The organism is Saccharopolyspora sp. NPDC003752, assembly GCF_053605825.1.
Window position 1 is genome coordinate 224769 of record NZ_JBSGJZ010000003.1, and the last position, 115343, is coordinate 340111.

At 71.0% G+C, this 115343-nt stretch carries 105 protein-coding genes and 1 riboswitch (2 of these 106 cut by a window edge); of the genes, 40 read left to right on the forward strand and 65 right to left on the reverse strand.

Annotated elements, in window-relative coordinates; translation table 11 throughout:
* From ACWEV3_RS06240 to ACWEV3_RS06250, 3 genes are all read right to left on the reverse strand, one after another.
* Positions 1-2623 carry the 5' portion of a bifunctional acetate--CoA ligase family protein/GNAT family N-acetyltransferase gene (locus ACWEV3_RS06240; protein WP_452612846.1) on the reverse strand. 104 nt of this gene lie to the left of the window's left edge, so the window shows 2623 of its 2727 coding nt (coding positions 1-2623); its start codon is at positions 2621-2623; its stop codon lies beyond the left edge, outside the window.
* Positions 2592-3767: an acetoin utilization protein AcuC gene (locus ACWEV3_RS06245; RefSeq protein WP_452612847.1), complete on the reverse strand. Its 1176-nt coding sequence runs from the start codon at positions 3765-3767 to the stop codon at positions 2592-2594. The genes ACWEV3_RS06240 and ACWEV3_RS06245 overlap by 32 nt, the downstream gene beginning before the upstream one ends.
* Positions 3768-3842: 75 nt before the next feature.
* Complete coding sequence (locus tag ACWEV3_RS06250) at positions 3843-4694, reverse strand: sulfurtransferase (RefSeq protein ID WP_452612848.1); 852 nt, start codon at positions 4692-4694, stop codon at positions 3843-3845.
* 122 nt (positions 4695-4816) lie between these two features.
* On the opposite strand from ACWEV3_RS06250, the gene ACWEV3_RS06255 reads away from it, so the two are divergent.
* The 3 genes from ACWEV3_RS06255 to galE all read left to right on the forward strand — a co-directional run bounded on the left by ACWEV3_RS06255 (position 4817) and on the right by galE (position 7722).
* Positions 4817-5512 (forward strand): metal-dependent transcriptional regulator, encoded by a 696-nt coding sequence (locus tag ACWEV3_RS06255; protein ID WP_452612849.1) that lies wholly within the window; start codon positions 4817-4819, stop codon positions 5510-5512.
* Positions 5509-6687, forward strand: coding sequence for a galactokinase (gene galK, locus ACWEV3_RS06260; RefSeq protein WP_452612850.1), 1179 nt, complete (start codon positions 5509-5511; stop codon positions 6685-6687). Before ACWEV3_RS06255 ends, galK begins: the two co-directional genes overlap by 4 nt.
* Before the next feature lie 72 nt (positions 6688-6759).
* Positions 6760-7722: a UDP-glucose 4-epimerase GalE gene (gene galE, locus ACWEV3_RS06265; protein WP_452612851.1), complete on the forward strand. Its 963-nt coding sequence runs from the start codon at positions 6760-6762 to the stop codon at positions 7720-7722.
* Between the two features lie 44 nt (positions 7723-7766).
* Here the strand turns inward: galE and ACWEV3_RS06270 are convergent, their stop codons facing one another.
* Both ACWEV3_RS06270 and ACWEV3_RS06275 read right to left on the reverse strand, forming a co-directional pair.
* Positions 7767-8876, reverse strand: coding sequence for a DUF4192 domain-containing protein (locus ACWEV3_RS06270; protein ID WP_452612852.1), 1110 nt, complete (start codon positions 8874-8876; stop codon positions 7767-7769).
* 201 nt (positions 8877-9077) lie between these two features.
* Entirely contained in the window at positions 9078-10859 is a 1782-nt protein-coding gene (locus tag ACWEV3_RS06275; RefSeq protein WP_452612853.1) for a Xaa-Pro dipeptidyl-peptidase, read from the reverse strand.
* 157 nt (positions 10860-11016) lie between these two features.
* Between ACWEV3_RS06275 and ACWEV3_RS06280 the strand changes: the two genes are divergently transcribed.
* Positions 11017-11316, forward strand: coding sequence for a hypothetical protein (locus tag ACWEV3_RS06280; RefSeq protein WP_452612854.1), 300 nt, complete (start codon positions 11017-11019; stop codon positions 11314-11316).
* Here the strand turns inward: ACWEV3_RS06280 and ACWEV3_RS06285 are convergent.
* The 5 genes from ACWEV3_RS06285 to ACWEV3_RS06305 all read right to left on the reverse strand — a co-directional run bounded on the left by ACWEV3_RS06285 (position 11264) and on the right by ACWEV3_RS06305 (position 15885).
* Entirely contained in the window at positions 11264-11683 is a 420-nt protein-coding gene (locus ACWEV3_RS06285; RefSeq protein ID WP_452612855.1) for a hypothetical protein, read from the reverse strand. The two genes, ACWEV3_RS06280 and ACWEV3_RS06285, sit on opposite strands and share 53 nt — an antisense overlap.
* Positions 11680-12435, reverse strand: coding sequence for an SDR family oxidoreductase (locus ACWEV3_RS06290; RefSeq protein ID WP_452612856.1), 756 nt, complete (start codon positions 12433-12435; stop codon positions 11680-11682). Before ACWEV3_RS06290 ends, ACWEV3_RS06285 begins: the two co-directional genes overlap by 4 nt.
* Positions 12436-12617: 182 nt before the next feature.
* Entirely contained in the window at positions 12618-13766 is a 1149-nt protein-coding gene (locus ACWEV3_RS06295; RefSeq protein ID WP_452612857.1) for a methyltransferase, read from the reverse strand.
* A gap of 282 nt (positions 13767-14048) precedes the next feature.
* Entirely contained in the window at positions 14049-15230 is a 1182-nt protein-coding gene (locus tag ACWEV3_RS06300) for an MFS transporter (RefSeq protein WP_452612858.1), read from the reverse strand.
* 73 nt (positions 15231-15303) lie between these two features.
* Positions 15304-15885: a TetR/AcrR family transcriptional regulator gene (locus ACWEV3_RS06305; RefSeq protein ID WP_452612859.1), complete on the reverse strand. Its 582-nt coding sequence runs from the start codon at positions 15883-15885 to the stop codon at positions 15304-15306.
* A gap of 165 nt (positions 15886-16050) precedes the next feature.
* On the opposite strand from ACWEV3_RS06305, the gene ACWEV3_RS06310 reads away from it, so the two are divergent.
* Both ACWEV3_RS06310 and ACWEV3_RS06315 read left to right on the forward strand, forming a co-directional pair.
* Positions 16051-16446 carry a hypothetical protein gene (locus ACWEV3_RS06310; RefSeq protein ID WP_452612860.1) on the forward strand — a complete coding sequence of 132 codons (396 nt, stop codon included), beginning with the start codon at positions 16051-16053 and terminating at the stop codon, positions 16444-16446.
* Between the two features lies 1 nt (position 16447).
* Positions 16448-17371: an NAD-dependent epimerase/dehydratase family protein gene (locus ACWEV3_RS06315; RefSeq protein ID WP_452612861.1), complete on the forward strand. Its 924-nt coding sequence runs from the start codon at positions 16448-16450 to the stop codon at positions 17369-17371.
* Positions 17372-17487: 116 nt separating this feature from the next.
* On the opposite strand, the gene ACWEV3_RS06320 is transcribed toward ACWEV3_RS06315, so the two are convergent.
* Positions 17488-17880, reverse strand: a complete 393-nt coding sequence (locus ACWEV3_RS06320) for a cupin domain-containing protein (protein WP_452612862.1) — start codon at positions 17878-17880, stop codon at positions 17488-17490.
* Between the two features lie 51 nt (positions 17881-17931).
* On the opposite strand from ACWEV3_RS06320, the gene ACWEV3_RS06325 reads away from it, so the two are divergent.
* A complete protein-coding gene (locus ACWEV3_RS06325; protein WP_452612863.1) occupies positions 17932-18939 on the forward strand; it encodes a helix-turn-helix domain-containing protein in 1008 nt (335 codons plus the stop codon).
* Between the two features lie 59 nt (positions 18940-18998).
* A complete protein-coding gene (locus ACWEV3_RS06330; protein ID WP_452612864.1) occupies positions 18999-19427 on the forward strand; it encodes a hypothetical protein in 429 nt (142 codons plus the stop codon).
* Positions 19428-19430: 3 nt separating this feature from the next.
* Here ACWEV3_RS06330 and ACWEV3_RS06335 read toward each other — a convergent pair whose 3' ends face one another.
* Together ACWEV3_RS06335 and ACWEV3_RS06340 are read right to left on the reverse strand one after the other, a co-directional pair.
* Positions 19431-20291, reverse strand: coding sequence for a bifunctional 5,10-methylenetetrahydrofolate dehydrogenase/5,10-methenyltetrahydrofolate cyclohydrolase (locus ACWEV3_RS06335; protein WP_452612865.1), 861 nt, complete (start codon positions 20289-20291; stop codon positions 19431-19433).
* A 25-nt stretch (positions 20292-20316) separates the two neighbouring features.
* Positions 20317-20412: riboswitch (ZMP/ZTP riboswitch) on the reverse strand.
* Positions 20413-20519: 107 nt separating this feature from the next.
* Entirely contained in the window at positions 20520-21026 is a 507-nt protein-coding gene (locus tag ACWEV3_RS06340) for a hypothetical protein (protein ID WP_452612866.1), read from the reverse strand.
* Between the two features lie 83 nt (positions 21027-21109).
* On the opposite strand from ACWEV3_RS06340, the gene ACWEV3_RS06345 reads away from it, so the two are divergent.
* Entirely contained in the window at positions 21110-21700 is a 591-nt protein-coding gene (locus ACWEV3_RS06345; protein ID WP_452612867.1) for a TetR/AcrR family transcriptional regulator, read from the forward strand.
* Between the two features lie 280 nt (positions 21701-21980).
* On the opposite strand, the gene ACWEV3_RS06350 is transcribed toward ACWEV3_RS06345, so the two are convergent.
* The 4 genes from ACWEV3_RS06350 to ACWEV3_RS06365 form a co-directional block, all read right to left on the reverse strand.
* Positions 21981-22970, reverse strand: a complete 990-nt coding sequence (locus ACWEV3_RS06350; protein WP_452612868.1) for an outer membrane protein assembly factor BamB family protein — start codon at positions 22968-22970, stop codon at positions 21981-21983.
* Positions 22971-23160: 190 nt separating this feature from the next.
* On the reverse strand, positions 23161-25989 hold the full coding sequence (locus ACWEV3_RS06355) for a vitamin B12-dependent ribonucleotide reductase (RefSeq protein ID WP_452612869.1): 2829 nt from the start codon (positions 25987-25989) through the stop codon (positions 23161-23163).
* Positions 25990-26167: 178 nt separating this feature from the next.
* A complete protein-coding gene (nrdR, locus tag ACWEV3_RS06360; RefSeq protein WP_132482893.1) occupies positions 26168-26662 on the reverse strand; it encodes a transcriptional regulator NrdR in 495 nt (164 codons plus the stop codon).
* Positions 26663-27050: 388 nt separating this feature from the next.
* Positions 27051-27515, reverse strand: a complete 465-nt coding sequence (locus ACWEV3_RS06365) for a LysM peptidoglycan-binding domain-containing protein (RefSeq protein ID WP_452612870.1) — start codon at positions 27513-27515, stop codon at positions 27051-27053.
* A 229-nt stretch (positions 27516-27744) separates the two neighbouring features.
* Here ACWEV3_RS06365 and lexA point away from each other — a divergent pair, with 229 nt between their 5' ends.
* On the forward strand, positions 27745-28470 hold the full coding sequence (lexA, locus tag ACWEV3_RS06370; protein WP_452612871.1) for a transcriptional repressor LexA: 726 nt from the start codon (positions 27745-27747) through the stop codon (positions 28468-28470).
* A gap of 151 nt (positions 28471-28621) precedes the next feature.
* Here the strand turns inward: lexA and ACWEV3_RS06375 are convergent, their stop codons facing one another.
* From ACWEV3_RS06375 to ACWEV3_RS06395, 5 genes are all read right to left on the reverse strand, one after another.
* Complete coding sequence (locus ACWEV3_RS06375; RefSeq protein ID WP_452612872.1) at positions 28622-29677, reverse strand: hypothetical protein; 1056 nt, start codon at positions 29675-29677, stop codon at positions 28622-28624.
* Positions 29674-31041, reverse strand: coding sequence for a GTPase HflX (hflX, locus tag ACWEV3_RS06380; protein WP_452612979.1), 1368 nt, complete (start codon positions 31039-31041; stop codon positions 29674-29676). The genes ACWEV3_RS06375 and hflX overlap by 4 nt, the downstream gene beginning before the upstream one ends.
* 183 nt (positions 31042-31224) lie before the next feature.
* Entirely contained in the window at positions 31225-32067 is an 843-nt protein-coding gene (gene dapF, locus ACWEV3_RS06385) for a diaminopimelate epimerase (protein WP_452612873.1), read from the reverse strand.
* A gap of 9 nt (positions 32068-32076) precedes the next feature.
* Complete coding sequence (miaA, locus tag ACWEV3_RS06390) at positions 32077-33024, reverse strand: tRNA (adenosine(37)-N6)-dimethylallyltransferase MiaA (protein ID WP_452612874.1); 948 nt, start codon at positions 33022-33024, stop codon at positions 32077-32079.
* 122 nt (positions 33025-33146) lie between these two features.
* A complete protein-coding gene (locus ACWEV3_RS06395; protein ID WP_452612875.1) occupies positions 33147-33851 on the reverse strand; it encodes a hypothetical protein in 705 nt (234 codons plus the stop codon).
* 352 nt (positions 33852-34203) lie between these two features.
* Here ACWEV3_RS06395 and ACWEV3_RS06400 point away from each other — a divergent pair, with 352 nt between their 5' ends.
* Positions 34204-35529, forward strand: coding sequence for a DUF349 domain-containing protein (locus ACWEV3_RS06400; protein ID WP_452612876.1), 1326 nt, complete (start codon positions 34204-34206; stop codon positions 35527-35529).
* A gap of 17 nt (positions 35530-35546) precedes the next feature.
* Here the strand turns inward: ACWEV3_RS06400 and ACWEV3_RS06405 are convergent, their stop codons facing one another.
* The 3 genes from ACWEV3_RS06405 to miaB form a co-directional block, all read right to left on the reverse strand.
* Entirely contained in the window at positions 35547-36266 is a 720-nt protein-coding gene (locus ACWEV3_RS06405) for a tyrosine-protein phosphatase (RefSeq protein ID WP_452612877.1), read from the reverse strand.
* A 90-nt stretch (positions 36267-36356) separates the two neighbouring features.
* Complete coding sequence (locus ACWEV3_RS06410; RefSeq protein WP_452612878.1) at positions 36357-36833, reverse strand: Rv2732c family membrane protein; 477 nt, start codon at positions 36831-36833, stop codon at positions 36357-36359.
* Positions 36821-38296, reverse strand: coding sequence for a tRNA (N6-isopentenyl adenosine(37)-C2)-methylthiotransferase MiaB (gene miaB, locus ACWEV3_RS06415; RefSeq protein ID WP_452612879.1), 1476 nt, complete (start codon positions 38294-38296; stop codon positions 36821-36823). Before miaB ends, ACWEV3_RS06410 begins: the two co-directional genes overlap by 13 nt.
* 243 nt (positions 38297-38539) lie before the next feature.
* On the opposite strand from miaB, the gene ACWEV3_RS06420 reads away from it, so the two are divergent.
* The 4 genes from ACWEV3_RS06420 (at position 38540) to ACWEV3_RS06435 (ending at position 41775) form a co-directional block, all read left to right on the forward strand.
* On the forward strand, positions 38540-39268 hold the full coding sequence (locus ACWEV3_RS06420) for an amino acid ABC transporter ATP-binding protein (protein ID WP_452612980.1): 729 nt from the start codon (positions 38540-38542) through the stop codon (positions 39266-39268).
* 47 nt (positions 39269-39315) lie between these two features.
* Positions 39316-40200 carry a glutamate ABC transporter substrate-binding protein gene (locus tag ACWEV3_RS06425; protein WP_452612981.1) on the forward strand — a complete coding sequence of 295 codons (885 nt, stop codon included), beginning with the start codon at positions 39316-39318 and terminating at the stop codon, positions 40198-40200.
* A 67-nt stretch (positions 40201-40267) separates the two neighbouring features.
* The gene (locus tag ACWEV3_RS06430) at positions 40268-40915 is read left to right on the forward strand and encodes an amino acid ABC transporter permease (protein WP_452612982.1); all 648 of its coding nucleotides are present in this window, start codon (positions 40268-40270) and stop codon (positions 40913-40915) included.
* Positions 40912-41775, forward strand: a complete 864-nt coding sequence (locus tag ACWEV3_RS06435; protein ID WP_452612880.1) for an amino acid ABC transporter permease — start codon at positions 40912-40914, stop codon at positions 41773-41775. The genes ACWEV3_RS06430 and ACWEV3_RS06435 overlap by 4 nt, the downstream gene beginning before the upstream one ends.
* A gap of 59 nt (positions 41776-41834) precedes the next feature.
* On the opposite strand, the gene ACWEV3_RS06440 is transcribed toward ACWEV3_RS06435, so the two are convergent.
* Complete coding sequence (locus ACWEV3_RS06440; protein ID WP_452612881.1) at positions 41835-43301, reverse strand: FAD-dependent oxidoreductase; 1467 nt, start codon at positions 43299-43301, stop codon at positions 41835-41837.
* A 37-nt stretch (positions 43302-43338) separates the two neighbouring features.
* On the opposite strand from ACWEV3_RS06440, the gene ACWEV3_RS06445 reads away from it, so the two are divergent.
* Entirely contained in the window at positions 43339-44070 is a 732-nt protein-coding gene (locus ACWEV3_RS06445; RefSeq protein ID WP_452612882.1) for a TetR/AcrR family transcriptional regulator, read from the forward strand.
* Positions 44071-44082: 12 nt separating this feature from the next.
* On the opposite strand, the gene ACWEV3_RS06450 is transcribed toward ACWEV3_RS06445, so the two are convergent.
* A complete protein-coding gene (locus ACWEV3_RS06450; RefSeq protein ID WP_452612883.1) occupies positions 44083-44775 on the reverse strand; it encodes a nitroreductase in 693 nt (230 codons plus the stop codon).
* A gap of 102 nt (positions 44776-44877) precedes the next feature.
* On the opposite strand from ACWEV3_RS06450, the gene ACWEV3_RS06455 reads away from it, so the two are divergent.
* Entirely contained in the window at positions 44878-45474 is a 597-nt protein-coding gene (locus ACWEV3_RS06455) for a TetR/AcrR family transcriptional regulator (protein ID WP_452612884.1), read from the forward strand.
* A gap of 47 nt (positions 45475-45521) precedes the next feature.
* Here the strand turns inward: ACWEV3_RS06455 and ACWEV3_RS06460 are convergent, their stop codons facing one another.
* The 4 genes from ACWEV3_RS06460 to ACWEV3_RS06475 form a co-directional block, all read right to left on the reverse strand.
* Entirely contained in the window at positions 45522-47003 is a 1482-nt protein-coding gene (locus ACWEV3_RS06460; protein WP_452612885.1) for a DHA2 family efflux MFS transporter permease subunit, read from the reverse strand.
* A 209-nt stretch (positions 47004-47212) separates the two neighbouring features.
* Positions 47213-47827 (reverse strand): substrate-binding periplasmic protein, encoded by a 615-nt coding sequence (locus ACWEV3_RS06465; protein ID WP_452612886.1) that lies wholly within the window; start codon positions 47825-47827, stop codon positions 47213-47215.
* Positions 47828-47965: 138 nt separating this feature from the next.
* On the reverse strand, positions 47966-50632 hold the full coding sequence (locus ACWEV3_RS06470; protein WP_452612887.1) for an AAA family ATPase: 2667 nt from the start codon (positions 50630-50632) through the stop codon (positions 47966-47968).
* Between the two features lie 22 nt (positions 50633-50654).
* Positions 50655-51779, reverse strand: coding sequence for a questin oxidase family protein (locus ACWEV3_RS06475; protein ID WP_452612888.1), 1125 nt, complete (start codon positions 51777-51779; stop codon positions 50655-50657).
* 172 nt (positions 51780-51951) lie between these two features.
* Between ACWEV3_RS06475 and ACWEV3_RS06480 the strand changes: the two genes are divergently transcribed.
* The 5 genes from ACWEV3_RS06480 (at position 51952) to ACWEV3_RS06500 (ending at position 58533) form a co-directional block, all read left to right on the forward strand.
* Positions 51952-53463 carry an MFS transporter gene (locus tag ACWEV3_RS06480; RefSeq protein ID WP_452612889.1) on the forward strand — a complete coding sequence of 504 codons (1512 nt, stop codon included), beginning with the start codon at positions 51952-51954 and terminating at the stop codon, positions 53461-53463.
* Between the two features lie 135 nt (positions 53464-53598).
* Entirely contained in the window at positions 53599-55434 is a 1836-nt protein-coding gene (edd, locus tag ACWEV3_RS06485) for a phosphogluconate dehydratase (RefSeq protein ID WP_452612890.1), read from the forward strand.
* Between the two features lie 105 nt (positions 55435-55539).
* Positions 55540-56166, forward strand: a complete 627-nt coding sequence (gene eda, locus ACWEV3_RS06490; protein WP_132482845.1) for a bifunctional 4-hydroxy-2-oxoglutarate aldolase/2-dehydro-3-deoxy-phosphogluconate aldolase — start codon at positions 55540-55542, stop codon at positions 56164-56166.
* A gap of 304 nt (positions 56167-56470) precedes the next feature.
* Positions 56471-57805: a polysaccharide deacetylase family protein gene (locus ACWEV3_RS06495; RefSeq protein ID WP_452612891.1), complete on the forward strand. Its 1335-nt coding sequence runs from the start codon at positions 56471-56473 to the stop codon at positions 57803-57805.
* Positions 57793-58533, forward strand: coding sequence for a hypothetical protein (locus ACWEV3_RS06500; protein ID WP_452612892.1), 741 nt, complete (start codon positions 57793-57795; stop codon positions 58531-58533). Before ACWEV3_RS06495 ends, ACWEV3_RS06500 begins: the two co-directional genes overlap by 13 nt.
* A 3-nt stretch (positions 58534-58536) precedes the next feature.
* Here the strand turns inward: ACWEV3_RS06500 and ACWEV3_RS06505 are convergent, their stop codons facing one another.
* From ACWEV3_RS06505 to recA, 4 genes are all read right to left on the reverse strand, one after another.
* The gene (locus ACWEV3_RS06505) at positions 58537-59196 is read right to left on the reverse strand and encodes an HAD family hydrolase (RefSeq protein ID WP_452612893.1); all 660 of its coding nucleotides are present in this window, start codon (positions 59194-59196) and stop codon (positions 58537-58539) included.
* Positions 59197-59282: 86 nt separating this feature from the next.
* The gene (locus tag ACWEV3_RS06510) at positions 59283-59417 is read right to left on the reverse strand and encodes a hypothetical protein (RefSeq protein WP_452612894.1); all 135 of its coding nucleotides are present in this window, start codon (positions 59415-59417) and stop codon (positions 59283-59285) included.
* A 103-nt stretch (positions 59418-59520) separates the two neighbouring features.
* Positions 59521-60129 carry a regulatory protein RecX gene (locus ACWEV3_RS06515; protein ID WP_452612895.1) on the reverse strand — a complete coding sequence of 203 codons (609 nt, stop codon included), beginning with the start codon at positions 60127-60129 and terminating at the stop codon, positions 59521-59523.
* A 38-nt stretch (positions 60130-60167) separates the two neighbouring features.
* A complete protein-coding gene (gene recA, locus ACWEV3_RS06520) occupies positions 60168-61208 on the reverse strand; it encodes a recombinase RecA (RefSeq protein WP_358570265.1) in 1041 nt (346 codons plus the stop codon).
* A 261-nt stretch (positions 61209-61469) separates the two neighbouring features.
* Here recA and ACWEV3_RS06525 point away from each other — a divergent pair, with 261 nt between their 5' ends.
* The gene (locus tag ACWEV3_RS06525; RefSeq protein WP_452612896.1) at positions 61470-62240 is read left to right on the forward strand and encodes a DUF4383 domain-containing protein; all 771 of its coding nucleotides are present in this window, start codon (positions 61470-61472) and stop codon (positions 62238-62240) included.
* A gap of 186 nt (positions 62241-62426) precedes the next feature.
* Here ACWEV3_RS06525 and ACWEV3_RS06530 read toward each other — a convergent pair whose 3' ends face one another.
* Positions 62427-62621 (reverse strand): DUF3046 domain-containing protein, encoded by a 195-nt coding sequence (locus ACWEV3_RS06530; RefSeq protein ID WP_358570271.1) that lies wholly within the window; start codon positions 62619-62621, stop codon positions 62427-62429.
* A 37-nt stretch (positions 62622-62658) separates the two neighbouring features.
* On the opposite strand from ACWEV3_RS06530, the gene ACWEV3_RS06535 reads away from it, so the two are divergent.
* Positions 62659-62790, forward strand: coding sequence for a hypothetical protein (locus ACWEV3_RS06535; RefSeq protein ID WP_281247390.1), 132 nt, complete (start codon positions 62659-62661; stop codon positions 62788-62790).
* A 1-nt stretch (position 62791) separates the two neighbouring features.
* On the opposite strand, the gene ACWEV3_RS06540 is transcribed toward ACWEV3_RS06535, so the two are convergent.
* Positions 62792-64615 carry an Hsp70 family protein gene (locus ACWEV3_RS06540; RefSeq protein ID WP_452612897.1) on the reverse strand — a complete coding sequence of 608 codons (1824 nt, stop codon included), beginning with the start codon at positions 64613-64615 and terminating at the stop codon, positions 62792-62794.
* A 172-nt stretch (positions 64616-64787) separates the two neighbouring features.
* Here ACWEV3_RS06540 and ACWEV3_RS06545 point away from each other — a divergent pair, with 172 nt between their 5' ends.
* Positions 64788-69356, forward strand: a complete 4569-nt coding sequence (locus tag ACWEV3_RS06545) for an ATP-dependent helicase (RefSeq protein WP_452612898.1) — start codon at positions 64788-64790, stop codon at positions 69354-69356.
* Between the two features lie 148 nt (positions 69357-69504).
* Here the strand turns inward: ACWEV3_RS06545 and ACWEV3_RS06550 are convergent, their stop codons facing one another.
* Complete coding sequence (locus tag ACWEV3_RS06550; RefSeq protein WP_452612899.1) at positions 69505-70275, reverse strand: maleylpyruvate isomerase N-terminal domain-containing protein; 771 nt, start codon at positions 70273-70275, stop codon at positions 69505-69507.
* Entirely contained in the window at positions 70272-70718 is a 447-nt protein-coding gene (locus tag ACWEV3_RS06555) for an SAV_6107 family HEPN domain-containing protein (protein WP_452612900.1), read from the reverse strand. Before ACWEV3_RS06555 ends, ACWEV3_RS06550 begins: the two co-directional genes overlap by 4 nt.
* A gap of 316 nt (positions 70719-71034) precedes the next feature.
* On the opposite strand from ACWEV3_RS06555, the gene ACWEV3_RS06560 reads away from it, so the two are divergent.
* Positions 71035-71604, forward strand: coding sequence for a GNAT family N-acetyltransferase (locus ACWEV3_RS06560; protein ID WP_132482821.1), 570 nt, complete (start codon positions 71035-71037; stop codon positions 71602-71604).
* Positions 71605-71707: 103 nt separating this feature from the next.
* On the opposite strand, the gene ACWEV3_RS06565 is transcribed toward ACWEV3_RS06560, so the two are convergent.
* On the reverse strand, positions 71708-73390 hold the full coding sequence (locus ACWEV3_RS06565; RefSeq protein WP_452612901.1) for a DUF885 domain-containing protein: 1683 nt from the start codon (positions 73388-73390) through the stop codon (positions 71708-71710).
* Between the two features lie 299 nt (positions 73391-73689).
* Here ACWEV3_RS06565 and ACWEV3_RS06570 point away from each other — a divergent pair, with 299 nt between their 5' ends.
* The gene (locus tag ACWEV3_RS06570; RefSeq protein WP_452612902.1) at positions 73690-74355 is read left to right on the forward strand and encodes a DUF3153 domain-containing protein; all 666 of its coding nucleotides are present in this window, start codon (positions 73690-73692) and stop codon (positions 74353-74355) included.
* On the opposite strand, the gene ACWEV3_RS06575 is transcribed toward ACWEV3_RS06570, so the two are convergent.
* Complete coding sequence (locus ACWEV3_RS06575) at positions 74352-75230, reverse strand: methylenetetrahydrofolate reductase (RefSeq protein WP_452612903.1); 879 nt, start codon at positions 75228-75230, stop codon at positions 74352-74354. The two genes, ACWEV3_RS06570 and ACWEV3_RS06575, sit on opposite strands and share 4 nt — an antisense overlap.
* Before the next feature lie 103 nt (positions 75231-75333).
* On the opposite strand from ACWEV3_RS06575, the gene ACWEV3_RS06580 reads away from it, so the two are divergent.
* Both ACWEV3_RS06580 and crtI read left to right on the forward strand, forming a co-directional pair.
* Complete coding sequence (locus ACWEV3_RS06580; protein WP_452612904.1) at positions 75334-76464, forward strand: polyprenyl synthetase family protein; 1131 nt, start codon at positions 75334-75336, stop codon at positions 76462-76464.
* Positions 76464-77927: a phytoene desaturase family protein gene (crtI, locus tag ACWEV3_RS06585; RefSeq protein WP_452612905.1), complete on the forward strand. Its 1464-nt coding sequence runs from the start codon at positions 76464-76466 to the stop codon at positions 77925-77927. Before ACWEV3_RS06580 ends, crtI begins: the two co-directional genes overlap by 1 nt.
* Positions 77928-78045: 118 nt before the next feature.
* On the opposite strand, the gene ACWEV3_RS06590 is transcribed toward crtI, so the two are convergent.
* Entirely contained in the window at positions 78046-78411 is a 366-nt protein-coding gene (locus ACWEV3_RS06590) for an Rv2175c family DNA-binding protein (RefSeq protein WP_207954243.1), read from the reverse strand.
* 171 nt (positions 78412-78582) lie between these two features.
* On the opposite strand from ACWEV3_RS06590, the gene pknB reads away from it, so the two are divergent.
* The 3 genes from pknB to ACWEV3_RS06605 all read left to right on the forward strand — a co-directional run bounded on the left by pknB (position 78583) and on the right by ACWEV3_RS06605 (position 83183).
* Positions 78583-80565 carry a Stk1 family PASTA domain-containing Ser/Thr kinase gene (pknB, locus tag ACWEV3_RS06595; protein WP_452612906.1) on the forward strand — a complete coding sequence of 661 codons (1983 nt, stop codon included), beginning with the start codon at positions 78583-78585 and terminating at the stop codon, positions 80563-80565.
* Positions 80566-80787: 222 nt separating this feature from the next.
* Positions 80788-82377: a polyprenol phosphomannose-dependent alpha 1,6 mannosyltransferase MptB gene (gene mptB / locus ACWEV3_RS06600; protein ID WP_452612907.1), complete on the forward strand. Its 1590-nt coding sequence runs from the start codon at positions 80788-80790 to the stop codon at positions 82375-82377.
* Positions 82378-82487: 110 nt separating this feature from the next.
* Complete coding sequence (locus ACWEV3_RS06605; RefSeq protein ID WP_452612908.1) at positions 82488-83183, forward strand: aspartate/glutamate racemase family protein; 696 nt, start codon at positions 82488-82490, stop codon at positions 83181-83183.
* Between the two features lie 58 nt (positions 83184-83241).
* Here the strand turns inward: ACWEV3_RS06605 and ACWEV3_RS06610 are convergent, their stop codons facing one another.
* The 6 genes from ACWEV3_RS06610 to ACWEV3_RS06635 form a co-directional block, all read right to left on the reverse strand.
* Entirely contained in the window at positions 83242-84630 is a 1389-nt protein-coding gene (locus ACWEV3_RS06610; protein WP_452612909.1) for a class II 3-deoxy-7-phosphoheptulonate synthase, read from the reverse strand.
* Positions 84631-84711: 81 nt separating this feature from the next.
* Entirely contained in the window at positions 84712-85188 is a 477-nt protein-coding gene (locus ACWEV3_RS06615) for a PPOX class F420-dependent oxidoreductase (RefSeq protein ID WP_358570327.1), read from the reverse strand.
* Between the two features lie 240 nt (positions 85189-85428).
* The gene (locus ACWEV3_RS06620; protein ID WP_452612910.1) at positions 85429-86889 is read right to left on the reverse strand and encodes an MFS transporter; all 1461 of its coding nucleotides are present in this window, start codon (positions 86887-86889) and stop codon (positions 85429-85431) included.
* A 283-nt stretch (positions 86890-87172) separates the two neighbouring features.
* Positions 87173-88198, reverse strand: coding sequence for a 6-phosphofructokinase (locus tag ACWEV3_RS06625; RefSeq protein WP_452612911.1), 1026 nt, complete (start codon positions 88196-88198; stop codon positions 87173-87175).
* A gap of 246 nt (positions 88199-88444) precedes the next feature.
* Positions 88445-88942, reverse strand: a complete 498-nt coding sequence (locus tag ACWEV3_RS06630; RefSeq protein WP_452612912.1) for a polyadenylate-specific 3'-exoribonuclease AS — start codon at positions 88940-88942, stop codon at positions 88445-88447.
* A gap of 45 nt (positions 88943-88987) precedes the next feature.
* Positions 88988-89737 carry a lysophospholipid acyltransferase family protein gene (locus ACWEV3_RS06635; protein WP_452612913.1) on the reverse strand — a complete coding sequence of 250 codons (750 nt, stop codon included), beginning with the start codon at positions 89735-89737 and terminating at the stop codon, positions 88988-88990.
* Positions 89738-89935: 198 nt separating this feature from the next.
* On the opposite strand from ACWEV3_RS06635, the gene ACWEV3_RS06640 reads away from it, so the two are divergent.
* Together ACWEV3_RS06640 and ACWEV3_RS06645 are read left to right on the forward strand one after the other, a co-directional pair.
* Entirely contained in the window at positions 89936-90703 is a 768-nt protein-coding gene (locus ACWEV3_RS06640; protein WP_452612914.1) for an alpha/beta hydrolase, read from the forward strand.
* The gene (locus ACWEV3_RS06645; RefSeq protein WP_452612915.1) at positions 90700-91179 is read left to right on the forward strand and encodes a DUF308 domain-containing protein; all 480 of its coding nucleotides are present in this window, start codon (positions 90700-90702) and stop codon (positions 91177-91179) included. The genes ACWEV3_RS06640 and ACWEV3_RS06645 overlap by 4 nt, the downstream gene beginning before the upstream one ends.
* Before the next feature lie 124 nt (positions 91180-91303).
* Here the strand turns inward: ACWEV3_RS06645 and ACWEV3_RS06650 are convergent, their stop codons facing one another.
* The 5 genes from ACWEV3_RS06650 to ACWEV3_RS06670 form a co-directional block, all read right to left on the reverse strand.
* On the reverse strand, positions 91304-92239 hold the full coding sequence (locus ACWEV3_RS06650; protein ID WP_452612916.1) for an ROK family protein: 936 nt from the start codon (positions 92237-92239) through the stop codon (positions 91304-91306).
* Positions 92233-92610: a hypothetical protein gene (locus ACWEV3_RS06655; protein WP_452612917.1), complete on the reverse strand. Its 378-nt coding sequence runs from the start codon at positions 92608-92610 to the stop codon at positions 92233-92235. The genes ACWEV3_RS06650 and ACWEV3_RS06655 overlap by 7 nt, the downstream gene beginning before the upstream one ends.
* 5 nt (positions 92611-92615) lie before the next feature.
* The gene (locus ACWEV3_RS06660; RefSeq protein WP_452612918.1) at positions 92616-93833 is read right to left on the reverse strand and encodes an ArsA family ATPase; all 1218 of its coding nucleotides are present in this window, start codon (positions 93831-93833) and stop codon (positions 92616-92618) included.
* Positions 93834-93844: 11 nt separating this feature from the next.
* The gene (locus ACWEV3_RS06665; RefSeq protein WP_358570351.1) at positions 93845-94288 is read right to left on the reverse strand and encodes an SRPBCC family protein; all 444 of its coding nucleotides are present in this window, start codon (positions 94286-94288) and stop codon (positions 93845-93847) included.
* A gap of 64 nt (positions 94289-94352) precedes the next feature.
* On the reverse strand, positions 94353-95141 hold the full coding sequence (locus tag ACWEV3_RS06670) for a metallophosphoesterase family protein (RefSeq protein ID WP_452612983.1): 789 nt from the start codon (positions 95139-95141) through the stop codon (positions 94353-94355).
* Positions 95142-95385: 244 nt separating this feature from the next.
* Here ACWEV3_RS06670 and ACWEV3_RS06675 point away from each other — a divergent pair, with 244 nt between their 5' ends.
* Positions 95386-97194 (forward strand): AMP-dependent synthetase/ligase, encoded by a 1809-nt coding sequence (locus ACWEV3_RS06675; RefSeq protein WP_452612919.1) that lies wholly within the window; start codon positions 95386-95388, stop codon positions 97192-97194.
* Positions 97195-97324: 130 nt separating this feature from the next.
* On the opposite strand, the gene ACWEV3_RS06680 is transcribed toward ACWEV3_RS06675, so the two are convergent.
* The 3 genes from ACWEV3_RS06680 to ACWEV3_RS06690 all read right to left on the reverse strand — a co-directional run bounded on the left by ACWEV3_RS06680 (position 97325) and on the right by ACWEV3_RS06690 (position 101434).
* A complete protein-coding gene (locus ACWEV3_RS06680; RefSeq protein WP_452612920.1) occupies positions 97325-98590 on the reverse strand; it encodes a basic secretory protein-like protein in 1266 nt (421 codons plus the stop codon).
* A 104-nt stretch (positions 98591-98694) separates the two neighbouring features.
* Positions 98695-99666 carry an NlpC/P60 family protein gene (locus ACWEV3_RS06685; protein WP_452612921.1) on the reverse strand — a complete coding sequence of 324 codons (972 nt, stop codon included), beginning with the start codon at positions 99664-99666 and terminating at the stop codon, positions 98695-98697.
* A gap of 451 nt (positions 99667-100117) precedes the next feature.
* Positions 100118-101434: an NYN domain-containing protein gene (locus tag ACWEV3_RS06690; protein WP_452612922.1), complete on the reverse strand. Its 1317-nt coding sequence runs from the start codon at positions 101432-101434 to the stop codon at positions 100118-100120.
* 132 nt (positions 101435-101566) lie between these two features.
* Here ACWEV3_RS06690 and ACWEV3_RS06695 point away from each other — a divergent pair, with 132 nt between their 5' ends.
* Complete coding sequence (locus tag ACWEV3_RS06695) at positions 101567-103285, forward strand: DEDD exonuclease domain-containing protein (protein WP_452612923.1); 1719 nt, start codon at positions 101567-101569, stop codon at positions 103283-103285.
* Between the two features lie 9 nt (positions 103286-103294).
* Here the strand turns inward: ACWEV3_RS06695 and ACWEV3_RS06700 are convergent, their stop codons facing one another.
* From ACWEV3_RS06700 to ctaE, 5 genes are all read right to left on the reverse strand, one after another.
* Complete coding sequence (locus tag ACWEV3_RS06700; protein WP_452612924.1) at positions 103295-103720, reverse strand: PPOX class F420-dependent oxidoreductase; 426 nt, start codon at positions 103718-103720, stop codon at positions 103295-103297.
* A gap of 97 nt (positions 103721-103817) precedes the next feature.
* Complete coding sequence (qcrB, locus tag ACWEV3_RS06705; protein WP_452612925.1) at positions 103818-105470, reverse strand: cytochrome bc1 complex cytochrome b subunit; 1653 nt, start codon at positions 105468-105470, stop codon at positions 103818-103820.
* Positions 105467-106591, reverse strand: a complete 1125-nt coding sequence (gene qcrA / locus ACWEV3_RS06710; protein ID WP_452612926.1) for a cytochrome bc1 complex Rieske iron-sulfur subunit — start codon at positions 106589-106591, stop codon at positions 105467-105469. Before qcrA ends, qcrB begins: the two co-directional genes overlap by 4 nt.
* A complete protein-coding gene (qcrC, locus tag ACWEV3_RS06715) occupies positions 106588-107394 on the reverse strand; it encodes a cytochrome bc1 complex diheme cytochrome c subunit (RefSeq protein WP_452612927.1) in 807 nt (268 codons plus the stop codon). Before qcrC ends, qcrA begins: the two co-directional genes overlap by 4 nt.
* A 107-nt stretch (positions 107395-107501) precedes the next feature.
* Positions 107502-108113 (reverse strand): aa3-type cytochrome oxidase subunit III, encoded by a 612-nt coding sequence (gene ctaE / locus ACWEV3_RS06720; protein WP_452612928.1) that lies wholly within the window; start codon positions 108111-108113, stop codon positions 107502-107504.
* A gap of 148 nt (positions 108114-108261) precedes the next feature.
* On the opposite strand from ctaE, the gene ACWEV3_RS06725 reads away from it, so the two are divergent.
* The 3 genes from ACWEV3_RS06725 to trpD all read left to right on the forward strand — a co-directional run bounded on the left by ACWEV3_RS06725 (position 108262) and on the right by trpD (position 110341).
* Entirely contained in the window at positions 108262-108645 is a 384-nt protein-coding gene (locus ACWEV3_RS06725; RefSeq protein WP_452612929.1) for a hypothetical protein, read from the forward strand.
* 103 nt (positions 108646-108748) lie between these two features.
* Positions 108749-109156, forward strand: a complete 408-nt coding sequence (locus tag ACWEV3_RS06730) for a response regulator (RefSeq protein WP_132482761.1) — start codon at positions 108749-108751, stop codon at positions 109154-109156.
* A gap of 126 nt (positions 109157-109282) precedes the next feature.
* The gene (gene trpD / locus ACWEV3_RS06735; RefSeq protein WP_452612930.1) at positions 109283-110341 is read left to right on the forward strand and encodes an anthranilate phosphoribosyltransferase; all 1059 of its coding nucleotides are present in this window, start codon (positions 109283-109285) and stop codon (positions 110339-110341) included.
* A 57-nt stretch (positions 110342-110398) separates the two neighbouring features.
* Here the strand turns inward: trpD and ACWEV3_RS06740 are convergent, their stop codons facing one another.
* From ACWEV3_RS06740 to ctaC, 3 genes are all read right to left on the reverse strand, one after another.
* Positions 110399-110683, reverse strand: coding sequence for an Lrp/AsnC family transcriptional regulator (locus ACWEV3_RS06740; protein ID WP_132482756.1), 285 nt, complete (start codon positions 110681-110683; stop codon positions 110399-110401).
* Between the two features lie 201 nt (positions 110684-110884).
* Positions 110885-111283: a cytochrome c oxidase subunit 4 gene (locus ACWEV3_RS06745; RefSeq protein WP_132482754.1), complete on the reverse strand. Its 399-nt coding sequence runs from the start codon at positions 111281-111283 to the stop codon at positions 110885-110887.
* A 42-nt stretch (positions 111284-111325) separates the two neighbouring features.
* Positions 111326-112264 (reverse strand): aa3-type cytochrome oxidase subunit II, encoded by a 939-nt coding sequence (ctaC, locus tag ACWEV3_RS06750; protein WP_452612931.1) that lies wholly within the window; start codon positions 112262-112264, stop codon positions 111326-111328.
* A 276-nt stretch (positions 112265-112540) separates the two neighbouring features.
* On the opposite strand from ctaC, the gene asnB reads away from it, so the two are divergent.
* Entirely contained in the window at positions 112541-114469 is a 1929-nt protein-coding gene (asnB, locus tag ACWEV3_RS06755; protein ID WP_358570397.1) for an asparagine synthase (glutamine-hydrolyzing), read from the forward strand.
* A 149-nt stretch (positions 114470-114618) separates the two neighbouring features.
* Here the strand turns inward: asnB and ACWEV3_RS06760 are convergent, their stop codons facing one another.
* Positions 114619-115343 carry the 3' portion of a M23 family metallopeptidase gene (locus ACWEV3_RS06760; protein ID WP_452612932.1) on the reverse strand. Its footprint extends 121 nt past the window's final position, so 725 of the gene's 846 nt are visible here — the last part of the coding sequence; its start codon lies beyond the right edge, outside the window — the gene reads right to left on this strand; its stop codon occupies positions 114619-114621.

The window sequence follows — 115343 nt, forward strand, 5'->3', positions numbered from 1 at the left end:
GCAGCGCCAGATCGCGAACCTCCGGCAAATCCTCGGCCAGCGTCGCCACCCGAAGCACGAGGTCCTCCAGCGCCGCGAGATCGGCCGGTTCGGTGCCCCGATACCCGGCCAGCAGCGGCGCCGCCCGCGGCGCGCGCACCAGCGCGGAGACGTCCACATCGGACAGCGGCAGCGCGCGATATGCCTTGTCCCCGAGCAATTCGCTGGCCACCCCGGAAAGGCCGAACGACACCAGGGTGCCGAACGACGGGTCCTCGGTCAGGTCGATGACGCACGAAGTGCCCCGGGCCGCCATGCGTTGCACGTAGACCTCGTCGATCCCCGAAACCTGCCGGATGTCGGCGTACGCCGACCGCACCGCATGGGCGCTGCCGAGATCGAGTCGGACGCCGACCAGGTCGTTGCGGTGCCGCAGTTGATCGCTCGCCGACTTCAGCGCCACCGGGTAGCCCAGTTCCTCCGCCACCGCGACTGCTTCTTCGACGCCGGTGACCAGGCGGAACGGCACCAGGTCGATGCCGTAGCAGCCGAGCAGCCGCACCGCCTGGTCGTCGTCGAGATCGGTGATGCCCTCCGCGAGCCAGCCGTCGACCAGCGCCCGCGCCCGGTCCTCGTCGATCTCCGGCGGCCGCACGAAATGCCCCTTCGGCGCGGCGCGCCACTGCGCGTACCTGGTGACCCTCGCGAGCGCCAGCACCGACCGCTCCGGGCTCGGGTAGGACGGCACCGAGCCCTTGCCGGTCAATCCGTCCGGGCCGGGAACCACGAGCTCGTCGGGCACGCCTTCGGCGGCCAGGAACGTGGTCACCACCGGCTTCGAACGCGCGACACCGGCTTCCTGCAACGCCTCCCGCAAGGCGCGGGCGTACGCGGTGCCGGGAACCGCCACCGGAGGGGCGAACACCGTCACCAACGCGTCGACGTCCGGGCGCAAGGCGGCGTCGCGGACCGCCGCCGCGAACTCCTCCGGCCCCGCCGACGCCCCCACGTCGACCGGGTCGCAGGCCAGTTCCAGCTGCTGGGCCTGCGCCACGTCGGCGGCGATCATGCCCAGCGCCGAGGAGTTGCCCACGATCGCGACCCGGTCGCCCTGCGGCAACGGCTGGTGCGCCAGCAGCAGTGCCGTGTCGAACATCTGCGCAACCGACTCGACCCGGATGACGCCGGACTGCTCGAACAACGCCTGCACGCTGGTCTCGTCGATCTGCACCGACGTGGCCGCCAAGCCGGGACGCACCGCGTTGCGACCCGACTTCACCACCACGACCGGCTTGCTGCGGGCCAGCCGCCGCGCCAACCGGCCGAACTTGCGCGGGTTGCCGAATGACTCCAGGTACAGCAGCACGACATCGGTGGCCGGGTCGGTCTGCCAGTACTGCAGCAGGTCGTTGCCGGACACGTCGGCGCGGTTGCCCGCCGAGACGAACGTCGACAGCCCGAGGCCGCGTTCGGTCGCGGTGGCCAGGATCGCCACCCCGAGCGCACCGGATTGGCAGAAGAAGCCGGTGCGGCCGCGGCCGGGCAGCTGCGGCGCCAGGCTCGCGTTCAGCCGGAACTCCGGGTCGGTGTTGACCACGCCCAGCGCGTTGGGGCCGACCACGCGCATGCCGTGCACGCGCGCAGCCCGCACCATCTCGCGTTCCACCTCGCGGCCGTCCGGGCCGGCCTCGCTGAACCCGGCGCTGACGATGACCAGGGCCTTCACACCCTTGGCCAGGCAGTCGTCGAGCACCCCGGTCACGCCGGCGGCCGGAATCGCCACCACCGCCAGGTCGACCTCGTCGGGGATGTCGAGCACCGAGGCGTAGGCGCGCACGCCGCGCACCGAGCGGTGCTCCGGGTTGACCGGGTAGACCGGGCCGGTGAAGTCCGCCGTGAGCAGGTTGGTCAGCACCGCGTGACCGATCTTGGCGTGATCGGTGGACGCCCCGATCACCGCCACCGAACGCGGCCGCAGCAGGTTGTGCACGCTGCGCGCCTCGGCCGCCTGCTCTCGGGCGCGGGCCACGGCCACCGACTCCTCGGTCGGGTCGATGTCGAACTCCAGGTGCACCACGCCCTCTTCCATGGCCCGGCTCACCTGGTAACCGGCGTCGCGGAAGACCCGGACCATGGTCGAGTTCTCCGCGAGCACCTCGGCCACGAAGCGCCGCAGCCCGCGTTCCCGCGCCGCGGCGGCCAGGTGCTCCAGCAGGATCGATCCCAGGCCGCGCCCCTGGTGCTGGTCCTGCACCACGAACGCGACCTCGGCCGACTGCTGCTCGCCGAGCCTGTCGTAGCGGCCCACCGCCACGATGTCGTCGCCGAGCAGCGCCACCAGCGCGACGCGGTCGACGTAATCGACGCGGGTGAACCGCTCCACGTCGCGCTGGGGCATCCGCGGGTACGGGCCGAAGTAGCGGTAGTACCTGGTCCGGTCGCTGAGCCGCCCGTGGAAGGCCACCAGCTTCTCGGCATCGGCTTCGGTTATCGGCCGCAGGTGCACGGTGCCGCCGTCGGACAGCACCACGTCCGCCTCCCACCGACGGGGGTAGTCCGCCCGCGGGGTGGCTGCTTCCTGCTGCTCCACTACTCCGTCCACTTCGGACTCCTCAGTCGCGGCTGTCGACCGGGTCGAGACCATGCAACGGAAACACCGCGTGCCGGGTGTCGCGAATCGAGGTGTCCACCGCGGACGCGGTGACCCCCGACCACCGCTGGAAGGCCGGGTCGGCCCCGTCGGTCATCGAAGTCGGCAGCGGAACGTTGTCCGCGACGCGCACGGTGTGCGCGATCCAGTCCTCCGGGATGGTCGTCTCCGGCTCGAGGTCGCGGTCCAGCAGCGTCGCCAGCAGGTGCGTCCAGGCGCGCGGCACCACCCGGAACAGCGAGTAGCCACCGCCGCCCAGCGCCAGCCACTTGCCACCCGCGTAGCTGTCGGCGAGTTCCCGCAGGTCATGGTAGGTCGCGCGCTGCCCGTCGACGCTCATCGACAGGTCCGCCAGCGGGTCTTCCCGGTGCGCGTCCGCACCGCACTGCGTCACCAGCACCTGCGGCCGGAACGCGTCGAGCACCGACGGCACCACCGCGTGGAAGGCCCGTCGCCAGTCGGCGTCACCCGTGCCCGGCGGCAGCGGGATGTTGACGGCGGTGCCGTCGGCCCGGCCGGAGCCGATCTCCGTGGAGAACCCGGTGCCCGGCCAGAGCGTCAGCGGGTGCTGGTGCAACGAGATGGTCATGACCCGCGGGTCGTCGTAGAACGACGCCTGCACGCCGTCCCCGTGGTGCACGTCGACGTCGAGGTAGGCGATGCGCTCCACGCCCTGCTCCAGCATCCACGCGATGGCCACCGAGCAGTCGTTGTAGACGCAGAAGCCAGCCGCGCGGTCTGCCATCGCGTGGTGCAGTCCGCCGGCGATGTTGACCGCCCGGTCGGCCTTGCCCGACACGATCTGCTCGGCCGCCCGGATCGAGGCGCCCGCGATCAGCGCCGATGCCTCGTGCATCCGGTCGAAGACCGGGTTGTCGTCGGTGCCCAGCCCGTGGCCGACCTCCCAGCCCGCCATCGGCGCCGAGCGCACGGCCGCCATGTATTCGGCGGTGTGCACACGCTCCAGGTCCGCGTCGGTGGCAGGTTCGGGCTTGATCGTCTCGACGCCGTCGAACACCCCGAGCGCACGGGCCAGCCGCATCGTCAGCTCCAGCCTGATCGGATGCAGCGGATGTTGCCCACCCAGGTCGTAGCCGAGCACCGACTCGTCCCACACGACCGCGCACTGAGAACCCATGCCCCGGACGCTACCTGCCCTGTGTCGACCAACACAGTGTTCCGAGTCACCCGCGCGCACCGGCGGAACGATCTGTCATCCGGCCTCCGATCCGGTCGCGGCCGGCCTCGCCGGGTCCGCCGACCAGTTCGACCACGAGCCCGCGTACAGCACCGCCGGACGCTGCCGGTCGGACAGGCCCGCGTGTTCCAACGCGAGCAGGACCGAACAGGCGGTCACGCCCGACCCGCAGTACGCCCCGACCGGGCCCGCCGCATCGACGCCCAGGTCGGCGAAGTGCTTCGCCAGCTCCGCAGGGGACCGCCACCGGCCGGACTCCGCCACGTGCGCCGCGAACGGCGCGTTCAGCGCGCCCGGAATGTGCCCGGCCCGCGGATCCACCGGCTCGACGTCGCCGCGGTAGCGCTCCGGCGCACGGGCGTCCAGCAGCGTGCCTTCCCTGGCGAGCCGGGCGGCGGCGTCCGCGTCCACCACCGGCATCGAGCCCGGCCGGACCCGGAAGTCGCCCTCCGCGGGCTGCGGCAGGTCCGTCGTCGTGAGTTGCCCCGCCGCCACCCAGGCCGCATAGCCGCCGTCGAGCACCGCCACCGACTCGTGCCCCGCCCAGCGCAGCAGCCACCAAGCGCGGGCCGCCACCGAACCGTTGTCCGCGTCGTAGACGACCACCGGGCGCTCGGCGTCGACGCCCGCCCTACGGAACACCGCCTCCAAATCGGTCGGGGCGGGCAGCGGATGACGTCCCTCTGGGCCCGGTTCGGCCGCAAGCTCGGTGTCCAGATCGACGAACACCGCACCGGGAAGATGCCCCTTTTCGTAGTCCTCCCGACCCGGCGGCCCGAGCAGCGACCACCGGACGTCGAGGAGCGTCGGGGGCGGCTGCCGCCGCAACGCGGCCATGAGATCATCAGTACTGATCAAAGGATGCATGACGGCCCTTTCGTAGCCCGGCGACGAGGTCTGTCGGAAATCCTGGAAGTCAACTCCCGGACCACTGACCGCTGTCGCCCGGGGCGACTAGCATCGTGGTTGGGACTGAATGGGGAGCCGACGTGAACGATCTCATCGATACCACTGAGATGTACCTCCGCACCATCTACGACCTCGAAGAAGAGGGCGTGGTTCCGCTCCGGGCCCGCATCGCCGAACGGTTGGAGCAGAGCGGCCCCACGGTGAGCCAGACGGTCGCCCGCATGGAACGCGACGGGCTGCTGACCGTCGCCGAGGACCGCCACCTCGAACTCACCAAGGCCGGCCGCGCCCGCGCGATCAGCGTGATGCGCAAGCACCGCCTCGCCGAACGGCTTCTCGTCGACGTGATCGGCCTCGAGTGGGAGCACGTCCACAATGAAGCGTGCCGCTGGGAGCACGTGATGAGCGAAGCCGTCGAGCGCAAGCTCGTCAAGCTGCTCGGCGGTCCCACGACCTCGCCCTACGGCAACCCGATCCCGGGGCTCGACGAGCTTGGCGTTGACCACGTCGAGGCGCCGGCCGACGGCGACCTGCAGCGGGTCGACGAGATCGCCCGCAACGGCGGGGGCCGCGCCGTCATCCGCCGCATCGCCGAGCACGTCCAGCTCGACCCCGACCTGATGACCGAACTGAAGGACGCCGGCATCGTGCCGGGCAACGAGGTGGAGATCATGTCGGTGGTCGGGCCGAACAAGCCGATCGAGGTCCGCGGCCAGAACGGCAGCACCGAGCTGTCGGTCAGCATCGCGCACGCGGTCATGGTGCGCACCAAGTGAATACGGCGGACCGCGCGGCGGCGTTGTTCATCGACGAGCACGGCGGCGCGGCGAGCGCGGTCTGGTCTGCCCCTGGTCGGGTGAACCTGATCGGGGAGCACACCGACTACAACGACGGGTTCGTGCTCCCCTTCGCCCTGCCGCACCGCACCGCCGTCGCGATCCGTCCCCGTCCCGACCGGCTCCTCTCCGTCGCCACTCTCGGCAGCGACGGACGAGTGCACCGCGCCCCCGTCATGTCGATCGACGAACTGAACCCCGGCACCACCACCGGCTGGGTCGCCTACCCGGCCGGCGTCGCATGGGCCCTGCGCGAGGCCGGGTTCCCGCTCGGCGGCGCCGACCTGGTGATCGTCGGCGAGGTGCCGACCGGTGCCGGCCTGTCGTCCTCCCACGCCCTGGAATGCGCGGTGGCGCTGGCGCTGCTCGACACCGCGCGGCTGGCGCCTGGCGAGCCGAACGCCCCGAGCCTGGGCGAGATCGCGCGCCTGGTGCAGCGTGCGGAGAACGACTTCGCCGGAGCGCCGACCGGCCTGCTCGACCAGACCGCGTCGCTGGCCTGCACCGCGGAACACGCGCTGTTCTACGACGTCCGCTCCGGCGACTCCGAGCAGATCCCGTTCGATCCCCGCAGCGCCGGCCTGGAGTTGCTGGTGATCGACACCCGCGTGAAGCACTCGCACAGCGAGTCCGGTTACGGACAGCGGCGGCAGGGCTGCGAACGCGCGGCGGAACTGCTGGGGATCAAAGCACTTCGCGACGTGCCCGGCGATGACCTCGCGACGACCCTGCCGAAGCTTCCGGAAGAACTCCGACCGCTTGTCCGGCACATCGTCACCGAGAACGGCCGGGTGCTGGCCACTGTGGACGAACTCCGCGCCGGGCGGTACGCCGAGATCGGCCCGCTGCTGATCGCCTCCCACACCAGCCTCCGCGACGACTACCGGGTCTCCAGCCCCGAGCTGGACCTCGTGGTGGACAGCGCGTTGGCCGCCGGTGCACTGGGCTCCCGGATGATCGGCGGCGGCTTCGGCGGCTCGGCGATCGCGCTGGTGCGGGTCGACGACAGGAACCGCATCGAGCGCGCCGTCCGGGACGCTTTCGAGGGGCAGCACCTCGCGGCGCCCCGCTTGTTCACAGCGGTACCCTCCGCCGGTGCGGGGCGGGACCGGTGACCACCGGGCGACCGCTTCCGCTTGCCGGTTGACGGCGCCCTCAGAAGATCTCCCACGGAAGGCAGTACGCAGGTGAAGCTCCTCGTCACAGGCGGCGCAGGCTACGTCGGAAGCGTGTGCGCGGCGCGCTTGGTGGAAGCCGGCCACGAGGTCGTCGTGGTCGACGACCTGTCCACCGGGCACGCCGACGCGATCCCGGACGGCTGCAAGTTCGTCGAGGCCGACATCTCGACGGCGGCGAGCGAGCTGCTCTCGGAGCCGTTCGACGGCGTGCTGCACTTCGCGGCGAAGTCGCTGGTCGGCGAATCCATGCAGGATCCGCAGAAGTACTGGCAGGGCAACGTGGTCACCTCGCTGCGGCTGCTGGACGCGATGCGCGAGCACGGCACGCCGCGGTTGGTGTTCTCCTCCACCGCCGCGACCTACGGCGAGCCGGAGGTCACGCCGATCACCGAGGACACCGCGACGCGCCCGACGAACACCTACGGCGCGACGAAGCTGGCGATCGACCACGCGATCACGTCCTACGCCGCCGCCCACGGCATCGGCGCGGTCAGCCTGCGGTACTTCAACGTCGCCGGCGCGCACGGGGCGTTCGGCGAGCGGCACACGGTCGAGACGCACCTGATCCCGATCGTGCTGCAGGTCGCGCTCGGCCAGCGGGAGCAGGTGCAGATCTTCGGCGAGGACTGGCCCACCGCCGACGGCACCTGCGTCCGCGACTACATCCACGTCACCGACCTCGCCGACGCCCACCTGCTGGCGCTGGAGAGCGCAGCCCCGGGCCAGCACCGGATCTACAACCTCGGCAACGGCACCGGCTTCTCCGTCAAGCAGGTGATCGACACCTGCCGCGAGGTGACCGGCCACCCGATCCCGGCGAAGGTCGCGCCGCGCCGGGCCGGTGACCCGGCGACGCTGGTGGCGTCGAGCCAGCGCGCGCGGGAGGAACTGGGCTGGACGCCGCAACGCGCCGACCTCGAGGTGATCGTGCGGGACGCTTGGGAGTTCACCCGGCAGCGCCAGGGATCCTGAACGCCGCCAAGGCATTTCGCTTCGGATCGTCTCGTCGTGATTCATCACCAGGCTCCGTCCTCTTCGAGCATGATCTGGGCGTCTTCGGCGGCGTCGCGGGCGATGACCGCCAGGTCGGCCGGTGAGATGCCGGCTTCGATTGCCTGCCGCAGCAGGATCCCGAGCCGGTGGTCGGGTTGGGCCCGCTCGATCCGCTCCAATGCGGCGTCGGCCAGCACCCCTTCGCCCCGCAGGTAGGCGGAGAACGCCAGCAGCGCGGCGACCTCGGGCAGTTCCGGGTCGGGGGCCTTGCGGACCAGGGTCAGCCACAGCTCTTCGGCTGCCCTGGCCGCATCGCCCAGCGCTGTGCCCAGGGCGATGTCGCGGACCCTGGTGTCGGACACCGCGACCAGCACTCGCAGCAGGTCGTCCTCGGTGAGCGCGGCACCGGAGCCGACGCGCTCGATGGCCGCGAAGACGATCCGGACGTCGTGGGCGACCTTTCCCGGGTCGTAGCCCTCGGCGCGTTCCTCGGCCAGCAGGTCGAGCTTCGCCGACCAGCGCGCCAAGACCTCGTCGGACTCCGGCGCGACGAGCGTCCGCAGCTCATCGCGGCTGCCGAAGGTCACCGCTCCCTCCGCGGCCAGCGCCGCGCCGACCGCGGAACCCCGCGGATCGGCGATCACACCGGAGCAACCCGGATCGGCGTAGCACTCCCACTCGGCACCGGCTCGGATCTCCGGCACCCACAACGCGTGGGCCGTCACGACCCCGGCGCGGTGGAACGCGCCGCGGATCACTTCGATCAGGTCGGCGTGCGGCGGACCGGTATCGCGATCATCCACTGTGGATCGTTCGAGGCTTTCGCACCGACCGGCGCAGGCGTCGCCGCAGGCCGCGGTGCTGGTTTTCTCCCCGACGACGACCAGGATCACGGCTTCTATCCGCCGCTGGCCCAATGGTCCGTCGAGCAGGTGCTCACCGAAGCCGCAGACACCCATCGGGCATGGCAGGTCGGTGCGCAGCGTCACGCCGAACGTCGGCGTTTCCGCCACGTCGTGCAGGGTCAGCACGACCAGCGAATGCGTCGGGTGGAACCCGAGCATGTGCGGCACGGCGGCGATCAGGTCGGCGGGCTCGGTCAGCGAGAGGGTGGCGTTGAGTCGTGTTGTCATGCCGCAACGATCGACCCGAACCCGCTTCGACGAAAGGGTATTTTCGGAATTTGTGGACAGGTCCGTCCGCTGTGGACAACTCGGCCGGCATAGGCCGATATATCCACTATGGAGTGACGATCGGACGGGCCAATCGCATCACTACTTCGACGCTAACTCTCCGTTTCCACGCCTCAATCGCGAATCTTCGTCGCGGTCGGCCTACTCGACCGATCCGACGACCGGCAGCTGGAACCGGGTGCGGGACAGGTCGAGCTCCAGCCCGGCACCCGGCTTCGGGCGCAACGTGAAGTCGTGGTCGCTGGACAGCACGACGATCCCGAGCCGGTGCCCCGGCGCGAACACGTAGTCGTCGGGCTGCATGACCACGTTGATCGAGTAGTTCTTCCCCGGCTCGATCGGAGACGTCCGGTCGATCGCATGCCGGTTCTGCGGATCCGCCCAGCCCCGCGTGACCACCGTGACCGCGCCGTCCGGCCCCTGGTCCACCAGCAGCGCCGTCACGTTGGCGGCCGGCCGGTCGAAGGTCAGCGCCAGTTCGGCCCGGACCGTGCCGCTGACCCGGGCCGGAACCGCCAACGGGGCGCTGAAGTAGGCGAGCCGGTTCGGCGAACTCGGCGCCGCCGCCAGGTCTTCCGCCAACTGGCCCGCGTCGTCGCGCAGGCCCTCCGAAACCCGGCCCGGAACCCGCGCGGCCGTGAGCCCGCCTCGCTCGGGGCCACCCGGGGTGGGCCGCAAGGTCACCTCGCGGGCGTCCGGCGCAGGCCACTCGGCCTCGTCCGCCCAGCTGCCGTCCTCCCGCTGCACGGTGGCCCTCGGCTCGCCTTCGACGCCGTTGGGCACGTCGTACAGGTACCGGGTGAACCACCGGTTCAACGTGCGAAGCCACTCCTGCTCCCGCAGCCGGAGCGGGTCGGTGTGCCCCGACTGGTGCCACCAGATCTTGTGCGGCACGTCGTGTTCCCGCAGCTCCGCGTACCACTGCGCGGCCTGCCGGGTCTTGACGTTCCAGTCGTTGAGCCCGTGCACGGACAGCACCGCGGCGTGGACCTTGTCGACGTCGTCGAGGTAGTTCCGCTCGTCCCAGAACGGGCTGTAGTCGCCGGTGATCCGGTCCTGGTCCGCCGTGAGCTGGTCGAGCACCGTCCGGCACGGCTCCCGGTCCGCCCGGGTGTGCACGTACTTGGCCAGCACGTCGGCGTCCTCGCCCTGGTAGCCGCCGGGCGCCACCACCGCTCCGTCCGAGCGGTAGTAGTCGTACCAGTTCGAGATCGCGCCGATCGGCACGATCGCCTCCAGCCCTTCGACGCCTGTGCTGGCCACCGCGTTCGGCAGGGTTCCGTTGTAGGAGACGCCCATCATGCCGACCTTGCCGGTCGCCCAGGCCGCCTCGACCGGCGCGCCGGAGGCGTCGTGCCCGGGTGCGCGGGAGTTCAGCCAGTCGACCACCGACTTGGCGCCGATCGTCTCGTTCTCGGCACCGGTGGTCGGGCAACCGCTGGACAGCCCGGTGCCCAGCGATTCGCCGTACACCACCGCATATCCCCTGGCCAGCAGGTATTCCTCGTAGGCCCAGCTGATGTCGGCTGCCGCCGCGATGCGTTCGTCGCCACCGGCGGTGCGGATGGTCCGGTTGCCCGGCTTCTCGGGCACGTGCAGCTCGGTGTCGACGTTGTGGTTCGGCACGTCGTTCCCGCCCGAGAAGTACGGACTGGCCTGGTAGACGACCGGCACCCGCAGGCCCTGCGTCGTTTCCGCCGGCCGCACCACCTGGACGTGCACGACGTCGTCCTGCCCGTCGCGATCGCTGTCCACCGGCGCGGTGACGAACAGGTCCTCGCGCACCGCCCGCGCCGGGTCGAACACCGGTTGTGCCTCGCCGTCCTGGAACACCGGGCCCTGCGGTGGTTCCGCGAGAGCTGGCATCCCGGTGAGCGGCAGGACGCAAACCGCCGCCAGCAGACCCATCCGAACGCGTCGCATGCAGGCTCCCGGGGACCGAAGGGGAATCGACACCAGCACTTTTCTTACAGCGGAACGCGAAGTCAAACACTCTCCCGGCGGGTTTACGCCAGAGCCCACCGCGTGCCGCCCAGTAGAGTCGTATCGGGGGGCCGCAACCGAACCGCGAGGAGCGAGCATGTCCATTCCGTCCAGCCTGTTGACCTCGGCCGGATTGATCGGCGGCTTCGCGGTCGCCCGCGCGACCAAGCACCGGCACTGGGGCGGCGTGGTGGCCGCGGGCGCCGGCCTGGGCGCGATGGAGCTGTGCCGCCGACGGACCGGAGTGGCACCGGCCCTCGCGCTGGGCGCCACCTACACGGCGGCATTGGCCGGCTCGCACCCGCTGGCCAAGAAGGTCGGTGCCTGGCCGTCGGTGTTCGCGGTCACCGGCGCGACAGCCGTCGCCGCTCACCTGCTGGCAAAGCGCCGCGGGTGAGCACCAGCAGCACCACCGGGATCGTCACGTTCACGCCGAGCGCCACCACCAGCAACATCCCCGCGGTGTGCGGCGGATGCGCGGCGTGGAACGCCAGGTGCGGAACGGCCCAGACGAGGTTCGACGTCAGAGCGACGTAGACCAGTGTCCGTTCCAGGAGCACCGCACTCGTGCCGAGCACCACGGCCATGGCGAGGTTCATCGCGCCGTAATCGCGGAAGAGGTGCTCGTTGAACGGTGGGTAGTCGCCCACCGTCGGTACCCGGCCGTAGAACGAGTGCGGGAAGAGCAGCGTCCAGGAACCCACTGCGACGTGCACGAACGTCAGGAAGATCAAGCCTGCCCGCAGCCAGGCGCGCACCGTCACCGCCCGGCCAGGAAGTCGTCGAAGGTGATGCGGCCGACGGCGTTGTCCGCAGCGAGGTGACCGCCTCGGCGGTAGGCGCCGAACGCCGCGCCCGGCAACCTCACCGGCAGCAGGATTCGGCGGCGCCCGGTCGAATCCAGGTAGGCCCGGGTCAGGTCGCGATGACTGCGGACCTCCGGCCCGCCCATGTCCGCTACCCGGCCGGCCGGTGCCCCGGCCGCGAGCTCGGCCAGGTGCTCCGCGACGTCGCGGACGTCGATGGGTTGGAAGTTCACCCCGGCGAGCGCCGCGACCACCGGGGACCGGCGCTGCGCCGAGGTGATGCGGGCGATCAGGTCGTGGAACTGGGTGGTCCGCAGGATCGTCCACGGCAGCCCCGAGTTCGTCACCCGCTCTTCCGCTTCGAGCTTGGCGCGGTAGTACGGGATCGGCACCTGGTCCACGCCGACGATCGAGATGTAGACCAGGTGCGGGACGTCGTTGCGGCGCGCGGCATCGATCAGGCATTGGGTGGCTGCCACGTCCTTGCGCCCCAACGTGGTGGCGCAGTGCACGATCGCGTCCACATCGGAGGTCGCCGCGTCGATGCCCGCTCCCGTGCGCAGATCCCCGGTCGCCCACCCGTGCTGGACGTTCGCGGGGCGCGGGCCGCGGCTGAGCACCCGCACTTCGTGCCCGGCGTCGAGCAGCTGCCGCACCACTGCCCTGCCCAACGTGCCCGTCCCACCTGTCACCAGGATCGGCTTCTGCATCTACCCGTCCTTCCTGAGCTGGTCACCGGTAGGACGAGGCGGCCCTGCCGGATGTGACAGGTCATCCGCCCAGCGAGGGTGCCACGGCTGCAGCACCCTCGCCGGAACCGACGCGGTCCACCTCGAATCGCCGCTCCCGCCAGCGCACGAACACCGCGTGCAGCAAGACGACTGGCCCGAGGCTACGTCCGGATGGTGTCGTCCCCAACCGGCGCGAGCCGCCACAACGTCGTGACTTCGGCGGCTCGGGCGGCGTGCAGCGGATCGGTGGGGTCCCCGGCCTTCGGATGGCTCGGCCGGGCGTCCGATCTCCCGGCGATGCGGAGCCCGGCCCCGCTGATGGCCGTGAGCAGTTCGTCTCGGGTGCGCAATCCGAGGCGTTCGGCGAGATCCGAGAGGATCAGCCAAGCCTCGCCGCCAGGTTTCAGGTGTCCCGGCACCCCGGCGAGGAATTCCAGGAGCATCCGGCCTCCCGGGTCGTAAACGGCGTGGTCGAGCAGCGAATGGGGTTTCGCAGGCAGCCACGGCGGGTTGCACACGACCAGTTCCGCGCGCCCGGGCGGGAACAGGTCGGCCTGCACCGGCTCGATCCGCCCGGCGAGACCCAGCCGCCCGACGTTGTCCTCGGCGCACCGGACCGCTCGCTCCGAGGTGTCCGTGGCCACGACGCGTTCGACGCCACGGCGGGCGAGCACCGCCGCCAGCACACCCGTCCCGGTGCCGATGTCGAAGGCGAGTTCCGCCGACGGCATCGGGCTTCCGGCGACCAGGTCCACGTACTCGCTTCTGGTGGGGGCGAAAACGCCGTAGTGCGGGTGGATTCGCGCGCCGAGCGCCGGGACCGGAACGCCCTTCCGGCGCCATTCGCTAGCCCCGATCACGCCGAGCAGCTCCCGCAGCGGGACCACGTACGGGGTGTCCGCCGGGCCGTACGCCTCCTGGCACGCCGTCCGGACATCCGGCGCGCGCCGCAGGTTCAACGCATGACCGGGATCGAGCCGCACCAGAACCAGCGCCAGCGCGCGTGCTCGGCGCGCCTGCTGCTGTCGATGCAGCCGGAACGACTCGGCAGCGGACGAGCCGCCTCGCAGATTCCGCTGGAGGCGGCGAGACACGGCGCTGAGCAGTTGGCGCGCGTTGTGGAAGTCGCCGCGCCACAGCAAGCCCGTTCCTCGCGAGACCAACCGGTGCGCCTCGTTCGCGGACATCCGGTCATCCGCGTCGACGATCCGCGCCGGTGGGCGCGAACCGTTCGCCGAAAGCCAGCGGAGGACACCGCTTTCGGAAACGACGTGCTGCGGGCGCGCAGCACTGCCAGGGGAAAGATTCATGAACCGCTCCTGCTGATGCGGCCGAGCGCAGGTCAGCGACCTGCGAAAGGTGAGAAGTGGACGGCTTGCGCCCCGGCACCCGGCGAGCAACAGCGGAGTCGCTGGATCAGCACGAACTTCCCGGCCAAGGGGCACGGGCACGTCGATCGGCCGGTCGGGGCAGCAGCCCGGAACTAACCGACCACAGCAGCATGAACGGGTGTCATCACGCCACGGAGTCTAGCCGGACGGCATGAGCGGCAGTGGCTCGCCAGGGCGGCCACCGCCACTCACGACCGCGGGCTACTGGCTCGCGAGGCTCGGCTCCGCGGCAGGTTGCGCCGCGGGCCGCCGCCGGCGGGCGAGGTCGGGCAGGAGCGTGACGATGCCGAGCCCGGCCAGGCCCGCGCCCAGCCAGAGCGGCGCTCGCAGGCCGAATCCGTCGATGACCAGCCCGCCGATCCAGGACCCGATGATCACGCCGAACGTGATGAAGGACGAGTGCACCGTGTTGACCAGCGGCCGGGCGTTGCCGGTGCGCTGCACTCGGGTGATCATCGCCGGGTTCATGGTGACCCCGACCAGGCCGATGCCGAGCATGAAGACGACCGCGGGCACGCTGAGGTGCGCCAGCAGCGCGAAGCCGATGAGGAAGCCCGCGTTCAGGACCAGCCCGCCGAGCAGGACCGGGATCGTGTACCGGTCGGCGAGGCGTCCGACGATCGTGTTGCCGACCACCGTGGCGGCGCCGTAGGCGACGAGCAGCAACGGGACGGCGCCGGTGCTGAACCCGGTGACCTGGGTGAGGATCGGGTTGAAGTAGCTGAAGGCGGCGAAGGTGGCGCCGATGATGAGCGTGCTGGTGGTCAGCACCAGCCACAGCTTCGGCTTGCGGAACGCGACGATCTCCTGCCGGAAGTTCCCCTCATCGCCGGCTAGCCCCAGCTTCGGCACGCCGAGCGCGGTGCACAGCGCGGCGATGACGGCGAGCGCGGCGATGGCCCAGAACGCCGCCCGCCAGCCGAACCGCTCACCGACCAATGTGGACAACGGCATGCCCAGCAAGGTGCCGAGCATCAGGCCGTTCATCACGACCGCGATGGCCCGACCGCGCACCTCCGGGCGGGTCAGCTGCGCGCTGAGCGAGATGGCGATCCCGAAGAACGCCTGGGAAGCCACACCGGTCACGATGCGGGCCACCAACATGAGGCTGTAGCCGGTGGCGGTGGCCGCGAGCAGGTTGCCTGCGAGGAAGATCGCGAACAGGGCCAGCAGCGCGAGTTTCGGGCTCATCCTCAGCAGCGCGACGGTCAGGAACGGTCCGCCGAAGGCCATCGCCGCCGCGAAGGCAGTGATGAGGTAGCCGATCTGCGGGATGGTGGCCGAAAGTCCCTCGGCCATCTGCGGCATCAGCCCGGCGACCACGAATTCGCTGGTCACCATGGCGAAGATGCCGAGGGCGAGTATGTACACAGCGCGTGGCATGACGCTCTCCAGATTTTAGATTGATCAGTTCAAAACTTGGGCGCAAAAGGACACCCGGCAGATGAACGCGATTTCAGCGGACCAACGCGTCCATAGCGGTTTCGGCGATGGACTCGAGTACGGCCCGATCGGCACCCGCCTGCCCGGCGATCCGCATGCCGCCGATCACCGCGTTGACGAAGCGGGCCAGCGAATCGGCATCACGCGCGGACGCGATCCCACCATCCCGCTGCCCCGCCTCGATCACGGCCCGCAGGGCGGCCAGCCGCGCCTCGTTGTCGCGATCGAGCAGCTTCGCGGCCTCCGGATCGCGTCCGGCGAGCTCAACGGTGGAGTTGACCGTCAGGCAGCCGAAGCTGCGCCCGTCGCGACGGTTCTCCAGCTCGGTATCGACGATCACGGCGAGCAGCGCGCGGATGCGATCCACCTCGGATCGCCCGGAGTCCTCCAGGATCGCGAGCTGAACGGTCGAGGTCGTGTTGATGTAGCGGGTCAGCGCGCGCATGAACAGGTCGTGCTTGCTGCTGAAGGTGTTGTAGATGCTGCTGCGCCCGAGACCAGTCGCCTCGCACAGGTCCTGCGTGGAGGTGGCCTCGTAGCCATTCGCCCAGAAGGTGCGCATCGCCGCTTCCAGTGCCCGCTCCTCGTCGAACAACCTCGGTCGTGCCATGCGGCGACCCTACCAATTTTTGGAACGCGCTGTCCAATACCGGTCGGGCGGGACACCCGTTCCGCTCGACGAGAGGCCCTGTCACATCCGCCCGGCCGGTCTCGTCTGTTGCACGAACGCCGGACTTCACCCGACCCGGGAGGGCAGCAGATGAGAACCCGCAGACACGCCTTCATCACGACGATCACCGTCCTGGGGGCGGCCATGATGGTGATCCTCGGCGCCTGGTGCCGCTTCGCGCCCGCGAGCTTCGCGCAGTGGGCCAACTGGCCGAACCACGAGCACTTCCTCCACGACGCCGGGGTTTTCCAGATCGGCATCGGCCTGATGATGCTCGCCGCGCTGTGGTGGCGCGACGTCCTCGCCGTCGTGCTGGCGGGTTTCGCGCTCACCAACATCCTGCATGCGATCAACCACATGCTCGACACGGGCGGCGGCCACCCGTCCGACGGGTGGTCCCTGCTGGCCGTTTCGGCCATCGCCGCGGTCGCTCTCGCGGCCCGGGTGCGCAGCCTGCGCCGCTCGACGACCAGAACGGAGATCTGACATGAGAATCGTGCTCGCCGGTGCAACGGCGACGATCAGCTCCGAGCTGCTCCCCCTACTTCTCTCCGCGGGCCATACCGTGCTCGGACTCACCCGCACGACCAGCGGAGCCGAACGCCTGCGCGCCGCCGGGGTCCAACCCGTGGTCGCCGACGTGATGGATGCGGACGCGCTGCTCACCGCCCTCGACGGGCGAACCGCCGACGCGGTGATCCACCAGGCCACGGCGATCACCCGCACGCCGACGTTCCACCGCGACCTCTACGCCACCGATGCACTGCGCGAGGAAGGCACACGCAACCTGCTGCGCGCGGCGAAGAACCTGGGCGCAACCCGTTTCATCACGCAGTCGTTCTTCCTCGGCTACGGCTGGCGCGACCACGGCCCGGCCCGCCTCACCGAAGAACACCCGTACGGGCAGCCCGGTCGCGGCGCATTCGACCGCCACCTGCGCTCGCTCCGGTCCAATGAGGACCAGGTGCTCGGCGCGGCGGGCATCGACGGCATCGCGCTGCGCTACGGCTTGTTCTACGGGCCCGAGCGGTCCACCCTCTCGATGATGGACATGGCCCGGCGGCGCCGGCTTCCGGTGCCCCGCCCGGCGGGGACCATGCACCTCATCCACATCGCCGACGCGGCCTCCGCGACGGTCGCCGCGCTCGAACGCGGCCGCGCCGGCCAGGCGTACAACATCGTCGACGACGAGCCCGTCGGCATGGATGACTACCTCGACGCCGTGGCGGCCGCCGTCGGCGCACCCGCTCCGCGGCGGATTCCCGGCTGGCTGCTGCGCGTCACCCCTTACCTGCATTCCCTGCTGGTCCGCACGCACATCCGGCTGGACAACGGCAAGGCCAAGCGCGAGCTGGGCTGGGCGCCGCAGTTCCCGACGTACCGGGAAGGCCTGCGGTCGGTAACCGCCTGACCCGAGCCGCCCTCCGCTTGACGGGGGTTCGCGTGAGCCGGAACCAACCGGCGCGGGCCTCGGCTGCGGGATCACCAGTGGGAGCGGGGAACCGAACGGCTCTCCGCTCCCACTGGTCAGGCGAGCGCGTGTCCGGTGGTCGCCGTGATGTGGCCGGGGATCCGGTCGTGCCGGTCGCCGACGTTCGACGTCCCGGTCGGCTCGAACATCAGGATGGACGCACCGCCGGTCGAGAACGGGCGGTGCTCGACGCCGCGGGGGACGACGAAGACCGATCCTCGGGGCAGGGTGACGACGCGCTCGCCGTCGGCGTCACGCAGTCCGATGCCCAGTTCTCCTTCTAGGACGAGGAAGAACTCGTCGGTGTTGTCATGGCTGTGCCAAACGAACTCGCCGGCCACCTTGGCGATCCGGACGTCGTAGTCGTTGACCTGCGTGACGATCCTGGGGCTCCACAGGGCATCGAAGGCCCCCAGCGCGGCTTGCAGGTCGATCGGTTCATCACTCACGACGCGATCCTGTCCGGCGACGAGTCGTCGCGGGAGTGCTAGGAATTGCACATGCCGCAAGAATCCTCGCACCGGGTTGCCGTGATCGTCGACGAGGGCTCGAACCCGTTCGAGCTGGGTGTGGCCACGGAACTGTTCGGATTGCGCCGACCCGAGCTGGACCGGCCGTGGTACGAGTGCACGCTTTGCGCGGCCGAACCGGCGGTGCGCATGCACCGCGGGCTGTTCACGATGTCCGGGGTGGCCACCCTGGAAGCGGTCGAGGAGGCCGACACCGTGATCGTCCCGAACAGGCCCGACCCCGAGGTGACGCCGGCACCTGCGGTGCTGCAGGCCATCCGGCGGGCCGCCGAGCGGGGCGCCCGGTTGGTGAGTTTCTGCACCGGGACCTTCGCACTGGCCGCAGCAGGCGTTCTCGACGGTCGCCGGGCGACGACGCACTGGCGGTGGGCCGAGTTGTTCGCCGCCCGCTACCCGGCGGTTCGGCTGGAGCCGGATGTTCTGTACGTGGACGACGGCGATGTCCTGACCGCCGCGGGCAGCGCTGCCGCGCTGGACCTCGGCCTGCACCTCATCCGCCGCGACCACGGCGCCGAGATCGCGAATGCGGTGAGCCGCCGACTGGTGTTCGCCGCGCACCGCGATGGCGGGCAGCAGCAGTTCATCGAACGCCCGGTCGCGGCCGTGCCGGACGCATCCCTGGGCCCGGTGCTGGCCTGGGCGCAGCGACGGCTCGACCAGCCGATGGCGGTGGCCGACCTGGCCGAGCGAGCCGCGGTGAGCCCGGCGACGCTGCACCGCAGGTTCCAGGTCGAGTTGGGAACCACGCCGCTGGAGTGGGTCACCTCCGAGCGCGTGGCGCTGGCCTGCCGGTTGATCGAGCGCGGCGAGCTCCGGATCGACCGCGTGGCCGCAGCGAGCGGGTTGGGGACGGCAGCCAACCTGCGCGCCCAGATGCGTCGCCGGACCGGCCTCACGCCCACTGCGTACCGCCGGAAGTTCGGCCTCACCGCGCCAACCGGCGGAGAACCCCGGCGACGAACAAATGGCGAGCGGTAGCCCCGTGCCCCGCGCTACCGTCGAGTGCACCGCCAACCGCTGCCCGTCCTGGAGAACCCGTGCCGCCTGAACGCCTCTTCGAGATCCAAATCGGCTTCTACGCGACCGAAGAAGACACAGCGCGGCTCACCGAAGGATGGACCCGGCTGCTGGACGGCCGCGCAGTGCCGTACCAGCTCTCCGTTGCGCGACAGGAGAACTCGGCGTCCATGCCGCTCACCGAGTTCTACGAGGACCTCCCCCGGCAATGGGGGTTCGGGCACCCTGAAGCCGACACCGGATCCCGGCGCATCCACCAGATCCGGGTCGGCCTGCTCACCTCCCGTCCCCAGATGGACGTCCTCCGGGACGAGCTCACCCGCGTCATCTGCCCGGACCCGGAGCACAACTCGCCCTGCGCGGTGCCGTGGGAGTCCGGATACACCGACAGCGAGGAGAGCCCGGACACGGCCGAAGACCTGAACGAGCGGTACGGGCACCTTCGCTGAACGTCAGAGAAGCCCCGCCTGCCGGAAGGCTGCCTCGACGGTCTGCTCCATCAGGAGCGCGATCGTCATCGGCCCCACTCCGCCAGGGACTGGGGTGAGCAGTCCCGCCCGGGTACCGGCCTCGTCGAACGCCACGTCCCCGACGTTGCCTTCGTTGTAGCCCGCATCGACCACGACCGCGCCGGGCTTGAGCCATTCGCCCCGCACGAACTCCGGCTTTCCCACCGCGGCGACGACGATGTCCGCGGTCCGCACGATGGACGGCAGATCGCCGGTCTTCGAATGGCAGACCGTGACGGTGGCATCGCGCGCCAGCAACAACATGGCCATCGGCTTCCCCAGGATGGGACTGCGCCCGATCACGACGGCATGCTTGCCACTCGGATCCACGCCGTGGGCATCGAGGAGGCGCATGATCCCCGCCGGCGTGCACGAAGCGAAGCCGTGGCGGCCGAACGCCATCGCGGCGAACGACGACGAGCCGACGCCGTCGACGTCCTTGCCGACCGGGATGGCGTCGAACGCCGCGCGCTCGTCGATGTGCCCGGGAACCGGGTGCTGGAGCAGAATCCCGTGCACAGCAGGATCATCGGCCAACTCGGTGATCACGGCGACCAACGCTTCCGTCGTGGTGGAAGCCGGCAGGGGAACGTGCCGCGACTCGATGCCGAGCTTCGCACACCGGTTCCGCTTCATCCGCACGTAAGTCGCCGATGCCGGATCATCGCCGACCAGAACGGTCGCCAGGCAAGGCTTTTCGCCCGTCTGCTGCTCGAATCGCGCTGCGCGCTCGGCGGCGCGAACCATGATCTCGCGTGCCGGTTCGGTACCGGACATCAGGGGGACATCGAGGGTTTCGGCCACGTTCGCTCCTCGGGCGTCGGTCTTCCGATGGCACCCAGGCGCGCGGCTGCGAGCCGGCGATCAGCCGACCCGGGCCGTTCCCCGGTGGTGCTCCACCCGAACGCCAGTCACGACCCGCCCCCAGCATAGGGGTGGTGGGAGAACGGGTTCGCGGGCCGTGACCGCCTGCCGACTTCGCGCGCGATTTCGCTTCGGATGACCATCCCCGGAGCTCTCTGAAACGACTCCTCAGCCCCTGGTCTTGTCGATGACGGTGGGCCGCGCGGCGCGGGAGAGCAGATAGCGAAGGGTCCAGCGGTGGACGAGAATCAGCGTCGGCCAGAGGATTCGAGCGGCCCTGCGCTGGTGCTCGACGAAGGTCGCCAGAACGATCGAGGAGGATTGCGCGCGCAACACCAGGTTCGCCCGCAATCCGAGCTTCCAGAAGACCTCCAGGCGAATCCAGTCCGGGTGGTTCTCGCCGATCTGCCAACCCAGGACGTGCGCTGGGGATCCCGACGGGCCGAGTTGCGCTCCGAACAGCGACCAGCCGATCCGGAGGAAGGCGCGGACGGGCACCGGGGCCGATTCGAAAACCTCCCGGATCCAGCGTTCGGCGTTCCGAGGAACTTCTTCGCCGGTCTCGACGACGAACGCGTCCTGGTAGTCGGGGTTCAGCAGTGAGGCGCGCGATCTGACGTCGCCGGGGACGACGATCGCCTTCGCCCTGCCGCTCGCTGTTTCGATACCGGTCACCGCACCCGCCTTACTAGACACATGTCTCGTAACGAGATGAGCGTACGACCCGTACGAGACACGCGTCAATTAGTGTTTCCGGCATGGGAGCACGACGACGACTGCCACCGGACCAGCGCCGCGGCGAGCTGCTCGAAATCGGCGCGCGACTGTTCGCGACGCGGCCCTACGACGACGTGCTGATGGAGGAGGTAGCGGAGCTGGCCGGGATTTCCCGGGCCAACCTGTACCGCTACTTCGCGAGCAAACGAGACCTGTTCGCCGCGATCTACCAGCGCGCAGCCGACGAACTGCTGGACGCGGCGAAGGTCGACCCTGCCCGCCCGATGACCGAACAGGTGTCGGCCGGCCTGGACGCGCACATCGACTACTTCGTCGCGAACCGGCAGACCGTGCTGGCGGCGAACCGGACGTTGTCGGGCGATCCGGTGATCCAGGCGATCATCGCCGACGAGATGGGGCAGCTCCGGCAACGCATCCTCAAATCGGCCGAACTGGGCGGCCTGAGCCGCGAGGTCGCATCGGCCGCGCTGCACGCGTGGCTGGTGTTCGTCCGCGCGATCTGCGTGGAATGGCTGGCGAATGAGGCGTTCTCCCGCGCAGAACTGCGGGAGACGTGCCTCGGCGCGCTGCAGGGCGCGTTGAGTTCGGCCGCTGCAGCACGTCGAGGCTGATCAAGAGAAGGCGGAACGGTCACCGCGGCCAGCGGTATCCGCGCGACCTCGGTGGTCGTGCACGGGGCGATGGCACCGGAATCGCCTGGCCCGCAACGCCCGTCCAGCGTGAGAGCCAGGTTCGCGGTCATCTTGCGGCCGGTCGAGCCCAGGCCCCACGCACGCGAAAGGGGAGCCGGCCGAATCGGCCGACTCCCCTTCCAACAGCACCTTCACGCCTTGGCTTCAGGTGCCCGATGTTGTGCTATGCGCGATGAATCCCGGTACTGGCGCAGAGCACCTATTGCGGACGTGCGCTATTCCCCAGTCCGACCACAAGCAGCGATCCCTTCGTCAGCACGAGCAGCCCGGACGGAGCACTGCTCCGCAGAGCCCTGATCCGCCGACCGACCACGACGCGGTCATCGATCTGCCCCTGGGGACTCACTCGGAGCAGGGCACCACTGGTGTCGGCGACCACGAACCCGCCACGGGTGGGGACGACCGAACGAACAAGTTGCTGGCCAGGACCGACTCTCCCCAGCAGCCGTCCATCCGCCGCGTTCGCCAATGTGTACCCACCACGGCGTTCCCAAAGCCACAGTCGTCCGTCGAGCCAATTCACGGCGACCGGCGCGAGATCATGCTCCGCCTCGACCAACAGATCTGTCGTCCCGGTCGACGGCACGAGCCGGGCAATGGCACGACTGCCACAGCGCACGAGCAAGCCGCCGGACCCGTCAGCGACGAACGCGGGCCGGTGGTCGACGAGTGGCTGGGGCAGAGTCCAGGTGGTCAACGGCCGGGCGTCGCGCTGGTCTATCAGCCGTACGATGTTGTCACCGGGTCGACCGACCAGCAGGCCCTCCCCTACTGGCAGGGGCAGGACGGTGTGCTCGCGATGATCGGTTTTCCACCGGAGTCGACCGGTTTCAAGATCCAATGCGCGTAGCGGCGTGTAGCCACGCCAGCCGCCCGCGAACACCACATCGCCGGCAACCACGAGATGTCCGACAAACCCGTACGGCCCGGCGGCCCAAACACGTTCGCCGGAGTCGAGGTCCAAGCACAGCAACTGGTCGGTGTTCTGCGGGATCACCAGACACCGTGATCCAGCAATCGCAACGGCGCGCGGCCAGGTGCCGACGGGAACGTCCCATCGCACCGACCCATCCACCGGGTCGAGACTGACCAGCCGGGTGTTCCGCTCGTGGACAACGAGGTGACCTGGCGCCAAGGCAAGCACCGAGCCAGCCTGATGCAGTCGCCGCTCCCACCTGATGTCAATCACGGACAGAGTCCAGCAGCGGCCGAGGCACCAGACAACCGATTTCGTCGTAGCGCCGTCACATCAGGATCGATAGCCGGACTTGCCAGCAATGCGAGCGCAGTTGCATCGAACGCAAGCAGATGGGATGTCAGCCGAAATCGGCTGACATCCCATCTTTGAACAGCTATTTCACCTGCTCAGGCACCTGCGGTCAGCTGCAGCCGGAGGTCGAACCGCAGCCCTCGCAGAGGTAGCAGGAGCCCGACGGACGCATCTTGGTGCCGCAGGTCATGCACAGCGGCGCGTCCGCGGCCTTGCCCAGGCGCAGCTCCAGCAGCTCGGTCGAGCTGCCCGCCCGCTGCTCCTCGGACTTCGACTCCGCGGTCTTCTTCGAGTAGTCCACGGTGGAACGCATCGTGTCCAGCTCGACGGCCGCGTCCTGCCCGGCCGGCGCCACATCGGTGCCGTTGACCTGCGCCTCCCGCTCGTCGACGGTGAAGACGCCCAGCTGGGCCCGCTTCTCGTAGGGCAGGTAGTCCAGCGCGAGCCGGCGGAACAGGTAGTCCAGCACGCTGCTGGCCATCCGGATGTCCGGGTCGTCGGTCATCCCGGCCGGCTCGAAGCGCAGGTTCTGGAACTTCGAGACGTAGAACTCCAGCGGGATGCCGTACTGCAGACCCACCGAGATCGACATCGAGAAGGCGTCCATGACACCGGCCAGCGTCGAACCCTGCTTGCCCAGCTTGACGAAGATCTCGCCCAGCCCGTCGTCCGGGTACGAACCGGCGTGCAGGTAGCCCTCGGCGCCGCCGACGGTGAACGACACCGTCTGGCTCGGGCGCTTCTTCGGCAGGCGCTTGCGGACCGGGCGGTACTCGATCTGCTTCTCGACCGCCTTCTCCGACTCGCCCTTGTCGCCCTTGCCCGCCGACAGCGGCTGGCCGACCTTGCAGTTGTCGCGGTAGATCGCCAGCGCCTTCAGGCCCAGCTTCCAACCCTCGAAGTACAGCTGCTCGACCTCTTCGACGGTCGCCGACTCCGGCATGTTCACCGTCTTGGAGATCGCGCCGGAGATGAACGGCTGCACCGCGGCCATCATCCGCACGTGGCCCATCGGCGCGATCGAGCGCTCGCCCATCGCGCAGTCGAAGACCTCGTAGTGCTCCTGCCGCAGGCCCGGCGCGTCGACCACGTGGCCGTGCTCGGCGATGTACTCGACGATGGCCTCGATCTGCTCGTCCTGGTAGCTCAGCGCCTGCAGCGCGCGCGGCACCGTCTGGTTGACGATCTGCATGGAGCCGCCGCCGACCAGCTTCTTGAACTTGACCAGCGCCAGGTCCGGCTCGATGCCGGTGGTGTCGCAGTCCATCATCAGGCCGATGGTCCCGGTCGGGGCCAGCACGGAGGCCTGCGCGTTGCGCCAGCCGTTGCGGGCACCGACCTCCAGGCCCTCCTGCCACACCTTCGTCGCCAGCTTGTGCACGGCGGCGTCGTTGCGGTGGTAGGTGCGGACCAGGTCGTTGGCCGCCGCGTGCTTGCGCATCACGCGCTGGTGGGCCTCGGCGTTGCGGGCGTAACCGTCGTACGGGCCGACCACGCCGGCCAACTCCGCCGACCGCTTGTACGCGGTGCCGGTCATCAGCGAGGTGATCGCCGCCGCCAGCGCGCGGCCGCCGTCGGAGTCGTAGGCGTGGCCGGTCGCCATCAGCAGCGCGCCCAGGTTGGCGTAGCCGATGCCCAGCTGCCGGAACTTGCGGGTGGTGTCGCCGATCGCCTCGGTCGGGAAGTCCGCGAAGCAGATCGAGATGTCCATCGCGGTGATGACGAACTCGACGGCCTTCTCGAACAGCTCGGCGTCGAAGGTCAGGTCATCGCGCAGGAACTTCAGCAGGTTCAGCGAGGCCAGGTTGCAGCTGGAGTTGTCCAGGTGCATGTACTCCGAGCACGGGTTGGACGCGGTGATCCGGCCCGTCTCCGGCGAGGTGTGCCAGTCGTTGATCGTGTCGTCGTACTGGATGCCCGGGTCCGCGCAGTCCCAGGCGGCCTTCGCCATCTTGTGGAACAGGTCGCGGGCCTGCACCGTGTCCAGCACCTCGCCGGTCATCCGGGCCCGCAGGCCGAACCGGCCGTCGCTCTCCACCGCGCGCATGAACTCGTCGGAGACGCGCACCGAGTTGTTGGCGTTCTGGTACTGCACCGAGTTGGAGTCCGCGCCGCCGAGGTCCATGTCGAAACCGGCGTCGCGCAGCGCGCGGATCTTGTGCTCCTCGCGCGACTTGGTCTCGATGAACTCCTCGATGTCCGGGTGGTCGACGTCCAGGACCACCATCTTCGCCGCGCGGCGGGTCGCACCGCCGGACTTGATGGTGCCCGCGGACGCGTCCGCGCCGCGCATGAACGACACCGGGCCGGACGCGGTGCCGCCGGAGGACAGCAGCTCACGCGAGGAGCGGATGCGGGACAGGTTCAGGCCCGCGCCCGAACCGCCCTTGAAGATCAGGCCCTCTTCCTTGTACCAGTCGAGGATCGACTCCATCGTGTCATCGACGGACAGGATGAAGCAGGCCGACACCTGCTGCCGGGAGTTGGTGCCGACGTTGAACCACACCGGCGAGTTGAAGCTGAACACCTGGTGCATGAGCATCCAGGTCAGCTCGTGCTCGAAGATCTCGGCGTCGGCGTCGGTCGCGAAGTAACCGTGCTCGACGCCCGCCGCGACGTAGGTCAGCACGACGCGGTCGATGAGCTGCCGGAGGCTGCTCTCCCGCTCGTCGCTGCCCACCGCGCCGCGGAAGTACTTGCTGGTGACGATGTTGACGGCGTTCAGCGACCAGAAGTCGGGGAACTCGACCCCGCGCTGTTCGAAGTTGACCGACCCGTCCCGCCAGTTGGTCATCACCACATCGCGGCGCTCCCACTTGACCTCGTCGTAGGGGTGCACCCCCTCCGTGGTGTAGACGCGCTGCACCCGGATGCCCTCGCGGGCACCTGTTGCCGACTCCCCCGATGCGCCGGCCGGGCTACCGACGGTCTCTGTCATGACCTGACCCTCTTCCTTCTTGATCGCGCGCGTGTCGCTCGCTCGTCGTGCTTCGTCGGCCCCGTCCGGGCTCCCCGTCCGGTTCGGTCGTGCCTCAATCCTCAGCGGCGCCCCACCCTGGGCCGCCGGCTGACGCTTTGCGTTTCCGCCCCCTCGGCGGGGCGTCCGCCGACGCGGCTTACTCACGGCCGGTCTCCGCGTTCTGCTCCGCACCGGCCTGCGCGGCGCGGCGCGCCGCGCGCAGGTCGGCGATCTCCTTCTCGAAGTCCTCCACCGAGGAGTACGCCCGGTACACGCTCGCGAACCGCAGGTAGGCGACCTCGTCCAGCTCCCGCAGCGGCCCCAGGATCGCCAGCCCCACCTCGTGGCTGGGCAGCTCGGAGACCCCGAGGGACCGGACCGTGTCCTCCACCTGGTGCGCGAGCTGCTGCAGCGCGTCCTCTTCGACGGGGCGCCCCTGGCAGGCGCGCCGCACGCCGCGGACCACTTTCTCGCGGCTGAAGGGCTCGGTGACGCCGGAACGCTTGACCACCGAAAGCACCAGCTCCTCGATGGTCGTGAACCGCCGACCACACGTCGAGCACGATCGCCTGCGCCGGATCGCCTGGCCTTCCTCGACCTCGCGCGAATCGACGACCCGGGAGTCCTCGCCGCGACAGAACGGGCACCGCACCGGCCCTCACCCCCTTCCCCGGCTTGGCCGCGATCACACCTCGGCGACCGTCGACCAACTCACCGTCCGTGGGCGCTCGAACACCCTACAAGCCCAACCCATGGACTAAATACACGGACGTAACTACTAGATGTTGTGGTCGACTCTAATCCGCGGCGTACCGCGGCGCAAACTCGACACGCCCTCTCGGCGCGCCCGGCCGACGCCGATCGACACCGACCGCGAGAACCCGCTGGTCGCCGCCGAAGCCGCGGCCCCGGACCCCCGGACACCGAGCCGCAACCAGCCGCCATCACACCGACGCCCACCCGACGACGACCGCCCGACGGTGCCCGGCAGTCGATCGATCACCGGCCGACGCCACCCCCGGCACCGACCCGGACACCGATCAATCGCCGACCGGGACCACCAGCAGGCGGCCTGCCTCCAGGGCGGCCTCGTCCAGCCCGTTGAGCTCGACGATCTTCGCGACCATGGCGCGCGGGTCGCTGCCCGGCGCCACCCGGCCCGCGATCCCCCACAACGTGTCCCCGGCGTGCACTTCGACGACCGCGTCGCCGCCCGCCACCGGCGCGTCGCCGAGCCCGAACAACCCCACCAGCATGACAATGAGGAAAGTGAAGATCGCCACCGAGGTCAGCCACAGCCACTCGCCGCTCCGGCGAGCCCGGCCGCACGCCGCGACGGACTCCTCGGCCGGCGCATCCGGCGCGCGGAAGACGACGCGACCGGGTGCCCGCCGGACACCGTGGCGCAGTCGCGGCGCCGCGACCGACTCGCCCACCTGCCGCCCGTCGGCGACCTCCCGCTCGACAGGACGCGCCCGCCTCGCCGCATCGATGAACGTGGTCATGACGCCTCCCGAACCCGAATTCATGATCGAATGAATGTTCGATCGAACCTGCGTGCGATTGTGTACCACGAGCACACCGCAAGGCGAGACTTAAGGCCCAAAATTAACTCGAACAGGTGTTTGATCTCTGGGTTTCTCGCGTCTACTGTGGAAATCGGGCGGACCGACACTCCCCCCGCGATCAGCACCGCAGTTCACACGGAGCAGTTCACACAGACAGGAGGCAGCGGTGGCGAGGAATGCGACCGGCTCGATCAAGGGCCGCGTACAGGACGTCAAGGACGACGACTCCCGGGCCGACGTGCACACCCTGCCCGAGCAGCCCAGCGGGACCGACGAGCTCAGCGACCGCCAGCTGAAGGTGCTGGAGGCCATCAGGAAGTGGATGCGCGAGCACGGGTATCCGCCAAGCGTCCGCGAGATCGGCGACGCCGTCGGGCTCACCTCGACGTCCTCGGTGGCGTACCAGCTCCGCGTGCTGGAGCGAAAGGGCTACCTGCGCCGAGATCCGCACCGACCACGCACCGTCGGCGTGCTCGTCGGTGGCGAGCCCGACTCCCCCGAGATGGCCGGGCAGGCCAAGCCCGCGTACGTGCCGGTGGTGGGCCGGATCGCGGCCGGCGGCCCGATCCTGGCGGAGGAGTCCATCGAGGACGTCTTCCCGCTGCCGAAGGAGATCGTCGGAGACGGCACGCTCTTCCTGCTCAAGGTCGTCGGTGACTCGATGGTGGACCTCGCCATCACCGACGGCGACTGGGTCGCCGTGCGCCAGCAGCCCGACGCGGACAACGGTGACGTCGTGGCCGCGATGATCGAAGGCGAAGCGACCGTGAAGACGTTCAAGCGAACCGACGACCACGTGTGGCTGATGCCGCACAACCCGGCTTACGAGCCGATCCTCGGCGATGACGCGGCGATCCTGGGCAAGGTCGTCGCGGTGCTGCGACGCCTCTGAGCTCCAGGCAACCGGCGCCCCCACCGGACGCTCGCTGCGGGATTCCCGGGCTCGACATGAGCCGGGAATCCCGCAGCGGCGACGGCGAGTGCACTGCGGTGACCACCCCGCAATTGATGGAAACCCGTGAAGGCCGCTCGGGTCGGCGGTTCTAGCGGGCGCGGCGGCGCAGCCGACGGGTCACGAAGATGAGCAGTCCGGACAGCGCGGCCGCGAGGAACAGGGCCTGCCCCGTCGACATCCCGGTACCACCCGGGGCGGCCGGCGGCTGGGCCTGGTCCGCGTCGCCGCCCGGCGGCGGAGCCGCAGTGTCTTCGCCCTGCGCGCCGGACGTTCGCGCGGCCGCCGCGACTCCGGGGATGTGGCGGACCGGCTGGTTTCCTTCGGACCCGGACAGCAACGCACCGTCCGGTTCCCAAGCGATCGCCTCGCCTTGCTGCTCGTTCGGCAACGGGATGCGCAGCGGTTCGCGCTGGAACGCCGCGACCAGGTCGCCGTCCGGCGCGTTGTACACGTACGCCTCGGTGTAGGTGCGGATGGCGACCAGCGTGCCGTCGTGGCTCACGGACCCGCCCGTCACCAGCACCGAACCGAACGCGCCGCGCACCGGACCGCCCGGGGTTTGGGTGGAGCGCAGCGAGATCGAACCCACCCGTTCCAACGGCACGGTGCGGTCCGCCGCCAAGGGAGCGCTCGGGCGGTAGACCCCGGCAGTACCGAGCGGTTCCTTCGTGACGATGTGCGGCACGCCGGCCCGGTCGAGCAGCAGCGCTTCCGCGTCGTGCGGCCCGTCCGGGTAGGTGAGGTGGTAAAGCGTCGCGCCGCCGCCCGGCGGCATCACGTGCAATCCGATGTTGTCCCGGCGGCGGCGGTTGTCCCCGGTGTCGGCCAGCCAGAGCGATCCGTCGGGCCCCAGCGCGAGGTCTTCGACGTCGTACGGATCGTTGGAGGCCGTCCGGACTCCACGGACCGAGCAATCGGTCGGGTCGAGCACGAACACCCGCAGCGAGCTGCCGCCATCGCTGATGGCGTACCAGGCGGAACCGTCCGACGCGAGACCGGACAGCTCGGCTAGGCGCTTGTCCCCGACACGGCACTTCTCGACCGGTGCGAGCGGTTGCTCCGCGGCGGCGGCCGGAACCACGCCCGACGCCACCGACAGCAGCAGCACGGCAACAGCCGCACCACTCGCACCGGCAGTGCTCACCCGATTCCCACGAACGGCTGGAGCGCGCTGGCCAGGTCCGGCCGGACCTTCGCGCGGATCCTGGTGCCCTCCGGGGTGTGCTCCTCGTCGACCACTTCGCCGTCCGCGTGCACCCGCGCCACGAGTTCGCCGCGGGTGTACGGCACCAGCGCGTCGACGAAGACGTCGGGTCGCGGCAGCCGGTCGGCGATGGCATCGCGCAGCTGCTCGATGCCCTTGCCGCTTCGCGCGGAGACGAACACCGCGTTCGGCAACAGCCTCCGGAGCTCGGCGATCCGGGTGGCGTCGACCGAGTCGATCTTGTTGACGACCAGCAGTTCCGGCGGCATCGCCGTCTCGTGGTCCTCGGAGATCTCGTTCAGCACCTCGCGCACCGCGGCGACCTGCTCGTGCGGCGAGGCCTCGGAGCCGTCCACGACGTGCACCAGCAGGTCCGCACCGCCGACCTCTTCGAGGGTCGAGCGGAACGCCTCGACCAGCTGGTGAGGCAGGTGCCGGACGAAACCGACCGTGTCGGTCAGCGTGTATTCGCGGCCGTCCGGCGTGCCCGCCCGGCGGGTCGTCGGGTCCAGGGTGGCGAACAGCGCGTCCTCCACCAGCACCCCGGCGCCCGTCAACGCGTTGAGCAGGCTGGACTTCCCGGCGTTGGTGTAGCCGGCGATGGCCACGCTGGAGACCTCGTTGGATTCGCGGCGACCGCGCTTGGTGCCGCGCACCGTGCGCATGGCGGCGAGTTCCTTGCGGAGCTTGGCGATGCGCTTGTGGATGCGCCGCCGGTCGGTCTCCAGCTTGGTCTCACCGGGACCACGGGTGCCGACGCCGCCGTTCGCCCCCGCCCGGCCACCGGCCTGCCGGGACATCGCCTCACCCCAACCGCGCAGGCGCGGCAGGAAGTACTGGAGCTGGGCGAGCTCGACCTGCGCCTTGCCCTCCTTGGACCGGGCGTGCTGGGCGAAGATGTCCAGGATCAAGGCGGTCCGGTCGACCACCTTGACCTTGAGCTTCTCCTCCAGCTGCCGCAGCTGGCCGGGCGAGAGCTCGCCGTCGCAGATGACGGTGTCCGCCCCGGTCGCGACGACGATGTCACGCAACTCGCGGACCTTGCCGGAGCCGACATAGGTGCCGGGGTCCGGGCGGTCGCGACGCTGGATGATGCCTTCCAGCACCTGCGAGCCCGCGGTCTCGGCGAGCCGCGCAAGCTCGTCCAGCGACGCGTCGGCGTGCGCCGCGTCGCCGTCGGTCCAGACTCCGACCAGCACCACGCGTTCCAGGCGGAGCTGGCGGTATTCGACCTCGGTGATGTCCGCGAGCTCGGTGGACAGCCCGGCGATCCGCCGCAGCGACGCACGGTCTGCGCGCTCCATCTCGCCCGTGGACGGTTCCGCAGTGAGGATGGGGTCGTATTCGTCGGGTTCGACCGCATCGCGGTCGGGCTCGGCGGACCAGGTCAGGGAATTTTTCATATCAAAACCATTGTCCCACGGTCCGCGACCGATTTTCACGTGTCGCGCCCGCCATTACCCGTTTGCACTGTTGCGACGCCCACCTTACGGCCGCTGCCACCAGGTGGGATCGAGGTTCCCGCGCGCCACCAGCACGGCGGGGCCGGTGAGCGTGGAGGTCGTCGCGGTGACCTCCACCTCGACGGTACCGCCCGGGACGTGGACCACCCGGCACCCGGTTTCCGCGCCGGCCGCGCGCAGGGCCGCGACCGTGGCGGCGACCGTGCCGGTGCCGCAGGAGCGGGTTTCGCCGACCCCGCGCTCGTGCACGCGCATCTGGATGTGGTCGCCCTCGAGCGGCCGGACGAACTCGACGTTCACGCCGTGCGGGAAGAGGTGGCGGTCGTGCGGCGGCGCCGTCTTCAGGTCGAGCTCGGCGAGGTCCACGTCGCCCACACAGGCCAGGTGCGGGTTGCCGACGTCCACCGCGACTCCCGCGAAGGAGTGGCCGGAGGCGCTGGTGGTGGACTCGCCGAAGACCTTGGCCGGGCCCATGTCGACCGCGACCCGGCCGTCGTCGTGGATCCGGACCGGTCGAACGCCCGCGCGCGTGCCCACCGGCAGCTCACCGGGGGCGGCCAGCCCGGCGTCGACGAGGTAGCGGGCGAACACCCGCACGCCGTTGCCGCACATCTCGGCGATCGAGCCGTCGGCGTTGCGGTAATCCATGAACCACACGTCGGCCGGCACGTCGGCTGGGGCATCCTCCAGCGCACCTGCGCGGATCACCCGCAGGACGCCGTCCGCACCCAGTCCTCGGTGCGGGTCGCACAACGCCTGGACCCGCTCGTCGGTGAGGGCGAGCTCGCCGTCCGGGTCGGGAAGGATGACGAAGTCGTTCTGGGTGCCGTGGCCCTTGATGAACTCGGGGCCCTGGGAGGAATGCACGGGGCCAGTCTACTTTCGCCCGGATGGCTCTTGACGCTCAGCCGTGCCCGAGGTCAGCAGCGTTCGGACGTCGGTGGCCAGGGTCGGGACGGCGGCGTCGAACCAGTGGATCCGCCCGTCCCGGCGGAACCAGGAGCGCTGCCGCCGGACGAAGCGGCGGGTGAGCTTCGCGGTCTCGGCCGCGGCGGCGGTCATGTCGCCCTCCCCGTCGAGCTCGGCGAGCACCTGCTGGTAGCCGAGCGCGCGGCTGGCGGTGCGGCCTCGCCGGAGTCCGAGCGCTTCCAGCTGCCGGACCTCGTCGACCAGCCCGGCGTCGAACATGCTGGTGACGCGCCGGTCGACGCGGTCGTCCAGGTCCTCGACCGGGCGGTCCAGGCCGATCAGCACCGCGCCGTAGCGGGGCGGTCCGGGCTTGGGCAGGTTCGCCGAGAACGGCCGGCCGGTGATCTCGATGACCTCCAGCGCCCGGACGATGCGGCGGCCGTTGCTGGTCAGGATGGCTTCCGCGGCCACCGGGTCGAGCTCCCGCAGCCGCCGGTGCAGCTCGTCCGGGCCGACCCGCGCCAGCTCCTGCTCGTACTTGTCCCGCACCTCGGCGTCCGTGCCGGGGAACGACAGGTCGTCGACGACAGCCTGCACGTAGAGGCCGGAGCCGCCCACCAGCACCGGCGTCCGGCCGCGGGCGAGGACGTCTTCGACGGCGCTGCGCGCCTGCTCCTGGTAGGCCGCCACGGAGGCGGTCTCGGTGACGTCGAGGACGTCCAGCAGGTGGTGCGGGATGCCGCGGCGCTCCGCCTGCGGCAGCTTGGCCGTGCCGATGTCCATCCCGCGGTAGAGCTGCATGGCGTCGGCGTTGATCACCTCGCCGTCGAACGCCGCGGCGAGCGCGATGCCGAGGTCCGACTTGCCGGTGGCGGTGGGACCGACGATCGCCACCAGATGCGAAAGGGACTGCACCCCTCGACCTTAGAAGCGCCTGCCGGGTCTTCCGCACAGCGGTCCGCCCGGCCCCGGACCGGTCGGCCAAGGCCCGTGACTTTTTGGGCTCACGGGGGGGGGTGACCAGCGGCAACACCCGTTCAGGCCGTGCGGGTCCAAGTCGCCACGTGGTAGGTGACGCCGAACGGGGTGGCCGAGTACAGCAGTTCGCCGCGCCAGGTTCCGCCGGTCGCCGCGACGACGCCGGGCAGGACCTGGAGCGCGGCACGACCCGCGACGCCCAGCTCTGCGCACAGCTCCGGCTCCAGCGCGAGCAGCGCGTTCGTGTCCACATCGGCCAGCGCGGCGCGGATCTGCTCGTCGACCGGCTTGGCGCGCTCGTCCGGCGGGTACGGCGAACGCTCGTCGGAGCGGTTGGTGCCGTCGGCGACCACTAGGAGGCCGACGTCCTCCGCCGCCAGCTCGGTGCCGAGCCGCAGGCATTCGTCGGCCGGTGTGTCCGGCGCCAGCAGGTGCGTCGTCACCGAGCGCGCTCCCGCTTGCTCGCGCAACAGACCGGCGATCAGCGCAGGCAGCGGCAGCCGCGGATCCGGCGTACCGGCGCCGCCGAGCGTCACCTGGACGTCGACGCCGAAGCCCGCGAAGGTGCCCGCCGCGTCCGGCCCGAGCACCACCGGTCCCGACTGATCTACGCCAAGGGCCACCCATTCGGCGGCAGATTCAGTCAGACTGGACACGGCGCGCAGACAGGCGCCCCGCAGGCGAGCGGTTTCCGGGTCGGCCCGCACGGTCAGTTCGGGAACCAGCAACGGCGGGTAGGGCACCACAGCGACACGGGTGATCACACCTGTGCACGGTAGAGGTCACGGGCGAGTTGACTGGAGCAGGGAGTCGCAACCGGCGGCAGGACACGGCGCGGGTTTCCCGCCCCCTGCCCGCTGCGACCGAACAGGTGCCTGATGACAATGAACCCGTGCAGGTCACGCGCCCGGCCCGGTCACCGCGTCGCGCGGCGCGCCGATCCATCGGCGAACCGATTCCGCGACGGAGTACCGATTCGCGCCCTGACCTGTTTGAATGCGCCAGCGGCGGCCGGACCACCGAACGGTTCGGGTCGACGCTTGCTGGGCCCCGCCGATGCGGGGCGCCCGTGCCGGACACGGGCATCGGAGCGGGCACGCAAGGAGGAAGCCGGCCATGACGCACCAGGACACGACCCCCGAGGCAGTCGCCAACAAGGCGGCCGCGGACTCGACCACCAGCACCACCGGGTCACCCACGGCTGCGCCGGCGGTACCGACCGCTTCCGCAGATCCCACCAAGTGGGGGCGGGTGGACGCCGATGGCACGGTGTACGTCCGCACCCCCGAAGGTGAGCGCGCGATCGGTTCCTGGCAAGCCGGTGACGCGGCCGAGGGCCTGGCCCTCTACGCGCGCAAGTTCGACGACCTGCTCACCGAGGTCGAACTGCTGGAAACCCGGCTGGGCACCCACGCCGGCGAGCCGAAGCACACCCTGACCAGTGCGAAGCACCTGCACGAGTCGCTGGCCGAAGCCGCGGTGATCGGCGACCTGGCGGCGTTGACCGCCCGGATCGAGTACCTGCTGGCGCGTGCCGAGCAGGCCGTCGAGGGCGCGAAGCACGAGAAGGAACGCGCCCGGGCCGACGCGATCGCGCGCAAGGAGGCGCTGGTCGTCGAGGCCGAGGAGATCGCCACCGAATCCACGCACTGGAAGAGCGCCGGTGACCGGCTGCGCCAGATCCTCGACGAGTGGAAGAAGATCCGCGGCGTCGACCGCAAGACCGACGAGCAGCTGTGGCGCCGGTTCTCGAAGGCGCGCGACGCCTTCAGCCGCCGCCGGGGCTCGCACTTCGCCGAGCTCGACCGGCAGCGCGCGGCGTCCAAGGCGCACAAGCAGGAGCTGGTCGAGGAAGCCGAATCGCTGACCGAGTCCACCGACTGGGGCGAGACCGCCAATCGCTACAAGCAGCTGATGGCCGACTGGAAGGCCGCCGGCCGCGCCCCGAAGGACAGCGACGAGGCGCTGTGGCAGCGCTTCCGCGCCGCGCAGGACCGGTTCTTCAGCCGCCGCTCGGAGGCGTTCTCCGAACGCGACGCCGAATTCGCCGCGAACGCCAAGCTGAAGGAAGAGCTGCTCGTCGAGGCCGACCAGATCGACCCGTCCGCCGACCTCAAGGCCGCGCAGGCCCACCTGCAGCGCGTCCAGGAGCGTTGGGACGAGATCGGCAAGGTGCCGCGGGAGCGGATGCGGGAGCTGGAAGGCAAGCTGCGCACGGTCGCCGACCGGGTGCGGTCGGCAGCCGACGCGCAGTGGCGGCGCACCGACCCGGAGGCGCAGGCCCGCGTCGACCAGTTCCGCGACCGGGTGGAGCAGTTCGAGGCGCAGGCCGAGAAGGCCCGCACAGCGGGCGACGAACGCCGTGCGAAGCAGGCGGAGGCGCAGGCCGCGCAGTGGCGCGAGTGGCTGGAGGCTGCGGAGCAGGCGATCGCCAGCCGGTAGGCGTTTCGCTCGCGCCGTCAGGCGGGCGGCGCGAGCAGCCTCGCCCGGAGGGCGTCGAGGTCGGCGTCGGCGCAGCCGCCGGCGCGCAGGTGCCGCTCGGCGTCGAAGGCGTCGAGCGCCGAGTGCAGGACCTCCTGCTTGGTGGTGCCGTGTTCGGCGAGCGCTTCGTCGATGAACGGTTCCTGGTCGGGCTTGCCGAGCCGGTGGAACATCGGTCGCAGCCGGTCGTGGCTGAGCTGGTGGTCGGCGACGATGTCGTCGGCCGCCACCCCCGCGAACGCGAGCAGCACCAGCGCGATGATCCCGGTGCGGTCGCGGCCCGCAGTGCAGTGCACGAGCACCCCGCCGGGTTCGGCGTGCGCGATCGCGCTGACGACCTTGGCCGTGCGGTCCGGGAAGCGGTCGAGGAACGGCCGGTAGTACAGCGGCGTGCCGTGCAGCCGGTTGCCCCAGTTCCCCCAGAACTCGGTGTCGTGCACCGGGTTCAGCGGCATCTTCAGGCTGTTCAGCCCCGGTGGCCTCGCCGCGATCTCGGGCAACGACTCGCCGTCGTCGGTCAGGTCTACGACGGTGCGGACGCCGTGCTCCCACAACTGCGCCCAGCCCGCTTCGGTCAGGAACGCCGGGCTGGCGGAGCGCACGACCGCGCCCCGACGGATCTTGCTGCCCGCCGCGGCGGGCAGCCCGCCGAGGTCGCGGATGTTGTAGCCGCCGTCCCAGGCGAGGTCTCGTGACATGCCGCCGAGGCTACGAGCCGGATCAGACGATCACCGCGGTCCCCGGACTGGAAGCTCGGCGGAATCCCGATCCCGCCTCTAACCGGGAGGTCAGTCGCGGGACCAGACGATCCGCATCCACTGGACCGCCAGGATCGCCATGCAGGCCACCGCGAGCAGCAGACCGATCGACGGGCTCTCCACGCCGCTGGTCTGGCGCGACCAGATCGCGATCACGCCTTCGAAGGTCACCACCACGCCGGCGAGCCCGGCCAGGAACGCGACGATCCACCGCCGGGTGATCAGCGCCAGGGCGCCCAGGCCGATCCCGACGATCGTCGAGTTGATCGCGAACAGCCGCGGCAGCAGGCCGACCTTGAGCGCCGGGTCGGCCTGCCCCATCAGCACCTGCCATCCCGCGGCACCGCCGGCCCACGGCAGCAGCGAGCACAGGATGAGTACGAGCATCACCGACGCGATCACCAGCGCGCGCGAGCCGGGGTCGATGCGGCGCAGGACCTCGCGCTCCGACTTGGTCAGCTCGCGGCGCGACTCGTCCGCGCCTTCCGGCTTGCTCAACACGCACATCCCTGCTGCTCGGCGGGCTGCGGCGGCGGGGTTCCGAACGACGGCAGCCCGAGGCTGACTCCGGAGGTCTTGGGCCGCACGCCCGCCTCCCAGTGGTCACCGGCGGTGGTTCGCCGGTGTCCGGTGATGTCCGCGTCCGCGACCAGGTGGTGCGGCGCGGCACGGGTGATCGTGGTGTGCACGACGTCGCCGGGCCGGACCTCTCCGTCGATGGCACCGGTCGGCGTGAAATGCACCAAGCGCCCGTCGCGGGCCCGGCCGGAGAGCCGGTGGGTCTCCGAGTCCTTGCGGCCCTCGCCCTCGGCGACCAGCAGTTCCACCGGGCGGCCGACGAGCTTCTTGTTCTCGTCCCAGGAGATCTCGTTCTGCAGCTCGATCAGCCGGTCGTAGCGCTGCTGCACGACCTCCTTCGGGAGCTGGTCGGGCATGTCCGCGGCGGGCGTGCCGGGCCGCTTGGAGTACTGGAAGGTGAACGCGCTGGAGAACCGCGCCTGCCGCACGACCTCCAGCGTCTGCTCGAAGTCCTGCTCGGTCTCGCCGGGGAAGCCCACGATGATGTCGGTGGTGATCGCCGCGTCCGGCATCGCCTCGCGCACGTTCCGCACGATGTTCAGGTACCGCTCGGAGCGGTAGGAGCGGCGCATCGCCTTGAGGATCCGGTCCGAACCGGACTGCAACGGCATGTGCAGCTGCGGGCACACGTTCGGCGTCTCGGCCATCGCCTCGATCACGTCGTCGGTGAAGTCGCGCGGGTGCGGCGAGGTGAAGCGGACCCGCTCCAGCCCCTCGATCTCACCGCAGGAGCGCAGCAGCTTGCTGAACGCGAAGCGGTCTCCGAACTCGACGCCGTAGGCGTTGACGTTCTGGCCCAGCAGCGTCACTTCGAGCACGCCTTCGGACACCAGCGCCTGCACTTCGGCCAGGATCTCGCCGGGGCGGCGGTCCTTCTCCTTGCCGCGCAGCGCGGGCACGATGCAGAACGTGCAGGTGTTGTTGCAGCCGACCGAGACCGACACCCAGCCCGAGTAGGCCGACTCGCGGCGCGCGGGCAGCGTGGACGGGAAGACGTCCAGCGATTCGAGGATCTCGACCTCGGCCTCGTGGTTGTGCCGGGCGCGTTCCAGCAGGGTCGGCAGCGAGCCGAGGTTGTGCGTGCCGAACACGACGTCCACCCACGGGGCCCGCTTGACGATCGTGTCGCGGTCCTTCTGCGCCAGGCAGCCGCCGACGGCGATCTGCATGTCCGGGTTGCGGTCCTTGGCCGGCCGCATGTGACCGAGAGTGCCGTAGAGGCGGTTGTCGGCGTTCTCGCGGACCGCGCAGGTGTTGAACACGACCACGTCAGCCGCATCTGAATCCGCGCGCACGTACCCGGCGTCCTCCAGCATGCCGGCGAGCCGCTCGGAGTCGTGCACGTTCATCTGGCAGCCGAAGGTTCGGATCTCGTAGGTCCTCGTGCTCACCGTTCCACGGTAGCGCCTGGTCAGATCGCAGATTCACCCGCCCGGCGGCCTCGACGCACGCGACGCGATTACTACAAGTGAGGTACCAGGCACGACTGGCGACTTCGGAGCGTAACCGAGTTGCAATCTCACCTGGCCCGTTCTGTCTGGACTATCCCCCAGCAGAGGCTTAAGTTTCGGCCAACGAATCCAATTCCGATGCGTTCAGGAGAACGAATGGCCGCAGCTTCCACGGACTCCCCGATGATCCGGATGTCCGCGGTCGACAAGTACTTCGGTTCCTTGCACGTACTGCGGGCGATCGATCTCGAGGTGCCTCGAGGGCAGGTCGTCGTCGTGCTCGGGCCGTCGGGCTCGGGCAAGTCGACGCTGTGCCGCGCGATCAACCGACTGGAACCGATCGATTCCGGCCGCATCGAGATCGACGGGGTTTCGCTGCCCGCCGAGGGCCGCGCCCTGGCCGAACTGCGCGCCGACGTCGGCATGGTGTTCCAGCAGTTCAACCTCTTCGCCCACAAGACGATCCTGGAGAACGTCACGCTGGGTCCGATCAAGGTGCGCAAGCAGGCCAAGGACGCCGCCCGGGAAACCGCCATGGAGCTGCTGGAGCGCGTCGGCATCGCCAACCAGGCCGACAAGTACCCGGCGCAGCTCTCCGGTGGGCAGCAGCAGCGCGCGGCGATCGCTCGCGCGCTGGCGATGAAGCCGAAGGTGATGCTGTTCGACGAGCCGACCTCGGCGCTGGACCCGGAGATGGTCAACGAGGTCCTGGAGGTCATGACCGGCCTCGCCGCCGAGGGCATGACGATGGTGGTCGTCACCCACGAGATGGGTTTCGCGCGCCGCGCCGCGCACCGCGTGCTCTTCATGTCCGACGGCGAGGTCGTCGAGGACGCCGAGCCGGAGTCGTTCTTCGGCGCACCGAAGAGCGACCGCGCCAAGGACTTCCTCGGCAAGATCCTCACCCACTGACCGACCACTGCACAGAGAGGCAGCGAGACGAAATGCGAGCCAAGAAAATGCGTCTGGTGACGGTGCTGGCGGCGTCGCTGGCGCTGGCGCTGACCGGTTGCGGGCGCGAAGGCGGTCCCGGCGGGGGCGAACCGCAGGTCCAGCAGAACGTCGCCCAGAACGTGCAGGTCCAGGGCTCTCCGACGTTCGACCGGATGAAGCAGAAGGGCCGCGTCACGATCGGCGTCAAGGAGGACCAGCCGGGCCTGGGCTTCCGCGACCCGGTCACCAACCAGTACTCCGGTTTCGACATCGAGGTCGCCCGGCTGATCGCCGCGCAGCTCGGGTTCGACCCGAACACGCAGATCGACTACAAGCCGATCCCGTCCACCGCGCGCGAGCAGGCGATCTCCACCGGTGAGGTCGACTACTACGTCGGCACCTACACGATCAACGACAAGCGCAAGGAGCAGATCAGCTTCGCCGGGCCGTACTTCATGGCCGGGCAGGACCTGCTGGTCCGCGCGGACAACACCGACATCACCGGCAAGGAGTCGATCAAGGGCAAGAAGGTCTGCTCCGCGACCGGCTCGACGCCGATCCAGCGGGTCAAGCAGGACCAGCTCACCGAGCCGCAGAACATCGTCGAGTTCCAGCGCTACTCGGAGTGCGTGCAGCAGCTGCTCGACCGCCAGGTCGAGGCGGTCACCACGGACGACGCCATCCTCAAGGGCTACGCCGCGCAGGACCCGGACAAGCTGAAGGTCGTCGGCAAGCCGTTCTCCGAGGAGCCCTACGGCGTCGGCCTCGCGCACGACGACAGCGCCCTGCGCAACAAGATCAACGACATCCTGGAGCAGGCCGCGACCAACGGCGAGTGGAAGCGCGTCTACGACGCCACCCTCGGCAAGTCCGGCTCGCCCGCCGAGCCGCCCAAGGTGGACCGCTACTGATCCCGTCATCGGATGCCCAGGGCCGGATCGCGCCCTGGGCATCCGATTACTTCAGGAGTACTCATTGATCGACATCTTGGTGGAGTACGGCGACGTCCTCGCCAGGGGTTTCCTGCGGACGATCGAGCTCTTCCTGCTGGCGGCCGCCGGTTCGCTGGTGCTGGGCACGATCCTGGCGACACTGCGGGTGAGCCCCGTCCCCGCGCTGCGGGCGGTCGGCGCCGGCTACGTGACCCTGCTCCGCAACACGCCGCTGACGCTGATCTTCTTCTTCTTCGTCTTCGCCTACCCCAAGCTGGAGCTGATCCAGTTCCCGTTCTTCACCGCCGCGGTGATCGCGTTGACCATCTACACCTCCGCGTTCGTCTGCGAGGTGTTGCGGTCGGGGATCAACACGGTGCCGGTCGGGCAGGCCGAGGCGGCGCGCTCCATCGGGCTCGGGTTCGCCCAGTCGCTGACCAACGTGATCCTTCCCCAAGCCTTCCGCGCCGTGGTCCCGCCGCTGGTCAGCGTGCTGATCGCGCTGCTGAAGAACACGACCGTCGCAGCCGGGTTCAGCGTGGCCGAGGTCGGGTCGGTCATCCCCTACCTCAACGAGCAGGGTGAGCCGACGCTGAACGCCTTCATCTGGATCGCCGTCGGCTTCATGATCCTGGTCATCCCGCTGACCCTGGTCCAGCGGAGCTTCGAGAAGCGGTGGAGCGTGGCCCGATGAGCACCGTCCTGTTCGACACCCCCGGACCGCGCGCCCGCATGCGCAACCGGCTCATCAGCGTCGTCAGCACCGTCGTGGTGCTGGCCCTGCTCGGCTACGTGGTGTTCCGCTTCTACCAGACGGGGCAGTTCGACGCGAGCAAGTGGGAATGGCTGCTCTACGAGCAGATCCAGCTGGAACTGCTCGGGGCGCTGTCGAACACCGTCCGCGCGTTCCTCATGGGCGCCGTGCTCGCGCTGGCGTTCGGCGCGGTGTTCGCGCTCGGCCGGCTCTCCGACCACGCCTGGATCCGGGTGCCGTGCACGGCGATCGTGGAGGTCTTCCGCGCGATCCCACTGGTCATCCTGATCTTCTTCCTGTACTACGCGGCGCCGGGGCTGGGCGTGAACTTCGGCCAGTACTGGTCGGTCGTGCTCGGTCTGACGCTCTACAACGGCTCGGTGCTGGCCGAGGTGTTCCGGGCCGGCGTCGCCGCGCTGCCCAAGGGGCAGAGCGAGGCCGCGTACTCGATCGGGATGCGCAAGAACCAGGTCATGCGGACCGTGGTGCTGCCGCAGGCGATCCGGATGATGCTGCCCGCGATCATCAGCCAGCTCGTGGTGCTGCTCAAGGACAGCGCGCTCGGCTTCCTGATCACCTACCAGGAGCTGCTCTACTACGCCCGCTACCTCGGCGGCATCCCCACGCTGGACCGGCCGATCATCCCGGTCAGCCTGGTGGTGGCGGCGATCTACATCACGATGTGCCTGCTGCTCACGTGGTTCGCCACGTACCTGGACCGGCGCAACCGCCGGACCAAGAAGACCAGGCAGCTCGCTCCTGCCGCCAAGCCGCTGGCGGAGGCCACGGCAGGCGACTGAGCACCGCGCCGAGTGGAGGGCGCCTTCGACCGGGCCGGTCGGAGGCGCCCTTCGCTTCGTCACGCGCGGAGCAGCTTCTCCAGGACGTTCGCGGGTGCGGCGGGATCGGTGCCGCGCCAGGCGACCACGTCGTCGGGGCGGATCAGGATGCCCTCGCCCGCTCGCAGGAAGTCGACGTCGAGGCGGTGGACCGGGACCCCGGCGGACTGCCAGCGCTGCGGATCGTCGGCCACGGCCAGCGCCCACCCGGGACCGGCGAGGTCCACTGTGGACTTGGTGCGGGCGGCGTCCAGCCAGCGGTGCGGGATCCGGGTGCCGACCCGTCCGGCCGGCGCGAACTCGGTGACCGGTTCCGCCTCGCCGCCCTCCGCCGGACCACCGGAGATCGCCCCGGCCGAGTACTGGAACCCGCCCGCTGCCAGCACGAACGGATGCGCCAGCGTCGGATCGGGGGCGGCCGTCAGGTCCGTCGAGCGCCTGCTCGACTGGTCCGCGGCGAACCAGCCCGCCGGACGGCGCTCCGCGTCGTAGCTGTCCAGCAGCGACGGCGCCGCAGCGCCGGAGAGCACCGCTGCGAGCTTCCAGCCGAGGTTGTGCGCGTCGGCGATGCCGGTGTTGGCACCGACCGCGGCGTACGGGGGCATGACGTGCGCAGCGTCGCCGGCCAGGTGCACCCGCCCCGACGAGTAGCGGTCGGCGACGAGCATTTCGGGCCGCCAGGGCAGCACGCTCATGACTTCGAGGTCCGGCGCGGGCACGCCGAGCGCGGTGCGCAGCAGCGCCGGCCAGTCGCGGTCGACCTCGCCGCCCGGGGTCATGAACACCCAGTCCAGCCGGCCGTCCACCGAGACCAGCCCGCCGGGCGCGTCGGGGTGCTGGATCTGGCAGATGTTGAACTCCCGGCCGCGCACGACATCCGCGAGATCGGCGCGGAAGTAGACGTTCACGTTGTCCTCGCCGATGGCACCGCGCCCGGAGCGGCCGATGCCGAGCGCCGAGCGCACCGGGCTGCGCGCCCCGTCGGCGGCAACCAAGTACGCCGAGTGCAGCCGGGAGCCCGCGAGCTCGGCGACGACTCCATCGGCGTCCTGCTCGAATGACGCGAGAGCGGTCGAGAACCGGATGTCCGCGCCCGCATCCTCGGCCGCCCGGCGCAGCACCGGCTCAAGCACGTTCTGCGCCACCAGGCAGGGCGGCTCCGGGCTGACGTCCATCGACTCGCCCGCCCCGGACGGCCGCCACGGCGGCAACTGCTCGGCCTCAGCCAAGGTCCGCCCGATGGCCATGCAGTCGTGGTCGGCGAGCCCTCGTGCGGCCTCGTGGACGATCTCGGCCAACCCCAGTTCCCGGAAGATCTCCAGGCTGCGCACGTGGAAACGGCGCGCCTTGGGCTGCGGCGAGGTCGTCGCGCGCTTCTCGACGAGCGTCACGTCCACGCCGTGGTGACGCAGCACCAACGCCGTCGTCAGCCCGACGAGTCCACCGCCGACGATCAACACCTGAGTCTGTGTACGTTGTACATTCACGATGTACGTTGTACACGCGGGTTAGTATCCGAGGCAAATGACTTCTGCGAAACCTCCGGGCGGCCTGGTCTGGTTCGACGAGCCGCCGCCCCCGCCGGCCACCACGCAGCTCAGCCGCGAGCGGATCGTCGCCGCGGCGATCGCACTAGCCGACGAAAGCCCGACCGGCGAGATCACGATGCGTGCGATCGCGAGCCGCCTCGGCACGCGCAGCCCGATGGCGCTGTACCGCTACGTCGGCAGCAAGGACGGCCTGACGGACCTGATGGTCGACGAGGTCTACGGCGAGATCACCGTCCCGCCGCCCGGCGACTGGCGGGCCTGCCTGCGCGAAATGGGCCGCTCCGCATGGGCGGCGGTGCAGCGACATCCCTGGTTCGCGCGGATGTCGTTCAGCCGGCCGCCGCTGGGACCGAACGCGCTGCGCCTCTACGACGCGGCCCTCGCCGCCGTCGACGAGCTGGACCTGGACGCCGCGACCCGCATCGGCTTCGTCAACACGGTGCTCGGACAAGCCCTGAAGTCCGGGCTCGCGCTGCTGGAAGAACGCGCGATGCGGGAACGGACCGGGTTGGAGTCCGATGCCCAGCTCGCCGAGGCGGCGCACCCCTACCTGGAGCGGATCAGGGCGGAAGGCAAGTACCCGCACTACATCCGGTGGCTCGGCGAACCGGACTGCCTGGCCGACGTGGTGTCCCCCGAGCAGCACCTGGAGTGGCAGCTGGACGGCCTGCAGCGCCTCGCCGAAACCCGGCGCACCGCCACCTGATCCGGCCGGCGGCTACGCGCGGAACCTCGTCGTCTCGCCGAGTTCCGCGCGGCCGACCGCGAAGTGGTTCACCGGAGCGGATTCGCGGGCGTATCCGAAGGAGACGCCGAAAAGCACCTTGCCGCCCCGGATCTCCAGCGACTCGCGAATCGCGTCCCCGTAGAAGCCCAGCAAACCCTGCGGGCAGCTGGCGATCCCGTACGCCGTCATCGCCAGGAGCAGCGTCTGCCCGTACATGCCGACGTCCGCGGCCATCCGAGCGTCCGCATTGGACGGTGCGAACACCAACGCGACGTGCGGCGCGCCGTAGAACCGCAAACTCTCCGCGTTGTAGGCGTCGCGGGCTTCCCGGTCTTCGCGACCGATGCCGAGCGCTCCGTACATCGCTTCGCCGAAGTCCTTGCGCCGCCGCTGGTGCACCTCGTCGTAGAGATCCTCCCGGAACGGGAAGTCCACGGAGAGGCGTTGCTGCGCGTGCGCCGCCAGCAGCGCTTCGCTCAACCGGTCGCGCGCCGCGCCGCTGACGACTTCGACGCTCCAGGGCTGGGTGTTGGAGTTCGACGGAGCCGCGCTCGCCAGCGAGAAGACGGCGCGCATCGTCGCGTCCGGGACCGGATCCGGCCGGAAGGAGCGGACGGCTCGCCGGCCGCGGATCAGCTCCTCGGCGTGATCGGGCGAGTAGTTCCGCATCGTGGTGCCCGCCAAGGCTCTCCCCTTCAATCGTGATAAACGGAAGCGTTTACATAATGCGCCGCGAGGCTACCACGCAGAATCCGCTTTAAGTAAACGGACGTGTACACTTTGCGGGTGGGTGAGCAACAGACGGTCCAGCGCCGACGAGGCCGGGGCGGGCGCGAGCGCATCATCGCCGCGGCCACCGCGCTCTTCGAGAGCCAGGGGATCATCGCGACGGGCATGGAACAGGTGGCGGCCGCCGCCCCGGTCTCCAAGCGCACCTTGTACGCGCACTTCCCCACCAAGGACGAGCTGGTCGTGGGCTACCTCCGGCACCTCGTCGAGTCCGGGCGCACGATGGAATCCGTGCTGGACCGCGAAGATCTCGCACCGCGTGAACGGCTCCTCGCGCTGTTCGCGGCGCCGGACGAGGGCGGTGATCCGATCCGGGGCTGCCCCTTCATCGACGCGGCGGCCGAGTTCCCGGACCCGCAGAGCCCGGTGCACCGGTACGCGGCCGAGCAGAAGCGGCGGCTCGCCGACCGGCTGGCCGAGCTGGTGGGCGCGCTCGGGGTCGCCGAACCCGCGGTCCTGGTCGAACAGCTCGCGATCCTCGCCGACGGCGCCGCCAGCCGTTCGATGGTGCTCAACGATGCCGGCTGCGGTCGATACGCGAGGGCCGCCGCGGAATCCCTGCTCGACGCAGCCATCCCGACGGCGGCCCAGTAGCGGTGAGCCGTGTCCGGCCGGCAGTCACCGGCCGGGCACGGCGAGCGTCACGACTTGGACACCGCCCGGCTTTCTTCCTGCGACTCCTCGCGGTCCGCCGCCGGAGCAGGCTTGCGGTGGAGGAACAGCGACGCGACGAACGCGAGCACGCCGACGCAGGCGGCGACGATGAACGCCGTGCGCAGACCGACCGCGTCGGGCGCGCCGGAGGGGTCGGTGGTCGCCACGGAGGCGATGGTGATGAACACCGCGATGCCGAACGCGCCCGCGACCTGCTGGAGGGTGGCCAGGATCGCGCTGCCGTGCGAGTAGAGGTGATCGGGCAGCACGCTGAGGGACTCGGTCATCAGCGGAGTCATCATCAGCCCGAGCCCGGCCATGAGCACGATGTGGATGCCGACGACCGCGATCACCGGCGAACCCGGTCCGAGGGCGGCGAACAGGCACAGCGACAACGCCATGGCCAGCGCGCCGGGGATCACCAGCGGCCGGGCGCCCACGCGGTCGAACAACCGGCCCACCGGACGACCGAGCAGGCCGAGGACCAGCCCGCCGGGGAGCACGGCCAGCCCGCTGACGAAGGTGCTGGCGTGCAGGACGGCCTGCAGGTACATCGGCAGCAGGATCGCCCCGGCGCCCAGCAGGCAGATGAACAGCAGGAGGCTCAGGATCAGGGCCACCAAGAACGCGCGGTTGGTGAACGGGCGCAGGTCGAGCAAGGCCCGGTCGTCGCGCTGCAGGCGGATCTGGCGCGCCACGAACACCGCGAGCGAGACGGCGCCGACCGCGATCGGGATCCACGGCGCCACCAGGTGCGGCTCACCGCTGGACTCCCCGATGGAGGACAGCCCGTACAGGACGCCGCCGAAGCCGATGGCCGACAGCACGACCGAGAACGCGTCCAGCGGCACCGACCGCGTTTCGGTGTCCAGCCGCATCCAGACCGCGCCCATGACCAGCGCGAGCACCGCCAGCGGCAGCACGATCCAGAACATCCAGCGCCATCCCAGCGAGACCAGCACCGCGCCGCCGATCGTCGGCCCCACCGCGGGCGCGACGGCGATGACGATGCTGATCGTGCCCATCGTCGCGCCGCGCTTCTCCTGCGGCACGAGGCGCATCACCGAGGTCATCAGCAGCGGAATCATCACCGCTGTGCCGCACGCCTGCACGACGCGCCCGACCAGCAGGACCGCGAAGCCCGGGGCGAGCGCGCTGAGCAGCGTGCCCACGCTGAACAGCGTCAGCGCGGCCAGGAACACCTGGCGCGGCGTGAAGCGTTCGAGCAGGAAGCCCGTGGTCGGGATGACCACGGCCATCGTCAGCAGGAAGCCGCTGGTCAGCCACTGCACCGTCGTGGTGGTGACATCGAGATCGACGGTGAGCTCGCGCAGCGCGACGCTCAGGATCGTCTCGTTGAGGATCATCACGAACGCCGAGGCCACCAGCACTGCTATCAGCACTGGGGCGCGCGGTGGCGTCGTTTCGCGGCCGGCATCCGCGGTCGTAGCGCTCGCGGAGTCGATCATGGTTGGGGGCACCTCACTGGAGTCGGGTCGCGCTCGACCGCGGGCACGGCCGCCTTCGGCCCCGCCCGGCAACGAGCACGAGGTGTGGACTACGAGTCTGCTCATCCGCCGACGAATCGGCACGTCCTTTTCCGGAGAGCAGGCGGCTCCGGGGCCTCGTCCCCGAACCCGGTCGCGTCGTGGTGGTCAGCGCACTTCGGGAATCCCTGTCACGAGCCCGGCCGGGCCTGGATCCCGGCCGCGCCGAGGGTCGCGTCGTAGGCGCGTTGCCAACTGCCGTCCGCGACCGCCTCGTCGAGCATCCGCTGCAGCTCCTCGACCAGCTTACGGTCGTCGGACTTGACCACGAGGTAGCGTTCGCTGCCGGTGATCACGTACGGCCCGACCTGGGCCAGCTGCGGGTTGTCGGCGGTCCCGCCGAACAGGACGTCCACGTTGCCCGCGGCCACGCCGTCGAGCAGCAGGGTCGGCGGCAGCCGCCGGAATTGCACCTGCGTCGGGTCCAGGCCGATTCGTTTCGCCAGGTCGCGGGCCATTTCGACGTCGAATCCCCGGTATTCGCCCGCCCCGTCCCGGGTGACGAACTGGGGCGCGTCCTCCCGCACTCCGACCAGGAGCAAGCGCCGCTGCTTGATCCGCGCGAGGGTCGGGGAGGTGTCGAGTTCGACCGAGTTGCCGGCCGACGGGGCCTGGCTCGCCGGCGCCGCGGTCGGCGCAGGCGGCTTCGGTCCGGGCAGCGCGTTCGGCTCGACCGGCGCGTCCTGCCCGCAGCCCGACAGCACCGCGGCCGCGGCGACCACCGCGGCGAGCACGCGAATCCGCATGGCCCGCTCCTCACTCCTCGACTCCCCACCCATGATCCCGCACGCGGTGGGGTGCTCGTGGCCGGATTTCCGGGAAGCTGCATCGATCGTGAAACGCACACCACATCCGCAGCGTGATCGTCATCACGGCCGCCGCGGTCATTCGGGAAGGCCCGGGAGGCGGGCGAGTTCGAGGCGGGAGGCGACGCCCAGCTTCGGGTAGGCGTTGGACAGGTGGTAACCGACCGTTCGCGGGCTGAGGAACAGGCGGGCCGCGATGTCCCGGTTGGTCAGGCCCGTCGCGGCCAGGCGGGCGACCTGGCGTTCCTGCGGGGTGAGGCGTACCGCGGGATCGGCCGACGCGCCGCGGCCCTCGCCGGAGGCGCGCAGTTCGTCGCGGGCGCGCTCCGCCCACGGCAGGGTGCCGAGGCGGTCGAAGGTGTCCAGGGCCGAGCGGAGGTGCGGCCGGGCGTCGGTGCGGCGGTGCCGGCGGCGCAGCCACTCGCCGTAGAGCAGTTCGGTGCGGGCTCGCTCGAACGGCAACTCGTCGCCCTCCCGATGCAGGTGCACGGCTGCGGCGTACTGCCGTTCGGCGACGTCGCCCTCGCTGAGCAGGGCCCGGCAGCGCAGGGCTACCGCTTCGGCCCAGGGACGCCCGAGGTTGGCCGCCCAGTCCGAATACCAGTCGCAGGGGCCCTGCGCGCGTTCCGGTTGCCCTGCCCGCGCTGCCGCTTCGATCAGTTCGGGCAGGCCGTTGCGGGCATCCATCCTGGTCAAGCCGGCGGCGATGTCGTCGGCTCGGTCCACGATGGACTCCGGTCGGCCGGCCGCGAGGTCGGCGAGGGCCAACGCGCGGGTCGCCCGGATCGCGGCCGCCGGCGCGCCGGCGCGCAACGCGGCGTCGAGCAGTTCCCGGCACCGGATGTCGTCCCCTTCCAGCGCCGCCAGGTGCGCGAGGACGACCGCCAGCGTGCTCGCGACCTCGGTCTGCCCCATCTCCTCGGCCAGCCGAAGCCCCTCGCCACTGCTTTTCCGCACCTCCTGGAAATCCCCGAGCTGCAGGTTTGCCATCGCCGAGAGCGCCAGCACGTTGGGCAGCAGCCCGATCGCGCCGTCCGTCCGGCAGCCGGCCTCCAACGCGGCGGCGAGCTCGCGCGCGGTGCGGAAGTCGCCGAGCAGCACGTGCGACCACACGATGACCGCACGCTTGCGCAGGGAACCGGACATCACCCCGAGCTCGGTGCGCATCTCCCGCAGCGCGGCCATCCCGTCCACGGCTCCGCCGGCGGTGAGCCTGCCGAACCCGGTCGCCGTCCGGGCCAACGCGCCGACCAGCGCGGAGTTGCTCCGGCCGAGCGCGTCCGCGCTGCCCGCGGCGTCGACGACGGCGGCCAGATCACCGGATTCCCAGGCGTTCTTGGCGGCGCGGAACAGCAGGCGCCCGGCCAGCTCCGGAGCCCGTGCCGCGATGTCGGCCGCCGCGTCGACCAGCTCGCGGTACGGGCGGCGGCCCTGTTCGTGGGCGAGCACCGCGGCCACATCGACCGCCTCGGCCAGATCGACGGGGTCGGTGAGGAACCTGCCGGTCTCCTCGACCAGGCCGGAAGCCAGCTGGAGCCGGCCCGCGTTGGCCGCTGCCCGCGCCGCCGCGAGCAGCCGGCGGCCCCGCCGACGCGGATCGGGCGTCAACGCGGCGGACCGCCGGTGGAGCTCGGCAGCCACCGCGTAGCCCCCGCATCCGCGCACGTCGGCCGCGATCCGTTGGAGCTCCGCCGCGACGTCCTCGTCCGGTTCGAGGGTGGCGGCGGCCAGGTGCCAGGCCCGGCGGGCCGGATCCCCCCGATCGGCGAAGGCGGCGGCGAGGGCGCGGTGCGCCGCGAGCCGCTGGACGAGCTCGGCGCTCTGGTAGGCGGTGGCCTGGAGCAATGGGTGGCCGAAGACGAACACCCCGCCGGAAAGCCTGATCAGCCCGGCGTTCTCGGCGGGCGCGAGATCCACTATGGACGATTCGAGGCGGCTCGCCGCGTCGAGCACCGCTTCGGCCTCACCGGCGTCGGCGGCGGCCGCGACCAGCAGCAGGGTCCGCGTGCGGGGCGGCAGCTCGGCGAGCCGGGCGGCGAAGCCGCGCTGGACCGGGTGGCGCGGCGGCGGCGCACCCGGGTCGTAGCCGAGGCCCGTGCGCCGGATTTCCAGCAGCGCCAACGGATTTCCCCGGGCTTCGCGCAGGATCGCGGCGCGGGCGAGGTCGGGCAGGTCGGCGGCGAGCAGACCGGCTGCCGCCGTCTCGTCCAGCCCGCCGAGCCGCAGCTCGGGCACGCCCGGACCCGGGAAGTCCGGGGCGTACGAGTCGCGGGCCGCGAACAGCACGGCGACGCGTTCACCGTCCAATCGGCGGGCGGCGAACAGCAGCGCCTCCGCTGAAGCGGCATCGAGCCAGTGGGCGTCGTCGATCACGCACAACAGCGGGCGATGCGCCGCCAACTGCTCCAGCAGGGTCAGCACCGCCATTCCCACCAGGAAGCGATCCGCATCGCGCGCTGGTTCCAGCCCGAAGGCGCTGCGCAGCGCGCCGGCTTGCTCGGCAGGAAGCTCATCCGTGCGCTGGCCCCGCAACAGCAGGTGCAGCCCGGCGTGCGGCAGCTCGGCTTCGCCTTCCACGCAAGCGATGCGCAACACCTGCATGCCGCCGGTATCGGCATGGGCGAGCAGCGCGGTCTTGCCGATGCCCGCCTCTCCCTTGATCACCACGGCGCCGCCGCAGCCGGCCCGGGCGGCGACCAGCAGCTCGTCGATGCGAGCCAGCTCGTCCGCTCGTCCCACGATCATGTTCGCAGGCTAGCCCGGGCCATCAGCTGCCCGTGACGATTCGACGGGCGGCGACTCCGGCTCCGCGCGGCGTGCGCTGCAGCGCAGAAGCGGCGGCCGCGGCGTAGCGGTCATCGGGCCGCAACGCGTTCTCTCGCATGCATGCCTCGGTGAACTTGATGACGTGCTCGTCGCCGTGCTCGACCGCCCTGGCCGCGAGTTCGCCGAAACCGGGCGTCTCGACCTCGGCGGCCAGCGTCCTCGAAGCCTCCCTCTCGTTGCGCCCGACGGAGAACGTGGTCAGCAGCGCCGCCTGCATCTTCCACAGCTCGCCCACCGACGGCAGGTGCTGCTCCGCCGGGAGGTGCGGCAGGACGAGCCGGACCGCGGCCGGTGCGGTGACGGCGTGGACCAGCGCGGGCGCCGGGACGAAGTCGGGATGGGCGAGGAAGACCCCCGCGAACTCGGCGGTCATCTCGCTCAGCAGCTGCTGCGGATCTGCCGACGCCGGGGCGCGCAACGCCGCGTCGTACCCGGGGATCTGGTCCATCCGGGCCCAGGCGCGTTGGAACTCCTCGACGTTGCGCGCCTCCGGCAGGCCCCGCCGCGGAAGGGTCGCGACCGCGTCGGACAACGCCGCCGTGCCGTCGAAGCCGACGCGTCCCGGCAGGTGCACGAAGCGGGCCGCCCAGTAGGCCATGCCCCGCGCGAGCTCGTCCAGCTGCAGGCTGCTCGGCTCGTCCACGGACGCCAGCCCGCGCACGGCGTGCGCGGTGCGGATCACGCCGTGGGTCATCCCGGCGAAGATCCCCGGCGTCAGCCTCGGCCACCACCGGGCGAGCACCGCGCGCCACGGTTCGCCCGCCAGCTCCCGCCGGAACAGCTGCTCCCAGTCCCCCACCTGCCCGAACGAGCCCAGCGCCGATCGCCACGACGACTCGTCCGCCGCGTCGATCAGGTTCGAGCCCTCCGGTGGGTCGTAGTGCTCCTGCCCGGTGCGGTACCGCTCGATCCACGGGGCGACCTCGTCGAAGTAGCCGAGCACGGCGATCGCCTCGGCGCCCATCGGCGCATGGTTCGCCAGCTCACCGCCGGTGCGCTCGAAACCGAGGTCGGCCACGCGCTCCAGCGCGCTGTTGAGGATGTCCGCGTATCGATCCACGTCCACGAGCCTTCCGCTGTGCCGTCCCGTCGCGGTCCGGCATTCGATCCGACGACGCCAACGCTATGGGCGCACGCCGCACGACCGCCTCTGTCAACCGACCTGGTTTCGCCGGCCCGCGCATCCCGGTCGGCCGGCAGAGGCGCTCGGCCGGCCGCGCTTCCTAGCGTGCGGGCCCATGGATCAGCCGAAACGGGCAGCCGGGCGGCGGGAGTGGGCGGGGCTGGCCGTGCTCGCCCTGCCGACCGCCCTGCTGGCCATCAACAACTCCGCGCTGCACCTGGCGTTGCCGACGCTGAGCGCTGACCTCGCCGCCACCGGGCCGCAATTGCTGTGGATCGTCGACGTCTACGGGTTCGTCATGGCCGCGCTGCTGATCCCGTTGGGAGCGCTCGGCGATCGGATCGGGCACCGCCGCCTGCTGCTCGCGGGCGCCGCGGCCTTCGGCACGGCCTCGCTGCTCGCCGCGTTCGCCCCCAGCGCCGAGGTGCTGGTCCTGGCGCGGGCGCTGCTCGGCGCGGCCGGCGCGACCTTGATGCCTGCGACCCTCGCGCTGCTGCGCGCCATGTTCCCGCTGCCCGAGCAGCGCACGGTCGCGATCGGCTGGTGGGTCACCAGCTTCACCGCGGGCAACGTGCTCGGTCCGGTCGCCGGCGGGCTGGTGCTGGAATTCGCCGACTGGGGCTCGGTTTTCCTGCTCGGCATCCCGGTGATGGCGCTGCTGCTGATCACCGGCCCGTTCCTGCTCCCCGCCCACCGCGACCGCGCCGGCGGCCGCCCGGACTTCGCCAGCGCACTGCTGTCGGCAGGTGCCGTGCTGGTCCTCGTCCACGGGCTCAAGGAGCTGTCGGCCGGAAGCCAGCAGCTGGTGCCTGGAACCGCGATCGCCGGCGGGCTCGTGCTCGGTTACGCCTTCATCCGCCGCCAACGCCGGTTGGCGCATCCGATGCTCGACCTGGGATTGCTGGCCGACCGCGCGTTCGCCGCTCCGCTGGTCGCGGTGACGCTCACCGTTTTCACCAACGCCGGCACCACTTTCGTCCTCGCCCAGCACCTGCAGGGTGTGCTCGCGCTGCCACCGCTGGAGGCCGCGCTCTGGCTGCTTCCGTCCACAGTGGCCGGAATCGCGCTGTCCGCCTGCTCCGCCACCTTCGCCCGCCGGTTCCGGCCATCGGTCCTGCTGATCACCGGCCTGGTCATCGCCGCCACCGGAACCGGCGTGCTCACCCAGGCCGACGGCCCGGCCGCGCTCGCGGTCCTGGTCACCGGCACGATCGTGCTCCGCGTCGGAGTGGTGCCGGTGATGATCTCGAGCACGGACGCGATCGTCGGCGCGGCGCCTCCGGAGCGCGCCGGTTCGGCCACCGCGCTCCAGGAAACCTGCGGCGAGCTCGGGCTGGCGCTCGGGGTCACCGTTCTCGGCAGCATCTGCACCGCCGTTTACCGCGTCGGGTTGGGCGGGGCGATCCCCGGCTCGGTGGCACCGGAAGCCGCCGAAGCCGCCCGCGGTGGCATCGGCGCCGCGGTCGGGCTGGCCACCCGGTTACCCGAGGAGCAGGGCGCCGAGCTGCTCGGCCAAGCCCGCCAGGCGTGGACCGATGCATTGCACGTCAGCACCGCTATCGGAGCCGTGATCCTCGCCGCGGCCGCGGTGGGGGTGTGGAGCGTCCAACGGCGCCGAGTCGGCTAGGAGTCGCCGAGGTCGCCGCAGGTGAACAAGCTGTATCGATTGTGAAATGCAGGCCACACACGTTAGTGTGATGGCCGTCATGAGGCGCCACCGTCGTCGCCGCCCCGCATTTCGCAATTCTTCCGGAGGCGATCAATGGCGCCGCCAATGCAGCACGTCGTCGACCAGGTCACCCAGCGGATCGCGGACCGCAGCTCCGCGTCCCGCGCCGCGTACCTGGAGCGCATCCGCGCGGCCGGGGCCATCGGTCCGGCGCGCACCGAGCTGCCCTGCAGCAACCTCGCGCACGGCTTCGCCGCGTGCAGCGGCCCGGACCGGCTCGCGGTGCGCGGAGCGGTCAAGCCCGGCATCGCGATCGTTTCCGCCTACAACGACATGCTCTCCGCGCACCAGCCGTACGCCGAGTACCCGGCGTGGCTGAAGGACGCGGTCCGCGAGGCCGGCGGCGTCGCGCAGTTCGCGGGCGGTGTGCCCGCCATGTGCGACGGGATCACCCAGGGCCGCACCGGCATGGAGCTGTCGCTGTTCTCCCGGGACGTCATCGCGATGGCCACCGGCGTCGCGCTCTCCCACGAGATGTTCGACGGCGCCCTGCTGCTCGGGGTGTGCGACAAGATCGTGCCGGGCTTGCTCATCGGCGCGCTGTCGTTCGGCCACCTGCCGACCGTGCTGGTGCCCGCCGGGCCGATGCCCTCCGGGCTGCCCAACCGGGAGAAGAGCCGCATCCGGCAGCTGTTCGCCGAGGGCAAAGCCAGCCGCGAGGACCTGCTGGAAGCGGAGTCGGCGTCGTACCACTCGCCCGGCACCTGCACGTTCTACGGCACCGCCAACTCCAACCAGCTCGTCGTCGAGGTCATGGGCCTGCACCTGCCGGGGTCGAGCTTCGTGCCGCCGGGCACCCCGCTGCGCAAGGCGCTCACCGAGGAGGCCGCCCGCCGCGTCGTGCAGCCCGACCGCACGCCGATCGGCGAGATCATCGACGAGCGGGCCATCGTCAACGGCGTCGTCGCGCTGCTGGCCACCGGCGGGTCGACCAACCACACGCTGCACCTGGTGGCCATCGCCGCCGCGGCCGGCATCGAGCTGACCTGGGACGACTTCTCCGACCTGTCCGCCGTCGTGCCGTCGCTGGCGAAGGTCTACCCCAACGGCTCGGCCGACATCAACCACTTCGCCGCCGCCGGAGGCGTGCAGACGCTCGTCGGCGAGCTCCTCGACGCGGGCCTGCTGCACGCGGACGTCAACACGGTCGCCGGCCCCGGGCTGGACCGCTACCGGCAGCAGCCGTTCCTGGAGGACGGCGAGCTCGTCTGGCGGGACGCGCCGGCGAAGAGCCTGGACCCGGACGTGCTGCGCGGCGTCGACGAGCCGTTCGCCCCCGACGGCGGACTGCGGGTGCTCGACGGCAACCTCGGGCGGTCGGTGATCAAGGTTTCCGCGGTCAGCGCGGAACACCGCGCCGTCACCGCCCCGGCCCGGGTCTTCGACGACCAGCACGGCTTCACGGCCGCGTTCCAGGCCGGGGAGCTGGACCACGACGTCGTGGTGGTGATCCGCAACCAGGGTCCGCAGGCCAACGGGATGCCGGAGCTGCACGGGCTGACGCCCGCGCTGGGCGTGCTGATGGACCGCGGCCACCAGGTCGCGCTGGTCACCGACGGCCGGATGTCCGGCGCCTCCGGCAAGATCCCGGCGGCGATCCAGCTGACCCCGGAGGCCAGCGCGGGTGGGCCGCTGGCCCGCGTCCGCGACGGCGACGTGGTCCGGCTCGACGCCGACCGCGGCACCCTGGAGGTGCTGGTGCCCGACGACGAACTCGCCGCGCGCGACAACGCACCGGCCGCGCCCGGGACGCAGTACGGCACCGGCCGGGAGCTGTTCGCGGCGTTCCGGCAAGCCGTGGGGCGGGCCGATCGCGGTGCCAGCGTGTTCGCGCCGCCGACGGCGCAGCCCGCCGACGTGACAGCATGACAGCGCTGGTCAGGACCCGTGAGCACTTCGAGCTGCTATGGCGACACGAAGTACGCACGGGTCCCCGGCGGAACGTCACACGCACTAGGAACGGATGAACCACCCATGAACACTGCAGCCGACGTGCTGGAACTCGCGCCCGTGGTGCCGGTCGTGGCGTTGGACGACGTCGCGCACGCGGTGCCGCTGGCCGAGGCGCTGCTGCGCGGCGGGATCCGCACCATCGAGGTCACCTTGCGCACCCCTGCCGGGCTGCCCGCGATCGAGCGCATCGCCGCCGAGGTGCCCGAGATGGTCGCCGGGGCCGGCACGATCACCGAACCCGGGCAGGCCAAGCGGGCCGCCGACGCCGGCGCCCGCTACCTCGTCACGCCGGGCACCACGGACCGGCTGCTCGACGACGTCGAGGCATCCGGGGTGCCGTTCCTGGCCGGCGCGAGCACCGTGTCGGAGGCGATGCGGCTGGCCGAGCGCGGGGCGACGGCGATGAAGTTCTTCCCCGCCGAGCCCAGCGGCGGCGTGCCGTTCCTCAAGGCGATCGCCGGGCCGTTGCCGGACCTGCGGTTCTGCCCGACCGGCGGGATCAGCCCGCAGACCGCGCCGAACTACCTCGCGCTGCCCAACGTGGGCTGCGTGGGCGGCTCGTGGCTGGCGCCGAAGGACGTGCTGGCCGCCGGCGACTGGGCGCAGATCGAGCAGCTCGCCCGCGACGCGGCCGCGCTGCGCCCCTAGCCGGGTCCAGGCCGCTGCGGGCGGATGGCGCGAACGGCCTGTTCACCTCGTCCATCGAGGTGAACAGGCCGTTCACTTCAAGCCGCGCGGCGAGGCGCACAGCCTCCGCAGGCACGAGGCGAGTTGTGAACAGCCGCTGCAGCAGTCCGAAAAATCTCACGGCCTCCGTCAAACGCGGTAACCGGCGCCCCGCAGCGACTGGTTCCGCCTCCGCCTGTGCCGTCCGTAGCGTGATGCCGGTCAATATCCGTCGACCAGTTGGCGGTCAGGTGCGATGGACGGAACACGCCCGGCTCGCAGAGGCTTGAGCAGAATCCTCGCCTGCGCCAGCGCCACCCTGCTGGCCGTTTTCCTCGGCATGCCAGGCGATGCCGACGCCCAGACACCGCACACCGTGGTCACCTTCACCGTGGACGACGGGAGCGTCTCGCAGACCTCCGGTGCCCGGATCCTCAGCAAGCACGGGATGCGCGGCACCTTCTACGTCGTGTCCGGATCGATCGGCACTCGCGGCTACCTGAGCCTCGACGACCTGCGCGCGCTCGCCGCGGCCGGGCACGAGATCGGCGGGCACACCGTCAACCACCCCGACCTCGCCGAGGACGCACCGGACGAAGCCCGCCGGGAGATCTGCCAGGACCGGGCCAACCTCGTCGGCTGGGGCTTCCGGCCCACCTCGTTCGCCTACCCGTACGGCAGCTTCAGCCGCGAGGCCGAGCAGGCGGCCGCGGACTGCGGTTACAACAGCGCGCGGGTCACCGGCAGCCTCCGGACCAAGAACAGCTGCTCGGACTGCGCCCCGGCCGAGTCGATACCGCCGGTGAACCCGCTGGTGGTGCGCGGCACCGACACCGTCACCCCCGACTGGACGCTGGCGGACCTGCAGCAGGTGGTGCTGCGGGCCGAAGCCTCCGGCGGCGGCTGGGTTCCGCTGGTGCTGCACCAGACCTGCGACTTCTGCGGGTCGCTGTCGATCAGCCCGGCCGTGCTGGACCAGTTCGCGTCCTGGCTGGCGCAGCGGCAGGCGAACGGCACGGTGGTGCGCACGGTCGACCAGGTGATCGGCGGCGGGTTCCGCCCGCTGGTCCACCCGCCGACGCCCGCGCCGCGCGACGGGCTGGTCAACGCGTCGCTGGAAGAGCCGGGACCGCGCGGCTGGGTGCAGAGCAGCTGGGGCCAGAACAATCCACAATGGACTCGCATCGCCGACGCGCACGACGGGCACTGGGCGCAGCGGCTGGACATCACCGAATACGCCAGCGGCGAGGCGAAACTCCTGCAGCAGCTCGACATGGGCGAGGCCGCGCCGGCCGCGCACCCGAACAACACCTACGAGCTCAGCACCTGGTACAAGTCGACCGCGCCCACCCAGCTCGCCGTCTACCGCCGCGATCAGGACGGCATCTGGCGCTACTGGACGACCAGCCCGTGGTTCGCCGCCTCGGCGAACTGGGCGTCCGCGGCGTGGACGACACCGGCGGCCCCGGACGGCACGACCGGGCTGAGCTTCGGGCTCACCCTGACCCGCGCCGGTTCGCTGACCACGGACGACTACCGGCTGCAGGAGAACGTCAGGCCGAAGGCCGAGGCCGTCTGCGCCCGCCTGCCGTGGACCTACCTGTTGAGATGGCTCTGCTGACGGGGAGCGCGATCGTGGTCGTCGTCCTGATCGCGGCGGCCTGCGGCGGAGACGCGGCAGAACCGGGCGGCCGGGCGTATCCGCCGCACACCGGCATCGTGGCCACCACGTTCTGGGTCGGTGAGGTGCTCGACCCTGGCTCGCCGGACGGCAGCCAGCGGTTGTCGGCCTACGACGCCGACTGGCTGGCGAGTTACGGCGGTTGCGACGGCGTGGAGCGGGACGGCCGGTGCGACACCGAACGGCGCACCGCCGCCAACGACTTCTTCCCCACCAGGATGACGCCGCGGCAGAACCCGTTCTACCTGGATCTTCCCTTCGACGACCGCAACGATCCGGCCGCGTTCGAGCGGCGCGGCCGAGTGGTGCCCTGGGCCGGCGATCCGGGCTACGCGGGCCGCGCCGCGGACCGCTCCAGCAGCTTCATGAAGAACCGCTGGGTTCGGATCCAGCACGGCGCCGCGGTCTGCTTCGGGCAGATCGAGGACGCCGGGCCGGGCGAGTACGACGATGCGGCCTACGTGTTCGGCACCGACGACCGCCGACCCGCCAACACCCGGTTCAACGGCGCGGGCATGGACGTCTCGCCCGCGCTGAACGGCTGCCTCGGCCTGCGCGAGCTCGATGGGCAGCACGACGTCGTCGACTGGCGGTTCGTCGACGACGTCGACGTGCCGCCGGGGCCGTGGACCCGGATCGTCACGACGAGCCCGCCGTCGGCCTGGTGAGGATCAGGCGGCGATGGTGGTCAGCGCCTCGGGAATCGAGTCCACCACGGGGAATCCGGACGTCTCCAGCGCCGCCCGGCTCATCACACCGGTGGTCACCAGGACGCAATTGGTGCCGGCCTGCTCCGCCGCGTGCGCGTCGTCCAGCACGTCGCCGATGAGCACCACGTCGCGCGCGTCGATCTCCTGCGCCGCGAGGTGGCGGCGCAGGTGCTCGGCCTTGGACCCGCCGCCGATGTCGTCGCGGAGCCCGTCGACGCGCTCGAAGAGCGGGTGCAGGCCCATATCGGTCACCAGCGGGACCAGTTCGTCGTGGAACCACATCGAAAGCAGCGACTGGGTGCGTCCGGCGGACGCCCAGTCCTCCAGGGCGTGCGGAACGCCCTGAGCGAGTCCGCAGGTGTGCAGCAGTTCCCGGTATGCCTCGTGGTAGAGCACGTCGATGCGCGCCCAGTCCTGTTCGCCGAGCGATCGCCGCAGCAGCCGCTCGTAGCACTGCAGCAGCGGGCGGCTGAACACCGACCGCCACTCGTCGATGTCGATGTGCTCGCGGTCGTAGGCAGTGCAGACCGCGTTCACCGCCGCCACCACTGCGTCGTTGTCCGCGAGGAGCGTGCCGTTCCAGTCCCACACGATGTGCCGCACGTCGGCGAAGGTCGTCATGGCTGGCGACTCTACGAGCCGGCGGCGACATTCCGGTACCGTCGTCCCATTCTGAGAGGCGGCCCACACGCGACCCGCCGGCTGGATCACACCCCGCCCGTACCGACCTCGGCCATGACCTCCAGCAGCAGGTCGGCATCGGCCCGGACGCCGGGATCGGGGTCCCGCTCGCGCAGCGAGCCCAGCATCGGCTTGTACCGGACGGACGGCGTGCGGCTCATCGCGCAGACCGCCGCTTTCCTGATATCGGCGGCGCGCCATCGCGCACCGGCCGCTCGGCAGGTCTGCTCGCTCAGCGGGCGGACGACGCCGCGACGCTGTCGGTCAGGGAGATTCGAGGTCCGGGTCCGGAGCGTCGTCGCCGGAGCGCTCGATCTCCTCCCGCACCACGCGGAAGGCGAGACCTTCGGAATAACCCTTGCGGGCCAGCATCCCGACGAGGCGGCGCATCTTGGTCGCGTGGTCCAGGTTCGCCATCGCCCGGAGCTTGCGCTGGACCAGCTCTCGCGCCCGCTTCGCCTCCGCGTCGACATCCACAGTGGACAACGCCGCGTCGACCAGGTGCTCGTCGACGCCCTTGCGGCGCAGCTCGAAGCCCAGCGCCTTGCGCCCCAGCCCCTGGTACCGCTGCCGCGAATGCACCCACTCCTCGGCGAACGAGGCGTCGTCGACCAGGCCCGCGTCGACGAACTTCTGCAGCACGGCGTCGGCGACTTCCTCGTCGATCTCCTTGCTCAGCAAGGCCTTTCGCAGCTCCGAGCGACTGCGCGCGCGGGCCGCGAGCAGCCGGTACACCGTGTCCCGGGCCAGCTGCTCCGGATCGTCCGGCTTGCGCCGCGACTTCTCGTCGGCCGCGGCTTCCGGCGGGGCGTCGCCGGAAGAGCGGCGCCGCGCACCGCTCCCCCGACGCGTACCGTCACCGTTCATCTGCACCCAATGTCCAAGAGGCGATCAGCAGGTGGTCGGCCGGATCAGAAGTCCACCGGCGCCGGCTCGGCGTTCTCCGCGTCCAGCGTCGCGCCGATGCCGAGCTTCTCCTTGATCCGCTTCTCGATCTCGTTGGCGATGTCCGGGTTCTCCCGCATGAACTTGCGGGCGTTCTCCTTGCCCTGGCCGAGCTGATCGCCCTCGTAGGTGTACCAGGCACCGGACTTGCGGATGATGCCCTGCTCGACGCCCATGTCGATCAGCGAGCCCTCGCGGCTGATGCCGATGCCGTAGATGATGTCGAACTCGGCCTGCTTGAACGGCGGGGCGACCTTGTTCTTCACCACCTTGACCCGGGTCCGGTTGCCGACCGCGTCCGAGCCGTCCTTCAGCGTCTCGATCCGCCGCACGTCCAGGCGCACCGACGAGTAGAACTTCAGCGCCTTACCACCGGTGGTGGTCTCCGGCGAGCCGAACATCACGCCGACCTTCTCGCGGAGCTGGTTGATGAAGATCGCGGTGGTCTTGGCGTTGTAGAGCGCGGAGGTCAGCTTGCGCAGCGCCTGGCTCATCAGCCGGGCCTGCAGACCCACGTGGCTGTCGCCCATCTCGCCCTCGATCTCGGCGCGCGGCACCAGCGCGGCCACCGAGTCGATGACGATGATGTCCAGCGCGCCGGAGCGGATCAGCATGTCCGCGATCTCCAGCGCCTGCTCACCGGTGTCCGGCTGGGACACCAGCAGCGCGTCGGTGTCCACCCCGATCGCCTTGGCGTACTCCGGGTCCAGCGCGTGCTCGGCGTCGATGAACGCCGCGGTGCCGCCCAGCTTCTGCGCGTTGGCCACGGCGTGCAGCGCGACGGAGGTCTTACCGCTGCTCTCCGGGCCGTAGATCTCCACGATGCGGCCTCGCGGCAGACCGCCGATCCCCAGCGCGACGTCCAGCGAGATGGAACCGGTCGGGATGACCTCGATCGGTGCGCGCGACTCGTCGCCGAGCCGCATGACCGACCCTTTGCCGTACTGCTTGTCGATCTGGGCGAGCGCGAGCTCCAGCGCCTTGCCCTTGTCCGGTGTCGCTGCCATCGGGGGTCCACCTCGGTCGAGTCGAACTTCGTCGTCGTGTGTCAGATCAGACGCTACGGGCAGGGACCGACAATTCCGTCGCGGGGTGCGTCGGCGGTCCGATCCCACGCGCCCCATCTTAGACGAACGGATGTTCGATCAACTTCCCGACACGCCAGCGATGTCACCCGACCGTGTGACAGTGCGATCACCGTGTTCGAGGCGGACACTCGGAAGACCAACTGGCGAACCGGCCGCCCGGGCTCCGAGGAGGTGCCGACCATGCGAATGGACCGCTACCTGCCACCAGACCACCCACTGAGCCGGTTCTACCGGGTCGCGGCGGCCATCTTCGGCGCGTTCCTGCTGGCCTTCGGCGTGCTCGGACTGGCCAACCAGGTGCCGCTGTTCACCACCAGCGGCACCGACATCATCGGCCTGTCCAGCAACGGCCTGCTGGCCGTGGTCTCGGTGGTGGTCGGCGCGCTCCTGGTCGGCGCCGCCGCCTGGGGCGGACCGGTCGCCTCCACCACCACCGCCGCGGTCGGCGTGCTGTTCTTCCTGTCCGGGCTGATCAACCTGGGCCTGCTGAACACGCCCTGGAACGTGTTCGCCTTCAAGCTGCAGAACGTGGTGTTCAGCCTGATCGCGGGCATGCTGCTGATGTTCTTCGGGTTCTACGGCCGGGTCAGCGGCGGACTGCCGCAGGACAACCCCTACGTCCGCTACCGGCACCACGAACCGCCCGCCGAGGAGGTCCCCGAGCAGCGGCTCGCCGACGAGCGGCGGATCGCCGAGATCGAACCGCTCTGCAAGGCCGAGAAGGCCGTGGCCGACGGCCACCCCACGCCGGAGCAGAACCGGCTGGTGCAGGCCGAGACGTGGCGGCACATGCAGGAGGAGCGGCGCCGCGCCTACCAGCACTACCTGGAAGCCGGGCGCAGCGCCGAGCAGCAGATCAGCGCGCAGAACCTGTGGGCCGACTTCGAAGTCCCGGAACGCCGGCCCGCGGAGCCCCGCACCGCGGAGCGCACGGAGGAAGCGGGGTCCTAGGTCGTGGTTCATAAGCGTCGGTAGCCGCTTGCTGTGTGGGACTCAACTCGCACCGCCGCGGGTTCACGGTGCCCACTCCTCTGGAGTTCTCCCAGCGAGGACAGCCACGACGAGCGAGGGGGCAGCGGTGATTCCAGCAGGGGGCCGCCACCCGCACTGCTACGCAAACCAGTTTCGAAACACTCCCTAGCGCCGTTCGGCGGGCACCTCGAAGGACTCGCAGACCGCCTGCCAGACCTCCTTGGTCGACAGCCCGGCCTCGAGCGCCTGGTCGACGGTCCGCCCGCCGAGGGACGAGAACACGTGGTCCTGGGCCAGCATCTCGGCGCGGACCCGGCCGAATTCGTCGGCCATGCGTTGGCGGAAAGCAGTGTGGCGCATCGCCCGCCAGCCTACGCGGCGCCCGTACCCTGGTGGTGTGCTGCTCTTGCTGCAGGCCGATCCGACCGGCTTGTCGACGCCGCTGGGCCAGGTGGTGATCGGCGCCGGATTGCTGGCGGTCGTCGTGCTCGCGGTGCGCTTCCTGTGGGAGCACCGCAACCGGCGCTGAATCAGGCCGTGCCCGGCTGGACCGACTTCTCGAACTCGTCGGCCAGCTTGTTCGGGTCGAGCTGCTTGTCGCCGTTGGGCTTGAGCACCATGCCGACCAGCGGGCGGTCGTCGACCGTGAACACCAGGGTGCCGAAGGTGTCGCTGGTGACCGCGCGGTAGGTGCCGGACAGGCCGTTGCCGCTCCACTCCGCCTCGACCTGGTCGCTGGTCACGCCGTTGAACTCCAGCAGCAGGTCGGCGCGCCGCTGCGCGGCCTCCATCGTGTCCAGCTGGGTGTAGACGATCTGGGTGCCCTCGTTGGGGTTGCCGATCGAGCAGGACACCACGGTGCCGTCGAGCTCCCGCAGGCCGGGCATGATCCGCTGCCAGCCCGGCGCGCAGTTGGCGTGCTCCGGAACGGTGCCGGCGAGGTTGCCCAGGCAGGCGGTGAAGCCCTCGGCGTTGACGGTGCCGGGCTGGAAGCAATCCGCCGCGCTGGGCGCGCTGGAGCCGTTGGTGGCGCGGAACACGATCGCCACGATCGCGACGATCACCGCGACGGTCGCGACCGCGCCGAGGCCGATCAGCATGTTGCGGTTGCGCCGGGACACGTCCGCGGACGGCTGCGGGTGGGGCTGCTGCTGGGGCGGCGCGACGGGGTACGTGCGGACCGTGTCGGGCTCCCGGTACGGCGCCTGCTGCTGGCCGGTCTGCGGGATGGCGAACGGGCCCGACTGCGGGCTGGACCGGATGTCCTGGGTCCACATCGCGGCACCGTCGCGGGACACGTGGTGCGCCCCGAGCGCGACGGCGGTCTCCGGCTGGTCGAGCGTCGTCGGCACGATCCGCAGCTGTTCGCCGATCAGGCTGGCGACCAGCGGCAACCGGCTGGAACCGCCCACCAGGTACACGCCGGCGAGGCGCTCCGGGTTCATCGCGTTGGAGCGCAGCACGGCGGCCAGCAGCTCGACGCTGCGCAGCATGCTCGGCCGCACCAGCGCTTCCAGCTCCGCGCGGGTGACCAGCACGTCCTCGAAGGGCTCCGGCATCGGCACCTCGGTCTGCGGGTGCCGGGAGAGCGCTTCCTTCGCGGCGCGGACGTCTTCGCGCAGGGCGCGCTGGGCCCGCCGGTCGCCGGTGCTCTCCGGGCGCAGCAGCCGCTGCCAGCGCTGCGGGTCCTTGTTGGAGACCTGCCGCCCGACGTGCTCCAGCAGCGCTTGATCGACGTCCAACCCGCCGAGATCGGCCAGGCCGTCCTCGGCCAGCACCGCGAAGCCGTTCTGCGTGGCGCCGACGATCGCGCAGTCGAAGGTACCCGCGCCCAGGTCGTAGACGGCGAGCGCCTGGCCGGCGCCGAGGGTCCGGTCCGGGAAGGACGCGAAGTGCGCGGCCGCGGCCACCGGTTCCGGGATCAGCACCAGGTTGCAGGTGAAACCGGCCAACCGGGCGGCGGACAGCAGCACGTTGCGGCGGACCGTGCCCCACTGCGCGGGGTGGGTCAGCCGGACCTCGTCGGGCTGGGCGCCGCCGAGCTGCCGGGTGGTCTCCTCGGCGACCCGGTGCAGCACCGCGGCCAGCGCGTCGGTGACGGTGATGACGTTGTCGCCCAGCAGCAGGGTGCTCTCGTCGACCCGGCGCTTCGGGTTCGGCTCGAACCGGGACGGGTCGAGCCGGGCGCGGCGTTCGGCGTCCCGGCCGACGATGATCCCGCCGTCCTCGGTGGCGAACACCGCGGACGGCATGGTCGCAGAGCCGTCGACCTCGACCACCCGCGGCGGCCTGCCGTGCGCCGACAGGACCGCGACGGTGTTCGAGGTGCCGAGATCCACTGACAGGACGCGCACCCGTCCCCCTCCCACGCTGAAGCTTCCGGGCTCGAATGCTGCCACGCGAGCGGCGGCGGGAAGCACCGATCCCCCGCATTCGTGCCGAATCACATCCCGGCAGGCCCTTGTGGACGGTCGGCCGGTGCCGGTCGCGGGTGTCGGTGTCGGGGCGTTGGTCCAGCATGTAGTGGTGAGCGATGTGCTGGACGGCTTCTCCGCGGCGACCCGCGACTGGTTCCGCGGGGCCTTCGCCGCGCCCACCGAGGCGCAGCGCGGGGCGTGGGAGGCGATCGCCGGGGGCGAGCACGCGCTGGTCGTCGCGCCGACCGGCTCCGGCAAGACGCTCGCGGCGTTCCTCTCCGCCCTGGACAAGCTGGCCGCGGAAGGCACGCCCGCCGACGCGAAGCAGCGCTGCCGGGTGCTCTACGTGTCGCCGATGAAGGCGCTGGTCGTCGACGTGGAGCGGAACCTGCGCGCGCCGCTGGCCGGGATCCGGCAGGCCGCACAACGCCTCGGCAGCGCCCCGCCGGACATCCGGGTCGGCATCCGCACCGGGGACACCCCGGCCGACGAGCGCCGTTCGTTCGCCCGCACGCCGCCGGACGTGCTGGTCACCACGCCCGAGTCGCTGTTCCTGCTGCTGACCTCGGCGGCCCGGGAGTCGCTGCGCGGCGTCGAGACGGTGATCGTCGACGAGGTGCACGCGGTGGCCGCCACCAAGCGCGGAGCGCACCTGGCGCTTTCGCTGGAACGGCTGGACGAGCTGCTGCCGAAGCCGGCGCAGCGCATCGGGCTGTCCGCGACGGTCCGCCCGGTGGAAGAGGTGCGGACCTTCCTGGCCGGTGGCCGACCGGTGCGCACCATCCAGCCCGCGAACGCCAAGGAGGTCGAGGTCCGGGTCGAGGTGCCGGTGCCGGACATGGCCGAGCTGGGCGCGCCGACCGGCGAGGTCGAGGGCCCGGCGGCGGGCACGGAGCAGCGCACGTCGATCTGGCCGTCGGTGCAGGAGCGGATCCTGGAGCTGATCCGCGAGCACCGGTCGACCATCGTGTTCACCAATTCCCGGCGGCTGGCCGAGCGGCTCACCGCCGGGATCAACGAACTCGCGGCCGAGGAGCCGGTGCCCCTGGAGCGGTTCCCGGCCGAGGCGGTGGGCGGATCCGGGATCGGCGGCGGCGCCCCGCCGATCGTCGCGAAGGCGCACCACGGCTCGATGTCGAAGGAACAGCGGGCGGTGGTGGAGGAAGAGCTGAAGTCCGGGCGGCTGGCCTGCGTGGTGGCCACCTCGTCGCTGGAGCTGGGCATCGACATGGGCGCGGTGGACCTGGTGATCCAGGTGGAGACGCCGCCGAGCGTGGCATCCGGGCTGCAGCGCATCGGGCGCGGCGGGCACCAGGTCGGCGCGGTGTCGCGGGGCGTGGTGTTCCCGAAGTTCCGGGGCGATCTCGTCGGCTGCGCCGTGGTGTCCGAGCGGATGGCGGACGGGCTGATCGAGTCGCTGTCGTTCCCGCGCAATCCGCTGGACGTGCTGGCCCAGCACGTCGTGGCGATGGTCGCGATGGATACCTGGCCGGTGCCGCAGCTGGCGGCGCTGCTGCGGCGCGCCGCGCCCTACGCGGGGCTGCCGGACTCTGCGCTGCACGCGGTGCTGGACATGCTGGCGGGCCGCTATCCCAGCGAGGAGTTCGGCGAGCTGCGGGCTCGCATCGTCTGGGACCGGGTGAACGACGAGCTGCGCGCGCGGCCGGGCGCGCAGCGGCTCGCGGTGACCTCCGGCGGCACGATCCCGGACCGGGGCCTGTTCGTGGTGACCACGCCCGCCGACGAGGCGGGCAAGGGCGGGGTGCGGGTCGGCGAGCTCGACGAGGAGATGGTCTACGAGTCGCGGGTGGGCGACACCTTCCTGCTGGGCACCTCGGCGTGGCGGGTGGAGGACATCACCCACGACCGGGTCGTGGTGGTTCCCGCGCCGGACGTGCCGGGCCGGATGCCGTTCTGGAAGGGCGATTCGCCGGGGCGGCCGCTGGAGCTCGGGCGCGCGCTGGGCGCCTTCGTGCGGGAGTTGACCAGCGCGGACACCCAGGCAGCGCGGTCCCGCGTGGCGGCCGCCGGGCTGGACGAGTGGGCCCGCGACAACCTGCTGTCCTATTTGGACGAACAGCGCCAGGCGACCCGGCACGTCCCGGACGACCGCACGATCGTGGTGGAGCGGTTCCGCGACGAGCTCGGCGACTGGCGGATGGTGGTGCACTCGCCGTTCGGCGCCAAGGTCAACGGCCCGTGGGCGCTGGCCATCGGCGCCCGGATCCGCGAGCGGCGCGGGATCGAGCCGCAGGTGGCCTCCTCCGACGACGGGATCGTGCTGCGGCTGGCCGACGCGCTGGACGACTCCGGCGCCGAGGTGCTGCCGACCGCCGAAGACGTCCTGTTGCCGCCGGATGAGGTGCAGCAGGTGGTGACCGACGAGGTCGGCGGTTCGGCCCTGTTCGCGGCCCGGTTCCGGGAGTGCGCGGCGCGGGCGCTGCTGCTGCCTCGCCGGGATCCCCGTCGCCGCACACCGTTGTGGCAGCAGCGGCAGCGGGCCGCGCAGCTGCTGACCGTGGCTGCGCGGTACGAGCAGTTCCCGATCGTGCTCGAAGCGATGCGGGAATGCCTTCAGGACGTCTACGACCTGCCCGGGCTGACCGAGCTGATGTCGCAGGTCGCGGCGCGCAAGGTGCGGGTGGTCGAGGTCGAGACGCCGACGCCGTCGCCGTTCGCGCGCAGTCTGCTGTTCGGCTACATCGGCATGTTCCTGTACGAGACCGATGCGCCGCTGGCGGAACGTCGATCGGCGGCGTTGAGCCTGGATTCGACGCTGCTGGCGGAGCTGCTCGGCTCGGAGGCGATGCGGGAGCTGCTCGATCCCGAGGCGCTCGACGAGATCGAGCAGCAGCTGCAGCGGCTCGCCCCTGATCGGCAAGCCCGCGACGCCGAGTCCGCGGTGGACCTCCTGCGGTTCCTGGGAGATCTGTCCACGGCCGAAGCCGAGGCGCGAGGCGTGCGGCCGGAGTGGCTGGCGGACCTGGCGGAACAGCGCCGGGTGCTGCGGGTGCGCATCGCGGGCGACGAGCGCTGGATCGCCATCGAGGATGCGGGCAAGGTCCGCGATGCGTTGGGCGTCGCGCTGCCGGTCGGCGTGCCGGAGGCGTTCACCGAGCCGGTCGCCGACCCGCTGGGCGACCTGCTGATCCGCTACGCGCGCTGCCGCGGGCCGTTCACCGCCGACGCCGCGGCGCAGCGATTCGGGTTGGGCGTGGCCGTTGTGCACGGCGTGCTGGACCGGCTGACCGGCACCGGGCGGCTGGTCCGCGGCGAGCTGCGGCCGCTGGAGGCCGGTGGCGGCGGCGTGCTGGAGTACTGCGACGCCGACGTGCTGCGGCGGCTTCGCCGGGCGTCGCTGGCCCGGCTGCGCGCCGAGGTCGAGCCGGTGGAACCGGCCGCGCTGGGCCGTTTCCTGCCCGCGTGGCACGGCATCGGGGCGCGGCTGCGCAGCGCGCCGACGGTCGACGACGTGTACGCCGTGGTCGAACAGCTCGCGGGCGCGCCGGTTCCGGCGAGCGGCCTGGAGTCGCTGATCCTGCCCGCCCGGCTGCCCGGCTACTCCCCCGCGCTGCTCGACGAGCTGACCGCGACCGGCGAGGTCAGCTGGGTCGGCGCGGGCTCGCTGGCCGGCGGCGACGGCTGGATCGCGCTGGCGCCCACCGATGTCGCCGACCTGCTGTTGCCGGACCTGCCGGAGGAAACAACCGCCGATTCCCCGTTGCACCGCGCTGTTGTGTCCGCATTGGACGGTGGCGCGCTGTTCTTCCGCCAGCTGGCGGATCGGTCGGCTGCGCTGCTGCTGGAGCAGGGCGAGACCGCGCCCGCCGACGATGCGGTCACTTCGGCGTTGTGGGATCTGGTCTGGTCCGGCGCGGTCACGAACGACACCTTGGCGCCGTTGCGAGCGTTGGTGTCCGGACGCGGCGCAGCGCACAAACCGCGCCGCAGCGCGCCTCGTGGCCGCTACGCGAGGTTGCGCGCGGGTCGGCCTTCGATGCCCAGCCGCAGCGGGCCTCCGACGGTGTCGGGGCGTTGGTCGCTGGCGCCGCAGCCGTCCAGCGAACCGACGCGACGGGCGCATGCGCGGGCCGAGGCGTTCTTGGAACGGCACGGGGTGCTGACGCGCGGAGCGCTGGACATCGAGCGCGTCACGGGCGGTTTTTCCGCCGTGTACAAGGTGCTTCGGGCAATGGAGGAATCCGGGCGCTGCCGGCGCGGGTACGTCGTCGAGGGACTCGGGGCCGCGCAGTTCGCGGTGCCCGGCGCGATCGATCGCCTGCGCGCGCTGTCCCGCGAGGATGGCGACGGCGAGGCTGTGGTGCTGGCGGCCGCCGACCCGGCGCAGCCCTACGGGGGCGCGCTGGAATGGCCTGCGGTGATGGGCGAAACCCGGCATCGGCCCGGGCGCAAGGCCGGAGCGCTCGTGGTCCTCGTGTCCGGCGAAGCGGTGTTCTACGTCGAGCGCGGCGGAAAGTCGTTGTTGTCTTTCACCGACGACGAATCCGCGTTGCGCAGCGCTGCGGCGGGGTTGGCCCGCGTTGTCCGGGACGGCTGGTTGGAGCAGCTCGCGGTGCAGCGCGCCGACGGCGAGGGCGCTTGGGGATCCCGCTTGGCCGACGTGCTCACCGAAGCAGGATTCCGTGCCACGCCGAAGGGTTTGCGGCTGCGCGCCTGACTCCGTTCGCCAACGCCGGAGCGGGCGCGCTCCGGGCAGGATGGAGCGGTGATCTGGATCCAGCTCGCCGGCTGAGCCGTCGCGCTCACCGGCGAGATCTCCCTCCGCGACGAGGTCCGCGCCGCCGCGCAGAACGAGCTTCGACGGCTCAGCGAGTCGCCAGTTGCAGCAGGCCCCAGAGCTGCGCGATCGCATCGAGATCGCCGCTGGTCTCCACCGCTCGATCGGGCAGCCGGCCCCACATCCACAGATAGACGGCGGGCGCATCGCCGCCGACGACCGCGTCGGGCGTCGTGGTCGACACGTCCTCCGAACTCACCACCGCGGTCCCGTTCTGGTCCGCGGTGACCAGCCAGTTGCGGTCGGCCACGTACACCCCGACCGAACAGGGCCGCGTCGCGGTGATGCCGAGCGCGTGCAGCCGGTAGCCGAACCAAAGCCGCAGCACCTCGTCGACGCCGTCGGTGGCCACATCCGGCTCGATCGGCGTCGGCAGCACTCCCGCCGCGGCCTGCACATCCACCCGGTGCACCGTCGTGGCGTGCAGCATTCGACGCAGCCAGAACCGCACGGTGTGCTGCTCGGGCCACCACGTCGGACACCGGTCGTGCGGTGGCCGGGAGCCGAACTCGGCGAGCAGGTCGGCCAGACGAACGGCGAACCGGCTGGTCACCTCTCGCAGCGCGGGCCGATCCGGCAGGTCCCAGCGCTGTTCGGCCGCCGTCGCGCCCAGCCAGGACAGCGTGTCCTCGCACAGGTCGCCCAGGTGCCGGATCGTCTGCCCCAAGGTCCGCCCGGACGCGCCCCACACCGGCGCGTCGACGTGCGCGTCGTGCGTCGCCGCCGTGAGCAGCTGCGCCTCGATGCCGAGCAGGTCGAGCATCCGCCCGTAGTCGAGCCCCACTTCAGTTCCGTTCATCGAGCCACCCCCAGCAGGCTCCGGCCCACGATCTCGAGGAATTCGCGGCTGCGCGCCAGCAGCCCGTCGGCATCCAGCCGGGTGATGGTCGGCACCCCCGCCTCCGCCGCGGCCCGCCGGTCCGAGCGCGCCGCGAAGTAGGCCGCCCACTCCCGGAATTCGGGGGCGGCGGCGGTCAGCATCGTCCACACGCTGGCCGGGCGACCGTTCTCGCGCCGCCAGGAACGCGCCACCACCACCGCCGTCGCGGCGCGTAACGCCGCCACGTGCGCGGCCACGTACCGCTCGCTCGGCCGGTCCGCCTCCGCCGCTTCGTGCAGGCGGCTGCGGGCGTCGAGCAGCAACGACAGGGAACCGGCCGGCGTGTCCGCCTCGGGCGTCGGTTCGTGGTTCTCCACGGAGTGCCGCGGAGCCGGAATCGAGAAGTCAGTGGAAAAAGACATCGGCGTATCTCCTCTGCACGACGAAGCCGTCCACGCCTGCCGTGGGGAGCCGGCAGGTCCGGCGGCGGGGTGCTTCCCCCACCCCACCGCCGGACTCGATGTTCGAACAAACGTTCATCGAACTTCCGTTCGAACATCTTCAGATTAGCGTGCACCACCGACGGACTCAAGCAATGAGCCCTAGCTCACCTGTTCGAGTCATGACCAGCCAAGATGATCACCCGAGTGGCCGAATCAGGCACCCGGCCGGGACGCCGCGGCGGCACGATCGGCCGCGGAAAGGACCGCACGCCGCGGAGGGTCTAATGTTCGCCCCGTGACCGCCGCGCCATCCCCCCGTTGTGACCGGATCACCGAGCTGACCACGGAACAGCTCCGGGCCCGGCTGCCCGAGGCCCTGCAGATCTACGTGACCGCGATGAACTACCCGCCCACGACCGCCCAGCAGCGCGCCCCGATGTGGTCGGCGCACATGCTGCGCGCGGGCTGGCGCTGCATCGGCGCGTTCAGCGACCACGACGAGCTCATCGGCATCGGCTACGGCTATCTGGGCGCCCCCGGGCAGTGGTGGCACGAGCAGGTCCGCCGCGGGCTGCTGAGCAGCGGCGGCGACGCGGACAGCTGGCTGGACGACTACTTCGAGCTCACCGAGCTGCACGTGCACCCGGGAAGCCAGGGCGGCGGCCTCGGCGAGGAGATCCTGCGCCGCCTGCTCTCCGGCGCGCAGGGCGGCAAGGTCCTGCTCTCCACGCCGGAAGGCCCGACCCGCGCCTGGAAGCTGTACCGCCGGGTGGGCTTCGCGGACGTCCTGCGCAACTACCGCTTCACGGGCGACCCGCGCCCCTTCGCGGTCCTGGGGCGCTCCCTCCCCCTGGAACCCAGCTGATCGCGCTGGCGGGCGACGTGGCCCGCGGCTGAGGTTCGACTTCCGACCGCGGGGCCGTGGGTCTCCCGGTACCCCGGAAGGCCCACGGCCCGGGTCGATGGCGTTACAGCAGGGCCAGCTGCTCGCGGAGGGTGTCGAGGCCCATGCCGCCCATCCGCAGGGCCTGCGTGTGGAACTCCTTCACGTCGAAGGTCGCGCCGTGGCGCTGCTTGGCCTCGTCGCGGGCCGCCCGCCACAGCCGCTCGCCGAGCTTGTACGACGGCGCCTGGCCCGGCCAGCCCAGGTAGCGGTCGATCTCGTCGCGGACCTGCGCCGGGTCGGTGATGGTCCGGCTCAGCATGAACTCCAGGCCCAGCTCCGGCGTCCAGCGCTCGCCTTCGTGGAAGCCGGTACCCGCCGGGATCTCCAGCTCCAGGTGCATGCCGATGTCGACCACCACGCGCGCCGCGCGGAAGAGCTGGTCGTTGAGCATGCCGAGCAGGTCGCCGTCGTCCTCGAGGTAGCCGAGCTCGCGCATCAGGCGCTCGGCGTACAGGGCCCAGCCCTCGCCGTGCCCGGAGACGAAGCAGGCCAGCCGCTGGAACTTGTTGAGCCGCTGCGCCTCGTGCACCGCGGTCGCGACCTGCAGGTGGTGCCCCGGCACGCCCTCGTGGTACACGGTGGAAACTTCGCGCCAGGTCGGGAAGTCCTGCCGGTCGGCGGGCACCGACCACCACATCCGGCCGGGCCGCGAGAAGTCGTCGGTCGGACCGGTGTAGTAGGCGCCGACGCCGCCGCCCGGCGGGGCGATCCGGCATTCCAGCCGCATCAGCGGGTCCGGGATCTCGAAGTGCGTGCCGCGCAGGTCCTGCAGCGCCTGGTCGGACAGCTGCTGCATCCACTCCTCGAACCGGTCCTGCCCGTGCACCTGGTAGCGCGGATCGGCGTCCAGCACGGCCGCGGCCTCGGCCAGCGTCGCCCCCGGCTTGATCCGGTTCGCGATCTGCTTCATCTCCGCCTCGATGCCGGAGAACTCCTGCCAGCCCCACTCGTATGCTTCCCGCAGGTCGAGGCGGGCTCCGGTGAAGTAGCGCGACCACAACCGGTACCGCTGCTCGCCCACGGCGTCCTTCTCCGAGGCCTTCGGCAGCAGCTCGCCGCGGAGGAAGTCGGCGAGTCCGGCGTACGCCTCGGCGGCCGACTCCGCCGCGGTGTCCAGGTCGCGGCGCAGCGACTCGTCCACGCCCTCGGCGCGCCCGACCATCGCCGCGAAGAACGACGACTGCCCGCCGCGCCCGGACCAGGTGTCGCACTGCTCCGCGACCTTGCGGACCTGCCGGGCCGCCGACACGTTGCCGTCCGCGGCCGCCGCCAGCAGCCCGGCGCGCAGGCCCAGCACCGCTTCGGGCATCACCGACAGGCGGCGGGCGATGGTGCGCCACTGCTCCGGGGTGTCGGTCGGCATCAGGTCGAAGACCTGCCGGAGTTCCTGCACCGGGCTGGCGATCACGTTCAGCGCGGCCATGTCCGCGCCGACCTCGTGCAGCTCCAGGTCCAGACCGACGCGCTCGGCGAACACCGCCTGCGCGACGCGCTCGGAATCGTCGGCGGGATCGGCCGCCTGCACCGCCGCGAGGCTGCGGCGGGCGAGTTCCGCGCGGGCACGGTGCCCGTCCGGCGAGTAGTCGGTCAGCTCCTCGTCCCGGCCTGGCACGCCCAGATAAGTTCCGGCGACCGGGTCGAGCGCGACCAGCTCGGATACGAACTGGTCGCTGATTTCGTGCACACCGCTGTGGTCAACTCCCATGCCGCCACGCTATCGAACCTGTTGGAGAACTCATCTCGATTAACGGCGCGGGTAGCGGAACCCCGGACGCCTTCCCGCCGCGGGATCCCCGGCCGATTCACCACGTCGGGGCTGTCCTCGCCGGGAGAACCCCGGACGGGTGCGCACCGTGGTGAACCTGCGGCGGCGCAAGCTGGGCCAAGCGGCTTCGCTGCTTCAAGAGCAACAACCCACTATCGCGGCGACGACGGTCACGCGCCTCGACGAAAGCGGGCGTTCGCGGGCGGCGAAAAGGCTCGCCGGATGGAAAGATCGCCCGGGTGGAGGACAAGACCCCGCGCGGCCGCACCGCGCTCCTGCTGGTCCTGATCACCGTGCTCGGCGCGCTGCTCAGCGGGTGCCTGCACGCCAACGCCTCGCTGAACATCTCCGGCGAGGACCAGGTGTCCGGCGAGGTCGTGCTCGCCACCCAGGTCGCCGACGGGCAGGCCCCGCTCCGCCTGCAGCCGCCCGAGAACGTCGCCGACCGGGTGCAGATCACGCCGTTCCGCGACGGCCCCCGCGTCGGCTCGCACCTGTCGTTCCGCGACCTGACCTTCCCGGAGGTCGAGCAGCTCGCCGAGGCGATGAGCCCCGATGCCCGCTACCGGCTGCACCTGTCCAGGTCCGGCTCGCTGGTGATCTTCGAGGGCTCGGCGGACCTGACGCCGCTGGCCGACACCGACTCCGGCGTCGACCTGAAGATCAGCGCGCCCGGCGAGATCACCAACACCAACGGCGAAGAGAGCGCCGGCACGGTCTCCTGGTCGCTGCAGCCCGGCGCGGTCAGCGAGATGTCGGCCACCTACCAGTTCTCCAGCGCCACCGGGATGGACTGGATCGGCTGGGCGCTGCTGGTCGGCGGGCTCACGTTCTGCGCCGCGGCCGTCGTGGCGGCGCTCGCGCTGCGCGCCCACGTGCGCAGCCGGGCGGACCAGAACGCCTAGCCGGCTCCCAGGCCGAGGTTCGCGACCACCTGGCGCGTCGCCTTCGAGCGGTTGAGGGTGTAGAAGTGCAGCGCCGGGACGCCCTCGGCGATCAGCCGCTCGCACAGCAGCGTCGCCAGGTCCACGCCTGCGGCGCGGAACCCCGCCGGATCCTCCGCCAGCGGCAGCAGCTGCTCCGACACCTCGGCGGGCACCGGCACCCCGGCGAGCTCGCCGAACTTGCCCAGCACCCGCGGCGTGGTGATCGGCATGATGCCCGGCAGCAGCGGCACGTCGCAGCCGCGGGCAGCCATCCGGTCGCGCAGCCGCAGGAAGTACTCCGGCTCCAGGAACAGCTGGGCGATGGCGAAGCCCGCGCCCGCGCGGATCTTGCGCACCAGGTGGTCGGCGTCGGTTTCCAGGTCCGCGGAGCGCGGGTGGCCGTGCGGGAAGGCCGCGACGCCGACGCAGAACTCGCCGAGCTCCCGCACCAGCCGGACGAGTTCCTCCGCGTAGGTCAGGCCCTCGGGGTGCCGGCGCCATTCGCCGTTCGGGTCCCCCGGCGGATCACCGCGCACGGCCAGCACGTTCTGCACCCCGGACGCGGCGTACCAGCCGATGACGTTTCGCAGTTCGGCGACGGAGTGGTCCACCGCGGTCAGGTGCGCCATCGGCGTCAGGGTGGTCTCCTGAGCGATGCGGCCGGTGGTCCGGATGGTGCGGTCCCGGTTGGAGCCGCCCGCGCCGTAGGTCACCGAGACGAAGGCGGGGTCCAGCGGCTCCAGCTCGCGGATGGCCCGCCAGAGGATGCGCTCCTCGTCGTCGCCTCGCGGCGGGAAGAACTCCACCGAGAAAGTCGTCTTCTCGGTCCGCAACCGATCCACCACCGCCGTCATGCCGAACAGGATAAGGACGGTTCCCGGACTCCTCCGGCGTCGTCCCAGCGGCTGGGAGCGGCCCCGGCGGCCGTCACCCGATGGCGTCGCGGAGGATGGAGGTGTGCCCCCATCGAATTCGACCACCCTGCAAGCGACCGGCAAGGACACCGTCGTCGTGGAAACCGACCTCCCCGGTCAGGTCCAGCGGACGCTGACCGACTACCTGCAGACCCGCAGCGCCGAGGCAGCCGACCTCGACCCGGCGTTCGCGACCGCGGTGGCCGAGCTGGCCGGGTTCGTCCTCGGCGGTGGGAAGCGGATCCGCCCCACCTTCGCGTGGTGGGGCTGGCGCGCGGCAGGCGGGCCCGCCGAGGGCCCCGCGGCGCAGGCGATGCTGCGGGCCGCGAGCGCCTTGGAGCTGCTGCAGGCCTGCGCGCTGGTGCACGACGACCTGATCGACGAATCGGACACCCGCCGCGGCAACCCGACCGTGCACCGCAAGTTCGAGCAGATCCACCGCGAGTCCGGGTTCTCCGGCAGCGGGATCCAGTTCGGGCGCGCCGCCGCGGTGCTGCTCGGCGACCTGGCGCTGTCCTGGGCCGACGACCTGCTGCACAGCGCCGGCATCCCGCCGGAGGCGCTGGCCCGGGCGCTGCGCCCGTGGCGCGCGATGCGCACCGAGGTGCTCGCCGGCCAGTACCTCGACGTGCTCGGCCAGTTCCGCGGCGACGAGACGACGCAGGCCGCGCTGCAGATCTGCCAGCTCAAGGCCGCGTCCTACACCGTCCAGCGGCCGCTGGAGCTCGGCGCGGAGGCCGCCGGGGCCGGCCCGGGCGCGCTGGAGGCGCTGCGCCGGTTCGGCTCCGACATCGGCGTCGCCTTCCAGCTCCGCGACGACCTGCTCGGCGTCTTCGGCGACCCCGGGGTGACCGGCAAGCCCGCCGGTGACGACCTGCGCGAAGGCAAGCGGACGGTGCTGATCGCCGAGGCCGTGGCGACGGCCCGCGAGCAGGCCGATCAGCCCGCGCTGGACCTGCTGCGCGACGTGCTCGGCGATCCCGAACTGGACGCGGACCGCGTCGAGCAGGCCCGGCAGGTGCTGACGAGGCTCGGCGCGGTCGCGGCCGTCGAGAAGCGGATCACCGACCTGACCGGCTCGGCGATGCTCGCGCTGCACACCGCGGGGCTGGCCGAACCGGCCGCGTCGCGGCTGGCGGAGCTCGCGATCGCCGTCACCGACCGCAGCCACTGATGCGCACCGTCTCCGGCCGCACCGATCACGTCGTGGTCGTCGGTGCGGGACTGGCCGGGCTGACCGCGGCCCTGCACCTCGCGGGCGCCGGGCGACGGGTGACGGTCGTCGAACGGGCCGGCCTGCCGGGCGGGCGGGCCGGGTTGCACGAGGTCGCCGGGTACCGGATGGACACCGGCCCGACCGTGCTGACCATGCCCGAGCTCGTCGACGAGGCACTGCACGCGGTGGGCGAATCGGTGGCCGGCCGCCTCGACCTGATCCCGCTGCACCCGGCCTACCGGGCGCGGTTCGCGGACGGCTCGGCGCTCGACGTGCACACCGACGCCGACGCGATGGAAGAGGAGGTGCGGCGGTTCGCCGGGCCTGCGGAAGCGGCCGGGTACCGGCGGCTGCGGCGCTGGCTGACCGAGGTCTACCGGGCGGAGATGCACCGCTTCATCGACGCGAACTTCGACTCACCGCTGGACCTGCTCTCTCCCGAGCTGGCGCGCCTCGCGGCGCTCGGCGGCTTCGGCCGGCTCGGCCCGGCGATCGGCCGGTTCCTGGCCGACGAGCGGCTGCGCCGGGTCTTCTCCTTCCAGGCTCTCTACGCGGGCCTGGACCCGCGTAGAGCGCTCGCCCTGTACGCCGTCATCTCGTACATGGACACCGTCAACGGGGTGTGGTTCCCGCGCGGCGGCATGCACGCGGTCCCGACCGCGCTCGCCGACGCGGCAGCGGGCGCGGGCGTCTCGTTCCGCTACAACACCGAAGTGGCGGAGCTGGAGCGGCGCGGCGACCGGATCACCGCGGTCCGGACGTCCGACGGCACCCGCATCGCGGCCGACGCGTTCGTGCTCACGCCCGACCTGCCGGTCGTGCACGAGCTCCTCGGCCACCGCCCGCGGCGGCGGTTGCGCTGGTCGCCGTCGGCGGTGGTGCTGCACGCCGGGACCACCCGCGGCTGGTCCGACGCGCACCACACGATCTCCTTCGGCGCGGCCTGGCACAGCACGTTCACCGAGATCATCCGCGACGGCAGGCTGATGACCGATCCGTCACTGCTGATCACCCGGCCGACCGCGACCGATCCGTCGCTGGCGCCCGACGGCCGCGAGCTGCACTACGTGCTCGCGCCCTGCCCGAACCTGAGCACCGGGCCGATCGACTGGGACCGGATCGGCCCCGCCTACCGCGACGAGTTGCTGGGCGAGCTGGAGCGGCGCGGGTTCACCGGCTTCGGCGCGGCGATCGAGGAGCAGCAGCTGATCACGCCGGCGGACTGGGCGGCGCAGGGCCACGCCGCCGGAACCCCGTTCTCGGCCGCGCACACGTTCGCGCAGACAGGACCGTTCCGGCCGCGCAACCTGGTGCGCGGCCTGGCCAACGCGGTGCTGGCCGGCTCGGGCACGACGCCGGGCGTGGGCGTTCCGCCGGTCTTGCTGTCCGGCAAGCTCGCCGCCCGGCGCATCACCGGCTGACCGGCGCCGACTGCCGCGTTCGCGCAGCTCAACGGCCTCGTGAGTACTTTGGACGGACCAAAGTGCTCACGAGCCCTGAGCAGGCTGAGCAGCGTTTCGTCGTCCGGTCGGCCGGACCTCAGAAGCCCATCGCCTGGGCCCTCCGCTTCACCTCTCGACCGCGGTCGCCGCGCAACGCGTCGATCGGCGTGCCGGGCAACGAGTCGTCCGGGGTGAACAGCCACCGGAGGATCTCGTCCTCCTGGTAGCCGTTGTCCCGGAGCAGGGTGATCGTGCCCGCCAGGCCCTTCACCACTTCGGTGTCGACGAGGAACGCGGTGGGCACGCCCAGCACTCCGTTCCTGCGCAGGGCGAGCAGATGTCCATCACGGATCAGTTGGTGCACCCGGGTCACTGGCTGACCGAGTCGCTCGGCGACGTCGGGCAGCGGGACGACCTCCACATCGGGAGCGAGCACATCCGGGGCAGCAGGGATCGCACTCACGCTGCACACCTTGCCACATGACCGACCGCTATGCCGCACACCGCACGGGTCGCGCCCGGCATACCATCATGATCGTGATCGATCCCGAGCCCGACTGCGGAGCCATCCCCGGTGCTGCCCGCGCGGCCTGCCACAATCGGGGGCGGAAAGGTACCCGGCGGTGGGCGGAAGATGACTCCTGAGACACGTTCCGGCGGTGGCGCGAGCCTCGTCGGAGCCATGCTCGAACGCCGCTACCGGGTCGATTCGCTGATCGCTCGCGGCGGCATGTCCACGGTCTACCGCGGCCTGGACACCCGGCTGGACCGGCCGGTGGCGCTCAAGGTGATGGACGCGCAGTACTCCGGCGACCGGTCGTTCGTCGACCGCTTCGAGCGCGAGGCGCGCGCCGCCGCCCGGCTGCACCACCCCGACGTCGTCGCCGTCTACGACCAGGGCGTGGACCACCGCACCGACGGCGACCACGTGTTCCTGGTGATGCAGCTCGTCGAGGGCTGCACGCTGCGGGACCTGATCATGGACCGCGGCGGCCGCCTGCCGCTGGCGATGGCGCTGAGCGTCATGGCGCCGGTGCTCTCGGCGCTGGGCGCCGCGCACCAGGCGGGCATGGTGCACCGGGACGTCAAGCCGGAGAACGTGCTGATCGGCCGGGACGGCTCGGTCATGGTCGCCGACTTCGGGCTGGTCAGGGCCGCGGCGGAAGCCGGCACGACCAGCGGCAGCATCATCCTGGGCACCGTCGCGTACCTGTCGCCGGAGCAGGTGACCACCGGGGCCGCCGACGCGCGTTCCGACGTGTACGCCGCCGGGATCGTGCTCTTCGAAATGCTGACCGGCCGCCCGCCCTACGTGGGCGACACCGCGCTGTCGGTGGCGTACCGGCACGTCAACGACGACGTCCCGCCGCCGAGCGAGCTGGTGCCGGAGATCCCGCAGGCCATCGACGACCTCGTGTTCCGCGCGACGCGCCGCGACCCCGCGCAGCGCCCGGAGAACGCCGAGGTGTTCCTCGCCGAGCTGCAGCAGGTCCGCACCGACCTCGGCATCGCCCCGGTCGCCGTGCCGGTCCCGGCGTCCGAGGAGCGCACCACGCAGATGGCGCCCGCGGCCGGGGACCCGCCGACGGAGCAGATCCCGGCCGTCCGCGAGACGCACCCCGTCGGGCCGCAGCGCACCCGCGCGATGGCCCGCCCCGCCACCGGCGACCACACCCAGGAGTTCTCCGCCGTCGCCGCCCCGGCCACCGGCCCGCAGCGGGACCGGCGTCGCGGCAGGCGGACGGTGCTGGTGTGGACCGTCGTGGTCCTGGCGCTGGCCGCGCTGGTGGGTGGCGCCGCGTTCTGGCTGGGCCTGGGCAGTTCGGTCCAGGTGCCGCGCCTCGTCGGCGAGCAGGAGGCCGTCGCGCAGCAGGCGCTGGAAGGCGCCGGGCTGACCGGCAACGTCACCAAGACCTACGACAACACCGTCGCGGAAGGCGTGGTGATCAGCTCCAACCCGAACGAGGGCAGCAAGGCGCGCAGCGGCAGCACCGTGGACCTCGTCGTCTCGCTGGGCAAGCCGAAGGTCCCGGAGATCGCCGAGGGCACCACGCTCGCCGAGGCGGAGAGCGCGATCCGCAACGTCAAGCTGCAACCCAAGCACGACGAGTCCGCCGACCAGTTCCACACGACGGTGCCCGAAGGCCGGGTCATCAGCGTGAACCCCGGCCCCGGTACGCCGCTGAACATCAGCGCCGAGGTCACCGTGATCGTCAGCAAGGGCCCGCCGCCGGTGAAGGTGCCCGACGTGCGCGGGATGAGCAAGGACGACGCGTTCACCACGCTGCGCAACTCCGGGTTCGATCCCTACGAGGCGGGCCGCCAGTTCGACTCCGACATCGCCGGCGACCACGTCATCAGCACCGACCCGGCCATCGGCAGCGAGATCCGGCTGGTCGGCAAGCCGCGGATCGGCGTGGTGCTGTCCAACGCGGTGGAGGTGCCCAGCCTCAACGGCGTCCGGGTCGACGAGGCGAAGCAGCAGGTCGCCGCGCTGGGCCTGCAGCTGGACGTGCAGGCGTTCTTCGAGCGCGACGGCATGATGATCCTGGGGCAGCTGCCGCTCCCCGGCAGCAAGGTCGAGCCCGGATCGACGATCCACGTGACCGCGTTCTGAGCCACCGGGTCGTGGGCCCGCCCACGACCCGGCAGAACCGCGCGATCCGCAATGTGATCCTGATCTCTTCTCGGCGGTGTAACGTTTTCCCGCCGCCGGTGTCTACCAGCGCGTACTCGGCGCCCGGCGATCACCGAAAAGCGGGAGCGTAGCCCACGACACGACGGATCTCGCCTGGTCACAGCGGCTCGCGCGGCCGGTTGTGGAACTATTGGGAGCACAATGCCCCCGAGTGTTTCGATCGAGTCGGCTCCCGACTGGTCCGAACGGACCACCAACACCACAGCCGGCCAGCCCAGTCTCGGCGGACGCCGGCCTCGGCGCCCGCTGCCCCTGCGCACCATCGCACTGGGCGCGATCGGGTCCGTGCTGCTGCTGATCGGATCCTTCGGCGCCGCAGGCACGCTCGTCCACGATCCCGTCCTCGGCTCCGGGCCGCTTTCGGCGCTGCGCTACGGGCACGGGCGCGACGTCGCGGTCACGGTCGTCTACGTCGGTTTCGCGCTGCTGGTGTGGGCGTGGGTGCGGCTCGGCCGCGGGGTGATCGCGAACCTGGTGGCCTCCCGCGGCGTGCTGTGGGCGACCGCCGCCTGGCTCGGCCCGATGCTCATCGCGCCGCCGCTGTTCACCCGCGACGTCTACAGCTACCTGGGCCAGGGCCTGCTCGCGCTCAACGGCCTCGACCCCTACGGCGTCGGCCCGTCCGCGCTGACCGGGCCGATCCCGGAGAACGTGCACCCCACCTGGCAGACCACGCCCGCGCCGTACGGCCCGCTGTTCATGGGCGTGGCCAAGGGCGTGATCCTGCTGGCCGGCCACGACGTCATCGCCAGCGTCATCGTGATGCGGCTGGTGCTGCTGGGCGGCCTGGCGCTGCTGATCTGCGCCCTCCCCGGCCTGGTCCGGCACCTCGGCGGTCGGCTGCCGGTCGCGCTCTGGCTGGTCGCCGCCAGCCCGATGACCGTGGTGCACCTCGTCGGCGGCCCGCACAACGACATGCTCATGATCGGGCTGCTGGCGGTCGGCACCCTGCTGATGCTCGAAGGCAAGAACGTGGCCGGGATCGCGCTGGTGTCGGCGGCGATGGCGATCAAGGCGACCGCCGGGCTCGCGCTGCCGTTCCTGGTGTGGATCTGGGCGTCCCGCCTGGAAGGGCCGCTGTGGCGGCGGTTCGTCCGCGCCGTCTTCCCGGCTGTGGGCGTGTTCGTGGTGGTCTTCGGGGCCTGCACGGCGCTCGCCAAGGTCGGGTTCGGGTGGCTTTCCGCGCTCTCGGCGCCCGGCATGATCGTCAACTACCTCTCCGCGCCGACCGCCGTCGGCCAAGCGGTGCACAGCCTGGTGCAGGTGTTCGGCGAGACCAACATCTGGCCGTTCGTGGGCACCACGCGCACGCTCGGCTCGGTGCTGCTGGTGGTGATCCTGGCCTGGAACTGGTGGCAGGCGCGGGACGGCGGGCCCGAGGCGGTGCGCCGCGCGGCGATCGTGCTGTGCTTCGGCGCGTTCCTGTCGCCGGTCCTGCTGCCGTGGTACACGACGTGGGGCTTGGCGCTGGGTGCGGCCTTCGCCTGGACGCCGCGCGCGCTGTCCTACGTGGTCGGCGCCTCGATCGCGCTGGTCCTGGCCTACTACCCCGACGGCGAGCAGGCGATGTACAACTGGCCGTTCGTCGCGGTCGGCATCGGCGCCGCGGTGCTCGGCGCGCTGTCCCTGGTCCGCTTCGACCCACTGGGCCTGAGCAGCACCTTCGGCAAGTTCTCGCGCACGGTCACGACCGCCCAGCTGCCGCGCGAAGTGCACGAATCACGGCCCTGATCGTTCGTCCCGCGGCAGTGCACGACCTCCTGGGCAACACCCCGGCTCACCGGCACCGGCTGCCACAGGCGAGGCTGTCTGGCACGACGCCGTTTCGACGAGGAGGACGCATGCGCACGATCGGGATGCTCGGCGGGATGAGCTGGGAATCCTCCGCCGAGTACTACAGGCTGCTGAACGAGGAGAGCCGCGCTCGACTCGGCGGCTACAACACCGTGCCCAGCGTGCTGTACAGCGTGGACTTCGCCGAGATCGTGGCCATGCAGGAGGCCGGGGACTGGGCAGCGGCGGGCCGGCGTCTGGCAGACGCCGCGCGCCAGGTGCGCCGCGCCGGGGCGGATCTGGTCCTGCTCTGCACCAACACGATGCACCAGGTCGCCGACGAGATCGAGGCGGCGATCGACGTGCCGTTCGTGCACATCGTCGCCGCCACCGGCGCGCGGATCGCGGCCGCCGGCCTCACCCGGGTCGGCCTGCTGGGCACCCGCTACACGATGGAACTCGACTTCTACCGGGCGCGGATGCGCGACCGGCACGGCATCGACGTGATCGTCCCGGAGGAACCCGACCGCACCGTGGTGCACGACGTGATCTACCGGGAGCTGACCCGCAACCGCGTCGAGGACGCCTCCCGCGAGCAGTACGTGCGGATCGTGCGGGGCTTGGCGGGACGTGGTGCCGAGGCCGTGATCCTCGGCTGCACCGAGATCACGCTGCTGCTCGGCCCGGACGACAGCCCGCTGCCGCTGTTCGACTCCACCCGCCTGCACGTCGGGCACGCCCTGGACATCGCGCTCGCCGAGTGACAGAGGGAGGGCCCGGAACCGCTTGGGTTCCGGGCCCTCCCGAATGCTTCCCGCTGGTTCAGCCGCGCAGCATCTCCGCGACCAGGAACGCCAGCTCCAGCGACTGCTGGGTGTTCAGGCGCGGGTCGCAGGCCGTCTCGTAGCGGCCCGCCAGGTCCGCGTCGGAGATCTCCTGGGCGCCGCCGACGCACTCCGTGACGTCCTCACCGGTCAGCTCGATGTGGATGCCACCCGGGTGGGTGCCGAGCCGGTGGTGCACCTCGAAGAAGCCCTGCACCTCGTCCACGATCCGGTCGAAGTGCCGGGTCTTGTAGCCGGTGCTCGCCTCGTGGGTGTTGCCGTGCATGGGGTCGCACTGCCAGATCACCTGGTGCCCGGAGGCGGTGACCTTCTCCACGATGGGCGGCAGCACGTCGCGCACCTTGCCGTTGCCCATCCGGCTGATCAGGGTGAGCCGGCCGGGCTCGTTGTTCGGGTCCAGCCGCTCGACGTACTCCACGGCCTGCTCAGGCGTGGTGCCCGGGCCGATCTTGAGGCCGATCGGGTTGGAGATCAGCTCGGCGAACGCGATGTGCGCGCCGTCCAGCTGGCGGGTCCGCTCCCCCACCCACAGGAAGTGCCCGGACAGGTCGAACAGCCGCGGCCGGTCGCCGGTGGTGTCCAGCCGGAGCATGGCGCGCTCGTAGTCCAGCACCAGCGCCTCGTGGCTGGCGAAGAACTGCACCGAGTGCAGGCTGGAGTCGTCCACGCCGCAGGCCGCCATGAAGCGCAGGCCGCGGTCGATCTCGGCGGCGACGGACTCGTAGCGCTCGCCGGCCGGCGAGTTGAGCACGAAGTCCTTGTTCCAGTCGTGCACCTTGGTCAGCGCGGCCATCCCGGCGCTGGTCAGCGCGCGGGACAGGTTCATCGCGGCGCTGGCGTTGGCGTAGGCGCGGATCAGCCGCGACGGGTCGTGGCGGCGCGCGTCCTCGGTGGCGACCAGCGAGTTGATCATGTCGCCGCGGTAGGACGGCAGGCCCAGCGCGTCGGTGTTGCTGGAACGCGGCTTGGCGTACTGCCCGGCGATCCGGCCGACCTTGACCACCGGCATGCTCGCGCCGTAGGTCAGCACCACCGCCATCTGCAGCAGCGTGCGGATGTTGCCGCGGATGTGCGGCTCGGTGTTGTCCGCAAAGGTCTCCGCGCAGTCGCCGCCCTGCAGCAGGAACGCCTCGCCGCGGGCGACCGCCGCGAGGTGCCGGCGCAGCTCGTCCACCTCGGAGGGCACGGTCACCGGCGGGACGCTCTCCAGCACCTTCCGGACGCTGCCGGCCTGGTCCGGGTTCGGCCACTGCGGCTGCTGCGCGGCAGGGCGGGCCAGCGCGTCGTCCAGGCGGGCGCGCATCTCCGGCGGCAACGGCGGCAGCTCGGGCAGGTCATCTACGGGGACGTCGACGGTCCAGTTCACGTTCCCAGAATAGGGGCTGCGCGCTACACCTTTAACGCCGGGAGAGCCGTCCCACATCGCGGAAGCCCTGCGGGCTTCGATTCAGTAGCCGCCGCCGAGCTTGCGGTGGTCCCAGGTGATCGTCCGGGTGGGGGTGAAACGCAGCCCGACCCGCTTCGCGGCCTTGGCGCGCAGGACGGCCCGGGCTTCCTCGCTCGCCGCCAGCTCGCCCGGAGCCGCCGTGCCGTAGCGTTCCGCCAGGCCCAGTCCGATGCGCTCGACGTCCTCCGGCGCGTCCAGGAGCTGCACATCGCACTCCAGCGAGACGCCGCGCAGCTCGCCGTACTCCGTGCCGGTCTCCAGCAACAGCGTGGCCCGCGGATCGCGACGCAGGTTCAGCGTCTTCTGCGACCGGCCGTAGGACCACACCTCGATCACCGGGCCGTCGTGCACGAACCACATCGGCACCAGGTGCGGTCGCCCGTCGGCCTTCAGCGTCGCCAGCACGACGACCCGGCGCTGGGCGATGAAGTCGACGATCTCGTCCTCGGACATGGTGATCTGACCGCGACGCGACATTGCAGCGCTCCGTTTCCCGCTGGGCCGGTGGTGTGCCGATCTTGTTCCGGAACACCCCACCGAGTCAACGAAGGCCGGTCAGCCGAGCGGCCAGGCGACCGAGCTGCCGCCCCAGACCAGCCCGGTCACCGGCGCCGCGTTCTGCGTCAAGACGACCAGTAGCACCTACGCGCGGATCGTCGTCCGCGACGCCAAGGACTCAGAGCTGACGCTGGACGTCGTCGTCTGGAAGAAGCCGAGCTAGCTCACCGCGGCCTTCTCCGTCTGCCACTCGGCCTCGACCGCGTCGGCGTCGTAGCCCACCGGCTCCCAGCGCTTGGCCAGCAGCGCCACCAGGCCCATCAGCGGGGCGAGCGCGATCACCCAGAACACGCCGCTGCCCAGCGACGCGCTGAGCACCGGGAAGAAGAACAGCGCCAGCGTCGAGCCGACCCGCAGGGTGCCCTGGTTGAAGCCGATCCCGGTGCCGCGCATCGTCGTCGGGTAGCTCAGGGACGCGAAGCTCATGAAGTGCGCGCCCGGCCCGGAGGCCTGCGCGAACATGAACGCGCCCAGCGCGAAGATCGCGAACAGCACGTACGCGGTCGCCGACGGCTTGCCGATCAGCGCCAGCACCACCATCGACGCCAGCTGCACGCCGAACCCGATGAACGTCATCTTCCAGGCACCCGCCGTGTTGGCCAGCCGGATGCCGAGCAGGCCACCGGTGACCGCGAAGACCAGGTTGAGCACCAGCGAGGCGGTGATCGTGTTCAGCGCGCCCTGGGCGAGGATGCTCGCGATGATGATCGGCAGCCCGTAGGCGACCGCGTTGTAGCCGAAGGTCTGGGCGAGGCCGATGGCCAGCGCCTGGAACGTCCGGGCGCGGTAGCGGCGCTGGAACAGCTGCGCGAAGTCCCGCAGCCCGCGGCGCTCGGCCCGGGGCTTCACCACTTCCGCGTCCGGCGCCACCACGGCGTTGACGCCGTAGGACTTGCGCAGGATCTTCGCGGCCCGCTCCAGGTCGCCCTGGTCGGCCGCCCAGGACGGCGACTCGTTCATGTACTTGTTGCGCACCAGCAGGATCACCAGCGCGGGCACCGCGCCGAAGCCGACGGTGAACCGCCACAGCAGGCCGTGGTGCTCGTCGGGCAGCACGAAGTACAGCGCCATGATCACCAGGTAGCAACCGCTGGTGGCCACGTACCAGGCGGGCGACCACGCCGCGGTGCGGGAACCCTTGCTCCCCTTGCCCTTCAGCCGGGAGAACTCGGCCAGGAAGGCCATCGCGACCGGGATGTCCATGCCGACGCCGAAGCCCATCAGGAACCGGAAGAAGATCAGGACCTCCATGTTCGGCGCGAGCGCGCAGCCGAGCGCGGAGACCACGAAGAACAGCATGTCGGCCATGAACACGCGGTAGCGGCCGAGCCGGTCCACCAGCAGGCCGCCGAGCCACGCGCCGAAGATCGCGCCGACGCTGATGGAGGCGGTGACGGCGCCGGCGCCGGCCGGGGAGAGCCCGAACTGCTGCTTGATGTCGGTGATGCCGTAGGCCAGCGAAGTGAGGTCGTAGGCGTCCAGGAAGATCCCGCCGAGGGCCAGCAGCACGATCATCTTCGCGTGGCTGCCCCGCGCCGCACCCGAGTTGACCAGTTCGGTGACGTCCCGAGCCGAGCGGATGAGCACGGGCTCCCGCTCGGCGACCGGCTGCGTGGACACGGCTGCACCCCTCCGAAGTTCTTGGATCGTGCCCGCAGGCGCGAGCGAGGGGTTAGCCTAACCGGTGGAACGAATACGTCCACATGCTGGAACGCCGCCGGCGATCGACCGGCCGATGCGCACGCCTTCGCGCCAGATGTCGGCGAGATCCCGGCACGCCGGAACCAGGGTGTCCACAGTGGATCAGACGGTCGGCTTCCGGCGACGCGCAGCCGGGGAAGAACTCGGCCACCTCATGAACGAAGGGGCGTCGCCACCGTGGACGACACCCCTTCTCCGGGCTTCAGCCGAAGAGGACTTCGGCTTCTGCGTAGCGCTCCAGGGGCACCGTCTTCAGCGATGCCGTCGCTTCGCTCAGGGGCACCCGGACGATGTCCGTGCCGCGCAGCGCCACCATCTTGCCGTAGTCGCCTTCCGTGATCGCGTCGATCGCGTGCAGGCCGAAGCGGGTTGCCAGCACCCGGTCGTAGGCCGTCGGCGTGCCTCCGCGCTGCACGTGGCCGAGGACGACCGCGCGCGACTCCTTGCCCGTCCGCGCCGCGATCTCCTCCGCCAGCCAGGTGCCGACACCGCCCAGCCGGACGTGGCCGAAGGCGTCCTTCTCACCGGTCAGCAGCAGTTCCTTGCCGCCCTCCGGGACCGCTCCCTCGGCTACCACGATGATCGGCGCGTACTGGCGCTCGAAGCGCTGCTCCACCCAGGCGCAGACCTTCTCGACGCTGAACGGCTGCTCCGGCACGAGGATGACGTTCGCGCCGCCCGCCAGCCCGGAGTGCAGCGCGATCCACCCCGCGTGCCGGCCCATCACCTCGACCACCAGCGCCCGGTGGTGCGACTCCGCCGTGGTGCGCAGCCGGTCGATGGCCTCCGTGGCGATGTGCACCGCCGTGTCGAAGCCGAACGTGTAATCGGTGGCGTCGAGGTCGTTGTCGATCGTCTTGGGCACGCCGACCACCGGCACGCCGTCGTGGGTGAGCTGCTCGGCGACGCCGAGGGTGTCCTCGCCGCCGATCGCGATCAGCGCGTCCACCTGGTTCTCCGCCAGGGTCGCCTTGAGCCGGGCGATCCCGTCGTCGACCTTGTACGGGTTGGTGCGCGACGAGCCCAGGATGGTGCCGCCCCGGTTGAGGATCTCCTCCACCTTGTCGAGGGTCAACGGCATGGTCAGGCCCTCCACCGGGCCCAGCCACCCGCTGCGGAATCCCAGGATCTCGTGCTGGTGCACCGAAATCCCCTTGCGGGTCACCGCGCGGAGCACCGCGTTGAGCCCGGGGCAGTCGCCGCCACCGGTGAGCACTCCGACACGCATTCCAGCCGGCATCGCTTTTCGCCGCCTCCTCGAATTCAGCCCAGAAAGGACGTGATCTGCATCTCCCCCTGACCACAGCGTGTCACGAACTGGATCGTTGCAGCAAGTATCCGGGAAGTTACCGGTCGCGACGGCGGAGCTGGGAACGCGCGAGGTCCGGAGCGGGTCACCCGGCGATTTCGCGCGAAATCGTCGCCCGCCACGCGTGGGCAACGGCGATTTCGCGCGAAATCGCCACGCGAGTGATCAGGCGAAGCCGCGCTTGCGGCGGACCTCCTCCATCACCTTCCAGCGTTCGAGGTTGTGCTTGGCGTCGGCCAGGGCGTCGTGCGCGTTGTCCGGCGCGGCGGGCAGCTTCGGCTTGCCGAGGTCTTCCCAACGCTGCCGCAGGTCGCGGGTGAACTTCGGGATCCGCGACGGCAGCATCGGCATCGCGCCCCACAGCTGCGCCAGCGCCACGTGGTCGTAGGCGGCGTACCAGGCCCACAGCTCGACGTTCCCGTTGCGGGCGGTCAGGAAGGAGTACAGGTCCTCGCGGATCCGGGCGCGGGAGCGCCAGCACGGATCGGCGGGCGGCGGCAATTGCGGCAGCACGTGCTGCCGCACCCAGGCACCGGCCCGAGACGCGTCGAACTCGGTGGACACCGCGTAGAACTCGCGGCCGGACTCGTCGACCATCCCGATCGACACCAGCTCGATGGTGTGTCCGTCCTCAATGAACTCGCAGTCGTAGAAGTACCGCACCGGGCAAGGGTAGGTGCCCGCCGTTCCAGCAGCGTATGCGGGCCGTCAGCCGGCCTTGGACTCCGGGAGCCGCTCGGCGGGCTTCGGCTCCTTCCAGCCCGCGACGTGCTTGCCCTGCGCGGCGAGATCGTCCTTCACCTTCGCCGCGTAGACGTCGACGTACTCCTGGCCGGAGAGCTCCATCAGCGCGTACATGATCTCGTCGGTGATGGACCGCTCCACGAACCGGTCGCCCGCCATGCCCTCGTAGCGGGAGAAGTCCAGCGGCGGCCCGACCTTCACCACGACCTTGTGCGGGTACCACATCTTCGACCCGAGGGGGTTGACCCGGTCGGTGCCGAACATCGCGATCGGGATCACCGGCGCCTTCGACTCCAGCGCCATCCGAGCGACCCCGGTCTTGCCCTTGTACAGCCGGCCGTCCGGCGACCGGGTGCCCTCCGGGTAGACGCCCAGCAGCTTGCCCTCGCGCAGCAGGCGGACGCCGGTGTCCAGCGCGGCCTGCGCGGCGGCGCCGCTGGAGCGGTCGATCGGCACCTGCCCGACGCCGGAGAAGAAGTACTTCTTGAACTTGCCCTTGACGCCCTTGCCCGTGAAGTACTCGCGCTTGGCCAGGAACGTCACCCGGCGCGGCATCATCAGCGGCATGAAGAACGAGTCGGCGACCGCCAGGTGGTTGCTGACCAGGATCGCGCCGCCGGTGGTCGGCACGTGCTCGACGCCTTCGACCTTCGGACGGCAGAACAGCTTCATCAAGGGCCCGAGCAGGAAGTGCTTCATCACCCAGTACAACACCGCGCTGCCGCCTCCTTGCCCCGCCGACTTCCCTGCTCAGCCTACGGAGCCGCGACATCGGGCACAATGCGGCCTCGAAGTGGCGATCTCGCGCTCTCCCTGGAGCGATCACGACGGCACCGCCAATCCGCCCCACATGTCGGCCGCGCATGCGACGATGAAGAGGTACTGGCTCGCCGATGCTGTTGGGAGGCCGCGGTGCCCGTGCTCCCCGGTGCCGAACCGTTCACGCACAACGGATCGGAGGACATCGGCGTGCTGCTCTGCCACGGGTTCACCAGCACCCCGCAGAGCATGCGCGCCTGGGGCGAGCACCTGGCGGCGGAGGGGTTCACGGTGCGCTGCCCGCTGCTTCCCGGCCACGGCACCCGGTGGCCGGACCTGAACCGGACGAGCTGGCGGGACTGGTTCGCCGCGGCGGAGGCCGAGCTCGCCGAACTGCGCGGGCGCTGCCGGTCCGTGTTCGTGTTCGGCCAGTCCATGGGCGGCACGCTCACCTTGCGGCTGGCCGAGCAGCATCCCGACATCGCCGGGATCGTGCTGGTCAACCCGTCGGTGACGACGCTGCGCAGGGGCGCCCGGCTGCTGCCGCTGCTGAGCCGGGTGTGGCCCGCGATCGGCGGGATCCCCGGCGACATCGCCAAACCCGGCGGGTTCGAGCTCGCCTACCAGCGGTTGCCGCTGCGCGCGATGGCCAGCCTGCAGGAGCTCTGGGACGTCGTGCGCGCCGACCTCGACCGGGTGCGCCAGCCACTGCTGCTGTTCCGGTCGGCCGTCGACCACATCGTCGAGCCGGTGAACTCCGCGCTCGTGCTGGACGGGGTGGCCAGCGGCGATCTCGCGGAGGTCGTGCTGGCCGACAGCTTCCACGTGGCGACGCTGGACCACGACGCGCCCGCGATCTTCAGCGGCAGCGTCGAATTCCTGCAACGCATCCACAGCGAACGGGCCGAGGAAGTCGTATGAACACGCGCCGCGACAACCCCGACGGGCCGGAGGACATCGACGCCGCATTCGCCGAGATCGTCGCCGATCTGGAGCGGGACTCGACGTTCGCGCGGTGGCCCGAGGACGCCCCCGGGGACACCACCGACGCCGCGGGCGCCGCGAGCGCGGTCGCCGACGTCGCCGAGGTCGAGCCGAAGGCCGCGCGCGACGCGGGGCCGCGGGACTGGGCGCCGGGGCCAGAGGAAGAGGAAGAGCACTTCGTCCCGCCGGAGCCGCCGCCGCTGCCCACTCCGCGACCGACGACGCTGCTCGGGATCGCGGTGATCGCGGTCGGGGTGCTGGTCCTGCTGGTGCCCGGCCTCGCCGGGATGTCGAGTTCGCTCTCGATGCCGCTGGGCCTGGTGCTGATCAGCGCGGGCATCGGCTGGCTCCTGCTGAGGCTGCGGCAGGGCCCGCCGCCGAACACCGGCAACGACGACGGCGCCCAGGTCTGAGGCGTCCCGCAGTTTCAATGGAAACTGCGGACCTCCGGCGTGTCGGGGCCCGACACACCGGAGCCTGTGGACAACTTCCGCAATTTCAATGGAAATCGGACCTTCGATTTCCATTGAAATTGCGTCAGGTCAGGTGCGGGGCTTCGGTCAGGACGTGTTCCCGGGCGAGGGCCGCCGAGCCGATCAGGGCCGCCGAATCCCCGTAGTGAGCCACCGCGATCCGCGCTAGCGGGCGGTGGCCGGCTCCCGTGACCGCCTGGGCGTAGTGCTCTCGGGCGGCGTCGAGGAACAGGTGCGCCGAGTCGGAGACCCCGCCCGCGATCACCACGACCTCCGGGTCGTAGACGTCCGCGACGAGCGCCAGGCCTTCGCCGAGCCAGCGGGCCAGGTCCGCGACCGCGCGGAGGGCCAGCGGGTCGCCCGCTTCCGCCGCGTGCGCGACGTCGACGCCGGTCGGCTCGACCAGCACCGGCTCCCCTGCCTCCCGGCGGAGCTCCAGCGCCGTGGCCGCCAGTGCGGTGCCGCTGCAGTACCGCTCCCAGCAGCCTCGTTTGCCGCAGGAGCACGGCCTGCCGTCCGGGACGACCCGCAGGTGCCCCAGTTCCGGGGCGACGCCGTAGGCCCCGCGGAACACCTCGCCGCCGATCACCAGCGCGCCGCCGATGCCGGTGCCGATGGCCACCAGCGCGGCCACCCGCGCGCCGACGGCCGCGCCGAAGCGCTGTTCCGCGACGGCCGCGGCGTTCGCGTCGTGCTCCAGGACGACCGGCAGCCCGAGTCGTTCGGCGAGCTCGTCGGCGACCGCGACGTGCCGCCAGGCCAGGTGCGGCGCGAAGCGCACCACCCTGCGGTCCTCGCTGACGAAGCCGGCGACGGCCAGGCCGACCCCGGCGACCGGGTACCGGTCCGCGAGCGCGCGAACCGTGTCCGCGATCGCCGCGTTCAGCTCGGGTCCGGTGGCCGGCGTCGGCACGCGGTGGGTTTCCAGGATCTCGCCGTGCTGGTCCACCACGCCGGCCCGCACGCTGGTCCCGCCGACGTCCACTCCGATGGTCAGCACCTCGACGCGGCCTCGCCGTCCGCCAGCACCGGGCCGGCGACCCGCCGCACCGCGATCCGCTGCACCTTCGACGGCGCCGGAACGTCCTCTTCGGACTCCTCGGGCGCTTCGGCCGGGCGCTGATCGGCCAGCATCTGCCGCAGCGACTGGATGATCCCGAGGATCTGGTCGTTGAGCTCCGGGCGGCGACCGCGCAGCAGCGCCACCGCCGCGCACAACGGGCACCAGCCGCAGCTCGTTCCGCTGCCGGGCTCGGCGCCCTGGTCGCAGCTGCTCAGGTAGTCCTCCGCCTTGCCCGCGATCACGTCGAGCAGCTGCCGGAGCTCGTCGAGGAGCTGGTCGTGCCGGGATTCGTCGCGCATCTCGTCCACCGGTCTCACCGCATCCACAACTCTGGGTCGGGCCGGAACCGCACCGTCAGCCCGTCGTCGCCGGCGACCGCCGAGGTCACGGCGCACCGCTGGAGCACCGCGGGCAGGGCGATCAGCCTCCGGCGGCCGTCGACGGTGATCGCCAGCTCGTCACCGATCCGCGCCAGGTCCAGCTCCGCCGCCGGGTGCAGCGGCAGCGCGATCCGCAGCGAGTACTCCGCGTCCAGCGCGCGTCCACCGCCGGTGACCTGCATGGACGGCTGGTTCGGCGGGTTCTCCAGCGGATCGGCGTCGGCGTAGAGCTCGTCGCCGAGCGCCAGCAGTTCCTCCCCGCCGACCGGTTCGGCGGCGCGGTGCTCGACCACGCGCAGCGGCAGATCCGTCGCCGCCCGCAACGTGTCGAGCACCTTCTCCTGCTCGTGGCGGCGGGTGCGCAACCAGCCCGCCGCGGCGCCGCGCGCCGATCCGGGGTGCGGCACCACTCGGTTGGCCACCAGGCCGTCCACCCGGATCTGCTGGAGCGCCAGGGCGGTCAGCGTCCGGCGGGTTTCGGCGGCCACCACCGTCTCCGGAGTGAGCACCAGCCGGACGCTGGTCCCGGCGTCGCCGAGCATGTCCTTGAGGGCCGCGAGCCGCTCCGCGAGCCGCCCGAGCCCATCGGCGACGGAGTCCCAGCGCTCCACCTGCTCGCTACCGGCGATGCCGGCGAGCAGGCCGCGCACGGCTCGGCGGTGCGCCGGGAACAGCCGCTCCAGGTAGCCGGCGAGCGATTCGGGCAGCGCGAGCAGGCGCAGCGTTTCGGCGGTCGGCCCGCAGTCGACGATCACGGTGTCCCACGGCCCGCTCACCGCCAGCCGGTGCACCTCGGACAGCGCGAGCAGGTCCTCCACACCGGGCAGCACCGTGAGCTCTTCCGCGTCGACCTCGTCGACACCGGCTCCCTGCAGCATCGTCCGCAGGTGTTCGCGCAGCTCGCGCCAGGCGCCGTCGACCAGCCCGCGGGTCTGCACCTCGGCGGCGTGCAGCACCGCTCGCGAACCGTCCAACCGCACCTCGCGCGGCAACGCGGCGAGTTCGACGTCGAGCGCATCGCCCAGCGAGTGCGCCGGGTCGGTGGAGACGACGAGCACCTTGCCGCCGTGCCCGGCGACGCGGGCCGCGGTGGCGGCGGCGAGGGTGGTCTTTCCCACCCCGCCTTTTCCGGTGAACAGCAGGATTCGCAACGGATGCTTGCTTACTTCGTGCCTTCGACGCGGCGCTTGAGCTCCTTCAGCGCCGTATCCATGATCATCTTCTCGGCCTTGCGCTTGAACAGGCCGATCATCGGGATCGCCAGGTCCACCGCCAGGCTGTAGGTCACCTCGGTGCGGTCGCCGGACAGCGGGTTGAGCCGGTAGCTGCCGCGCTGCGCCTTCTGCACCTGGCCCTCGACGAGGTTCCAGCTCACCGACAGCCCGTCGCCCGCCCAGTCGTAGACGTTGACGTAGGTGTCCTTGACCACTCCGGCGTCCAGCACGAAGCGCACCCGCTCCGCGTCACCGCCCGAGGTCTGCGAGAGCACCTCGGTCTCCTTCACCGCTTCCGCCCACTCCGGGTAGGCGCCGAAATCCGCGATGGCTGCCATGATCTGCGCGGCCGGCGCCTCGATCACGATGGACTGGGTGGACTGATCGACCATGCGCCGCAGGTTACCGGGTGCGGGCAGCGGTAGCGGCGTGGAGGAGCAGGGTTTTTGCTCACCTTCACCAGCGGAGCACGTAGGGCCGCCCGGTGCGCTGGAAATGCCCGACGTTGACGCACTCGGTGCGCCCGATCCGCATGCGCCGCGCCAGCGGCTGGTGCACGTGCCCGAACAGCGACCACCGCGGCCGGTCTGCGGCGATCCGCCGGACCAGCGCGGCCGAGCCGCTCTCCGGCCGCCGCGCCACCACGTCGTAGGTCAGCTCCGGCACGGCGGGCGGCAGGTGGGTGCACAGCACGTCCACTTCGGGCAGCGCCGCGACGGCCGCGTCGTACTCGTCCTCGGGCCGCAGATACGGCACCCAGGCGGCGTGGCGGCGCAGCGTCACACCCGCCGGCAGCACGGTGCCGCCGACGAAACCGAAGGTCAGGCCGCCGATTTCGGCGCTCTCCCCGTCGAGCACCCGGATGCCGTCGCGGACGAACTCCGGCCACAGGTGCGGCGCGTCGACGTTGCCCGGGGTGGCGTAGGTGGGCGCGGTCAGCGCCGCGAACAGCTCGGCGTACTGCTCGCGCACGGCTTCCTCGACCACCGCCGCCGGATCGGTCAGCCCGGCCCACAGCGAGCGCACGTAGGCGCCGAACTCCGGGCCGCGCTGGCTGCGCCGCAGCTCGGCGAACCGGGCCACCTTCTCCGGGCCGAACACCCGCCCGAGGATGCCCTTGCCGTGGTCGTGGTAGTCGACGAAGTCGATCAGGTCACCGAGCACCACGAGCGCGTCGGCGCCGTCCCCGGCCCGCTTGAGGTCCTCGACGTTGCCGTGGACGTCCGAAACGACGTGGACGCGCAAGTCCAACTCCCCTCCGCTGACAACTCCTCCCCTCGAACCTAATCCGTTCGAGGGCCGCTATGGGAGCACCCGATGCCCACCTGCACCGTTCGAGCGGCGCAAGCCGCCAACCGGCGGCACCATGCCGATCATCGGGGCAACTACGCTGTGTTGACTGGAGCGGGCGCACAACGGGGACTACCGCTCAGTAACTATCAGCGTTAGGTTGTGCCCCACTGACTGGTGTGTTTTCGGAGGTTTCGACGTGCGAGAGTTCAGCGCACCCGCCACAACGACCGTGGCCGAGGACGAGAACCTCACCGACATGGTGTGGGCCAACGCGGAGCGCTTCGGAAGCACGGTGAGCTTCCGGCGCCGGGTGGACGGCACCTGGGTCGACGTCACCGCCGCCGACTTCGCCGCGCAAGTGCTGACCGTGGCCAAGGGCCTGGTCGCCGCAGGCCTGGAGCCCGGTGACCGGGTCGGCCTGATGTCGCGGACCCGGTACGAGTGGAGCCTGCTGGACTTCGCGATCTGGACGGCCGGCTGCGTCACGGTGCCGATCTACGAGACGTCCGCGGCCGACCAGGTCGAGTGGATCCTCACCGACTCCGCGGCCAAGGCCGTGATCGTGGAGAGCGAGGCGCACCGCGCCGAGGTGGACAAGGTCGTGGGCCGGCTCTCCGAGGTCTCCCACGTCTGGCAGATCGACGGCCCGACCAGCGGCGGAGCCGCCGGAGCGGTCGACGAGCTGACCGCGCTCGGCGCGGAGGTCGAGGACCGCGACGTGCACCTGCGCCGCCGCGCGGTGCGCGCCGAGGACGTCGCGACGCTGATCTACACGTCGGGCACCACCGGCCGCCCCAAGGGCTGCGTGCTCACGCACCGCAACATGCTCGCCGAGGTGCGCGCGGACATCGAGGCCTTCCCGCAGCTGACCCGGCCCGGCAACTCGATGCTGATGTTCCTGCCGATGGCGCACGTGCTGGCCCGCGCGATCACGGTGATGTGCGTGTACGGCAGAGTCACCCTCGGCCACACCAGCGACATCAAGGACCTCGTCGCCGACCTCGGCTCGTTCCGGCCGACGTTCGTGCTGGCGGTGCCGCGGGTGTTCGAGAAGGTCTACAACACCGCCAAGCAGAAGGCGCACGGCAGCGGCAAGGGCCGGATCTTCGACGTCGCCGAGGACACCGCGGTCGCGTTCAGCCGCGCCCAGGAGGAGGGCGGCCCGGGCCTGGGGCTGAAGCTCAAGCACGCGCTGTTCGACAAGCTCGTGTACGGCAAGCTCCGGGCGGCCCTCGGCGGCCGCTGCATCGCGGCGGTATCCGGCGGCGCGCCGCTGGGCGAGCGGCTCGCGCACTTCTTCCGCGGCGTCGGCGTGCCGGTGCTGGAGGGCTACGGGCTCACCGAGACGACCGCCGCGGCCGCGGTGAACGTGGAGAGCGCGTTCAAGGTCGGCACCGTCGGCAAGCCGGTGGCGGGCACGTCGGTGCGCATCGCCGAGGACGGCGAGGTGCTGATCAAGGGCGACGTGGTGTTCAAGGAGTACTGGAACAACCCGACCGCCACCAAGGAATCCCTCGATGACGGCTGGTTCCACACCGGCGACCTCGGTTCGCTGGATGCCGAGGGCTTCCTGAAGATCACCGGCCGGAAGAAGGAGATCATCGTCACCGCGGGCGGCAAGAACGTCGCCCCGGCGATGCTGGAGGACGCGCTGCGGGCGCACCCGCTGATCAGCCAGTGCATGGTGGTCGGCGACCAGAAGCCGTTCATCGGCGCGCTGATCACCCTCGACCCGGAGTTCCTGCCGTCCTGGCTGGCGAACAACTCCCGGCCGGAGAACACCCCGGCGACCGAGCTGATCGACGACCCGGACCTGCGCGCCGAGGTGCAGAAGGCCGTCGACGAGGCCAACAAGGCGGTGTCCCGGGCGGAGCAGATCAAGCAGTTCCGGATCCTGCCGGAGGACTTCACCGAGGCCACCGGCGAGCTGACGCCGAGCATGAAGCTCAAGCGGAACAAGGTCGCCGAGAACCACGCGGCCACCATCGAGGCGATCTACTCGTAGCAGGCTCGTTGCAGCGCTGAGGGCCGCCGATCTCCCGCGAAATCGGCGGCCCTCAGCGGCACTGCTGGCCGCGACCGGGGTCAGCGCGTTCGCCGACGACGCCTTGACCAACCTCAGCTAGCCCACGAGATCAACCGAAGGTGTGACGGAGGTCGGCTCGCCAGTCGGCCACCAGCTGGGCCCTGGTGAGGCCCGTCTCCTCGCGCAGGGCATCGTCCACTTCGGCCGGTGAGCCGGTGGCCGCCACGCGGCGGTAGAGGTCCACCAGGCGTCGTTCGCCGAGCCGGTCGGCGAGGTGGCTCACCACCGACCAGGACTGCTGGTAGGCCAGGTCCAGGCGACGCCCGGCCTGGTGGAAATCGCGGTCGTCGGGCAGCCTCGCCGGCGGCCCTGCCTCGTGGAGCCTGCGGATGAGGTCCGGGGCGATGTCCTTCGGCGCCACCCCGCTGTCGCGGTAGCCGACGTAGTCGGCGAAGCCCTCCAGCATCCACATCGGAGCGTCGGCCGCCGTGTCCGCGCGGGCCGCGACGTGGGTGATCTCGTGCCGCAACACCACGCGCAGGGCCTGGTCGGAGAGCCGGTCGGCCGCCTTGGGGTTGAGCACCACCCGCTGGCCCTCGGCCCGGCGAGCGTCGGTGTCCACCCGGTCGGCCACCGCGACGGCCGCGATGCCGTCCACCGCGAACTCCGGCCCCACCAGCGAACGCAGCTCCTCCTGGGACGCCGGGACCAGCACGCCCACGCGCCGGGTCCAGTCCGGTCCCCAGACCGCCGTCACGTCCGCCACGGCGTCGTCCAGCAGCCGGGAGACCCGCTCCACCGGTTCCGGGTCGTGGCCGATGACCATGCCGGTGGCGGTGCGCTGCACGTGGCAGAGCCCGAAGTCCCACGGGCCCCGCCAGGCGCCGGCGTCGTCCGCTAGGTACCAGGAACCGCCGCGCCGGGCGAACACGTAGCCGAGCGTCCGCCGGGTCGGCGCACCGTCCACATCGGTCAGCGCGTAGCGCAGCACCACCCGCGGGGCCCAGGTCTCGTCCGCCGCGGGCACCGGAGGCCGGTCACCGGCCGTCCCGTCGAGCTCGTAGCTCCACTCGGTCGCCGGGATCGTCGTGAGGTTGCGGAATAGCTCGTGCTGGCGCCGCTGGAAGTCCGGCGGCGACTGGGGGTCCACTGTGGTCGCGAATGCCGCCTCGTCACCGGCCTGGACCGCGGCGGCCCGCCGCTCCAGCAGGTCCCGCACCGCCGCGTCCGGCGTCGCCGGCACGGCGAAGCCGGCGCGCACCGACGCGGTGCGCGGAAGGTCCGGCAACGGCAGCGGAATCGTGGAAACCCCGGCCAGCACGGCGCCGGCGGCGACTACCGCCAGCCACGCCCGAAACACTCCCGGTGCATGCACGGGGCGCATGGTATTCCCGATCACATCGGCGGCCCGTCCGGGTCCCCCGACATGCGTCCGGGGCCGGCACCTGGTGGTGCCGGCCCCGAATGCGGAACGTCAGCTCAGCCCGCGACGCGGCGGATCGCCGTCACCGGACCGATCTTCTTGTAGTCGGTCACCTTGACGACGTCGCCCTCGGTCGGGGCGTGCACCGCCTTGCCGTTGCCGATGTACATGGAGACGTGGCTGACCGGGCTGTAGTAGAAGATCAGGTCGCCCGGCCTGAGGTCGCTCGCCGACACGCTGCGGCCCTGGGTGACCTGGGTCTTGGTCGAGCCGCCGATCGTCACGCCGGCCTGCTTGTAGGCCCAGTAGGTCAGCCCGGAGCAGTCGAAGGTCGACGGCCCCTTGGCTCCCCACACGTAGTCGGAGCCCTGCTTGCCCAGCGCGGCGTTGACCGCCTGGACGGCCGCACCGGCACCGGCGATCGAGCCGACACCGGTATCACCGTCGGACTTCAGCGAGTCGCGATCCGCGCCGCTGAGCTGGTTGTAGCGCTGCCTGGCCTTGGCGATCTGGTCGTTCATCGCCTTGGTCTTCTGGTCCAGCTCGTCGGCGATGCGCGCGGCATCGGCCTCGGCCTGCACGGCGCGGTTGCGGGCGTCCTGCGCGGCGCGCTCGGCGGTCTCCGCCTGCTGCCGGGCCGTGGACAGCGCCTTGACCGCGTCGTTGTTGTCCTTGGCCAGCGCGTCCAGCGCGGACGCGCGGTTGAGGAAGTCTTCCGGGGTCTCGCTCACCAGCAGCGCCGACAGCTTGTTCAGCCGGGCACCCTGGTAGGACGCGTGGGTGAGCTGGTCGACCTGGCCGCGGAACCGCTCTTCCTCGGCGCGGGCCTGGTTGGCGACCTGCTCGGCCTGGCCGGCCTCCTGGTTCGCCCGATCCAGCTCCGCCCTCTTGGCGTCGTGGTCGTCTTCGGCCTTCTTCGCTTCTTCGGTGAGCTGCTCGGCCTGGTGCTGGAGCTCCTGCACCTGCTTCGCCGCGTCCGACGCGTTGTTCGGGAGTTGTGGGTCTGCGAGCGCCGGCCCGGAGGTCATGCCAACGACGGCTGCGACCGCGGTTGCGGCCAGGGCACCTCGCAAAGAGCGCTTAAGTCGGTGCGACTCCACGTCGCGCACTGCTCCTTCTGCTTCGCCCGCTTACCGGTCGGTTGCCCCCTGCCCGACACGGCCCGACTCCCCGACAAGCCGGTTCAACGGTGCCCCGCGGGCCGCCCGGTCTGGGCAACTGATCGCCACGAGGTCCCGAGTAGGTTACGAAAGGTGAGCCGCAAGGTCCAGAAGTGGGTCCAAAAATTTGTGCCTTCGTGCACAAGACCTCTAACGGACGAGAGTCATGCGCTCACGGTGACGGATCATGCAGGCCGGTCACCTGGAATTGTTGTATTCGAACCCACTCGATCGAGAGACGCACGACACGCTGGTGATCGGTTATGACATCGGCCACGCGCCCGCGAATCGCCAGGCGGTCGATTGCGTCGGCAAGCTGCTAGACGCGGTTGAGCCGGGCCAGCAACATCGCGGACGAAACGGCGTACGCGCCGCGCCGGCGGACCGAGGTGACCACGGCCCGGTCCGAGGTCGCGACCACCACCTGCCGCCCCTTCGGCTCGGCGGAAACGAGGTCCCGGATCACGTCGTCGGCCTGCACCCCGGGCTCGCTGAACAGCACCCGGACCCCGCGCGGGCCGGCGGTCGGCACCGCCAGCACGTCGGCGCCGTCGAAGACGACGGTGACCTCGGCGCCGGTCCGCGCCGACAACGCGGCGAGCTGGTGCGCCAACCGATCCCGCTGATCGGACAGCGGCAGTTCCGGATACCCGGTCTTGGTCACGTTGTAGCCGTCGACGATCAGGTGCACGGCGGGCAGCGCCAGCAACCGGTCCAGCGCGGCGACGTCCGGCACCTCACCGGTCGCACCGGAATGCGCCCTGACGCGCTGCACGACGTCCGCGGGCCGAGGCCCGCTCCCGCTCGCCCCCAGCTCGCGCCTCAGGCCGCCTACGGCGCCCTCCAGCGTCTCCAGCAGCAGCGCCAACCGCACCTCGTCGCCCTGGCGGGCTTCTCGGGCGGACTGCCGCGCCACCTCGACCTCGGAGCTCGCGCGCTCCGCGCGCCGCCGCTCGTCCTGCGCTCGCGTCCGCTCGCGGTCGCGCTCCGCGGCGATCTCCTCGATCTCCGCCTCGTGCTCCGCGCGGATCTTCGCCAGCTCGCCGCGCGCGTGCTCCGCGGCGTCCTTGGCTTCCTTCAGCCGCACGCCCTGCTCACGCAGGCGCTTGCGCAGCCGGTCCGCCTCCGAGCTGTTCTCGTCGCCTACGCGCTCGGCAGCGTGCTTAGCCTCGGCGAGCTCTCCGCGCAAGCGCTCGACGTCGGCGGTCAGCCGCTCGACCCGCGCCGTCGCGGAGTCGCGCTCGCCGCGCAACTGGCCCTGCTCCGCGCGGAACGCGATCAGTTCTACGTAGTGCGGCGCGATCGGCGAGCCGAGCAGCACGGCGGCCGCGGCGACCACGACCGGATCGGGGTCGTCCAGGGCGAGCGCCTCCGGGCGGTGGTTGCCGCACCAGTCCACGACCGCGGTGCGGAACACCCCGGAGTCGCGCAGCGCCGCGATCAGCGCCGACTGGCCGAGCTTGGCCCGCTTGGCCGGCGCGAAGCGGACCACCGGGCGGAGCTGGGCCGGCACATCCGACGCGCGCATCTCGGCCAGCGAGCAGGCCGCCAGTTCCGCCAGCCGCAGGCGCAGCGGACCGGGCAGCCCGTCCCAGTCGACGGGCGGGCCACCGCCGGCCTGCTGTGCACTGTCCACAGCAGACTCGTCGGGCGTTGGGGCGTCGGTTGCCCCTGGCTTCGGCGGTACCACCCCCACAGGCTAATGGCCCAGGTCCCAGAACCCCGCATCCACCGGGCCTGTCGGTAGCGGGACGTAACGTGATCGCCGATGTCCGCGCACCCGCAACTGTCCTTCGACGAGCTGCTCACCGCCGAGGAAGTCCCGCTGCACCAGGTGACTTTCGTCGTCGTCGACCTGGAGACCACCGGCGGTGACCGCAACGAGGACGCGGTGACCGAGATCGGCGCCGTCAAGGTCCGCGGCGGCGAAGTGCTCGGCGAGTTCGCCACGCTGGTCAACCCGGAGCGCGGCATCCCGCCCGCTGTCGTGTCGATCACCGGCATCACCGAGGCGATGGTCGTCGAAGCGCCCCGCTTCGACACGGTGCTGCCCGCCTTCCTGGAGTTCAGCCGCGGCAGCGTGCTGGTGGCCCACAACGCGCCGTTCGACATCGGGTTCCTCCGCGCCAACTGCGAGCGGCTCGGGCTGCGGTGGCCGAAGCCGCAGGTGGTGGACACCGTGCGGCTTTCCCGCCGGGTGCTGACCAGGGACGAGACGCCCAACCACAAGCTCGGCACCCTCGCCCGGGTGCTGGGCGCCCGCACCGTTCCGGTGCACCGCGCGCTGGACGACGCGCGCGCCACCGTGGACGTGCTGCACGCCCTGCTGGAGCGGGTGGGCGCGCTCGGGGTGCGAACGCTGGAGGACCTGCTCGGTCACCTGCCCGATGTCGCGCCGCAGCAGCGGCGCAAGCGCAGCCTCGCCGACGGGCTGCCGAACTCGCCGGGCGTCTACCTCTTCCGCGGGCCGAAGGACGAGGTGCTCTACGTGGGCACGGCGACCGACCTGCGACGGCGCGTCCGGCAGTACTTCACCGCCGGGGAGCGGCGCAGCCGCGTCAAGGAGATGGTGCTGATCTCCGAGCGGGTCGATCACGTGGAGTGCGCTCACCCGCTGGAGGCCGAGGTGCGGGAGCTGCGGCTGCTGGCCGCGCACCAGCCGCGCTACAACCGGCGGTCGAAGTTCCCGCAGCGCGCTTGGTGGGTGGTGCTGACCGACGAACCGTTCCCCCGCCTGTCGGTGGTGCGCGTCCCGAAACCCGATGCGCTGGGGCCGTTCGGCTCCCGCCAGGCGGCGGCCGCCGCCGTCGAGGCGCTGCAATCCGCCGCGCCGGTGCGCCGGTGCACCGAACGCATCTCGGCGCGCGAACCCAGCGGCCGCCCGTGCGCCCTGTACGAGCTGGGGCGCTGCGGAGCGCCTTGCGCGGGGCGGCAGAGCGCCGCCGAGTACGAGCCCGCGGTGATCTCCATCCAGGACGTCATCCGCGGCCGCAGCTCGGATCTGCTGGAGCAGCTGCGGGGCGAGCTCGACCGGCTGTCCGAGGCACAGCGCTTCGAAGACGCCGCCGTGCACCGCGACCAGCTGGCCGCGCTCGTGCGGTCGTTGGACCGCGGGCAGCGGCTGGCCGCCCTGACCGGCGTGCCCGAGCTCGTGGCGGCCCGGCCGGACGGCCGCGGCGGCTGGCACCTGTCGGTGATCCGGCACGGGCGGCTCGCGGCCGCGGGCAACGCGCGGCGCGGCGTCCCGCCGATGCCGGTCGTGGACCTGCTGCAGGCATCGGCGGAGACCGTCATCCCCGGCGCCGGGCCGCTGCACGGCACGACGGCCGACGAGGCGCGCGTCGTCTACCGCTGGCTCACCACCGGGGGCACCCGGATGGTCCGGTGCAGCATCCCGTGGGCCGAACCGGCCGGTGCCGCCGGATCCTGGCGCACCTGGCTGGAGAAGGCCACCACCGGCCGGACCCCCTACGCCGCCATCGACTGACGGCCGAGCTCACCCGGTGACGTCCAGGGCGGCGATCACCTTCGTCGGCCGGATGCGGACCACCAGCTCGCCAGGCACGGCGTTGCGGCGGCCGAACTCCTCCGCCCGGTCCCGGCCCATGTAGCGGCCGCCGATCTCGGTCGCCGTCCGCAACAGCTCGCCGGGCTCCTCGGACGTCACCGCGACGCCCTGCACCTGCACGAAGGCGTAAGGCGGCTCTGGCAGGTCGACGCACAGCACGAGCCGCGGATCGCGAGCGATCGCACGGCCCTTCGCGGTGTCCTTGCCGGTGTTGAACACCAAGTCGTCGCCGTCCAGCACGAACCACACCGGCGCGACCAGCGGTCGCCCGTCGCTCGCGGTGAAGCCAAGCTTGCCGGTGCGGGTGCCCGCTTCGAGGAAGGCGCGGATTTCTGGATCCCTGATCGTTGCCACGCCGGAGAACGTAGTCGCCCCTGGCCCGCCGCGCGATCGCTCCGAAAGCAACGAGGCCCGGCACCCTCTCGGGTACCGGGCCTCGTGCGTGCTCGTCTTACTCGGTGGGCTGCTGCGGCTTGCCCGCCGTCAGCTCGCGCTCCGCGTCGCGGGCCACGTCGTCGTGCCGAGCGCGCTCCAGCGCTGCGGTCTCCTCGGACGGGTCCGGGGTGAGCAGGCTGCCCTTCACCGGGCGGCCGGCCGCGCCGAGCTTGTTCATCTTCTTCGGCACCGGAGCGCCCTGGTAGGGCAGCGCCTCCGGGTGGCCGTGGTCGTCCACCGGGCCCAGCGGCTGGTGGACCTCGATGAACTCGCCGTGCGGCAAGCGCTTGATGATGCCTGTCTCGACGCCGTGGTCCAGCACCTCGCGGTCGCTGTGCTGCAAGCCCAGGCAGACCCGGTAGGTGATGTAGTACGCCAGCGGCGGGAGAACCAGCAGGCCGATGCGGCCGGCCCAGGTCATCGCGTTCAGCGAGATGTTGAACTGGAACGCGACGATGTCGTTCGCACCCGAGATCATCAGCACGCCGAACAGCGTCAGCGCCATCATGCCGAGGCCGGTGCGGACCGGCGCGTCACGCGGCCGCTGGAGCAGGTTGTGGTGCGCGTTGTCCTTGCTGAGCTTGCGCTCGATCAAGGGGTAGGTCATCAGCAGCGTGAACAGGATGCCCATGCCGATGACACCGGCGAAGAACACCGGCGGAACCGTGTACGGCCCGAGGTAGAGCTCCCACGCGGGCCAGATCCGCAGGATGCCGTCCGCCCAGATCAGGTACCAGTCGGGCTGCGAGGCCGCCGACACCTGGGAGGCGTTGTACGGGCCGATGTTCCAGACCGGGTTGATCTGGAAGACGCCGGCCAGGATCGCGCAGACGCCGGTGACCAGCGCGAAGAACGCGCCGCCCTTGAGCGCGAAGGTCGGCATGATCCGGACGCCGACGACGTTGTTCTCCTTGCGCCGCACGCCGGGGAACTGGGTGTGCTTCTGGTACCAGACCAGCGCCAGGTGCACCGCGACCAGGCCGAGCATGACGCCCGGGATCACCAGCACGTGCAGCACGTACAACCGCGGGATGATCTCCGTGCCCGGGAACTCACCGCCGAACAGCGCCCAGTGGATCCAGGTGCCGAGCACCGGGATCGACAGCACGATGCCGGACAGGGTGGCGCGGATACCGGTGCCGGAGAGCAGGTCGTCCGGCAGCGAGTAGCCGAAGAAGCCCTCGAACATGCCCAGCATGAACAGCAGGGCACCGATGGTCCAGTTGCTCTCGCGCGGGCGGCGGAAGGCACCGGTGAAGAACACCCGGAACATGTGCGCCGCCATCGCCGCGACGAACAGCAGCGCCGCCCAGTGGTGCAGCTGCCGGATGAACAGGCCGCCGCGCACCTCGAACGAGATGTTCAGCGTCGTCTCCATCGCCCGGGACATCGGGACGCCCTGGAGGTTCTGGTAGACGCCGTTGTAGACGACCTCCTCCATGGAGGGGTCGAAGAACAGCGTCAGGTAGACGCCCGTCACGATCAGGATGATGAACGTGTAGAGCGCGATCTCCCCGAGCAGGAACGACCAGTGCGTGGGGAAGACCTTGTTGAGCTGCCGCCGCATGCCCTTGGCCAGCTGGTACCGCGAGTCGAGCTCGTCGGCCGCGGTGGCCACCTTGCGGTACGCAGCGCTCTCCGACTTCGTCGGTTGAGTGATCGAACTCATGCGTTACGCTCCCAGTATGCCGGGCCGACCGGTTCGATGAAGTCGCCCTTGGCCACGAAATAGCCCTCTTCGTCCACCGCGATCGGCAGCTGGGGCAGTGCCCGGGTGGCCGGACCGAACACCGGTTTGGCGTAGGTGTTGACCACGTCGAACTGCGACTGGTGGCACGGGCAGAGCAGGCGCCCGGTCTGCTGCTCGAACAGCGAGGTCGGGCAGCCGACGTGGGTGCAGATCTTCGAGTAGGCGTAGTAGTCGCCGTAGTTGAAGTCTTCCTGCCCCTTGCGCTTGACCGGCTGGCTGCCGGGGCGAAGCCGGATCAGCATGACCGGCGCGTCGCCCTTCTTCATCGATGCCTCGAGCTCGTGCTCGTCGTGCCGCATGGACTCGCGGAACGGGAAGACGGTCTCGAAGCCACCCGCGTCGATGTCCTCCGGCCGCAGCAGGGAGATCTCGTGCGGGTTGCCCGTGTTGCGGCGCAGGTAGGTCTTCTCGCCGTTCTCCGACAGCCACTCGGTGTGCTGCAGCGACTCCGGGCCCTCGGTCGCCCACGGGTCGCGGACCAGGCCGCCGATGGCGAACACGCCCGCGCCGACGCCGAACGCACCGGCGCCGAAGCCCGCGGTGCGGCGGATCATCGACCGGCGGGAGATGCCGCTGCGGACGCCCGAGTCGGCGAGCAGCGCGGCGGTGGTCTGTCGGTCGACCTCGTCGGAGCCGTGACCGTCGTGCCGCTGCTGGACGGCGACCTCGTGCGGGATGAACTTCTTCTGGTACTGCACGACGCCGATGCCGACGGCCAGGATCGACAGGCCGAAGAAGAAACCGATCAGCGGGTTGTACAGCGAGTAGATGAAGTGCGCGCGCTCGTCCGACGGCGGCTGGTAGCTCCACGGCCAGAACACGAAGACCGCGATGAACGCCAGCGCCGACAGCCCGGCGAGGGTGAACCAGGCGGCGACCGCGCGCTCCGCGCGGCGCTCGGCCCGGGTCCCCTGGACGGGGAAGTTGTCCCGGTACTCGACGAGCTCGACGTCGTCGAGCGCCAAGCCCAGCCGGACCTTCTCGTCGCGGCTCATCTCGGCCAGTTCGGCCTCTGTGTATTCCTTCTTCTGCTCACTCATGCCCTGGCTCCGATCCACAGGGTGAGGCCGATCAGCGCGCCGAGCCCGACCACCCAGGCGATGACGCCTTCCGGCCCGGGCCCGTAGCCGCCCAGGTCGTTGCCACCCGGGTTGTTGTTTCCGTCGGTGACCGACTTGATGTAGCCGATGATGTCCTGCTTCTCCTCCGGCGTGAGCTGCCGGTCCGAGAACTTCGGCATGTTCTGCGGGCCGGTGAGCATCGCCTCGTAGATCTCGCGCTCGGTCGCCTCGTGGAGGTTCGGCGCGAACTTGCCGGAGGACATCGCGATGCCGCGCCCGGTGAAGTTGTGGCAGGACGCGCAGTTGAGCCGGTAGAGCTCGCCGCCGCGCGCGGTGTTGCCGCCCTGCAGCGCCTCGCCCGTCTTCTTCGGCGACTCCGGCCCACCGCCGTAGGTCTGCACGTAGGCGGCGAGCGCGTCGATCTCTTCCGGGTTGAACTTCGGCGGCTTGCGCGTCGCCTGCGCTTCCTGGCGGACCATCGGCATCCGGCCGGTGGCGACCTGGAAGTGCACGGCGGCCTCGCCGACGCCGACCAGGCTCGGACCGCGGTCCTGGACGCCCTGCAGGTTCGAGCCGTGGCAGGAGATGCAGGCGTTGTTGTAGAGCTGCTCGCCCTGCCTCACCAAAGCCGGGTCCGCAGCGGCGTGCGCGGTCTGCGGCTCGGGAGTCACGACGGTGTACAGCCCACCGGCACCCACCAGCGCGATGCCCAACGCCAGTACACCGGAGATCCGCCGCTTAAGCTTCGAGCCCGCGCGGTTCCGTTTCTTGTTGGTGGTCATGAGAGCGGCAACCCTTGCTGTCCGGTTCGGGGTGTTCGGTTTCGACCTCGTTCGAGAAGCCGATCACAGGGACCTTGCTTCATGGGCCAAGGACCCTGCTTCATCCATCAGGGGACGAGGTAGATCACGGCGAACAGCCCGATCCACACGATGTCCACGAAGTGCCAGTAGTACGACACCACGATGGCCGCGATGGCCTGGGCCGGCGTGAACTTGCTGAGCTTCGTCCGGATGATCAGGAAGACGAAGGCGATCAACCCACCGATGACGTGCAGACCGTGGAAGCCGGTCGTCATGTAGAAGACCGTGCCGTACGCCGACGAAGCGATCGTGGTCGCGTGCTCGGTGACCAGGGTGTAGTACTCACCGGCCTGCCCGAGCACGAAGATCGTGCCCATGATCAGGGTGATCACGTACCACCGGCGGAGACCGAAGACGTCACCGCGCTCCGCCGCGAACACGCCCCACTGGCAGGTGAACGAGGACGCCACCAGGATGATCGTGAACGGGAGGGCGTACGGGAGGTTCAGCTCGGTGGGCGGTGGTGGCCACTCGCCCTCGCTCTGCGCCTTCACCGTGAAGAACATGGCGAAGAGCCCAGCGAAGAACATCAGCTCGCTGGCCAACCAAACGATGGTGCCTACGCTGACCATGTTCGGCCGGTTCAGCGAATGCACGCGTTGACTGATTGAGGGCGCTGCCGTTGTCACGCGACGCATTATGTCTTGCACGTTTTCCCCTCGCGCCTTCGGGTCCGGCCGTCCGCCGGAGGGTGATCGGATTGCAACCCGGAGGTAACGCACCGTGAAAGGCATCCGCGCGAGCTGGTCGGCCTTCAGAGCGGGCCGCCGCGCCCGGAGCAGGCCCGTGATCAGCATCGACGACCCCAGCCTGGAGATCGTCGTGACCGCGTTCGACGAAACCGAGGCGGCCTCGGCCGTCCTCGCGCGGTCGGCCCGCTGGCACCCCGGACTACCTGCGGTGTTGCGCCACCACCTGGCCCTCCCGGAGCACTCGATCGAGTCGGCACGGGCCCTGCTGGACGCCGACGGCTGGTCCGTTCGCCCTGGTGGGCGCGGTGAAGAGCACGCCGCGCCGGGCCTGGCCGCACTGATCGCGCTCCGTGTCCAGCAACTCGATGCGTTGCATTGCTCACAGGAGAGCTCCCGGATGGCCGGTCTCGCCCAGCGGCACGGCGGCGAATCCTTCGGCTGGGACGCGCTGCAACCCGCCGCGGACCGGCCGAGCTGATCGACTTCCGGTTGATCGATTTGCCCGGGCGGCTACTGTTCGCCCCGGTCGGGCCGATAGCATCCGACGGACCCATCCTGCGCCGACCAGCGAGGAGCTAGTGATGAGCACACCGACCACGAACGTTCTCGTGTTCAGCCATCGCCCCGAGGTCCGGGAGGCGATCATCACAGCGATCGGGCGCCGCCCGGCCCCGGATCTCGCGCGGCTGCACTACGTCGAGGCCGGCACCGTCGCGGACGTGCTCAGCGAGGTCGACGCGGGACGCGTGGACCTGGTGATCCTGGACGGCGAGGCGCAGCCGACCGGCGGCATGGGCGTGTCCCGGCAGCTGAAGAACGAAATCGAGCAGTGCCCGCCGGTGGTGGTCGCGGTGCGCCGCAAGGACGACCGCTGGCTGGCGACCTGGTCCCAGGCCGACGCGGTCCTGGTGCACCCGCTGGACCCGCTCGCCGCCGCGGAGACGGTCGCGGAGGTCCTGCGCTCGCAGGGCAAGCCGGTACCCGCCTGACCGCGCGTTGCGGGATGATTTGCGCAGCGGCGCGGCCACCCGGGCGGGAGGCACCGCCGCTGCGGGGCGCGCGGCCCCGGGCCGCCGCTCGCTGAAGACCCGCTCGCTGAAGACGGAGTGAAGAACGTGGGAACCAAGGCGGGAAACTGGGCGGGACTGCTGGGCAGCCTCGTCGCGGGTGAGGATCTCTCCGCGGAGGACACCGCCTGGGCGATGGACCTGATCATGTCCGGCGAGGCCAGCCCCGCGCGGATCGCGGCCTTCGTGGTCGCGCTGCGCGCCAAGGGCGAGACGCCCGCCGAGGTCCGCGGCATGGCCGACGCCATGCTCGCGCACTCTCGGCCCCTTGAGATCACGCAGCGCGCGGTGGACATCGTCGGCACCGGCGGCGACCGCTCCGGCAGCGTGAACATCTCCACGATGGCCGCGATCGTGCTCGCCGCCTCCGGCGTCACCGTGGTCAAGCACGGCAACCGGGCCGCCTCGTCGAAGTGCGGCACGGCGGACGTGCTGGAGGAGCTCGGCGTCGCCATCGACCTGGTGCCCGAAGGCGTGCGGCGCTGCATCGACGAGGTCGGCATCGGCTTCTGCTTCGCGCCGGTGTTCCACCCGGCGTTCAAGCACGCGGGCGGGCCCCGCCGCGAGATCGGCATCCCGACGGCGTTCAACGTGCTCGGGCCGCTGACCAACCCGGCGCGGCCGGCGGCCGGCCTGATCGGCTGCGCCGACCCGCGGATGGCGCCGGTGGTGGCCGAGGTGTTCGCCGCCCGCGGCAATTCCGCGCTGGTGGTGCGCGGCGACGACGGCATGGACGAGATCACCACCACGGCCGCCAGCACGGTGTGGGCGGTGCACGACGGCACGGTCCGCGAGGACCGGCTCGACCCGCGCGACTTCGGCATCCCCCTCAGCCGCCCGGAGGACCTGCAGGGCGGCGACGCGATGGTCAACGCGAAGGCGGTCCGCGACCTCCTGGCCGGTGCCAAGGGCCCGGTGCGGGACGCTGTGCTGCTCAACGCGGCCGGCGCGGCCGTGGCCTACGACGGGCCGGGAACGGATCTCAGCGGCCAGCTCAGCGCCGGTTTGGAGCGCGTCGCGAACGCGATCGACTCCGGTGCCGCCGCGGACCTCCTCGACCGCTGGGCGGCCCGCTCCAGCGCTCTCCGCGCCCAGCTCGGCGCCTGAACCGCTCGTGAGCGCGGAAGCCGGTTCTCACCGGGGCGAACGCTCACGAGGGGTCGGTCACTGGTCTTCGAGCCCGATGGAGAACGCGGCCTCGGTGTCCTTGCGGGAGTAGGAGCGGAACGCGATGTGGGTGTCGGTGCCCAGGACGCCCTCGACCTTGTTGATCCGGCCCGGCACGATCTCGGCCAGGTCCTCGTGGCGGGACACCCGCAGCATCGCGATCAGGTCGACGTCGCCCGCGCAGGAGTAGACCTCGTCCACGCCGTCGAGGTCGGCGATCTCCTGGGCCGCCTCGGTCAGGCGGTCGGCGGCGGTCTGGATCAGCACGATCGCGGTGATCACGACAAAAACCTCCTGCTGCGGGTTCGCGGCCTCTGAAGGCGCTGGAAAAGATCCTATCGGGTCGTTTCGGGATGCGGCGTCAGCCGCATGCGGTGCGGGACCCAGCTCGCACCGCCACGCACGCCGATCGACGAAATCGCCCCTGAACCGGCGCAGGCCCCCGGGTCCGGTGGACTCGGGGGCCTGCGTTCGGTGCGTTCGTCAGTGGTCGCTCTGGCCGGTGTGGTACTCGAACACCAGGCCCGCGACCATGATCAGCACGAAGCCGACGGCGATGACGATCATCCACACGTGGAAGAACGCCAGGGCGAGGCCGGCGAAGGCGGCGGAGGCCGCCAGGCCCACCGGCCAGTAGCTGCCCGGGCTGAAGAAGCCCAGCTCGCCGGCGCCGTCGCTGATCTCGGCGTCGGGGTTGTCCTCCGGCCGGTCCTCGATGCGGCGAGCCACGAACGAGAAGTAGCTGCCGATGATCAGGGACAGACCGCCGACCAGGATCAGCGCCACGGTGCCGACCGGCTCCTTGGCCCAGACCCCGTACACGATCGCGGACAGGAAGAAGAAGATGGTGATGTAGTTGAAGATCTTGGATTCGACCTTCATGGAGTCCTCGCTCTCACGCCGTACGCCCTGCCGAGGGCACTCCTACTTGGCCCCGACCTGACCGGACGGCACGCCGCCGGTGCGCTCGGTGTTGAACGGAACGCCGGTCACCGCGTGCGGGGTGCACAGCTCGCCGCAGTTCATGGAGCCGAGCGCCTCGGCGGCGGTGTACGGCTGGCCGGTCTGCGGGTTGACCTGCGTCCGCAGCTGCATGTACCGGTCGAACTTGTCCTGGGACAGCGCCCGCACCTCGAAGTTCATCATCGAGTGGTACGTGCCGCACAGCTCCGCACACCGGCCGACGAAGGAACCTTCGCGGTTGATGGTGTTCTGGAAGATGTTGTCCTGGTTGTTCTTGTCCGGGTACGGGAAGGTGTCCCGCTTGAAGTGCCACTCCGGAACGAAGAACGAGTGGATCACGTCGGTCGCGGAGATGCTGTACTCGACCCGCTCGTCGACCGGGACGACCAGCAGCGGGATCTCGCTGCTGCTGCCGATGGTGCGCACCGGCTGCCCGTCCGGGGTCTTGTACTCCGGGTAGTTGAACTCCCAGTTCCACTGGAACGCGACCACGTTCACCCGCTGATCGGGGTTGGCCGGCTTGGCCAGCACCGTGTTCTGGGTGACCGCCGTGAAGTAGAACAGCACGACGACCAGAACGAACGGGATCGCCGTGTAGATCAGCTCCAGCGGCAGGTTGTACTGGAACTGCCGGGGCAGCTCCTCCTGGCCCTTCTTCCTGCGGTGGAAGGCCACCGTCCAGAAGATCAGGCCCCACACCATCACACCGACCGCGAGTGCCGCGATCACCGACCAGGTCCACAGGTTCCGCATCGCCTCGGCCTGCGGGGTGACACCCTCTGGCCAGCCGAACCGCAGGACCTCGTCGGTCGTGCAGCCCGTGGCCGCGACACCAACCAGGCCGATCAGACCAGCGACCTTGACCAGCCGTGGCACTCGGGTCCCCTCCTTCAGGCCCACTGCGCGACGCCTCCTCGTGCAAAGCTCTCCACTGCGGCCTGGTGATCACGGCCTCGTCCTGAGACGACACCGGGGATCTGCCGCCGGAATCCTGCGCAGAGCCTAGCCCAGGTGTAGCCGCGATACTGCTCCGGGGGCGTAGATCGCTGCCAGGTGCGCGAGCGCAGCCTCCGCGGGCCCCCGCGCGTGCAGCGCGCGGCCGGACGGACGGCATACTGGGGCGAGCTGTGGGGGGCTGAAGACGACACCGCCGATTCGAAGAGGTGCACCAGACGCGTGTGCGGCCTGCTTGGACTCATTTGTCCCACCGAAGAGAACGCCGGCTTCGCCGTTAACGCGGTGGCCAATGCGCTGCCGTGTCAACGACACCGGGGCCCGGACGAAAGCGACACTTGGCACGGCGGCGAGGTGGTCTTCGGCTTCAACCGGCTGTCGATCATCGACCTGGAGCATTCGCACCAGCCGCTGACCTGGGGCCCACCGGAGACCCCGCAGCGCTACACCATCAACTTCAACGGTGAGATCTACAACTACCTGGAGCTGCGCGCCGAGCTGATCGAGCGGTTCGGGGCCCGGTTCAGCACCGACGGCGACACCGAGGTGATCGTCGCCGCGTACCACTACCTCGGTACCTCGGTGGTCGGCCGGCTGCGCGGCATGTTCGCGTTCCTCATCTGGGACAACGAGCGCAAGGTGGTCTTCGGGGCGCGCGACCCGTTCGGCATCAAGCCGCTGTTCTACGCGGCCGGGCCGGGTGGCGTGGCGTTCGCCAGCGAGAAGAAGAGCCTGCTGAGCCTGGCCAGCACGCTGCGGATCGCCGAGGAGCTGGACCACAAGGCGCTGCAGCACTACATGGTGCTTCAGTACGTGCCGGAGCCGGAGACGCTGCACCGGCAGATCCGCCGCATCGAGTCGGGCACCTCGTTCACCGTGTCCCCGGGCGGGCAGCTGGTCACCGAGCGGTACTTCCAGCCGAACTTCCAGTCCCGGCCGGTCAACACCGACGCCGACGCGCGGCGCCTGCACGACGAGATCGTCAACGTGATGCGCGACTCCGTCGCCAAGCACATGCGCGCGGACGTCACCGTCGGCTCGTTCCTCTCCGGCGGCATCGACTCCACGGCCATCGCGGCGCTGGCCAAGGAGCACAACCCGAACCTGATCACCTTCACCACCGGCTTCGAGCGGCAGGGCTACTCGGAGGTGGACGTGGCCGCCGAGTCGGCCGCGGCGATCGGCGTCAAGCACGTGGTCCGCACCGTCTCCGCCGAGGAGATGATGGAGACGCTGCCGCTGATCATCTGGTACCTCGACGACCCGGTGGCCGACCCGGCGCTGGTGCCGCTGTGGTTCATCGCCCGGGAGGCCCGCCAGCACGTCAAGGTGGTGCTCTCCGGCGAGGGCGCCGACGAGCTGTTCGGCGGCTACACGATCTACCGCGAGCCGCTGTCGCTGGCGCCGTTCGAGAAGGTGCCGGGCGCGCTGCGCAAGGCGATGGGCAAGGTCTCCACCGCCATCCCGGAGGGCGTGCGCGGCAAGGACCTGCTGCGCCGCGGGGCGCTGAGCCTGGAGGAGCGCTACTACGGCAACGCGCGCATCTTCCGCGACGACCAGCTCCGCAACGTGATGCGCAGCTTCGACCCGGGCGTGTCGCACAAGGACGTCACGGCCGGCCCGTACCGGCAGTCGGCGGGCTGGGACCCGGTGACGCGGATGCAGCACGTGGACCTGTTCACCTGGCTGCGCGGCGACATCCTGGTCAAGGCCGACAAGATGACGATGGCCAACTCGCTGGAACTGCGGGTGCCGTTCCTGGACCCGGAGGTGTTCCGGGTCGCCAGCACCATCCCGCTGGAGCAGAAGATCACCCGGGAGACCACGAAGTACGCGCTGCGCCAGGCGATGTACCAGGTGGTGCCCGCGCACGTGATCAACCGGCGCAAGCTCGGCTTCCCGGTGCCGATCAAGCACTGGCTGCGCGACGAGATGCACGACTGGGCGCGCAACATCATCCAGCAGTCGCAGACCGACCACCTGCTCGACCGCACGGCGGTGCTGCAGCTGCTGGAGGAGCACCGCTCCGGGGTGCTGGACCACAGCCGCCGCCTGTGGGCGCTGCTGGTGTTCATGCTCTGGCACGGGATCTTCATCGAGGGCCGCCTGTCCCCCGAGGTCCCGGAGCCCCACTACCCGGTCCGCCTCTGACGGCTTCCGCGAAACGGCCCGCTCACCTCGTGGTGGGCGGGCCATTTCTGTTGTCGGGCCGGGGCGGATGAACGTTCCGCCTGGCTGAGCCCGTGCGTGTTTTGTGTCGCCATAGCAGCACAAAGCACGCACGGGTCGCGCGCTGCCGGTCAGCCGCAGTGCTCGAAGGGGCTGGCGTAGGACTTGTCACCCACCGAGCCGCCCCACTTGACGCAGGTCGTGCCCGCCTCCTGGCGGACCGGACCCGCGTAGTACGTGAAGTTGCCGGAGTCGGTCGCCCGGGTCTTCCCCTGCACCTCCAGGAACGCCGCCGTCGGCGAGGCGGTGCCGAGTGAGGTCGCCTTCAGCGTCACGACGCAGTTGTTCTTGTTCGAGGCGTTGTAGAGCAGGTAGACCGTGCCCGCGCCGGACAGGCCCGCCTCGTCGATCACGCTGTAGCCGGCCCCGCACACCTCGGTCGGCGAGTACGGGTTGCCGTTGCAGTTGTTCTTGCTGGTGAACGACGTGTGGCCGTAGTAGGGCACCGCGACGCCGTTGAGCGTCGCCTTGACCACGGCGCCGTTGAGCCGCTGTTCGTAGTGCAGGTGGGGACCGGTGACGCCGCCGGTCGCGCCCGCCGTGCCGATCTTCGTGCCCAGGCTCACCTGCTGCCCCACCGACACGCTCTGGGTGGACAGGTGGGCGTAGCGGGTCCGCCAGCCGCTGCCGTGGTCGATCTCGACCCAGCGGCCGTAGCTGACGTCGCCCTCGTTCGCCACCCGGGTCACGGTGCCGGCCGCCGAGGCCAGCACCGGCATCCCGGTGATGCCGGACTTCTGGAAGTCCACCGAGTACTGCGGGTTGTGACCGCTGAAGGTCGCGGCCGTCAGGGTCT

Bases quoted from the DNA above. Each gene is read 5' to 3' on its own strand.
- eda (WP_132482845.1), top strand. From the start codon at position 55,540: ATGAACACTGCAGCCGACGTGCTGGAACTCGCGCCCGTGGTGCCGGTC.
- ACWEV3_RS06400 (WP_452612876.1), top strand. From the start codon at position 34,204: ATGACGCACCAGGACACGACCCCCGAGGCAGTCGCCAACAAGGCGGCC.
- ACWEV3_RS06405 (WP_452612877.1), bottom strand. From the start codon at position 36,266: ATGTCACGAGACCTCGCCTGGGACGGCGGCTACAACATCCGCGACCTC.
- ACWEV3_RS06530 (WP_358570271.1), bottom strand. From the start codon at position 62,621: ATGCGCCACACTGCTTTCCGCCAACGCATGGCCGACGAATTCGGCCGG.
- ACWEV3_RS06275 (WP_452612853.1), bottom strand. From the start codon at position 10,859: ATGCGACGCGTTCGGATGGGTCTGCTGGCGGCGGTTTGCGTCCTGCCG.
- ACWEV3_RS06500 (WP_452612892.1), top strand. From the start codon at position 57,793: ATGGCTCTGCTGACGGGGAGCGCGATCGTGGTCGTCGTCCTGATCGCG.
- ACWEV3_RS06695 (WP_452612923.1), top strand. From the start codon at position 101,567: ATGTCCGCGCACCCGCAACTGTCCTTCGACGAGCTGCTCACCGCCGAG.
- ACWEV3_RS06665 (WP_358570351.1), bottom strand. From the start codon at position 94,288: ATGGTCGATCAGTCCACCCAGTCCATCGTGATCGAGGCGCCGGCCGCG.
- ACWEV3_RS06480 (WP_452612889.1), top strand. From the start codon at position 51,952: ATGGATCAGCCGAAACGGGCAGCCGGGCGGCGGGAGTGGGCGGGGCTG.
- ACWEV3_RS06525 (WP_452612896.1), top strand. From the start codon at position 61,470: ATGCGAATGGACCGCTACCTGCCACCAGACCACCCACTGAGCCGGTTC.
- ACWEV3_RS06730 (WP_132482761.1), top strand. From the start codon at position 108,749: ATGAGCACACCGACCACGAACGTTCTCGTGTTCAGCCATCGCCCCGAG.
- ctaE (WP_452612928.1), bottom strand. From the start codon at position 108,113: ATGCGTCGCGTGACAACGGCAGCGCCCTCAATCAGTCAACGCGTGCAT.
- ACWEV3_RS06310 (WP_452612860.1), top strand. From the start codon at position 16,051: ATGAGAACCCGCAGACACGCCTTCATCACGACGATCACCGTCCTGGGG.
- ACWEV3_RS06465 (WP_452612886.1), bottom strand. From the start codon at position 47,827: ATGCGGATTCGCGTGCTCGCCGCGGTGGTCGCCGCGGCCGCGGTGCTG.
- qcrA (WP_452612926.1), bottom strand. From the start codon at position 106,591: ATGAGTGAGCAGAAGAAGGAATACACAGAGGCCGAACTGGCCGAGATG.
- ACWEV3_RS06550 (WP_452612899.1), bottom strand. From the start codon at position 70,275: ATGAACGGAACTGAAGTGGGGCTCGACTACGGGCGGATGCTCGACCTG.
- ACWEV3_RS06345 (WP_452612867.1), top strand. From the start codon at position 21,110: ATGGGAGCACGACGACGACTGCCACCGGACCAGCGCCGCGGCGAGCTG.
- ACWEV3_RS06625 (WP_452612911.1), bottom strand. From the start codon at position 88,198: ATGCGTGTCGGAGTGCTCACCGGTGGCGGCGACTGCCCCGGGCTCAAC.
- hflX (WP_452612979.1), bottom strand. From the start codon at position 31,041: ATGGAGCGCGCAGACCGTGCGTCGCTGCGGCGGATCGCCGGGCTGTCC.
- ACWEV3_RS06270 (WP_452612852.1), bottom strand. From the start codon at position 8,876: ATGACAACACGACTCAACGCCACCCTCTCGCTGACCGAGCCCGCCGAC.
- pknB (WP_452612906.1), top strand. From the start codon at position 78,583: ATGACTCCTGAGACACGTTCCGGCGGTGGCGCGAGCCTCGTCGGAGCC.
- ACWEV3_RS06470 (WP_452612887.1), bottom strand. From the start codon at position 50,632: ATGATCGTGGGACGAGCGGACGAGCTGGCTCGCATCGACGAGCTGCTG.
- ACWEV3_RS06250 (WP_452612848.1), bottom strand. From the start codon at position 4,694: ATGCATCCTTTGATCAGTACTGATGATCTCATGGCCGCGTTGCGGCGG.
- ACWEV3_RS06565 (WP_452612901.1), bottom strand. From the start codon at position 73,390: ATGGGAGTTGACCACAGCGGTGTGCACGAAATCAGCGACCAGTTCGTA.
- ACWEV3_RS06280 (WP_452612854.1), top strand. From the start codon at position 11,017: ATGTCCATTCCGTCCAGCCTGTTGACCTCGGCCGGATTGATCGGCGGC.
- ACWEV3_RS06460 (WP_452612885.1), bottom strand. From the start codon at position 47,003: ATGATCGACTCCGCGAGCGCTACGACCGCGGATGCCGGCCGCGAAACG.
- ACWEV3_RS06445 (WP_452612882.1), top strand. From the start codon at position 43,339: ATGACTTCTGCGAAACCTCCGGGCGGCCTGGTCTGGTTCGACGAGCCG.
- ACWEV3_RS06420 (WP_452612980.1), top strand. From the start codon at position 38,540: ATGATCCGGATGTCCGCGGTCGACAAGTACTTCGGTTCCTTGCACGTA.
- ACWEV3_RS06435 (WP_452612880.1), top strand. From the start codon at position 40,912: ATGAGCACCGTCCTGTTCGACACCCCCGGACCGCGCGCCCGCATGCGC.
- ACWEV3_RS06425 (WP_452612981.1), top strand. From the start codon at position 39,316: ATGCGTCTGGTGACGGTGCTGGCGGCGTCGCTGGCGCTGGCGCTGACC.
- recA (WP_358570265.1), bottom strand. From the start codon at position 61,208: ATGGCAGCGACACCGGACAAGGGCAAGGCGCTGGAGCTCGCGCTCGCC.
- ACWEV3_RS06245 (WP_452612847.1), bottom strand. From the start codon at position 3,767: ATGGGTTCTCAGTGCGCGGTCGTGTGGGACGAGTCGGTGCTCGGCTAC.
- ACWEV3_RS06605 (WP_452612908.1), top strand. From the start codon at position 82,488: ATGCGCACGATCGGGATGCTCGGCGGGATGAGCTGGGAATCCTCCGCC.
- qcrB (WP_452612925.1), bottom strand. From the start codon at position 105,470: ATGAGTTCGATCACTCAACCGACGAAGTCGGAGAGCGCTGCGTACCGC.
- ACWEV3_RS06315 (WP_452612861.1), top strand. From the start codon at position 16,448: ATGAGAATCGTGCTCGCCGGTGCAACGGCGACGATCAGCTCCGAGCTG.
- ACWEV3_RS06575 (WP_452612903.1), bottom strand. From the start codon at position 75,230: ATGACGGCGGTGGTGGATCGGTTGCGGACCGAGAAGACGACTTTCTCG.
- edd (WP_452612890.1), top strand. From the start codon at position 53,599: ATGGCGCCGCCAATGCAGCACGTCGTCGACCAGGTCACCCAGCGGATC.
- ACWEV3_RS06505 (WP_452612893.1), bottom strand. From the start codon at position 59,196: ATGACGACCTTCGCCGACGTGCGGCACATCGTGTGGGACTGGAACGGC.
- ACWEV3_RS06295 (WP_452612857.1), bottom strand. From the start codon at position 13,766: ATGAATCTTTCCCCTGGCAGTGCTGCGCGCCCGCAGCACGTCGTTTCC.
- ACWEV3_RS06290 (WP_452612856.1), bottom strand. From the start codon at position 12,435: ATGCAGAAGCCGATCCTGGTGACAGGTGGGACGGGCACGTTGGGCAGG.
- ACWEV3_RS06355 (WP_452612869.1), bottom strand. From the start codon at position 25,989: ATGACAGAGACCGTCGGTAGCCCGGCCGGCGCATCGGGGGAGTCGGCA.
- ACWEV3_RS06685 (WP_452612921.1), bottom strand. From the start codon at position 99,666: ATGACCTCCGGGCCGGCGCTCGCAGACCCACAACTCCCGAACAACGCG.
- mptB (WP_452612907.1), top strand. From the start codon at position 80,788: ATGCCCCCGAGTGTTTCGATCGAGTCGGCTCCCGACTGGTCCGAACGG.
- qcrC (WP_452612927.1), bottom strand. From the start codon at position 107,394: ATGACCACCAACAAGAAACGGAACCGCGCGGGCTCGAAGCTTAAGCGG.
- crtI (WP_452612905.1), top strand. From the start codon at position 76,464: ATGCGCACCGTCTCCGGCCGCACCGATCACGTCGTGGTCGTCGGTGCG.
- ACWEV3_RS06645 (WP_452612915.1), top strand. From the start codon at position 90,700: ATGAACACGCGCCGCGACAACCCCGACGGGCCGGAGGACATCGACGCC.
- ACWEV3_RS06555 (WP_452612900.1), bottom strand. From the start codon at position 70,718: ATGTCTTTTTCCACTGACTTCTCGATTCCGGCTCCGCGGCACTCCGTG.
- ACWEV3_RS06745 (WP_132482754.1), bottom strand. From the start codon at position 111,283: ATGAAGGTCGAATCCAAGATCTTCAACTACATCACCATCTTCTTCTTC.
- ACWEV3_RS06325 (WP_452612863.1), top strand. From the start codon at position 17,932: ATGCCGCAAGAATCCTCGCACCGGGTTGCCGTGATCGTCGACGAGGGC.
- ACWEV3_RS06365 (WP_452612870.1), bottom strand. From the start codon at position 27,515: ATGACCACGTTCATCGATGCGGCGAGGCGGGCGCGTCCTGTCGAGCGG.
- ACWEV3_RS06615 (WP_358570327.1), bottom strand. From the start codon at position 85,188: ATGTCGCGTCGCGGTCAGATCACCATGTCCGAGGACGAGATCGTCGAC.
- ACWEV3_RS06300 (WP_452612858.1), bottom strand. From the start codon at position 15,230: ATGCCACGCGCTGTGTACATACTCGCCCTCGGCATCTTCGCCATGGTG.
- ACWEV3_RS06410 (WP_452612878.1), bottom strand. From the start codon at position 36,833: ATGTGCGTGTTGAGCAAGCCGGAAGGCGCGGACGAGTCGCGCCGCGAG.
- ACWEV3_RS06510 (WP_452612894.1), bottom strand. From the start codon at position 59,417: ATGAGCCGCACGCCGTCCGTCCGGTACAAGCCGATGCTGGGCTCGCTG.